This is a genomic window from Streptomyces sp. NPDC015144 (assembly GCF_043079735.1).
GTDB lineage: Bacteria > Actinomycetota > Actinomycetes > Streptomycetales > Streptomycetaceae > Streptomyces.
In genome coordinates, this window is the sequence record NZ_JBIBUU010000006.1 from 57212 (window position 1) to 170640 (window position 113429).

A 113429-nucleotide genomic window follows, 5' to 3' on the forward strand; every position below is an offset into this window, starting at 1 on the left:
CGACGGCAACCCGCCCTGGTACACCAACTCGTCGAGCTCGACCAGCATCGGCCCGACGGTCGGCTCCAGCTTCCCGACCAACGACTACGGCCTGGTCCGGTACGACAACTCCGCGGTCTCCCACGAGGGCACCGTCGGCAGCGTCGACATCACCGGCGCGGCCAACGCCACGGTCGGCATGTCGGTCACCCGCCGCGGTTCGACCACCGGCACCCACAGCGGCTCGGTCACGGGCCTCAACGCCACGGTCAACTACGGCAACGGCGACATCGTCTACGGCATGATCAAGACCAATGTCTGCGCGGAGCCCGGCGACTCCGGCGGCCCGCTCTACTCCGGCTCCAACGCGATCGGCCTCACCTCGGGCGGCAGCGGCAACTGCTCCTCGGGCGGAACCACGTACTTCCAGCCGGTCACCGAGGCGCTGAGCGCCTACGGGGTCAGCATCTACTGACACCCCGGCACCTCCGGTTCCACCCCGTCGAACAGGCGGCCGACCACACGCGGAGCCCTCGTCCGAATGCCGGGCGGGGGCTCCCGCTCGCACCGCGGCATTTGGCATGATGTGGGGCAGGTCGGTCACGCTGGAGCAACGGGGGCGGGCGGTCGCCGTACGGAGACGTCCTCCGGGCCCCCGGCAGAAACCTCAGGGGGTTCGGGTCCGTGAATCGCATCGGAGTGACCGGTCATCGCACCATCCCGGAAGAGGCCCGGGCCCATGTGCTCGCGGGGCTGAGAGCGGCGCTCTGCGGTCTGGAGGGATCCCTGGAGGCGCTCTCCAGCCTGGCGGTGGGGGCCGATCAGCTCTTCGCCGATCTGGCCCTGGCCCGTGGCGCGGACCTCACCGTGGTCATCCCGAGCGGCGACTACGAGGCCTGTTTCGCCGACGAGGCCGAACTCGCCCGCTACCGGGCCCTCAAGGGCCGGGCCGCCCGGGAGGTGCGCCTCGGCTACCCGCACTCCACCGACGAGGCGTACTACGCGGCGGGCACCTACATCGCCGACCACTGCGACCGCCTCCTGGCGGTCTGGGACGGCCGGCCCGCCCGCGGTCTCGGCGGCACGGGCGACATCGTGACGTACGCCCGGAGCCTGGGCCGCCCGGTCACGATCATCTGGCGCGAGGGCGTCGAGCGCGACTGACGGTCCGGCCGGCGGGCCGGACCCGGCCCGCCGTCACATCTGGTGGCGGGCCAGCCAGTCGGTGTGCTGCGGGGAGACGATCCGCTCGGTCTCGAAGACCGCCCCCGGCCACTGGCGCTCCGTCAGCGTCGTCTCCATCGCCACCTGCATGGCCTCCAGGTCCTCCTCCACCAGGGAGTGCGCCGAGATCAGCGGGTGGTGGCGGCGCATCTCGCTCCAGGCGAGGCAGGCGGCCGCCGCCGCCGAGAGCGCGCCCGTCAGGGCGAAGGACTGGGCGGCGGAGAACGTCCTCAGCACCGCGAACACCAGGGCCAGCGCGGTCAGGACGGCGATCGTCGTCGACCAGACCAACGTGGCCCGCCGGGACACCTCCTGCCGCCTGCGGTACCAGTTCCGCTGCTCGATCAACCGGTCCCGTACGTAGGTCTCCTTGCGTACGGTGAACGCCTTCTCCCGCAGTTCGCGCATCGAGTCGGTGATCAGCCCGCCCGAATCGGCCGTCAGGTCCCGGGGGTCGGCCCATCCCACCTTGCGGAGCTCCTGGAGCCCCTCCTCCAGCCGGTTGGCGAACACCGCCTCCGGGTGATGGGTGCCGGTGTCGAACGGGGAGCCGTGCACCGAGTAGCGCCAGCACATCGACTTGATGAACTCAGCGGCCGACCGGTTGAGCTGCCAGTGCGACTTCGCCTTGCGCCGGGCCGAGAGGTACGTCGATATCAAGACACCCAGGTACGCCAACACGCTGACGGAATCGGTGAGTTGAAGCGTGTCAGCTACGGTGAAGTGCCAGGGGAGGGCTGCCGGAACGGCCCCGGCGACCAGTAGGATCAGCTGGAAGCGGGTGGTGTTCACGGCCTCCCGCTGCCGGGCGACGGCGATCTCGTCCGTGTGGTGGAAGAGCGCCGGGAGGTCGGCGTTCCTGAAGACCATGCTCTGGAGCGGCCCGGGAAGCGCCGTCATGTTCACTCCCGTCTGCGGTTATGTCGTCTTTCCCGTGGCGGAATCGATAGTTCCGTTCGATTCCGGGCAGCCGTGTCCGACGCCCTGGTACACGTGCGGCTTACTTCAGTTGCCAACCGAGGGCATGAGAGTAAAGTCGTGCTACCGGACACTGCAATGGTGCAGAAGGCATCGCGGCATTCCTGTCCGGAACCCTTCCATCGGAACGAATCCCCTCAAGGACGGCCGTGAACACCTCTGAATCCTCCGTCTCCTTCGCCGCCGCGAAGAAGAACCGTGTGCCGCTCGCCCAGATCGACGTCCACGGCACCGCCGCGGACCGCAAGCTCGGCCGTGTGCACGTCGCGTCGGCGGCCCGCCGCACCCAGGCGGCCACCTTCAACTCGGCGCTCTGAAAAAACCGCACCATACTTCACGATTCGAGGTCCGAGCCACCCCTTCGGACTGGATAGACTGGTGGAATGACAGGACCCCTGGTCCCTTTTCGTGAAGTTGTTCTCAAGGTCCACAGCAGATGCGATCTTGCCTGTGACCATTGCTATGTCTATGAACATGCAGATCAGAGCTGGCGCACCCGGCCCAAGGCATCTTCCGACGATGTCATCCTCCGGACCGCTCAGCGCTTGGCCGAGCATGCCAAAGCACATGCACTGCCCTCCGTGTCGGTCATCCTTCACGGAGGGGAGCCTCTACTGGCGGGGCCCGCCCGACTGCGGCAGGTCTGCGAAGCTCTGACGTCCGCCCTCGACGGCGTCGCGGAACTCGACCTCCGCATCCATACCAACGGACTCCAGCTCAGTCCCCGGTATCTCGACCTCTTCGACGAATTCGGCGTCAGGGTCGGCATCTCCCTCGACGGCGACAAGGCCGCCAACGACCGGCACCGCCGCTTCGCCGACGGGCGCAGCAGCCACCCGCTGGTCCTCAGGGCCGTGGAGCTGCTCCGGCAGGACCGGTACCGCCATCTGTACCTCGGGCTCCTGTGCACCGTCGACATCGAGAACGACCCCCACGCGGTCCTCGACGCCCTGGTCGAGCTGGAACCACCGCTCATCGACTTCCTGCTCCCGCACGCCACCTGGGACGATCCGCCGCCGCGCCCGGAAGGCGCGACCACCGCCTACGCCGACTGGCTCCTCGCGGTCTTCGACCGCTGGCAGGAGCGGGGGCGTCCGGTGCCGGTGCGGATCTTCTCCTCGGTGCTGTCCACGCTGAGCGGCGGCCCCAGCCTCACCGAGTCCCTGGGGCTCGCCCCCACCGATCTCGTCGTCGTCGAGACCGACGGCCAGCTCGAACAGGTCGACTCGCTCAAGAGCGCCTACGAGGGCGCCGCGGCCACCGGTTTCGACGTCTTCACCCACACCCTCGACGAGGTCGCCTCCCACCCGGGCGTCCGGGCCCGGCAGCTCGGGCTCGCCGGGGTCGGCGAGGCCTGCCGGCGGTGCCCCGTCGTCCGCTCCTGCGGCGGCGGCCTCTACACCCACCGGTACCGCTCCACCGGCCCGTCGGGCCCCTTCGACAACCCGTCCGTGTACTGCGCCGACCTGATGGCCCTGGTGCGCGGCATCGAGGCGCGTACGGCCGCCTCCCTGATCGCCCCCGAGGTGACCGGGCGGGAGGAACTGCCCGGCTCCCAGCGGGACCTCACCCGCATGCTGCTGGCCCGGCTCAACGCCGACCTGGAAGGGCGCGGCGGCGAGCCGTGGGCGCGGGCCTGGGAGCTGGCCGCCGCGATCGAGGCGTCCGACGAGGGCGCCGGCGGTCTCGACGAGGTGCTGGCCCACCCCTACACCCGCACCTGGCTGCTCCATGCGCTGGAGCGGCTCCAGGAGGGGGACGTGTCCGTCGCGCGGCGGCTTCCGGAGTACCTCGCGGTCGCCGCGGTCCGGGCCGGTCTCGATCTCCCCGTGGACGTCGGCCACGCGGACGGCCGGCTGGTGCTGCCCGGGATGGGGGAGTTGCGGATCGAGGGCGCGGGGGAGCGCGGGACGGCGCAGGTGCGCGCCGTCGAGGACGGCTTCCTGGTCCGGTGGGGCGGGCAGGGTTCCGCTCCGGCGGAGCGGCGGGTCACCCGGCCCCGGACGGCCGCCCCCGGCTGGCGGCCGGTGCGTCGGTTCGCGATGCCGGGCGGTGCGCCCGGCCCGGTCTTCGAGCTGGCGCTCGACGACCTCGACCCGTACCGCGACTGCTTCCCCGCCCCGGTCGCCGCGCCCCTCGGGGACCGGGTCGCCGCGGATCTGGTGTTCCGGCTCGGTGAGGCCTGGGTGCTGATCGAGGCGAAGGCGCCCGCGCGGGCCGCGGAGATGGTCCGGAGTCTCACCACCCTCACCCCGCTCACCGGTCTCGCCCCCTCCGAGCCCGCTGTCGGGCGGCACGGATACGGCGCCCTCGGAATCGCGGTGGACGGCGGCGTCGAGGAGCTGGCGTTCGCGCTGCTCCGGGGTTTCCGGCGGGCCGAATTGCGGGCCCTCGCCGACGTCACGGATCTTTACGCGGCGGACGGCTCCTGGGAACATCGGATTCCCTGGCAGGAAGAAACAGTTCCGTTTTCCCGGTTGTTGGCCGAGACCTATGAGCGGATGGCGTTGGGTGTATTCGAGCCACGTTGTCTGGAGGGTGTCGCACAGGCTCTCGATACGCTGGAAGGTGGAGCCGAGCTCACCGTCAGCGGAAAGCGATTGCTGGATCTGATGCGAAAAGAAGTCTGAGGCTCGAATTCCGGTTCGAACGAGGGTGTGGGGGCGCGTGGGACAACTGGGAAGAACGGTCCCAGACCGAATTCGATCAAGGTGAGTCTCGACGCACCGCGGGAACCTATGACTGAAAACCGGCGTTGAATGACCGAACGCCATGGGGGTGGAGCAAGGTCCGCTCCGGAATGATGAATTCGCTCGCATTCGATTCACTTCACGGATGCGGGTGCTCACACAGGACGGGGGTCGTGTTCACGCGATGACGCAGCAGCGAGCGGCGGACCATCGACCGTACTTCTTCTTGAGTTACGCCCATACACCGGGGTACGGCAGTGGCACGGACCCGGACATGTGGGTCGAGCGCCTCTTCAAGGATCTCTGTGACCACGTGCTGGCCATGACGGATCTGCCCGCGGGCGCGCCCGCGGGGTTCATAGACCGCGAAATACGCTCCGGCGAGGGCTGGTCGGAACGGCTCGGCGAGGTGCTCGCCACCTGCCGGGTGTTCGTTCCGCTGTTCTCGCCGCGCTATTTCGCCAGTGAGATGTGCGGCAAGGAGTGGTACGCCTTCGCGCAGCGCGCCATCCACTACCGGGCCCGCTCCAACCAGCCGGCCGAGGCGATCGTCCCGGCGCTCTGGGTGCCCGTCCCGCCGAGCCAGCTCCCGGTGCCCGCCGAACGGCTCCAGTTCAACCACCGTGACTTCGGGGACCGTTACGCCAGCGACGGGCTCTACGGCCTGATCAAGCTGAAGCTGTTCGCCGAGGAGTACGAGCGCGCGGTCTACGAGCTCGCCAAGCGCATCGTCAATGTCGCCGGAACCATCAGGATCGGCACCGGGCGCCCCGTCGACTACCGGCTCGCCCCCAGCGCCTTCGGCCCGCGCAACAGCACGCCCGGCGGCCCCCGCCCCATGCAGGTCACCGTCGCCGCGCCCACCCGGCACGACCTGCCCCCGGGCCGCAGTGCCGACTACTACGGCGACAACCCGCAGGACTGGAACCCCTACCACCCCTCCTCGGCCCGCCCGTTGGCCTACGTCGCGGAGGACCTGGTGCGCTCCCTGAACTACCAGCCGACCATCTCGTCCTTCGACGAGGAGGCCGGGCACGGCGAGGGCAAGCAGCCGCCGAGCAGGCCGGAGATCCTGCTCGTCGACCGCTGGGCCCTCCAGGACGAGGACCGCCGCAGGCGCCTCGCCGCCTTCGACGCGGAGGACCGCCCCTGGGTGACGATGGTCGTGCCGTGGAGCCGCGAGGACCCCCAGAGCATGGCGGCGGAGGCCGAGCTGACCGCGAAACTCGAAGAGACCATGCCGATCAAGATGAGCCAGGGGCGGGCCTTCTGCCGCTCCGCGGCCAAGGGCGTGCCCAGCATGGAGGCGTTCGGCCAGATCCTGCCGCAGGTCGTCGAAGTGGCGGCCCAGCAGTATCTGCGGCACGCGACCGCCTATCCGCCCGCGAGCAGCGGTGGCGGACACACCGAACGGACCCGGCTGATGGGGCCGATGGCGCAGACGAACTACATCCCCGAGACACACGATCCTGCGACGGATGCGGAGGACACGGATGACGGCCGGTCGTGACGGGCGCATCGTCACTTTCTACTCGTACAAGGGCGGCACCGGGCGCACCATGGCCCTGGCCAACACTGCCTGGATACTCGCCGCCAACGGAAAACGGGTGCTGGCCGTCGACTGGGACCTGGAGGCGCCGGGGCTCCACCGCTTCTTCCACCCGTTCCTCGACCCGTCCACCCTCGGTGCCACCACCGGTGTCATCGACCTGATCACCGAGTACGCCTGGGCCGCGACCAGCCCGGTCCAGCGCGCCGACGACTGGCACCGCGACTACGCGCGGATCCAGCCGCACGCCGTCTCGCTCACCCCCGAGGCGCTCGGCTGGGAGTTCCCGCAGGGCGGCACGCTCGACTTCGTCTCCGCCGGACGGCAGAACCGCGAGTACTCCGCGACCGTCTCCACCTTCGACTGGGACAACTTCTACGACCGGCTCGGCGGCGGCCACTTCTTCGACGCGCTCCGCGACGACATGAAGGCCAACTACGACTACGTCCTCATCGACAGCCGCACCGGCCTCAGCGACATCGCCGACATCTGCACCGTCCACCTCCCCGACATCCTCGTCGACTGCTTCACGCTCAGCGACCAGTCCATCGACGGTGCCGCCTCCGTGGCCCGGCAGATCTCCGAGCGCTACACCGGCCGCCCCATCTCGATCTACCCCGTCCCGATGCGCATCGACGAGGGCGAGAAGGAGAAGGCGGACGCCGGACGGGCGCTGGCGCGGCTGAAGTTCGACCGCCTGCCGCGCAACCTGTCCGGGGACGAACTCACCGCCTACTGGGGCGCGGTGGAGATCCCGTACCGCCCCTACTACGCCTACGAGGAGACCCTCGCCACCTTCGGCGACGAGGCCGGCCTCACCAACTCCCTGCTCTCCGCCTTCGAGCGGCTCACCTCCGTCATCACCGACCAGCAGGTCACCGCGATGCCGCCGGTCGGCGAGGAGGCCCGGCTGCGGATCCGGGACGCCTTCACCCGGCGCCGGCCCGCGCTCCCCGCCGACCTCTTCCTCAGCTATGTGGCCGAGAACCGGATGTGGGCCGACTGGATCGAGTCCGTGCTCACCCGCGCCGGGTTCCGCGTCGTCCCGCGCGACGTGTCCGCCGAGCGGAGCGAGGAGACCGCCCCGGCCGGGGAGAACGCCGCACGCACGGTCGTCCTGCTCTCCTCCGCCTACCTCAAGTCCCAGCGCGCGGTGAGCGTCTGGGACCGGGCCGTCGCGGAGGACCCGGGGGGCGGCCGGCGCCATCTGCTGCCGATCAGGGTCGGTGACGTACGGCTGTCCGCCAACTACATCGACCGCAACCCCGTCGACCTCTTCCGGCTCGACGAGGTGCACGCCACCGCCGCGCTGCTGCGCGCCCTGGACCGGCCGGTCCAGCTGACCGACGCGGTGTCGCCCGGCCCGCGCTTCCCCGGCACCGTCCCCAGGATCTGGAACGCCCCGCCGCGCAACCCCGGCTTCACCGGCCGCTCCCTGGTCCTGGAGCGGATGCGCGACCAGCTCGGCGGCGGCATGGCCGTCGTGCTGCCGCAGCCGCAGACCCTGTACGGACTCGGGGGCGTCGGAAAGACCCAGGTGGCCCTGGAGTACGTGCACCGCTTCATGGCCGACTACGACCTGGTCTGGTGGATATCTTCCGAGCAGACCGACGACGTGGTGGCCTCACTGGCCGAGCTCGCGGTCCGGCTGGGCGCCCAGGGCGGCGACGACATGGCGGCGTCCTCCGCGGAGGCGGTGGACCTGCTGCGGCGCGGGGTGCCGTCCGACCGCTGGCTGCTGGTCTTCGACAACGCCGACGACCCGGAACGGCTGCGGCGCTACTTCCCGCAGGGCGGATCCGGACACATCCTGGTCACCTCGCGCAACCAGGCCTGGTCCCAGCACGGTGACGCGCTGCCGGTCGACGTCTTCCTGCGGGAGGAGTCCATCGAGCACCTCCAGCGCCGGGCGCCGGGGCTGAGCATGGAGGACGCGGCCCAGGTGGCCACGGCGGTGGGCGACCTTCCGCTCGCCGTCGAGCAGGCGGCGGCCTGGATCGCGGAGACCGCCACCCCGATCGACGCCTACCTGGAGCAGTTGGCGCAGCAGGCCCCCGAGGTCCTGGCGCTCAACCAGCCGACCGGCTACCCGCTGCCGGTCGCCGCGACCTGGAACATCTCCATCGAACGGCTCAAGGAGCGGTCGCCGGCCGCGGTGCGGCTGCTCCAGCTCTGCGCCTTCTTCGCCCCCGAGCCCATCTCCGGGAACCTGCTGTACAGCAAGGAGATGATCGAGGCGCTGAAGCCGTACGACGCCTCGCTCCAGGAGAAGCTGGTACTGGGCCGGGTCATCCGGGAGATCGGCCGGTTCGCCCTCGCCAAGGTCGACCAGGTCTCCAACTCCATCCAGGTGCACCGGCTCGTCCAGGCGGTCATCCGGGCCCAGCTCACCGAGCAGGAGCAGCGGGACGCCCGGCACGCCGTGCACCGCATCCTCGCGGGCGCCCGGCCCGACGACGACGAGCCGATCGACAACCCGTCCACCTGGCAGCAGTTCGCCACGATCTGGCCGCACCTCGGCCCGTCCGACGCGCGCAACTGCAAGGAGCCCGAGGCCCGCAGGCTGCTGATCGACCGGATCCGCTACCTCTGGAAGCGCGGCGACTTCCGGACCGCCACCACGCTCGGCGAGGAGCTGCGCGACATCTGGCGCGAGACGCTGGGCGAGCGGGACATCCAGTACCTCTACCTCTGCTTCCACCTCGCCAACGTCTACCGCGCGCGTGGCCGCTACGTGGAGGCCAAGGAGCTCGACGAGGTCACCCTGGCGATCCAGCAGGAGGTCCTGGGCCCGGAGCACCCGCACACGTACATGAGCGTCAGCAGCCTGGCGACCGACCTCGGTGTGCTCGGCGACTACACCAGGGCGATCGAGCTGGCGACCGAGGCCACCGAAGGGTTCAACCAGATCTTCTTCGACCGGCACCCCAGGACGCTGGCGGCCTCCAACAACCTGGCGTTCACCCTGCGGTCCATCGGCCAGTACGCACGGGCCAGGGAGATCGACCAGGACGTCTTCGACAAGCGGGTCGAGGTGCTCGGCGCGGAGCACCCCTACAGCCTCTCCTCGGCGATGAACCTCGCCCGTGACCTGCGGGACGTCGGCCGGTACGAGGATTCGGTCAACCTCCTCAGCCGTACGTACGACAGCTACAAGGCCACGCTCGGCCGGGCCTTCCCGGGCACCCTGAGCGCGGCCAAGAGCCTCGCGGTCTCGCTGCGCCGGGCGGGCAGATTCGAGGACGCCCGCAGGCTCACGGTGGCCACCCGCGCCCGGTACCGCGCCAAGTACACGGCCGCCAACCCGGAGTCGCTGGCCTGCGATCTCAACCTGGCGGCCGACCTGTACGCGGCCGGTGAGACGATCGAGGCGAGGGACGCGGCGCAGGAGGTCGTCGACCAGTACATGATCGTGCCGGGGGAGAAGCACCCGTACACCCTGGCGGCCCTGAACAACCTCGGCGTCTACCAGTCGGGGATCGGTGCCTCGGACGAGGCGGTACGGGTCCTGACCCGGGTGGTGGCCTCGATGCGGGAGGTGTACGGGCCGGAGCACCCCAACACGCTGCTCTGTGTGATGAACCTGGCGAACGCGACGGCGGAGCGGGGCGATCTCGAACTGGTCCTGGAGACCGAGGAGAAGGTGGCCGGGCAGCTCCGGAGGGTCCTGGGAGCGCACCATCCGGAGACCCTGGCCATGACGTCGAACATGGCGGTCACGCTCGACGCGATGGGGCGCAAGGACGAGGCCATCCGGGTGCGGTCCGAGACCGTCGAGGAGCTGGCCCGTCAGCTCGGCGACGACCATCCGATGACCAGGATCGCCCGGGACGACGACCGGTTCGAGCGTGAGCTGGAGCCGATGCAGGTGTGAGAGAAGGGGGCGCCCGGCCGCAGGCCGGACGCCCCCTTCCCCCGTCCTCTTCCCTTCCCGCCGCCGCTCAGCAGGCGGCGGGCTCCAGCAGCCAGTTCAGGATCCTGGGCAGGGCGTGCAGCGCGTCGAAGTGCGCGGCGGTGGGCTCCACCACCACGGTGGAGTTCGGGATGCGTTCGGCCAGCCAGCGGGAGTGGCCCACCGGAGAGAACACGTCCTTCTCGCCGTGCCACAGCAGCACCGGTCCCGGGATGTCCGCCGGATCGAACCCCCAGGGGTTGCTGAACGCGAGGGCGTCGTCGATCCAGCCCCACGCGGATGTGCGCAGCCCCTCACGGTAGTTGCGCAGCAGCATGGTGCGGACGCCCGCGTCGTTCACCACCATCCGGTCGGAATCGGTCAGTTCCTGGCGCAGGTCGTCGATGAGCCGGACGGGGTTCTTCCGGATCACCGCGGACCGTGAGATGAACGATTCCGCGAGTCCGTCCGGGTCGGCGGACGCGGTGGAGTAGGCCAGGACGTTGGAGGCCGCCATCCCCTCGAACCAGTCGAGCCCGTCGGCGCCGCGCGGTGCCAGCCCGACCAGCGCGGCGGCCCTCGTCACCCGCTCGGGCATCAGCGCCGCGCAGGCCAGGGCGTGCGGGGCGCCGCCGGACCGGCCCACCACGGCGAATCGTTCCAGCCCGAGGTGGTCCGCGATGGCCCGGACGTCCTGGACGGCGTCGGCGACACAGCGGCCCGGCAGCCGGTCGGAGTCGCCGTACCCCGGCCGGTCGTAGGTGATGAGCTGGGTCTTGCGCTGGTAGAGGACCATGCCGCGCGGAGCCGGCCCGAGGCGGCTGCCCGGCATTCCGTGCATCAGGAAGACCGGTCTGCCCCGCGGGTCCCCGAGCCGTTCCACCACCAGATGCCGCCCGTCCGCCGCGCGCACCCGACTACGCACTTGACGCCTCCTCCGCGTGGTGCAGGCACAGGCGTGCCCGACTTTCCTGCCCGATTCGATGATGGCTCATCAGAGCACTTACCTGACAGGGGTGTTGGGAAACCACGGGCGGGAGGGGAGCTGAGGCGGTAAGGGGGGAGCGCGGTGCCGGGCGACGCTCAGACCGCTCTCGACTCCAAGTGGTAGGTGGTGTCGACCCAGAAGCCGCTCGTGGCCCTGGCCTTGATCTCCAACACGTACTCGCCGGGCGTCAGCGGGGGGAAACCGCCCCACACACCCCATGCGTACCGTTGCGTCAGTCCCGTGCGGAACGGCGCGGAGAATTCGTGGAGCGGCAACGGGACGCCGTTGAGCGAGGCGGTGGCCTCCACCACCGACAGGGACAGCGGCACCCGGGAGTACGACCGGGGGTGCTGCATGTTGAGGACGGGGAAGAAGGCCGGCCGGTCCGAGGGGATCGGGCACCGCCGGACCACCCGGCCGCCGTACGTGCCGGCCAGGAACCAGAGGTCGTCCGGCTGGTTCCAGGCGGCGTGCTCGCCCGTCGTGTCCGCGACCGGGCTGCGGTCGTCGGGCGCCGACAGGGCCCACCGCCACCAGCGCCCCGCGAGTTCCCCGCCCTCCTCCGCGGTCGGTCTCCACCCGTCCCCGGCCCGGCCCGCACCGTTCATGACATCCTCCCCAGGCCACCCCCCTGACCAGGGGGATCGAATCGAACGAGCGGACAGTATCCGGGCCGGTCGGACCGGCCGCACCCGGGTCGGGTGCCACCGGTCCGGGCGTCACCGGGCCGGGGAGGCCGAACCGATGACGACCGTGCGCGCCCAGGCCGGCGGGGTGTTCGGGAAGCGGCCCCGCGGATCGTCCTCGTCCCAGCTCCGGGGGAACAGGCCCACCACCGTCCGGCACGAGGGCCGGGCGTCCGGCCACGGTGTCTGGCCGTCGGTCAGGACCACGACGACGTCGGGCCCCGGCCGCATCCGCAGGGCCCTGGCGAACCCCTTGCGCAGATCCGTGCCCCCGCCGCCGACCAGCGGGATCCCGACGGCCTGGCACAGCGGGTGCGCGACCCCGACGGCGGCGTCGCACGACAGGACCGTGACCAGGTCGCGACGGCCGCCGACTGCACGACAGATCGCGGTGATCTCCAGGAGGGCGCTGCCCAGTTCGCCGTCGCTGACCGAGCCGGACGTGTCGACGATCACCGTGATCCGGGGCGGTCGGCGCCGCAGGCTCGGCAGTACGGCACCGGGCACCCCGGCCGAACGCCGGGACGGCCTGCCGTACGTGTAGTCCTCGCCCGCGCCCGAGCCGGAGACGGCCGAGCGGACCGCCGCGCCCAGCAGCTCCCGCCACGGCTGCGGCGGGTGGAACGCCTCCTCGGCCCACCGCCGCCAGCTCTTCGGCGCGTTCCCGGGATGGCCGGTGATGCCCTGTGCCACCCGGAACCGGACCGCGTCCCGCTCCTGTTCGCTGAGCCCGTGCGCCCCGTCCGGCCCCAGGTCCCACTCCCGCCCCAGCCCGTCCGCACCGCTGCCGCAGTCCAGCCAGGCCAGGCCCGCGGTGTGCGGCCCGAGCCGGAACCGGCGGACGTACTCCTCCATGAGCAGGCCCTCGGGAAGTCCCAGGAAGCCCGGATCGACGGCGTCCTCCGGCGCGAGCAGCCCGTCGCCGTACACGTCGTCGTTGATCTCGCAGTCGGCGGCGATGTTCATCCGCAGCCGTCCCGCGGGGCCGGTCAGCCCGTGGAGCCGGGCGATCCGGTCGCCGCGTCCGGGGTGGTCGCGGAGCAGGTGCGCCACCTCGTGGACCCAGACCCCGGCCAGTTCCTCCACCGGGGTCCGGGCCACGAACCCGGGCGAGACGTAGACCCGCCAGTACCGGTCGACGGCCATCGTCGGCACCCGCCGATCCTCCACCACGTGCAGGGCGAACAGGGCCGTCGCGAGATAGGGCCGGGCCCGGACGGCCTGGAGCCGGGCGGCGAAGAGCTTGTCGAGGTCCAGCGGACGGGGCGGGACGGGGGTCACCGGCCGGCCTTCGCGCCGACGGCCTCCCGGTCGGCGGTGCGGGACGCGGCCCGGTCCGCCCGCCGGGACAGCGACACCACCCCGGCGAGCTGTTCGATCGCGGCCGGTACGTCCCAGTCCTCCTGGCGCAGCGAGGCGAGCGTGGTCGCGGGGACGACCACCACGTCCGGGGCGCCGGTCTCCAGCGCCCGGACCAGGAGCGCCCACGCCGCGTCCCAGCGGGACTGTTCCGGGCGGTTGCGGACCGCCGCCACCACGCCGTCGAGCACGGCCTGGCGCAGATCGCCGCGTTCGGGCAGGACGGCGTTGGCCGGGTCGGCGAGCACCGCCTCGGGGTCGGGCAGGTCCATCCGGTCCAGGCTCGCCAGGAGTTCCAGCCCGGGGCCGTCCCCCACGGTGCCCCGGACCAGGAGGGAGAGCACGTCCCGGGAGGAGCCGGCGGCGGTGGCGAACGCGACCAGGGTGAGCGTCATGTCCCAGCTGCGGGGCGACGGCCAGGGCCCGCCCCGCCGGGTCTCGCCGCTGGGCAGCCGGTGCACGAGCGTCGGGCGGGCGGCGAGCAGCCCGCACACCGCGCGCCGCGCGAAGTCCACCGCCTGCGGAAGCCGTTCGGGATCGAGCCGAGGGAAGACCGCCCGGGGCCAGACGCCGCCGAGACCGCGCACCACGACCTCGTGGTCGTGGGTCCACTGGAGGTGGACGAAGCGGTTGGCCAGCGGTGGGCTCAGCTCCCAGCCGTCGGCCGCCGAGGACCGCGGATTGGCGGCGGCGACGATCCGTACCCCCGGCGGCAGCCGCAGGGCACCGACCCTCCGCTCCAGTACCAGCCGGAGCAGGGCGGCCTGGACGGCGGGCGGGGCGGTGGACAGCTCGTCCAGGAAGAGCAGGCCCCGGCCCGCCCGTACCAGGCGCACCGCCCAGTCCGGCGGGGCCATCGGGACGCCCTGTTCGGCGGGGTCCTCCCCGATGACCGGCAGCCCCGAGAAGTCGGACGGTTCGTGGACGCTGGCGACGACCGTGGTCAGCGGAAGGTCCAGGGACTCGGCGAGCTGGGTGAGGGCGGCGGTCTTGCCGATGCCGGGCTCGCCCCACAGGAGGACGGGCAGGTCGGCGGCGACGGCCAGGGTCAGTGCCTCCAGTTGTTCGTCGGGGCGGGGCTCGGTGGTGGTGTCGCGGAGCAGGGCCGTGAGCTCGCGGGCGATGTCGAGCTGGGAGCCCCGGTCGGGGCCTATCGGGGCGCGGGGCGGGGCGACGGAAGGGTGTGCGGGCATGGCTGATCACCTTTGGGGTCTGTGACGCGTGTGTGGTCTTCGGTTCGGCGGGGAGCCGTGGTGCCGGAGGGGCCGGGGTCAGTTCGCTGCCGTGCGGCGCGGGCGACGGCGGCCGGGGCGGTGGTACGGGGCGCGAGGGGGGCCCTCGGCGAGGCCCGCCCGGTACAGCCCGTACGTGATCCGCCGCCGCGCGGCCGTCTCCAGCTCGTCCCGCAGCTCGCCGCCGCGCAGCACCGCGCCGGGGCCCAGCAGCCCCTCGACGACGGCCAGCGCACCGGTGATGTCGCCGTGGTCCAGGCGTTCGCGTACTCCGGGGAGGCAGTCGGGCCGGCGGTGGGCCTCGTCGATGGCGCGGAGGCAGGGGAGCGGGGTGCCGGTCAGCGCGACCAGCAGCTCCTCCCGGCGGAGCTCGACCGGGTCGTGGTCGAGCGGGGAGAGCACCCCGTCGACCAGGCCGATCCGGTGCAGGGCGCCCCGGCACTCCACGGTGCGCGGTGCCCCGGGCGGGTCCGGACGCCGGGCGGGCGGGGCCGCGGGGCGCCCCGGGAGCAGGGCGGCGAGGACCAGCGGATGCAGCCGGTCGGCCTCGATCGCACCGGTACGGAGCAGGTCGAGGTCGGGCAGCACCCAGGTCGCCGCGTCGGGCAGCACCGGCGGTGTACGGCCGGTGCCGCCCCCCGGGTCCGGGGCGGCGGAGGCGATCCGCGGCACGGGCGGACCGGTGCCGTCCCGTTCCGCGACCAGCTCCAGGAGCAGCCGCTGCCGGGCCCCGAGCCGCACGGCGACCGTCCCGGCGGAGCGGCCCTCGGCCCGGAGCAGGATCTCCGCCTCGGCCGCCCACCGGCCGGTGGCGCAGTGCAGCTCGTCCGGCACCACCGCCCGCACACGGTCCGGAACCGCTTCCGTCACGTCGGTGCCGGAACGGGTCCGCAGCTCACCGGCCCGGCGCGCGTCCCACAGATGGCGGTGCAGGTCGAGCCGGAACCGTGGGTTCGGGCGGGGGTGCGGGTGGCGGCGGGCGTCCGTACCGGGGGCGGCGGAGTCCCACAGTGCGAGGGAGATCCGCTGACCGGCGTCCGCCCAGGCGGGCGGGGTCCGGACCACCAGATGGACCGGGCGCACCGGCCCGGGGCCCCCGGTGGCGTACCGGGCCAGGGAAAGGGTGAGTCCCGGGCGCAGCAGTCCGCGGGGAGCGGCCCTCGGCAGGTGCCAGCGGAGCAGGTCGGGCGCGAGATGGCGGAGGTCGTCCCGGAGCCGGGCGGCGAACTCCCGGCCGTGGACGCGTGCCACGGCGCGCGGGGCGAGGTCGATGTCGATACCCGCGGCGGCGCAGGCCCCCGCCCAGTCGCCGACGCGGCGGCGGGCGGTCGCGGTCTCGATCACGGAGGGCGGAACGGCGAACTCGCGCACGCGCCGCCAGAAGGACAGTCGGGGATCCGTTTCCACGTCAGAAGTGCGCATCAGCACACACCTTGCGTGGTAGGAGCCCCCAATCCGCTGAGGAGGTGAGTAGTCATCGCGGGGCAGCGTAGCTTCCGGGCACCCTGTTCGCCAGCCCCTTTCTTCCCGGGACGGGGCCGAGGGCCGTTCCGGGCGGGGCCGGGCGGGTGTCAGTCGACCGTCGAGCCGAACGGCGGTCGTGCGCCGCTGAGTTCCTCCGGGGTGCGGCGGATGGCGGTCAGAAGGGTGACGGCCGTGCCCACCACCGCCCACGCGGACAGCACCAGCAGCGGGCCGGTGACCGCGTTGCCCCGGAAGTAGGCGATCGAGCGGGCGACCCAGGTGCCCGCCCCGGGTGGCAGGGCGGGGCCGATCGCCCGCCAGAAGTCCGGGACCATCGGCAGCGGGTAGGCGCCGCCCGCGCTCGGGTTGCCCGCGATCACCACGATCAGGACCGCCAGGCCGATGCCGACGATGCCGGTGAGGGCCTGGAGGGCGAGGGTGATCATGCCGACGGCGAAGACGGTCAGCGCGCCCAGCCCGGACAGCCCCCAGAAGCTCCCGGGCAGGGCGCCGAGGACGGGCCCGACGATGATCGCGCCCCCGATCCCGCCCAGCACGGCATAGAGCGCCATCACGCCCGTGCGGATCACCGCGCGCCGCCGGTTGGCGGGTTTGGCGCCCGCGCTGATCGCCAGGATCGAGGCGCAGAGGTAACCGCCGACGCACCACCCCACCACCAGGTAGAACGACGAGATCCCGCCCGCGTCCTGTACGGAGGCCGGGGCCACGTCCACGGACCGCACGGTGCGCTGCCGGCTCTGGTCGACCTCGGTGAGGATCCTGGTCAGGGCGGTCGACAGCGAGGCGCCGCCGCCGGAGGCGACCAGCACGGTGTCGGTGGTGGACCGGGGGTCGACGATCAGGGCGCCGTCGATCTCGCGGTCGAGGATCCGCGCCCGCGCCTCGGCGGCGTCGGCGACCTCGCGGGGATCGAGCGGGCCGCCGGGGAGGTCCTTCAGTTCGGTGACGAGCCGGGCGGACATCTGCCGGGGGGCGACCACACCGAACGGCACGTCCGTCGGGGTCGGGCGGTGCAGGGCGCCGACGTAGGACGCGATGAACAGCAGTTGCAGCGCGAGCACACCGATGACGAGCAGCGCGGCCCGCGGTGTGACGGCGTTCTTCACCTCGTCAGCGAACGTCATGTCCCCACGCTGGAGGGTGCCGTCCGATCGTGCAGGCGGGGCGGGGCCGAACGGCTGAGCGCCCCGTCGGTCCGGGTACGGGGCGGCCCCGGACGGATCCGTCCGGGGCCTGTGCGACAGTCGCCTCCGACAAGAAAAATTCAGATGAAGATTGATGAAATCAAGTTTTCATCGTTGCCACATAAGAAAACTCAAGGTAAGAATGAGTGGTCGGTGTGGCGCGGAGGAGTGAGGGAGTCGGGATGGACTGGCAGGAGCTGACGGACCTGACACAGGGTCGGCCCTTCGTGGTCGAGCGGGTCCGTCTCGCCGACAACGGCGTCGCGATCGAGGGGGACTTCGAGCCGCCCCAGCTGGCCCGGCTCGGAGTCGACGATCAGGTGTTCGTCGCCGCGTTCGTCCGGGCGCACGGCTCGATCAAGGAGATGGAGCGGATCTTCGGAGTCAGCTATCCGACGGTCAAGTCCCGGCTGAACCGGATCGCCGGGCAGCTCGACTTCGTCGACACCGACCCGGCACCCACCGGTGCCGCCGAGGTCGTCGACCGGCTGCAGCGCGGGGAGATCAGCGCCCGGGAGGCGCTGGACGAGCTGGAGCGGTCCCGGTGATCCCGCAGCTGGTGACGGTGGGTCTGCGCCGCTCCGACGGCCGCCGCCGACGACTGTACGTACCCGTCCTGCCGGTGGTGCTGCTGCTGGCGCCCCTGCTCCTGCTCGCCGCGGTGGCCGCGCTGGTCGGCTGCCTCGTCCTCCGGGTGAGCCCGGTGGGGGCGCTGCTCGGCGCCGGGCGGCTGCTGTGGGCGCTCCCCGGCACCCGGTTCGAGATCGAACAGGGCCGCGCGGCCCTGCTGGTGACCATCAGATGACACGGAAGAACGAAGGGGCAGTCATGGACGAGCAACGCCGCCAGGTCCTGCGGATGCTGGCCGACGGAAAGATCACCGCGGACGAGGCCGAGCGGCTGATCGACGCCCTCGAACGGGACCTGCCCCGGGAGCGCCAGGAGACCGCCTCCCGGCAGGGGAACCGGCGCAGGTACCTGCGCGTGATGGTGGTGGACGCGGCGGACACCGCCGGGGAGGGGCCGAGCCGGGTCGACATACGGGTGCCGCTCCAACTGCTGCGCGCCGGGGTCCGGCTCACGAGCCTGCTCCCGCCGAGGGCGGTCGCCCGGGCCAACGAGGAACTGCGCAGGTCCGGTGTGCCGATCGATCTCGCAGAGCTCAAGCCGAAGGATCTGGAGGAGCTCGTCGACCAGCTCGACGAGGTCAGTGTGGACGTCGAGGACCCCGAGGCGAAGGTGCGAATCTTCTGCGAGTGACGTGCGGCCGTACCGCCCCCGGAGCCGACGGAACGGCCCGTGCGGTCGGTCCCGGGGCGGTTGGTACGCCGTACGGACGGGCTCGGCGCGGCCCGCATTTTTTACCGACGCGTAACTTCCCACGCCACCCTACCCGCGCGTAATTTGGCTCGGAAGCACCACGGAACCAGCGTCAGATCTTGTGGTCCGGGCCGCAGGGCGTACAGACATCGCAACCTCCCCAAAGCCGCAAGGAGACCACACGATGCTGCCCCGGAAACGTGCGCCGCGCACCCCACGTACGCGAAGGACCCTCGCCGCACTGCTCCTCGCCGTCGCCGCTGTCGCCACCCCCACCGCCGCTGCCGCCGCGGCCACCCCCACCGCCACGGCCCCCTCGCGCGGCTGGAACGACTACTCCTGCAAGCCCTCCGCGGCCCACCCGCGCCCCGTCGTCCTCGTCCACGGCACCTTCGGGAACTCGGTCGACAACTGGCTGGTCCTCGCCCCCTATCTCGTGAACCGGGGCTACTGCGTCTTCTCGCTGGACTACGGACAACTGCCCGGTGTACCGGTCTTCAACGGCCTCGGCCCGGTCGACAAGTCGGCCGGACAGCTCGCCGTCTTCGTCGACAAGGTGCTCGCCTCCACCGGCGCGGCCAAGGCGGACCTGGTGGGCCACTCGCAGGGCGGCATGATGCCGAACTACTACCTGAAGTTCCTCGGCGGCGCCGCCAAGGTCAACGCCATGGTCGGGATCGCCCCCGACAACCACGGCACCACCCTGCTCGGCCTGACGAAGCTGCTCCCGTACTTCCCCGGGGCCGAGGACCTGCTGAACGCCAACACCCCCGGTCTCGCCGACCAGGTGGCGGGCTCCCCGTTCATCAAGAAGCTCAACTCCCTCCCGGACACCGTGCCCGGGGTGCGCTACACCGTCATCGCGACCCGGTACGACGAGGTCGTGACCCCGTACCGCAGCCAGTTCCTGGACGGACCCGACGTGCGCAACGTCCTGCTCCAGGACCTCTGCCCGGTCGACCTCTCCGAGCACGTGGCGATCGGCACCGTCGACCGGATCGCGTACCACGAAGTCGCCAACGCCCTCGATCCGGCGCACGCCACCCCCACCACCTGTGCCTCCGCCGTCGGATGACGGCAACGCCGGTGCGGGGGAACGGGCTTCCCCGCACCGGCGTGCGCCGCATCGGAGGGCGCGGCAGGCGGTGGTGACTGGCACGATCGACGCATGACGACCATCGACTGGGACTCCGCGGCAGACTCCTTCGACGAGGAACCCGACCACGGGCTGCTCGACCCGGTGGTCCGGGACGCCTGGGCGCGGCGGCTGGAGAGCTGGCTGCCCGGCGGCCGCTCCGACATCCTCGACCTGGGCTGCGGGACCGGCAGCCTGGCCCTGCTCGCCACGGACCAGGGCCACCGGGTCACCGCCGTCGACCGCTCCCCGCGCATGGCCGAGCTGGCGCGGGCCAAGCTCGCCGGCACGGACACCGAGGTGCACGTCGGCGACGCGGCCCGCCCGCCCGTGGGCGGCCAGCGGTTCGACGTGATCATGGTCAGACATGTGATGTGGCTGCTGCCCGACCCGGAGGCGGTGCTGCGGCACTGGTTCGCCCTGCTGCGGCCCGGCGGCCGGCTGATCCTGATCGAAGGCGTCTGGGGCGGGGTCGGCCTCTCCGCCGAGCGGCTGACCGGGCTCCTCGCGTCCTGCACCGAACGCGTCCACCACGAGCCGCTCTCCGACGACCCGCACCTGTGGGGCAAGCGGGTCGACGACGAGCGGTACGCCCTGGTGGCCCGCGCCCAGCCGCCGCACCGGCACACCGAGGTCGTCGACGTCCATCTGATCCTGCGCCGGGGCCCCGAGGTGCTGCTCGCCCGCCGCGCCGGCACGGGATACGCGGACGGGCTGCTGCACGCCCCGTCCGGGCACGTCGAGGACGGCGAGGACGTCCGCGAGGCGATGATCCGCGAGGCCGCCGAGGAGATCGGGGTGGAGCTGGGGCCCGAGGAGCTGCGGGTCGCCCTGGTCATGCAGCACCGGGGGCCGGGCGGCGCGCCCCGCACCGGCTGGTTCTTCGAGGCGGAGTACGACCCCGCCCGGCCGCCGGACAACCGTGAGCCGGACAAGTGCTCCGAGCTGGGCTGGTTCCCGCTGCACGCCCTCCCGGACGACATGGTCGCCTACTGCCGGGCGGGGCTCGACGGCTACCGGGCGGGCGAGCACTTCCTGATCCACTGGCACGAGGACGGCGACCCCGTGGCGTACCGGCCGGACGGCGTCCGCCGGGCCGTTCCGCTGCCGGTCGGCGGCGCGGGCAGCGGCGCGGTGCACCACATCGAGCTGTGGGTGCCCGACCTGGGGGCGGCCGTACGGAGCTGGGGCTGGCTCCTCGGCGAGCTGGGCCATGTCCCGTACCAGCACTGGGAGAACGGGCGGAGCTGGCGGCGCGGCGAGAGCTATGTGGTGGTCGAGCGGTCGCCAGACCTGGTGCCCGGCCCGCACGACCGCCACCGTCCCGGCCTCAACCACCTCGCCTTCCACGTCCGGGACCGGGCCGCCCTCGACGCCCTGGTGGCCGGGGCCCCGGAGCACGGCTGGCGGCCGCTCTTCGCCGACCGCTACCCGCACGCGGGCGGCGAGGAGCACACCGCCGCCTACCTGGAGGACGCCGCAGGGTACGAGGTCGAACTGGTCGCCGGGGCCCGCAGCCCCCGCCCGGCCCCCGAGGAACCGGCACCGTACGCCGACGCCTGGGCCCGGCGCAGGGACTGAACGGCGCAGGGACTGAACGGCGCCGGAACCGGACGGGGTTGGGACCGGACGGGGTCTCGGCGCCGAGGGGTGGGCGAGGCCGGTCAGCCGTCGCCCGCGGCGGGGGTGCGGCCGGTCGTGAAGTACGGCGACCGGTGGTGCCAGCGGGCCCACGCGGCCGCCACCAGCCCGGAGCCGATCATCAGGACCGGGACGAGCAGGGCGAACCAGCCGTTGTCGGCGGAGACCTCGAAGTGGTCGGTGGACCGGTAGAAGGTCCAGGCGAGGTAGCCGCCGGTGGCGAGCAGCGCGAGCGCGCCCAGCACCGGACCGACGACGGCGCGCAGGGCCTCCAGCGGTGCGGAGCGCAGCAGATGGCGGAAGCGCACCGCGGCGGCCGCGGCGGTGAGGGCGTAGTACAGGGCGACGACGATGCCGATCGCGTTGACCGAGGCGAAGATCAGGTCGTTGACGGTGGGGATGATCAGCGCCAGCGCGGCGAGGGCCAGGGCGATCGCGGTGATCAGCAGGGTGCCGGCGGCAGGTGTGCCGTGCCTGGGGTGCAGCCGGGTCCAGACGGGGCCGAGCACACCGTCGCGGCCCATCGCGTACATCCCCCGGGCGGTCGGGATGACCGACGCCTGGAGCGAGGCCACGGCGGAGAACATCAGGGCGATGAGCGGGAGGGCGGCCAGCGGCTGTTCGGCGAGCTTCGTACCGAAGTAGGCCAGCCCCTGCGCGCCGTTGTCGGCCAGTTCGTCCAGCGGCAGGACGCGCTGGAAGGCGGTGCCGGCGAGCAGGAAGAGGAGCAGCATGACGGTGAGCGCGATGAACCCGCCGCGCGAGGCGTCCCTCGGGTCGCCGACCTCCTCGCCGACGCTGAAGACCGACTCGAAGCCCCAGTAGCAGAAGACCGCGAGCACCATCCCCTGGGCGAGGGCCGCCGCCGAGGGGATGTCGAAGGGGTTGAACCACTGCAAGGAGAAGGGCTGGTCACCGGCGAACAGCCCGTAGCCGCAGAAGGCGAGCAGCACCCCGTACTCGAAGACCAGCAGGTACTTCTGGAGCCGCGCCGCGAGGTCCAGTCCGCGGACGGCCACCAGCGCGGCGGCGATCAGGACGGCCATGCCGAGCAGGGTGGACTGGAAGGTGGAGTTCGCGTCGAGGTCCAGTCCGGCGACGCGGTGGAGCCCGGCCTGGCCCAGCAGTTGGATGACCGCCGAGCCGGTGACCGTGGTCGTGTAGGCCATGAACACGATGGTGCCGACGACGTTGACCCAGCCGACCAGGAAGCCCAGCCAGGGGCTGAGGACGCGGCCGACCCACTGGTAGCTGCTGCCCGCGCTCGGCTCGACGCGGTTGAGCCGGCCGTAGCCGCCCGCGATGCCGAGCACGGGCAGGAAGGCGAGCAGCATGATGGCCGGGAGATGGAGGCCGACGATGGCCGCCATCAGACCGAGGCCGATTCCGATGCTGCTGGTGGCCGCGGTGCTCGACGCGGCGAGGACGATGCCGTCCACGACGCCGATGGACTGGCGCATGGCCGCCCGGGGGGCCTGGTCGCCAGGGTCTGGCGTGATTCTCGCGTTCTTCACTGATGCCGCCAATGAACGTCGCCTTGCTCGGGAGGAGGGCTCACGGAAGGCCGGGCCCGGTGACGGGCCCGGGGGATGGAGCCCGGGGGAGAGGTGGCCGGAGAGCCCGGCTGGCACGTCATGAAACTCCCGTCCCCGTTACACGTCAATGGTGTTGTCGTAAGAGGGGGGAGGAGTACGCGCGGGGGCCCGGGGGAGGCGAAGCGTTACGTCAACGCGGTTGACTTCGGGACGGAGGTGGAGTTCTGATGGCGGCGGCTACCGGGTACGGATCGCCTCCCGAGCCGGACGGCGGGCGGGGCGGCGCGGCCCCGGCTCAGGGGGCACAAGGAGCTCAAGAGGCTCAAGGATCCCAAGGGGATCGACCGGCCCGGGCCGGCTCCGGAAGGCGACCCGCGCCGCGTCCTCAGGCCAGCAGCGCCGCGAGCTTCCCGGCGCGGGCCAGGCGCTCCAGTTCGTCCAGCGCGGCCACCGCGGCGTCGGCCGCCGCCGGATCGCGCCCGGCCAACCCGCTCTCGGCGAACTCGTCCTCGTCCAGCCGCAGGACGGACGAGCCGTCGGCCGACACCCACAGGTCGAGGTCCAGGTCCTCCACCCGCAGCTCCCCGTCCCGCAGCACCGCGGGGCGGGTGATGTCGCAGTACCAGCCCTTGAGCACGCCCGCGCCCGTGCGGACCTCCTTCACCGCGAACCAGCGGTCCCGCCAGTAGTGCTCGGTGAACACGTCGCCCGGCTCGAAGCGGACGAAGCCGAAGTCCCGCACCCCCGGCGCCGCCCACGGCGCGCGCACCGTGATCCGGGTACCGTCGTCGCGGACCGGCTCCGCCGGGTACCTGATCTTGGTCCGCCCGGCCTTCACCAGGGCGACGACCAGCGCGGACTCAGCCGAGCCTGCGGACATGGCGCACCTCCGTGGCGCAGATCCGGTAGCCGAACCAGCGGTTGATCGCCAGCATCGGGCCGTTGCCCGCGTCGTTCCCGGTGTACGCGTCCGTGTAGCCGGCGGCGCGCGCCCGGTGCAGCGAGTCGTTCTTGACGAGCTTGGCCAGGCCGCGGCCGCGGTGGGCACGGCGGGTGCCGGTCATCCCCGACATGTACCGGGTTCGCCCGTCGGTCTCGGCGGCGCTGAAGGCCACCACCTCGCCGTCCACCACCGCCACCGAGGTCAGCTCGTGGTCGAGTCCCGGGCTGCGCCAGGTGTGGTTCAGCCAGTCCTCGTAGTCCGACAGCACGGCCGGGGTGTCGGACGGTTCGTCGGCCGTGGTCTCGGCGTCCGCCTCGAAGAGCGGACGGGGGTCGTCCGCGAAGTCCGCGGCGGTCCGCAGCTCGACCCCGGCCGGGACCTCCTGGCGGGGCGGCAGCGGACCGCCCGCCAGGTCGAGGTGGAGGAAGTGGGCCGGACGGCTCGGCGTGTAGCCGCGCTTCTCGGCGAAGGCCCGGTCCGAGGGGGTGTCGAGCACCCAGGCGTGGACCGAGACCGCGCCCTCCCGGGCCAGATGCTCCTCGGCGGTGCGCAGCAGCAGCCCGCCCGCGCCGCGCCCGGTGCGTTCCGGGTGCGTGTACGTGTTGCAGAATCCCTGGCCGGGTTCGGGGCTGTCGTGGGCGAGGCCGGTCTGCGCCGTCCCGATCACCTCCCCGTCCTCCTCCGCGACCAGCAGCCGGTAGCGCTTGTCCGGGTGGGCCGAGGCCAGGTCGAAGGCGACGCGCTCGGGCGTCGTCACGATGAAGGGGAGAGCGGCCCGCCGGACCCGTACCCAGTCCTCCGCGTCGGTGGGAAGAAAATCGCGAACGATGACAGTCATGCGCCGGACGGTACGGGGAGGAATCCATCGGCGCCCTCGAATTTTTCCGGTGGCGGGGCGGAGGTGAGGGACAATCAGGAGGTGACCCTGAAGATCGTTCTTGACCCCGACGCCGGTATCGCCCCGTACGAGCAACTGCGCACGCGGATCTCCGAACTGGCCCGCTCCGGCGAGCTGCCCGTCGGCTTCAGACTGCCGACGGTACGCGGCTTCGCCGAGGAGCTGGGCCTCGCCGCCAACACCGTCGCCAAGGCGTACCGTGCCCTGGAGGCCGACGGGGTGATCGAGACCCGGGGCCGCAACGGCACCTTCGTCGCCGCCGCCGGTGACGCGGCGGACCGCCACGCGGCCTCCGCCGCCCGGGCCTACGCGGAACAGGCGCGGCGGCTCGGCCTCTCCCACGAGGAGGCGCTGTCCCTGGCCCGGGACGCGCTGCGGGCGGCGTACGACCCGGAGTGAGCCTGGGCGTGCCGGACGCGCTCCGGGGGCGGGCTCAGAGGTACAGGCCCGCGTCGGCCCCGGAGTCCTGCCGGGGCACCGAGGCGGGGCCGCCGCCGCGCCGTAGCGCGTACAGCTCGGCCAGCGTCGCGCCCTCGCGGCCGATCTCGTCCTCCGCGCCCAGCCAGCCCACCGCCTCCTCGCGGGTCAGCCGGCCCACCTCGATCCTGGCGAGGCAGCGGCCGGGCCGGACCACGGCCGGGTGGAGCCGCTCCAGGTCCTCGTTGGTGGTGACGCCCACCAGGACGTTGCGGCCCTGCCCGAGCAGCCCGTCGGTGAGGTTCAGCAGCCGGGACAGGGCCTGGCCCGCGGCGTGCTTGGCCTCGCCGCGGATCAGCTCGTCGCAGTCCTCCAGGAGGAGCAGCCGCCAGCGGCCCTTGGCCGTGCCGTCGTCCTCGCCGATCGCGATGTCCATCAAGTAGCCGACGTCGTTGAAAAGCCGCTCCGGATCGAGTACGCAGTCGACCTGGCACCAGTCCTGCCAGGAGCGGGCCAGCGTGCGCAGGGCGGAGGTCTTGCCGGTGCCCGGCGGGCCGTGCAGCAGGAGCAGCCGGCCCGAGATGTCGTCCGGGGTGACCTTCATCAGCCGGTCCATGGCGGTGGCCACCGGCGCCGTGTAGTTGCCCCGGACCTCGTCCCAGGTGCCGGCGTTGATCTGCCGGGTGGTGCGGTGCGGGCCGCGGCGCGGGGAGACGTACCAGAAGCCCATCGTCACGCTCTCGGGCTGCGGTTCGGGCTCGTCCACGGCCTTGTCGGTGGCCTGGTCGAGGATCTTCCGGGCCAGCTCGGGGGTGGTGGCGGTGACCGTGACGTCGGCGCCCCGGTTCCACCGCGAGACGAGCAGGGTCCAGCCGTCGCCCTCGGCGAGCGTGGCACTGCGGTCGTCGTCGCGGGCGGTGCGGAGCACCGAGGCGTCCGGGGGCAGCAGGCTCGCGCCCTTCCTGACGCGCTCCAGGGTGGTGTTGTGCGAGTGCGGCTGCTCGCCGTTGGCGAAGCGGCCGAGGAACAGCGCGTCGACCACGTCCAACGGGGAATCGCTGTCGTCGACGGTGAGCCGGATCGGCAGCGCGGACTCGGGGTTGGCGGACATGGCCCCATGATCGGCCACCGGGGGGTCCGGCGCACCAGGGTTTCGTGTCGTTTCCTCCCGGCCGACGGCGCGCGAGGAGCACATACGGGTCCGAAGAGCCGCCCGGCGCATGTGAATTGATGGAGCGAACTTGGCATGCACACTTCCGGTGAGGGGGACGGGACTGCTACCACGTACTCGTGTAGACCGGGCGGATGTCTCCCGGTCGGTCCCTGGGAGGTCCCATGAAGCTGTCCAGACTCGCGGCGTTCTCGTCCTCGCTGCTGCTCGGCGCCGTGCTCGCGCTGACCGGCGCCGCCACCGCGAGTGCCGCGACGTCCGTCCAGGGCGTCGACTACGTCGCCCTCGGCGACTCGTACTCCTCCGGTGTCGGCTCGGGCAGCTACGACAGTGCCAGCGGCAGCTGCAAGCGCAGCAGCAAGGCGTACCCCGCCCTCTGGGCCGCGGCCAACGCTCCCGCCTCGTTCTCCTTCGTCGCCTGCTCCGGCGCCCGGACCGGCGATGTGAAGTCCGGTCAGCTCGGCCCGCTCAGCTCCGCGACCGATCTGGTGTCGATCTCCATCGGGGGCAACGACGCCGGCTTCGCCGACGTCATGACGACCTGTGTGCTCCAGTCCGAGGCCACCTGTCTCAGCCGGGTCAACACCGCCCGCAGCTTCGTCGACACCACCCTGCCCGGCAACCTCGACTCGGTGTACTCGGCGATCCGCGCCAAGGCGCCGTCCGCCCGGGTCGTCGTCCTCGGCTACCCGCGCTTCTACCAGATCGGCGGCAGCTGCGTCGTCGGCCTGAGCGACAAGGTGCGCACCGCGATCAACTCGGCGTCGGACTACCTCAACGCGGCCACCGCCAAGCGCGCCGCCAACTACGGCTTCACCTTCGTCGACGTCGCGGGGAAGTTCAGCGGCCACGAGATCTGCTCCGGGAGCGCCTGGCTGCACAGCGTCAACTGGCTGAACATCGGCGAGTCCTACCACCCCACCGCCACCGGCCAGGCCAGCGGCTATCTGCCCGCCTTCAAGTCGGCTGCCTGATCCGCCCGACGGACGAGGGCCCCGTGGGTCGCGGGCCCTTGTCCGTCGCTCCGAACAGGTGTGGACGGGCGGCCGGAATGGTGTCATCCGTTTCCGTTCCGTCCGGACCGCCCGGAAATCGGGTGGATCCCTGAACGGGGGTCAACCTCCGTATGCGTGTGCGTAATCCCGCCACCGGGATGCGCAGGTGTCGGCGCGGGACGATAGGGTTAACCTGCCCGGGTCGGGTGCCCTCGTACGGGTGGGGAGTGACATGGAACAGATAGCGATGCGGAGCAGGCCGCGTGTGCCTGCCATCACCTGCGGGAGCGGTGCGACGAGTTCGCGCCTCGACCGCCATCTCGCGGTGCTCGGCGGCCCCGCCGTGCCGCAGCGGGAGGCCGCGGAGGCGACGTTGCTGATGCGCGAGCTCACCTCGCGCGACGCCGCCCACCACCACCGGAGCAAGAGCGCGCGGGTCTCGCTCTTCGCGCCGCTGCGGCGGCTGCGGCGTTCGCTCTTCGGCAGCCGCCACTGACCCGACGTCCCGTCACGCCCGTCTGCTGGTGGTCCACCGACCCCGGCGCCGCGCTGCCGTCCGCCCTCCCGTCATCCCCGGGGCGCACGGCAGCGTTTCGCTGTGTTCGGGGGCGCGGTACAGCGCAACCGAAGCGCTCCTAGACTGTGTGTATGTCCGAAAAGCGAGGCGGGCGACTGAGCCCCGGTGAACGGCGGGCCCAGTTGGTCGCCATCGGCCGGGACATGCTCGCCGAGCTGACGCTGGACGAGCTCTCCACGGACGAGGTGGCGCGACGGGCGGGCATCTCGCGCGGGCTGCTCTTCCACTACTTCGACTCCAAGCGCGACTTCTACCGCGCCGTGGTGCAGCGGGAGTGCGACGCGTTCGTCGCCGCTACGGAACCGGATCCCTCGCTCGGACCGGTCGCCTGGCTCCGGGCGTTCATCGCCGGCTTCGTGCGGTACGTGCTGGAGCACCGCCGGGTCCACCTCGCCCTGGTGCGGGGCGCCGCGGGCGGCCACCCCGCGGTGGAGGACATCGTCGACGGGGCCAGGGCAGCCCTCGCCCGGAGGGTGGCGGAGGGGCGGCGTCGGCTCGGCCTGCCCGACTCGCCGCGGCTGGCCGTCGCCGCCCGCGCCTGGACGGCGTTCGCGGAGGAGGCCGTGATCAGCTGGCCGCGCGAGGACCCGGACGCGGCGGCGCGGCTCGCGGAGTTCCTGGAGTCGGGCTTCGTCAGGCTGCTCGGCGACCTGGACCGGCCCTGCGCGCTGCCCGGCTGAACCGGGCGACCCGGGGTCCCCGGGCCGGGCGGGCGGTCACTTCCCGCCGCGCGCACAACTCCGTACGGCCAGCGGGACGAACACCGCGAGCAGCACCGCCGACCAGGCCAGCGTCCCGGCCACCGGATGGGCGACCGGCCAGGCGGCACCGGCCTCGGGAGCGGCGCCGCCGAACAGGTCGCGGGCGGCCGACGCCATGGCGCTGATCGGGTTCCACTCCGCGACCGTCCGCAGCCAGCCCGGCAGGTTCCCGGTCGGGATGTACGCGCTCGACAGCAGCGGCAGCACGAAGGTGGCGCTGCCCAACTGCCCGGCGATCTCCTCGTTGCGGATCAGCAGGCCGAGCCAGCAGCCCAGCCACGCCATGGCGAACCGGAAGAGCAGCAGCAGCGCGAAGCCGCCCAGGACGGCGAGCGGTCCGCCCTCGATCCGCCAGCCGACCGCGAGCCCGACCAGGATCAGCGGCACCATGCCGACGGCCGTGGTCAGCAGGTCGGCGGCGGTCTGGCCGAACGGCACGGCGGCCCGGCTCATCGGCAGCGTGCGGAACCGGTCCATCACCCCGCGGTGGCAGTCCTGCGACGACTGGAACATGCCGACCATCAGGCCGTTGGCCGCCGTCGCCGCCAGCAGGCCCGGCACCAGGAACGCGCGGTACTCCCGGCCGGGCACGGCCAGCGCGCTGCCGAAGACGTAGCCGAAGAAGAGCAGCATCGTGATCGGCATGGTCTGGGTCAGGATCATCACGCCGGGGGCGGCCTTGATGCGCTGGAGGTGGCGGCCCAGCACGGCCAGGGCGTCGGCGACGGGGGTGCTCGTCGCGGGGGGCGGGGCGTGGACCGTCGCGGTGCCGTTCATGCCGCTGTCTCCTTCGGCGCGGGGGCGGTACGGCCGTCGTCGCGGCCGGTCAGGCGGAGGAACACCTCGTCGAGCGTCGGCGGGCGCAGGCCGACGTCGACCACCGGCACCCCCGCCGCGTCGAGTTCCCGGACGAGCCGGGGGAGGGTGAGCGTCGTGTCGGTCGTGACGGCGCCCACCGTGCGGTGTTCGTGGTCCAGCACCGGTGCGGAGCCGGTGAGCTGGTCGAGCACCCCGGCCGCCGGGACCACGGCGGAGCCGTCGGCGACGACCACCTCGGCGTAGCTGCCGATCCGGGCCTTCAGCTCGGCGGGGGTGCCCCGGTGGGCGGCCCGGCCCCGGTCGATCAGCACGATGTCGTCGGCCAGCCGGTCCGCCTCCTCCAGGTACTGCGTGGTGAGCAGGACGGTGGTGCCGCGGTCGGCCAGCTCCCGTACCGCCGCCCAGATCCGGTTGCGGCTGTGCGGGTCGAGGCCGGTGGTCGGCTCGTCCAGGAAGAGCACCCGGGGGGTGGTCAGCAGGCTGGCGGCCAGGTCGAGCCGGCGGCGCATCCCGCCCGAGTAGGTCCGGGCCGGGCGGTCGGCCGCCTCGATCAGCCCGAAGCGCTCCAGCAGCTCGTCGGCGCGGGTGCGGGCCGCCGTGCCGCGCAGTCGCTGCAGCTTCGCGAAGAGCCGCAGGTTCTGCCGGCCGGTCAGCTCCCCGTCGACCGAGGCGTCCTGCCCGGTGACCCCGATCGCCGCGCGCACGGCGGCCGCCTCGCGCCTCACGTCGTGGCCCGCGACCCGGGCGCTGCCGCCGTCCGGCGCCGTCAGCGTCGTGAGCACCCGGACGGCGGTGGTCTTCCCCGCGCCGTTCGGCCCCAGCACCCCGCAGACGGTGCCCTCGGCCACCGCGAGATCCAGGCCGCGCAGGGCGTGGACCTCGCCGTACCGCTTCTCCAGACCTTCACTGAGTACAGCGTACGTAGTTGTCATGGGGTCACCGTAGCGCACTACGTACGGTGTACGTAACTACGATGGGGGGCGAGGTGATGATCGATGGTGGGGCGACCCGCTGTACCCGAAGTGATCTGGGCGCGCCCCGAGCGCGCCGGCCGGGGTCCCAGACCCGCGTTCAGCAGGGCGGACATCGCGGCGGCGGCCGTCCGGATCGCCGACGCGGAGGGGCTCGACGCGGTCTCCATGCGCAAGGTCGCGGCCGAGCTGGGCTGCGGCACGATGTCGCTCTACAACTACGTGCCGCGCAAGGAGGACCTGTACGAGCTGATGCTCGACGCGGTCAGCGCCGGCTACGAGTTCTCCGAACCGACCGGTGACTGGCGCGCCGATCTCGTCGCGCTCGCCCACCAGACCCGCGCGATGATGCACCGCCACACCTGGGTGCCCCGGCTGATGTCGCCGGTGTACGGCTTCAGCCCCAACGCGCTGCGGTACCTGGAGTACGCGCTCAGCTGCCTGGACGGGGTCGACGCGCGGTTCGGCGAGAAGATGGAGCTGATCGCCATGGTCAACGGCGTGGTCACCACCTACGTGGCCAACGAGATCGCCACGGCGGAACGCAGCCGCTCGCTCCCCTGGTCCGAGGAGCAGGAGCAGGCCGTGCGCACCGGCTATCTGATCAGCCAGATAGCGACCGGGAAGTACCCGAGGATGGCGGCCGGCTTCGCCGAGGACCCCGGGCCGATCGATCTGGACGGGGTCTTCGAGCGGGCGCTGCGCAGGGTGCTGGATTCCTTCGGCGGCTGAGGCCCCGGGCCTCAGAGCAGGGCGAACTGCCCGTCCGGGCCCTCCTCCCGGTGGCCCAGGACCGACGCGGGCCGCCGGGCCGGGGCCGGCACGGGCAGGACCCGGGCCGCCCGCAGCTCGTCGGCGGTGATGAGGGGGCCGTCGGCGAGGGCCGCCTGCCGGGGCCGGAGCCCGTCCAGCAGGGCGAGCAGGGTGATCAGCTCCAGCAGCTCCGAGGTCCACGCCTGGGGCCAGCCCCCGGGCCGGAGCGCCGCCAGGCCCTCCGCGCCCTCGGCCCCGGCCGCCGAGCGGCGCCCGAACCAGAGCTCCAGCATCCGGACCCCGCCCACCCGGAACTCCCACGCCCCGGCCGGAACCGGCGCGATGCGCCCCGTGCCCAGGCCGAGCGTTTCGGTTCCGGCGTCGTACTCCATCGCGTCCGGCACCGGGGGCACCGCCGCCCGGACGTACGGCCGCCGCCCGCCGGGCAGCCGGGGACGCTCCCCGCCCCGGGCCCCGCGCAGCTGGAGCCGGAGCAGCTCCTCGCCCAGTTCCACCCCGGTCGTCCAGCGCGCGGTGTCGGCGGGTAGCGGCACCACGCAGCCGGCGGGCGAGGGACGGGCCGCCGCCAGCACCCACGCCAGCACCGAACGGGGGGTCACCGCCGCCCCGTGGCGGCCCCGCAACAGGGCGAGCAGCCCGGGGGCCAGATTGGGCTCCTCGCCCCCGGGGCGCCGGAACAGCGGCCGGATCCGGCCGGGTCGGCCCGCGGGGGAGTGGCCGTCCGGCAGCAGCGCCGTCACGGAGAGGGCGGGCCCGGTCTCCTGGGGCACGTACCCGTGCTCCACGGCGAAGAGCTGGTGCTCGTCGGCGACCCGCCACAGCTCGGGGCGGGCGGCGTCGATCAGCCGGTGGTCGGGGAGCAGCCACTGCTCGTCGAACGGCCCGTGCGCGATGCGCACCGGCTCGGGGCAGGGGCCCGTCTCGCGGGCGAACCGGCCGGTCCCGGTGGCCTGTCCGGGCAGCGCCGGCACCGCCGTACGCGTGGTGCGGGCCCGGGTCGCCCCGAAGAGCCGCTCCCGCTCCTCGGCCGGAGCCCCGGTCAGCCGCTCCCAGCGCGCCCGGAGCCAGTCGGCGTCCGGGGCGACCACCCAGGGGCGGCCGGTGCGCAGCGGCCGTACGGACCAGGGCATGAGGTCGTCGAGGAGCGGGGCACCCGCGTCCCGGCCGTCATCCGGGCCGCCCGTCGGCCGTGCTGCCACCGCGTCGTCCTCCCCGTCGCCCCGTCCGTGGGCATCGTAAGGGCTCTCCCGGGCCCCGCGGCCGCACACCGGCCGGGTACCGGCGGGGCCGTCAGTGCGCCTCGACGGTGACGGAGAAGGAGAACCGGTCGCCCCGGTAGCGGATCAGGGCCACGTCGACCACCTGCCCGCTCTCGTCGTACGTCACGCCCGTGTAGAAGAGGATCGGGCTCAGCAGCGGGACCTGGAGGAGCTCCGCGGTGACCGGGTCGGCCAGCCGCGCCTCGACCGTGTCGGTGATGCGTGCGATCCGTACGCCGACCCGGTCGCGCAGCACCTTCGTCATCGGCCAGCGCTCCAGGTCGGCGACGTCCAGCCGGTCCGCGATCTCGGGGCGCACCAGGTTCTCCGCCCAGTTGGTGGGCTCGTCGCTCTCCCCGTCGTGGCGCAGCCTGCGGTAGCCGACCACCTCCGGGCAGTCGGGGAAGTACGGGCCGAGCTCGCCCGGCACGGCGACCGGGCCGTGGCCGAGCACCGAGGTCCGCTCGCCGGACTGCTGGGCCACGATCGCGTCGATCGACCCCAGCAGCCGGACCGGGGAGACCCGCCGGGCGCGCGGCTCGATGAAGGTGCCCCGCCTGCGGTGCCGGCTGATCAGCCCCTCGGTCTCCAGCTCCTTGAGCGCCTGGCGCATGGTCAGGACGCTGACCCCGTAGTGCGCGGCCAGCTGCTCCTCGGTCGGCAGGCGTGCCGAGGCGTCCCGGGCGCGGCCCAGTATCGAGGCGCGCAGCGACTGCGAGACCTGGTACCACAGCGGGAGCTTGCGGTTCAGGACCAGCGAGTCGGGGGCGAAGGCGGGCCCCGGGGGGATCTTGGGCGTCTGGGGCACCTGGGGCCTTTCGTCCGGGGCGGCCCGCTCCCCGTCGGGAGCGGGCGTCGTCTTCTGGTGGACCGCGACCGTCGTCGGCTACGGGCGGAAGTTGCGGCTCAGACCCTGCCACACGTCGTCGTAGCCGTGCTGCAGATGGTCGGCGGTGGCCGCCTGCCCGGTCGCCGTCACCGGCCAGCGGGTCTCGAACATGAAGGCGAGGCCGTCGTCGATCTTCTGCGGCCTCAGCTCGGCCTCGCTCGCCCGGTCGAAGGTCGTCCGGTCCGGGCCGTGCGCCGACATCATGTTGTGGAGCGAGCCGCCGCCGGGGACGAAGCCGCCCTTTCCGGCCGTCTTGGCGTCGTACGCGCCCTCGATCAGCCCCATGTACTCGCTCATCACATTGCGGTGGAAGTACGGCGGCCGGAAGGTGTCCTCGCCGACCAGCCAGCGCGGCGCGAAGACCACGAAGTCGACCCCGGCCAGCCCCGGGGTGTCGGACGGCGAGGTCAGCACCGTGAAGATCGACGGGTCCGGGTGGTCGTAGCTGATCGAGCCGATGACGTTGAAGCGGTGCAGGTCGTAGACGTACGGGGTGTGGTTGCCGTGCCAGGCGACCACGTCGAGCGGCGAGTGGTCGTACGTCGCCGACCAGAGGTTCCCGCAGAACTTGTTGACCACCTCGACCGGGCGGTCCTCGTCCTCGTACGCCGCCACCGGGGCGAGGAAGTCGCGGGCGTTGGCCAGGCCGTTGGCGCCGATCGGGCCGAGGTCGGGGAGGGTGAAGGGCTGCCCGTAGTTCTCGCAGACATAGCCCCGGGCGGTGGCGTCGAGCAGCTCCACGCGGAACCGGACGCCGCGCGGGATCAGCGCGACATGGCCCGGCTCGGCGCGCAGCAGGCCCAGCTCGGTGCGGAGCAGCAGGCCGCCGCGTTCCGGGACGATCAGCAGCTCGCCGTCCGAGTCGCCGAAGACCCGGTCGGTCATGGAGGCGTTGGCGTGGTAGAGGTGCACGGCCATGCCGGTGCGCTGGGTGGCGTCGCCGTTGCCGCCGAGGGTCCACAGGCCCGCCAGGAAGTCGGTGCCGGGGGCGGGGTCGGGGAGCGGGTCCCAGCGCCGCCGGTTGGGGTCGGGCACCGACTCGGTGAACGGGGCGGTGCGCAGGGCGCCGTTGTCGATCCGGACGAACGGCGGATGGGCCGCCGACGGGCGGATCCGGTAGAGCCAGGAGCGGCGGTTGTGGGCCCGCGGCTCGGTGAAGGCCGAGCCGCTCAGCTGCTCCGCGTACAGGCCCAGCGGGGCGCGCTGGGGGGAGTTGCGGCCGTGCGGCAGCGCTCCCGCGACCGCCTCCGAGCCGTGCTCATTGCCGAAACCGGCGGAGTACTCCAGCGTCTCCGCCGTCTTCCTCGCCTGCTCGATGCCACTCAAGTGTGCTCCCGGTGCCGAAGAAATCCTATGGGTAACCGTAGGAATCGAGTCGTGGAGAGTCAACGGCATTCGTGCGCCGCCGGTTTCGGATGTGTGCTTTGTCCGCCGGGTTCCGGAGGTGCGCCGCGCCTGAGGCGCGGAAGGGCGGTGCACGGGGGGTCCAAAAAGATGAACATTGCTCTACTCTCGCGTCCATGTCGTGGACACGCAGACTTTTGGTGCTTCTGGCGGCGCTCGCGGCCGCCCTCCTCGCGGCACCGGGCGCCCAGGCGCACGAGGAGCGTCCGGTCGCCCTCCCCGACGGGAAGGGCAGCGTGCCGGTGTACCGCACCGGCGAGCCCGATCTCCTGGTCTGCAAGACCGACCGGGCGGACTTCGAGCGCCGGGTGTCGGGCTTCCCGGCCCCCCTGCGCGCCCGCAACCTGAAGCTCTTCGACCGGTGCCGCGCCTCCGGCTACCGCCACCTGCAGCAGGCCGTCGACGCCGTCGACCGGCCCGGCATGAACATCGCCGTCCTGCCCGGCCTGTACGAGGAGGAGCCCTCGCTGCCGAAGCCGACGGGGGAGTGCGCCCGGATGAAGGCCCCCAACTCCCAGCTCGGCTACCAGATCCTGACGTACGCGCAGCAGAAGCGCTGCCCGCACAACCAGAACCTGGTGGCGATCCTCGGCAAGAAGGACCTCCAGATCGAGGGCACCGGCGCCGAACGCACCGACGTGATCATCGACGCCAAGTACCAGAAGCTCAACGCGATCCGCTCGGACGCCTCCGACGGCATCTACTTCAAGAACTTCACCGCCCAGCGCACCACCTTCAACTCCCTCTACGTCCTCGCCCAGGACGGCTTCGTCATCGACGACGTCCTCACCCGGTGGAACGACGAGTACGGCTTCCTGACCTTCGCCAGCGACCACGGCCTGTACAAGAACTGCGAGTCGTACGGCAACGGCGACTCCGGCATCTACCCCGGCAGCGCCTCCAACATCAACGACCGCTACGGCTACGACGTACCGCGCTACTCCATCGAGATCACCGGCTGCCGCAGCCACCACAGCATGGTCGGCTACTCCGGCACGGCGGGCGACTCCGTCTACGTCCACGACAACGAGTTCGACCACAACATGGGCGGCGCCTCGATGGACAGCGCCTTCCCCGGCCACCCCGGACTGCCGCAGAACCACGCCCGCTTCGAACGCAACCTGATCCACGACAACAACGCCGACTACTACCCCAACGTCGCCGACGGCACCTGCGCCAAGCCACCCGTGGACCGGGGCTACGAACAGGGCGTCGTCTGCCCCCAGATCTCCATGCCCCCCGGCTCCGGCATCATCACCGCCGGCGGCAACTGGAACCTGTACGAGAACAACTGGATCTACGGCCAGAAGCGCGCCGCCTTCGTCCTGACCGCCGTCCCCGCCTTCATCCGCGGCGAGGGCGCGCTCGCCAAGCAGGCCGACACCTCGCACCACAACCGCTACGCGGGCAACCACCTCGGCGTCGACAAGGCCGGCAACCCCCGCCCCAACCGCACCGACGTCTGGTGGGACGGCCAGGGCGAGGCCAACTGCTGGCAGGGCGACACCAAGGCCTCCACCCCGCGCACCCTGCCCGTCTGCGGCGACGAACGCGGCGACGTCTCCGTCCGCACCGACCGGCTGATCGGCGAACCCGTCAAACTCGCCCAACTCCTGGTCTGCGCCGACTACAACGTCCAGGCGCGCCGCCTCCCGGCCGGCTGCGACTGGTACGGGGCCACGGGCATCGAACGGATCGAGATGCAGGCGGCCCTGGTCGTCGCGGTGGTGCTCGTGCTGGTCGGCGGAGTGCTGTGGTGGCGCCGACTGCGCGGCAGCCGGCTCGCCACCGCGGCCGCGCTCCTCGGCGTGACCGGGCTCGGGCTCGACGTGGCCGGGGCGACGACGGGGCTCACCCCGACCCATGTGCCCGCCCTGGCACTGCTGCTGACGGGGCTGTGGTGGATCGGCACCGGGCTCGCGCTCCGCGGGCAGCGGCCGTGGCTCGGCTGGACCACGGTGGTGCTGGGGGCGCTGACCCTGCTCGACGCCGTGGACAAGGCCGTGTACATGATCCCGTGGACACCGGTCGGCCCGGCCTGGATACGCGGACTGCTCGGCGTGGTCTGGGTGGTGTGGGCGGTGATCGCCGCCGCCCGCCACGGGGACCGCGAGGACCCGGCACCGGCCGCCGCCCCGTCCCCCGTCCCCGCCGCCCCGCAAGGAGGCACGGCATGACCCGCGCCCGCACCCGGCCCGCCCTCGCCCTGCTCACCGCGGTCGCCCTCGCCCTCGGCGCGGGCGCCTGCGGCGGGCGGGCCACCACCCACCACAAACCCGGCACCAGCCACGAACAGGCCGGCGGCAGCGTCGGCCGGCTGCTCACCGCCGACGACGGCTCCGGCAGCCGCCTGCGCCAGGTCGACGCCGACGGCGCCCCCTCGCTGACCCTCGCCGTGCGACCCGACTCGGAGGACGGCTGGAACGTCCACCTCGCCGTACGGAACTTCCGGTTCACCCCGGACAGCGTCGGCGGTGCCGCCCTCCTCGGGCGCGGTCACGCCCGGCTGTTCCTGGACGGCCGCCCGCTCGCCCGCCTCTACGGACCCTGGTACCACCTCCCCGCCTCCCTCGTCCGCGCCACCGGCGGCGGCGACGGGCTCACCGCCCGCCTCTACGCCGACGACCACACCGCCTGGGCGGTGGACGCGGCCCCCGTCCAGGCCACCGCCTCCCTCGCCGCCCCGGCCGGCAGCCCCGCACCCGACCGGAGCCCGAGCCCCCGGCCCGGCACCACGGTCACGATCGAGGTCGACGACGGCAGGGTCAGCCCCCGCCCCGGCCGCACCGAGGTCGACAAGGGCACCACCGTCGAACTCCGCGTCCGCAGCGACCGCGCCGACACCCTCCACGTCCACGGCTACGACAAGGAGGCCCGGCTCCCCGCCGGAAAGACCGTCACCCTCGCCTTCACCGCCGACCGGACCGGGCTCTTCGAGGTCGAGACCCACGAGTCCGACCTGCTCCTGACCCAGCTCGTCGTACGGTGACCGCCCTCGCCCACGGCATCGGTGCCCAGCACGACCTGCCGCTGTCCCCCTTCTACGCCTTCGCCGGGGCCTTCGCGGCGCTCTTCGTCTCCTTCCTGGCGCTCGGACTGCTCTGGTCCGCCTCCCGGTTCCGCGGCGACGCGGCCGGACGTCCGCTGCCGCACGCCCTCCTCCGCCTCGCCGACGCCCGCCCCACCCGGACCGCGCTGCGCGCCCTCGGGCTCGCCGCCGCCCTGTACGTCGCGCTCTTCCTCCTCCTCGGCCCCGACGACCCGGACCGCAACCCGGGGCCCGGAGCCGTCTACGTACTGCTGTGGGTGGGACTCGTCCCCGCCTCGCTGCTGCTCGGGCCCGTCTGGCGGGCCCTCAACCCGCTGCGCACCGTCCACCTCCTCGCCTGCCGGGCGCTGCGGCGCGACCCCGCCGAGGGCCGCCCGCTGCCCGCCCGGCTCGGCCTGTGGCCCGCGGCCGCCGGACTCCTCGCCTTCACCTGGCTCGAACTCGTCTCGCCCGACCCCGCGTCCACCGGCCACCTGCTGCTCTTCCTCGCCCTCTACGCCGCACTCCACCTCGCGGGCGCCGCCCGCCACGGCGCCGGATGGTTCGACCGGGCCGACGCCTTCGAGGTCTACTCCGCGCTGCTCGCCCGGCTCTCCCCGCTCGGCCGCCGCCCCGCCGACCGCCGCCTGGTGCTCCGCTCCCCGTTCAACGGGCTCGACGCCACCCCGCAGACCCCCGGACTCGTCGCCACCGTCTGCGTCATGCTCGGCTCCACCGCCTACGACGGCTTCTCCGACTCCCCGTCCTGGATCACCACCGTCCAGACCTCGCCCCTGGGCCGCACCACCGCGGCCACCCTCGGACTCCTCGGCGCCGTCGCGCTCGTCGCCGCCCTCTACGCCCTGTGCGCCGGGGCCGTCCGGCTGATCTCCGGGCGGATCGACCACCCGCTCACCGCCTTCGCCCACTCCCTCGTCCCGATCGCCCTCGGCTACCTCGTCGCCCACTACTTCACGCTCTTCGTCACCGAAGGCCCCCGCACTCTCATGGTGGCGGCCGGCGCCGACGGCCCCGCCCCGCCCGAACCGCTGCTCGGCCCCGGCGGCGTCGCCACCCTCCAGGTCGCCTCGATCGTCGTCGGACACGTCCTCGGCGTCGTCGCCGCCCACGACCGGTCCGTACGGCTCTTCCCGCCCGGCCGCGCCGTCGCCGGCCAGCTCCCGCTGCTGGTCCTGATGGTCACGTACACCATCGGCGGGCTGTCGCTGCTCATCGCCTGACCACCGCGCCACGACCACCGGCCGACCGCCGCGGAGGAGGCCCACGGCATCATGGAGCCCGTGCCCCATGCGAACACGAACCTCCGCCGCGCCCCGGTACAGCAACGCAGCGCCGAACGGCTCGCCCGGATACTCGACGCCTGCGCCGAACTCCTCGACGAGACCGGCTACGACCAGCTGTCCACCCGGGCCGTGGCGCTGCGCGCCGGGGTGCCCATCGGCTCCGTCTACCGCTTCTTCTCCAACAAGCGCGCCCTGGCCGACGCCCTGGCCCGGCGCAACCTGGACAGCTACGCCGAACGCATCACCGCCCGGCTCGCCGAGATCCCGGGGGACGACTGGCGCAGCGCCATCGACGCCGTCCTGGACGAGTACCTGGCGATGAAGGGCTCCGTGGCCGGCTTCGCCCTGGTGGACTTCGGTGCCCCGCCCCCCGACGACCAGGACGACGACCCCAACCTGCGGGTCGCCGGCCGGCTCACCGAACTGCTCTGCGGCCACCTCGGCCGCACCTCCGACGAGGCCCTGACCCGCACCGTCCTGGTCTGCGTCGAAGCCGCCGACGCCCTCCTGCGGCTCGCCTTCCGCACCGACCCGGCCGGCGACCGGGCCATCGTCGACGAGACCCGTGTCCTGCTCCGCGCCTACCTGGCCCGCGCCCTGGACGGAACCTGAACCGTCCCGGAGCCGTGCCACCGCGCCGACCGGCCGTTGACCTCAAGCCCACTGGAGGTCGTACGTTCCTCGCATGAGCATGGAAACCACGGCATGGACGCAGCTCCACAACGTCATGAACGCCCAGGCGGACAGACGCCCCTTCGACCGGAACACCCTGCGGCGCATCGCGGCCTTCGCCCGCCCGCACCGCCGCAGGGTCGCCCTCTTCCTGCTGGTCGGCGTGGTGACGGCGCTCCTCGCCGTCGCCACCCCCGTCCTCGCCGGACGGGTGGTGAACGCGATCGTGGCCGGCCGGGACCCGGGCACCGTCACCCGGCTCTCCCTCCTCATCGCCGTCATCGCCGTCGCGGAGGCCGCCCTCGGGCTGGTCGGCCGCTGGCTCTCGGCCAACCTCGGCGAGGGCCTCATCCTCGACCTGCGGACCGCCGTCTTCGACCATGTGCAGCGGATGCCGGTCGCCTTCTTCACCCGGACCCGCACCGGCGCGCTCGTCAGCCGCCTCAACAACGACGTGATCGGCGCCCAGCGCGCCTTCAGCAACACCCTGTCCGGCGTCGTCAGCAATGTGGTGACCCTGCTGCTGACCCTCGTGGTCATGCTCTCCATCTCCTGGCAGATCACCGTGCTCGCCCTGGTGCTGCTGCCGGTCTTCGTCCTGCCGGCCCGGCGCACGGGCGCCCGGATGGCACGGCTCCAGCGGGAGGCCGCGGCCCACAACGCCGCGATGGGCAACCGGATGACCGAACGCTTTTCCGCCCCCGGGGCCACCCTGATCAAGCTCTTCGGCCGCCCCGCCGACGAGTCCGCCGAATTCGCCGTCCGGGCCGGGCGGGTGCGCGACATCGGTGTCCGCACCGCCATGGCCCAGTCCACGTTCATCACCGCCCTCACCCTGGTCTCCGCGCTGGCCCTCGCCCTGGTCTACGGACTCGGCGGCTACTACGCGCTGCACGGGAGGCTGGACGCGGGCGCGGTCGTCGCCCTGGCCCTCCTGCTCACCCGGCTCTACGCCCCGCTCACCGCGCTCGCCGGGGCGCGCGTCGAGGTGATGAGCGCCCTGGTCAGCTTCGAGCGGGTCTTCGAGGTCCTCGACCTCGAACCGCTCATCGCCCAGAAGCCGGACGCGCGGACCGTCCCGGACGGCCCGGTCTCCGTCGAGTTCGACGGGGTCCGGTTCGGCTACCCGTCCGCCGACAAGGTCTCCCTCGCCTCCCTGGAGGACGTCGCGAGCCTGGACACCCGGGGCGGCGAAGAGGTGCTGCGCGGCATCTCCTTCCGCGCCGAACCCGGTCAGACGGTCGCCCTCGTCGGTTCCTCCGGCGCCGGGAAGTCGACCATCGCCCAGCTCCTGCCCCGGCTGTACGACGCCGACGAGGGCGCGGTACGCGTCGGCGGCGTCGACGTACGCGACCTGACCGCCGACACCCTGCGCGACACCCTCGGCATGGTCACCCAGGACGGCCACCTCTTCCACGAGTCGGTCCGCGCCAACCTGCTGCTCGCCCGCCCCGGGGCCGGCGAGGAGGAACTCTGGGACGCGCTGCGCCGCTCCCGGCTGGACGGCCTCGTCGCCTCGCTGCCCGACGGGCTCGACACCGTCGTCGGCGAACGCGGCTACCGGCTCTCCGGCGGCGAGCGCCAGCGGCTGACCATCGCCCGGCTGCTCCTGGCCCGGCAGCGCGTCGTCATCCTCGACGAGGCCACCGCCCACCTCGACAACACCTCCGAGGCGGCCGTCCAGGAAGCCCTCACCGAGGCCCTCGCCGGACGCACCGCGGTCGTCATCGCCCACCGGCTCTCCACGGTGCGCACCGCCGACCTCATCCTGGTGGTGGAGGACGGCCGGATCGTCCAGCGCGGCACCCACGACGAACTCCTCGCCGCCGGCGGCCGGTACGAGGAGCTGTACCGCACCCAGTTCGCGGACCCGGAGGGCGGGGAGCCCGACCCGCGGCCCCTGGAGCGACAGGTCTCCCTGGCGCCCGAAAACTAACAGCGCTAGTTTGGTCGCGGACGGCGGCGACCCCCCGTCCGCAACCGCGTTCGGGAGGCACAGCGATGAAGGCGCACGACGGCATGTACCTCGACGGGGCCTGGCGGCCCGCCGTCGGGAAGGACACGATCGCGGTCGTGAACCCGGCGGACGAGCAGGTCATCGCCGAGGTCCCGGCGGGCACCGCCGAGGACGTCGACGCCGCGGTACGGGCCGCCCGCGCCGCCCTCCCCGGCTGGGCCGCCACCGCCCCCGGCGAGAGGGCGGCCAGGATCGCCGCCCTGCGCGACGCGCTGGCGGCCCGCGAGGACGAGATCGCCGAGACCGTCACCGCCGAGCTGGGCGCGCCGCCGCGCTTCGCCCGGGCGGTGCACACGGGCCTGCCGATCGTGGTCGCGGGCTCGTACGCCGAGCTGGCCGCGAGCCACCCCTTCGAGGAGCGGGTCGGCAACTCCACGGTCTACGCCGAGCCGGTCGGCGTCGTCGGCGCGATCACCCCGTGGAACTACCCGCTGCACCAGATCGTCGCGAAGGTCGCCCCGGCCCTCGCGGCGGGCTGCACCGTCGTCCTCAAACCCGCCGAGGACACCCCGCTGACCGCCCAGCTCTTCGCGGAGGCGGTCCACGCGGCGGGCGTCCCCGCGGGCGTCTTCAACCTGGTGACCGGTCTCGGGCCGGTCGCCGGACAGGCCCTGGCCGAGCACGAGGGCGTCGACCTGGTCTCGTTCACCGGCTCCACCGCCGTCGGCAGCCGGATCGGCGCCGTGGCCGGGGCGGCCGTCAAGCGCGTCGCCCTCGAACTGGGCGGCAAGTCCGCCAACGTCATCCTGGAGAGCGCGGACCTGGCCCGGGCCGTCGCGGTCGGCGTGGCCAATGTGATGGGCAACTCCGGCCAGACGTGCAGCGCCTGGACCCGGATGCTGGTGCACACCTCCCGGTACGACGAGGCGGTCGCGCTCGCCGCCGAGGCCGCCGCCACGTACGCCGACCGCATCGGCCCGCTGGTCAGCGCCAGGCAGCGGGACCGGGTGCGCGGCTACATCGAGCGGGGGATCGCCGAGGGCGCCCGGCTCGTCGCGGGCGGTCCCGGGGCCCCGCGCGAACCCGGCTACTTCGTCAGCCCCACGGTCCTCGCCGACGTCACCCCGGAGATGACCGTCGCCCAGGAGGAGATCTTCGGCCCGGTCCTCTCGATCCTCCGCTACGAGGACGAGGAGGACGCCCTGCGCATCGCCAACGGCACCGTGTACGGCCTGGCCGGGGCGGTCTGGGCGGACGACGAGGCGGAGGCGGTGGCCTTCGCCCGGCGGATGGAGACCGGTCAGGTCGACATCAACGGCGGCCGGTTCAACCCGCTCGCCCCGTTCGGCGGCTACAAGCGGTCCGGCGTCGGCCGGGAACTCGGCGCGCACGGGCTCGCGGAGTACCTCCAGACCAAGTCCCTCCAGTTCTGAACCCGCTTCCCCCTCCGAAGCCCCACGCCCCGCCCCGCCCCCGCCGTCGTCCGTCAAGGAGTCCGCTCGTGGTCCGCGCCGCCGTACTGCCCGCCGTCGGAGCCCCGCTGGAGATCACCGGCATCGAGCTTCCCGAGCCCGGCCCCGGCCGGGTGCGGGTCGCCCTCGCCGCCGCCGGGGTCTGCCACTCCGACCTCTCGCTCAGCGACGGCACCATGCGGGTGCCCGTGCCGGCCGTCCTCGGCCACGAGGGCGCGGGCACCGTCCTCGCGGTCGGCGAGGGCGTCGGCCATGTCGCACCCGGCGACGGGGTCGTCCTCAACTGGGCGCCCTCCTGCGGCAGTTGCTACCACTGCGGGATCGGCGAGGTCTGGCTGTGCGCCCACGCGCTGACCGGCGCGGGATCCGTGCACGCCCGGCGCGCGGACGACGGCACCGAGCTCCACCCCGGGCTGAACGTGGCCGCCTTCGCCGAGGAGACCGTCGTCCCCGCCGACTGCGTCCTGCCCGCCCCGGACGGCATCCCGCTCACCGACGCCGCCCTGCTCGGCTGCGCCGTCCTCACCGGATACGGCGCGGTCCACCACAGCGCCCGGGTGCGCGCCGGGGAGTCCGTCGTCGTGTTCGGCGTCGGGGGCGTCGGCCTCGCGGTGCTCCAGTCGGCCCGGATCGCGGGCGCCGGAAAGGTCATCGCGGTGGACGTGCCGCCGGAGAAGGAGGAGCTGGCCCGGCGGGCCGGCGCCACGGACTACGTCGTCGCCTCCGACACCACCCCGCGCGCGATCCGCAGGCTCACCGGTGGCCAGGGCGCCGACGTGGCGATCGAATGCGTCGGCCGGCCGGTCACCATCCGGGGCGCCTGGGAGTCCACCCGCCGCGGCGGCCGCACCACGGTCGTCGGCATCGGCGGCAAGGACCAGACGGTCTCCTTCAACGCCCTGGAGATCTTCCACTGGGGCCGCTCGCTGACCGGCTGCGTCTACGGCAACAGCGACCCGGCCCGGGACCTCCCGGTCATCGCCGGACACATCCGCTCCGGCGCGTTCGACCTCTCCGCGATGGTCACCGGCCGGATCGGCCTGGAGGACATCCCGGCCGCCTTCGACGCCATGCTCGCGGGCCGGGGCGGCCGCGCGCTCGTCGTCTTCGACTGACCTCCGTACGGTTCTCAGCCCGTCGTCGGCCCCGGCTCCGCCCGCTCCGTGGTGAGCAGCCGGGCATCCATCTCGCCCCGCTCGAAGAGCCGGGAGGCCGGGCCGACGATCAGCGGGTCGGGCTCGCCCACCACGTCCACGTCCTTGTCCGGGTAGTCGAAGCGGTGCAGCACGTGCCGGATCGCCTCCAGCCGGGCCCGCTTCTTGTCGTTGCTCTTCACCACCGTCCAGGGCGCGTCCGCCGTGTCGGTGTGGAACAGCATCAGCTCCTTGGCCTCGGTGTACGCGTCCCACTTGTCCAGCGAGGCGAGGTCCACCGGGCTCAGCTTCCACTGCCGCACCGGGTCGATCTGCCGGATCATGAACCGGTTGCGCTGCTCGTTGCGCGAGACCGAGAACCAGAACTTCACCAGGTGGATGCCGTCCCGGGCCAGCATCCGCTCGAACCCCGGCGCCTGGTGCATGAATTCGAGGTACTCGCGGGTGGTGCAGAAGCCCATCACCCGCTCCACGCCCGCCCGGTTGTACCAGGACCGGTCGAACAGCACGATCTCCCCGGCGGACGGCAGATGGGCCGTGTACCGCTGGAAGTACCACTGGGTGCGCTCGCGTTCGGTCGGCTTCTCCAGGGCCACCACCCGGGCGCCACGGGGGTTGAGGTGCTCGGTGAACCGCTTGATCGTGCCGCCCTTGCCTGCGGCGTCGCGCCCCTCGAAGAGGATCACGATGCGCTCGCCGCGCTCCTTCACCCAGTACTGGAGCTTGAGCAGCTCGATCTGGAGGGAGCGCTTGGACTTCTCGTACGCCCGCCGGCCGAGCTTGACCGAGTACGGGTAGTCCTCGCGCCAGGCGTCCCGGGGCCGCCCCTCGGGCGTCACCAGGACCGGGTCGTCGTCGCCGCTGTCGGTCACACGGAACCCTTCGAGCCCGGACGCGTCGGCCCCGGTCGCCGCCCGCTTCGCGCTACCGCGACCGCTCGCCCGCCTGGCGCTCCGTGTCATCTCGGCGTCCTTCCACCGGCTGTGCCCGACCCCCGCGTGTCCGCCCAGTCTGCTCACCCGACCGGGAGACCGCCACCCCGGCCAGGCAGAGCAGCCCCCCGCCCACCGCGAGCGGCGCGGGCACCTCGTCCAGCAGCAGCCAGGACATCACCACGACCAGCGCGGGCACGGCGTACGTGGTGGCCCCCAGCCGCCCGGCGGTCGTCCGGGCGAGTGCGTAGGCCCAGGTGGTGAAGGCCAGCGCGGTCGGGAAGAGCCCCAGGTAGACCATGTTCAGGGTGGCGGACAGGGGTGCCTCGGCGGCCTCGGAGACCAGCGTTCCGGCGAACGGCAGACAGGCCGCCGCGCCGATCAGGCAGCCGAAGGCCGTGACCTGGAGCGCCGAGCCGTGCCGCAGCGCCGGCTTCTGCGAGACCACCCCCGCCGCGTACGCCGCCGCGGCCAGTACGCACAGCGCCACCCCGAGCACCGAGGCGCCTCCCTGCCCCGACAGCGAGAGCCCCACCACGACCGCGCCCGCGAACGACACCGTCATCCCCGCGACCAGCCGGCCGGGCAGCACCTCGCCCAGCATCCGGGCTCCGAGCAGCGCGATCAGCAGGGGGCCGATGTTCACCACCATCGCGGCCGTACCCGCGTCCACCTCCCGCTCGCCCCAGTTGAGGACCACCATGTAGAGCCCGAACCAGAGCAGCCCGGACCACAGGATGCCCGGCCACGCGGCCCGCGGCGGCAGCCCCTCCCGCCGCAGCACCAGCAGGGCGCCCAGCGCCAGGCCGCCCGCCAGCAGCCGGCCGAGGGCGAGCGCCCCGGGGGAGTAGGCGTCCCCGGCGCTGCGGATGGACACGAAGGCGGAGGCCCACAGCAGGACGCTGGTGCAGGCCGCGGCGGGTGTCCGCCAGTCACGGGCCGCCGCGGGGGCGGGTGTCGTCGTCATGCGTCGACCGTAGGGCCGGGACCGTTCGGCGCCCGCCGAACGGTCCCGGTCACCGCAGGGCCTCCGGCTCGATGCCGAGGTGCGCGCGCAGCTCCCGTTCGCCCTGCCCGGTCGCCTTCACCGCGCGCCCGGAGCCGATCCGCACGCACCACCCCGACTCCAGCACGTGCCGGCACAGCGCGGCGCCCGCCGTGCCCGCCAGATGCGGCCGGCGTTCCGTCCAGTCCAGGCAGCCCCGCGCCAGCGGACGCCGGGACGACGGCTCCAGGGCGATGCCCAGCCCGGCGAACCAGCTCAGCCCGTCCTCGGTCAGGGCGAATCCGGTGTCCTGCCGGAGCAGCCCCCGCGCGGTCATCGCGTCGGTGACGGCCAGGCCGAGCCGCCCGGCGAGGTGGTCGTAGCAGGTGCGGCCGCGGGCCGTCGCGCGGTCGGCGCCCGACGCGCCCAGGCTCCGGGGGCGCACCGGTACGGGGCCGGGGACGGCGTGCGCCGCCAGGTCCTCGACCAGTTGCGCGGCCCGTGCGTCGGCGAGCCGCAGATAGCGGTGGCGGCCCTGCCGCTCCTCGGCGAGCAGCCCGCCGGCGACGAGCCTGCCCAGATGCTCGCTGGCGGTCGACGGGGCCACGGAGGCGTACCGGGCCAGCTCCCCGGCGGTCCAGGCGCGGCCGTCGAGCAGGGCCAGGCAGAAGGCGGCGCGGGTCTCGTCGGCGAGGAGCGCCGCCAGGGCGGCCAGCCGGGGCGCGGCCGGATCGGGGTGTGCCATGCGTGCCATGCACCCAGGATGCGTCAGGGACGGTTCGGCCCCCGCCGAACCGTCCGGTCGGACGCCAGCAGCTCGTACTGGGCCGACAGGCCGTCCACCAGGGCGCGCAGCCCGGTCTCGAAGGCCCCGTCGTCGATCCGCCGCCCGCGCTCGGCCAGCAGATGGGCCTGGCCGAGGTGGGGGTAGTCGGCCGGGTCGTACGCGGTCTCGTCGTCCACGAAGCCGCGGGCGAAGGAGCCCAGCGCCGAACCGGTGATGAAGTACCGCATCAGGGCCCCGATGTACGTCGCCTGGGCGGGCGGCCAGCCGGCCCGGACCATCGCGCCGAACACCGCGTCGGCGACCCGGAGCCCGGCCGGTCTGCGGCCCGGTCCCCGGGCGAGCACCGGGACGATGTGCGGGTGCTCGGTGAGTGCCGCACGGTAGGAGACGGCCCAGTCGTGCAGGGCGGCCCGCCAGTCCCGGGTGTCCGACTCCTCGAACATCGACAGGTCGACCTGGGCGGAGACCGCGTCCGCGACCGCGTCCAGGATCTCGTCCTTGTTGCGGAAGTGGTTGTAGAGGGAGGGGCCGCTGACCCCGAGCTCGGCCGCGAGACGGCGGGTGGAGACGGCGCCGAGTCCCTCGGCGTCCACGAGCGCGCCCGCCGCCTCGACGATGCGGTCTCTGCTGAGGAGGGGCTTGCGCGGTCGGGCCATGCGGCACATAGTAGGGCCTGCGAACTGAAAACTAGCAGTGCTAATTAATGCGGGGAGCCGAAGGATGAACCTGGAACTCGGTGAGGAGCAGGAAGCCGTCCGGCGGCTCGCCAGGGACTTCGTCGCCCGGGAGATCGCCCCGCACGTGGTGGCCTGGGACCGCGCGGAGAGCGTCGACCGGTCGATCGTGAGGAAGCTCGGTTCCGTCGGGTTCCTCGGGCTGACCGTGGACGAGGAGTACGGCGGCTCGGGCGGCGACCACCTCGCGTACTGCCTGGTCACCGAGGAGCTGGGGCGCGGCGACTCCTCGGTGCGCGGCATCGTCTCCGTCTCCCTCGGCCTGGTCGCCAAGACGATCGCCGCCTGGGGCGACGAGCGGCAGAAGCGCCGCTGGCTGCCCGCGCTCACCTCCGGCGAGGCGGTCGGCTGCTTCGGCCTCACCGAGCCCGGCACCGGCTCGGACGCCGGGAACCTGACGACGAGGGCGGTCCGCGACGGCGACGCGTACGTCATCGACGGCAGCAAGATGTTCATCACCAACGGCACCTGGGCCGATGTGGTGCTCCTCTTCGCCCGCACCGGCGAGGCCCCGGGCCACCGGGGCATATCGGCCTTCCTGGTCCCCACCGACACCCCCGGCCTCACCCGCCGCGCCATCCACGGCAAGCTCGGCCTGCGCGGCCAGGCCACCGCCGAACTCGTCCTCCAGGGCGTCCGGGTGCCCGCGTCGGCCCTCGTGGGGCCGCCCGGCAAGGGCTTCTCCGTCGCCATGTCCGCCCTGGCCAAGGGGCGGATGTCGGTCGCGGCCGGCTGCGTCGGCATCGCGCAGGCCGCGCTGGACGCCGCCGTGGGCCACGCGACCGAGCGCGAGCAGTTCGGCAGGCCCATCGCCGGCCACCAGCTCGTCCAGGAGCTGATCAGCGACATCGCCGTGGACGTCGACGCCGCCCGGCTGCTGACCTGGCGGGTGGCGGACCTGATCGACCGGGGCCGGGACTTCGCCACCGCCGCCTCCCAGGCGAAGCTCTTCGCCTCCGAGGCCGCCGTCCGCGCCGCCAACAACGCCCTCCAGGTCTTCGGCGGCTACGGCTACATCGACGAGTACCCGGTCGGCAAGCTGCTGCGGGACGCCCGGGTGATGACGCTCTACGAGGGCACCAGCCAGATCCAGAAGCTGATCATCGGCCGCGCCCTGACGGGGGTCTCCGCCTTCTGAGCCCGGACGGCGTGGCGCCGCTCGAACGGGCGTATGAGTACCTGCTGAGTATGCGAACGGATGTGGTGTGCGCCACGTCCCCGCGATGCTGGGCGCCATGAGTGAGACACCATCGGTCAAGCAGCAGGGCACCGCGGCCTTCTACGGCCAGGCCGTCGCCTCCTTCGGGGTGGCGATCGGCGCGGTGACCCTCGGCATCTACTTCCTGGACGCCGACGCCTGGGTCCGCGGATTCCTCGCGATCGGCGTCCTCTACCTCGTCACCTCCTGCTTCACCCTGGCCAAGGTCGTCCGCGACCGGCAGGAGGCCGGGCAGCTCGTCAGCCGGGTCGACCAGGCCAGACTGGAGAAGATCCTCGCCGAGCACGACCCCTTCCAGAAGCTCTGACGGCCCCGGCCCGATCCGCCGGACGCACCCTAAGCGCTTGCTCAGGTTCGGGGTATGGTGTTCGTCCTGCCGAGGAGAGGGGCGAGCGACGATGAGCACGGCGGAGGAGAGCGACGACGGCGCGCCGTGGGCCGAAGTGACGCCCGAGGCCGCCCGGCGGCTGCTCGTCGCCGCCGTCGACGCCTTCGCCGAGCGGGGCTACCACGCCACCACCACCCGTGACATCGCCGGCCGGGCGGGCATGAGCCCCGCCGCCCTCTACATCCACTACAAGACGAAGGAAGAGCTGCTCCACCGGATCAGCCGGATCGGCCACGACCGCGCCCTGTCCGTCCTGGAGGCGGCCGCCGACGGCGACGGCACGGCGGGGGAGCGGCTGGCCGAGGCCGTCCGGTCCTTCGTCCGCTGGCACGCCGAGCGGCACACCACCGCCCGCGTGGTCCAGTACGAGCTGGACGCCCTCGGCGAGGAGCACCGCGCCGAGATCGTCGAACTGCGCCGCCGGAGCGACGCGGTGGTCCGGCGGATCATCGGCGAAGGGGTGCGGGCGGGGGAGTTCGACGTGCCCGACGTCCCGGGCACGACGCTCGCGGTGCTCTCGCTCTGCATCGACGTGGCGCGCTGGTTCAACACCCGGGGCAGCCGGACGCCGGACGAGGTCGGCGAACTCTACGCCGGTCTCGTCCTGCGCATGGTCGGGGCGGACCCGCGCGCGTGACGGCCCGCCGGAGGCGACGAGGGGCCGCCGGTGGCGGCGCGCGGTCAGAAGTAGTAGCGGGACACCGACTCCGCCACGCACACCGGCTTGTCGCCGCCCTCCCGCTCGACCGTGACGACGGCGGTGACCTGCACCCCGCCCCCGGCCTCCTCGACGCTCTTCAGTACGGCCGTCGCCCGCAGTCGTGAGCCCACCGGCACGGTGGCGGGGAAACGCACCTTGTTCGTCCCGTAGTTGATGCCCATCCGCATGCCCTCGACCCGCATGATCTGCGGCACGAACGTGGGCAGCAGCGAGAGCGTCAGATAGCCGTGCGCGATCGTCGTGCCGAAGGGTCCGGCGGCGGCCCGCTCCGGGTCCACATGGATCCACTGGTGGTCGCCGGTGGCCTCCGCGAACAGGTCGATCCGCTTCTGCTCGACCTCCAGCCAGTCGCTGTGCCCCAGCTGCTCGCCCACTCCGTCGCGCAGCTCCTGCGCGGACGTGAAGATCCTCGGCTCCGCCATGTCCCTGGTCCCTGCCTTCCGCTCCGGCCCGTCTCTCGGCGCATCCTGTCTAAGCGCTTGCTCAGGATGGTCGGCGGTGCGGTTCCTGTCAACGATGGATCGGCCGGGGTACGGGCCAGTAGGGTGGGAGAGGTGCCCCAGATCCCACAGACACTCCATGAGCTCACGGTCGGGCAGCTCTCCGCGCGCAGCGGCGCCGCGGTCTCGGCCCTGCACTTCTACGAGGCCAAGGGCCTGATCAGCAGCCGTCGCACCAGCGGCAACCAGCGCCGCTACACCAGGGACGCCCTGCGCCGGGTCGCCTTCATCCGCGCGGCGCAGCGGGTCGGCATCCCCCTCGCCACCATCCGGGAGGCCCTCGCGGAACTGCCCGAGGAGCGCACCCCGAACCGGGAGGACTGGGCGCGGCTCTCCGCCGCCTGGCGCTCCGAACTCGACGAGCGCATCGAGCAGTTGGGGCGGTTGCGGGACCACCTCACCGACTGCATCGGCTGCGGCTGCCTCTCCCTGGAGACCTGTGTGCTCTCCAACCCGGACGATGTCTCCGGCCGGCGGATCAGCGGTTCGCGCCTGATGCCGGAGCGGCCGCGGTCCGAGCGTACCTAGCCGGGGCGCCCCGGTCCGTGCGGGCGCGGTGAGGCCGGTGGCGCCGCTCAGCCCACCGGGGCGAGGTCCCGCCGCCGTGCTCCCCGCGCCCTGGCCAGTGCCTCCGGGGTGAGCACCGGGCGGGGCACCACGATCCCGCACTCCGCGCAGACCGGGCCCGTCCAGGGTTCGTGCGACAGGTCCCTTCGCCAGTGGACCTCGGTGCCCGCGCACACCGGGCAGGCCGTGCCGGGCGCCGACTCCAGTGCCGTGATCAGCCGGTGCAGCACCTCGGCGAGCGGGGCCGACGGATGTACCGCCGGATCCTCGCACCGGGCCACCCCGTTGCCGCCCCAGGTGAGCCGGTGCCAGTCGTCGAAGCTGCCGGGGCGGCGTCGGCCGCCGTGCTTCTCCCGCCTGCGGCGCTCGGCGAACCCGGCCTCGTAGCCGAGCCAGACCGCCCGTGCCGCCTCCAGCTCCTCCAGCGCGCGCACCAGGCGCGCCGGGTCGGGGGACCGGTCCTCGGGGTCCAGTCCGTGCCGGACGCACAGATGGTCCCAGGTCGCCCGATGGCCGTAGGGGGCGAACCTCTCCAAACACTTGCGCAGCGAATACCGCCGCAGCGCCAGATCGTTCCTCGGATCGCGCACCTGTCTCGCAAGACTCCGGAATCCTGCCACCGCTCCGTCACCTCCGTCGCTCGTACTTCGGCGTCATGAAAGGGACGTACGGCCGCCTCCAGAGGATCCCGTGGGGCGGGACGTTGTCCGGAATTAGACCGTCCGCCGGTCGGTACAGCCGTCGCGAACCTGCTCATGTGATGATTCGGAAAAAGTGACGGATGTTCATCTTACCGAGGAGTCCTACCGCCAGTAACCTCCGGCGCACCGGCCTCCCCGAGGAGCACCCATGCCCCCACGCACCGTCCTGTCCAGAGCCGCCACCGCCGCGGCGGTCCTCGCGCTCGGCGCCACCCTGCTGGCGGCCGCGCCGCAGGCGTCCACCGCCGCCGCGGCGGAACCCGCCCCCGTCACCGACTACTGCCGAGGGCAGTGCGACGACATCCTGCCGCCCGGCGAGAACGGCAACGCCACCCTCGTCGAGATCCTCGGCAACAAGACGGTCGGCACGCACCCCGCCCACAGCGACGACCAACTCGACCGCTACAACGGGCTGGTGGCCGGGTACTCCGGACTCACCGACCAGAAGCTGACCGACTTCTTCAACGACGCCTCCTTCGGGGTCCCCGCGGACCAGGTCGAGTCCGTGACCTCGCCGCGCGACGACGTCACCATCACCCGCGACAAGGCGTCCGGCGTCCCGCACATCAAGGGCACCACCCGCTACGGCACCGAGTTCGGCGCCGGATACGCGGCCGGGCAGGACCGGCTCTGGCTGATGGACCTCTTCCGGCACATCGGGCGCGGCGAGCTGACCTCGTTCGCCGGCGGCGCGTTGGCCAACCAGGGCCTGGAGCAACAGTTCTGGCCACAGGCCCCGTACACCGAGGCGGATCTCGAAGCCCAGGTCGAATACATCCGGACCCACGAGGGTGAGCGCGGAGAGCAGGCCATGGCGGACGCGCAGGCGTACGTCGACGGCATCAACGCCTACCGCGAGAAGTCCAAGAAGGGCCGCTACTTCCCCGGCGAGTACGTGCTCACCGGAAAGATCGACGCCATCACCAACATCGGTGAGATCCAGCCCTTCAAGCTGACCGACCTGATCTCCATCGCCTCGGTCGTCGGCGGCCAGTTCGGCGGCGGCGGTGGCGGCGAGGTGCAGGCGGCGCTCTCGCTGCTGGCCGCCCAGCAGAAGTACGGGGTCGTCGAGGGCACGAAGGTCTGGGAGTCCTTCCGCCAGCGCGAGGACCCCGAGGCCGTGCTGACCATCCACGACGGCACCGCCTTCCCCTACGCCGGCAAGCCCGGCCAGGCGCACGGCACCGCCCTGCCCGACCCCGGCTCCGTCACCGCCGAACCCCTCATTTACGACCGCACCGGCTCCGCGGGCACCGACCGCAAGGCCCCCGTCAAGGCCCCGGCCCGGCTCAAGAAGGCCCAGGGCATCTACGACGACGGCGTCATCCCCGAGGGCTCGCTGCCCGGCTCCGGCTCCGGCGCCCAGAAGCGCGGAATGTCCAACGCCCTGCTGGTCTCCGGCCAGCACACCGCGAGCGGCAACCCGATCGCCGTCTTCGGTCCGCAGACCGGCTACTTCGCCCCGCAGCTGATGATGCTCCAGGAGCTCCAGGGACCCGGCATCAGCGCCCGCGGCGTCTCCTTCGCCGGGGTCGGCATGTACATCCAGATGGGGCGGGGCCAGGACTACGCCTGGAGCGCCACCTCGGCCGCCCAGGACATCACCGACACCTACACCGTCGACCTGTGCGAACCCGACGGCTCCACGCCCACCAAGGACTCCACGCACTACCTCTACCGGGGCACCTGCACCGCCATGGAGACGCTGGAGCGCACCAACTCCTGGAAGCCGACCGTCGCCGACTCCACCGCGGCCGGCTCCTACCGGATGCAGGCGCGGCGCACGAACTACGGCATCGTCACCCACCGCGCCACGGTGGACGGCAGGCCCGTCGCGTACACCTCGCTGCGCTCCACCTACCGCCACGAGGCGGACTCGATCATCGGCTTCCAGATGCTCAACGACCCCTCGTACGTCACGGACGCCGCTTCCTTCCAGCGGGCGGCGAGCAATATCGACTACGCCTTCAACTGGTTCTACGCCGACTCCCGCACCGCCGCGTACTACAACAGCGGGCTGAACCCGGTCCGTCCGGCGGACGTCGACCCGGCCCTGCCGATCAGGGCCGAACGGGCCTACGAGTGGCAGGACTTCGACCCGGCGGCCAACACCGCCGCGTACACCGCCTTCGCCGCGCACCCGAACTCCAGCGGCCAGGACTACTACGTCTCCTGGAACAACCGGCAGGCCAAGGGATACGCGGCGGCCGGCTTCGGTCTCAGCGCCGTTCACCGGGGCGATCTGCTGGACCAGCGGGTGGCGAAGCTGGTCGAGGACGGCGGGGTGACGCGGGCCTCGCTGACCCGCGCCATGGCCGAGGCGGCCGTCACCGATCTGCGGGGTGAGCAGCTGCTGCCCGAACTGCTGAAGGTGATCCGCGCCAAGCCGGTCACCGACCCCGCGCTGAACGCCGCCGTCCAGCAGCTGGACTCGTGGCGGGCGGCCGGTTCGCAGCGCAAGGAGACCGGCCCCGGCTCGCACACCTACACCCACGCCGACGCGGTGCGGATCATGGACGCGTGGTGGCCGAAGCTGGTCGAGGCCGAGTTCCGGCCGGGGCTCGGCGACGACCTGTACGGGGCGCTGACCGCGAGCCTGGCCACCGACGAGTCCCCGGCCGCCAGCCACGGGCCGAGCGGGGCGCACAGCGGCTCCGCCTTCCAGTACGGCTGGTGGGGCTTTGTCGACAAGGACCTGCGCCAGGTCCTGGGCCAGTCGGTCAAGGGGCCGCTGGCCCGGACGTACTGCGGCGGTGGTGACGCGGACGGCTGCCGCGACGCCCTGCTCGGCGCCCTGAAGCAGGCCGTGGCCGAACCGGCCACCGCGGTCTACCCGGGCGACGGAAGCTGCAAGGCCGGCGACCAGTGGTGCACCGACTCGATCATCCACCGGGCGCTCGGCGGGATCACCCAGAAGGCGATCCACTGGCAGAACCGCCCGACCTACCAGCAGGTGGTGGAGTTCCCCGCCCACCGGTAGGCCGCGAACCGGGCGGGTCCGCACGCGTGGACCCGCCCGGCTCCGTCAGCCGTGAGCGGTGTCGCCGGTCAGTACTGGAGGTACCGCTTGCGGACCGTCCGGAACGCGGCGTGGTCGGCCGACCACGCCCCCACCACCTCGTCGGTGTCCGCACCCGCGTCGATCATGGTGCGGACCCGGGTGTTGCCGGTGAGCTTGTCGATCCAGTTGTCCGAGCGCCAGGCGAAGCCGTCCCAGCTCCGCTTCGCCGTCACCAGCAGCCCGATGCCGGTGCGCACCGGGTCGAAGACCTCGCGGTCCTGGACGTGCAGCTGCACCCCGCCGACCGTCTTCCCCTGGAACTTGGAGAACGTCGGCGCGAAGTACGCCTCCCGGAACGCGACCCCGGGCAGGCCGAGCGCGTTCGCGGCCTCCGCCCAGCGGTGGCCGATGCCCTCCGCGCCCAGCAGCTCGAAGGGGCGGGTGGTGCCGCGCCCCTCGGAGAGGTTGGTGCCCTCGAACAGGCAGGTGCCGGAGTAGACCAGCGCGGTGTCCGGGGTCGGCATGTTGGGGCTCGGCGGCACCCACGGCAGCCCGGTCGCGTCGAAGAAGTCCGTGCGCTTCCAGCCGGACATCTTCACGATGCGCAGATCGACCGGACGGTCGGCCAGGAAGCGCGCGTTGAAGAGCAGCGCCAGCTCGGTGACGGTCATGCCGTGCGCCTGGGCGATCTCCCGGCGGCCCACGAAGGTGCCGAAGGCCGGATCGAGGACCGGGCCCAGCGCCGCCCGCCCGGTCACCGGGTTCGGCCGGTCCAGGACGACGAACCGCTTGCCCGCCAGCGCCGCGGCCTCCATGCAGTCGTACAGCGTCCAGATGTACGTGTAGAAGCGGGCGCCCGCGTCCTGGATGTCGAAGACCACGGTGTCGACGCCGGAGGCGGTGAAGACGTCGGCGAGCGGTTGACCGCTCTTCAGGTACGTGTCGTAGACCGGGAGTCCGGTCGCCGGGTCGTCGTACCGGCCCTCCGAGCCGCCCGCCTGCGCGGTGCCGCGGAAGCCGTGCTCCGGGCCGAAGACGGCGATCAGGTCCACCCGTTCGTCCGGGTGCATCACATCGACGATGTGGCGTACGTCGGAGGTGACCCCGGTCGGGTTGGTGACGATGCCGACCTTCTCGCCCTTCAGCAGGGCGTAGCCGTCCGCCGCCAGCCGGTCGAAGCCGGTCCGGACCCTGCGCCCCTTGCCCGGAGGGGGTGAGGCGGCCGCCGTCCCGGCCCCGGTGGCCGTCGCGGCGAGGGCCCCCACCGCGCCGCCCGCGGCCAGCAAACCACGTCTGGACAGGCTCATCCGGCAACCTCCATGATCGCGAAGCATGTCATGGCCACGCACGGTAGCGCGGGTTCCGGCCGTACGGAACGAGCCGGACGGGACTGGTGCGACAGGAGTGTCCGCCACCTGGGTCCGGTCCCTTCCGCTCCGGCATACCGACTGGTTAGTCTGCCGGTGGAGTCGGCTGAGAGAGGCGGAACCGATGGGCGTGGTCAAGGGTGCGGGCGTGGTGGTCACCGGGGCCGGCGGCGGGATCGGGGCCGCGCTGGCCCGCCGGTTCGCCGCCGAGGGCGCCCGGGTCGTGGTCAACGACCTCGACGGGGCGCGGATCGAGGCGCTGGCCGGGGAGATCGGTGCCACCGCCGTCGCCGGCGACGCCTCCGGGATCGTGGCCGAGGCGCGCGACGCGCTGGACGGCACGGTCGACATCTACTGCGCCAACGCCGGACTGGCCTCGCCCGGCGACGCCCTCGCCGGCGAAGAGGTCTGGGCCGCGGCCTGGGACGTCAACGTGATGGCCCACGTCCGCGCGGCCAGGGAACTGCTGCCCGACTGGCTGGAGCGCGGCAGCGGCCGGTTCGTCTCGACCGCCTCCGCCGCCGGGCTGCTCACGATGATCGGCGCCGCCCCGTACAGCGTCACCAAGCACGGGGCCGTCGCCTTCGCCGAATGGCTCTCGCTCACCTACCGCCACCGCGGCATCAAGGTGCACGCCATCTGCCCGCAAGGGGTGCGGACGGACATGCTCACCGCCGCCGGATCGGCCGGGGAGCTGGTCCTCGCCCCCAGCGCCATCGAGCCGGAGGCGGTCGCCGACGCCCTCCTCGACGCCATGGCCCAGGACCGCTTCCTGGTCCTGCCGCACCCCGAGGTCGCCGGCTACTACCGGGCCCGCGCCAAGGACACCGACCACTGGCTCGACGGCATGAACCACCTCCAGCGCACCTGGGAGGGGACCGGCGCATGACCGGATCGATCTACGCCGCCCGGCCCTGGCTGGCCCTCCTCAGCGAGGCCCAGCGGGCCCCCGTCCACCCCGCCCCGACCCTGGTCCACGCCTTCCGGGAGTCCGCCGCCCGCACCCCCGACCGCCCCGCCCTCGCCTACTTCGACGGCCGCCTGGGCTACCGCGGGACCGACGCGCTCTCCGACGCGGTCGCCGGCCACCTCGCCGCGAAGGGGCTGGAGCCCGGCGACCGGGTCGCGCTCATGCTCCAGAACAGCCCGCAGTTCGTCCTCGCGCTGCTCGGCGCCTGGAAGGCCGGGGCCGTCGTCGTCCCGCTCAACCCGATGTACAAATCGGCCGAGGTCGGCCACGTCCTGAAGGACGCCGGGGTCACGGCGGTGATCTGCGCGGACCGGATCTGGGAGGCGTTCCTGCGGGAGACCGCCGCCGGGGCCCCGTCGGTACGGATCGCCCTCACCACCAGCGAGCTCGACCTCCAGACCCGGAACGACGAACGGGTCCTCGCCCCCGAACGGCTGCCGGTGCCCCGGGACACCGAGGACCTGGTCGCCGTCGCCCGCCGGGGCGGCGGGGCCCCCGAGGGGCGGCTGCCCGGCGCCGACGACGTGGCGCTGATCAGCTACACCTCCGGGACCAGCGGTACCCCCAAGGGCGCCATGAACACGCACCGCAACATCATGGTCAACGCCGAGCGCCAGCGCACCGGCCACCCGGTCCCCGAGGGCTCCGCCTACTTCGCGCTCGCCCCGCTCTTCCACATCACCGGCGTGGTGTGCCAGCTCGCCGCCTGCCTCGCCAACGCGGGCACCCTCGTCCTCGCCCACCGCTTCCACCCCGGCGTCGTCCTCGACGCCTTCGCCGAGCACCGCCCCGCCTACACCGTCGGCCCGTCCACCGCCTTCATGGCGCTGGCCGCCCACCCCGGCGCCACCCCCGGGCACTTCGCCTCCTTCCGGATCATCTCCTCGGGCGGCGCACCGGTACCGCCCGCCCTGATCGAGAAGTTCCGCACGGAGTTCGGCCCCTACCTCCACAACGGCTACGGGCTCACCGAGTGCACCGCCCCCTGCGCCGCCGTACCACCGGAGCGCGAGGCCCCCGTGGACCCGGCCTCCGGGACGCTGTCCGTCGGCGTCCCCGGCCCGGACACGGTGGTCCGGATCCTCGACGAGAACGGCGCGGAGGTCCCCTTCGGCGCGCACGGCGAGATCGCCGTGCGGGGCCCGCAGGTGGTCCCCGGCTACTGGGGGCTGCCCGAGGCCACCGCCGCCGCCTTCCCGGACGGCGAACTGCGCACCGGTGACATCGGGTTCATGGACGAGGCGGGCTGGCTCTACGTCGTCGACCGCAAGAAGGACATGATCAACGCCTCCGGCTTCAAGGTCTGGCCACGCGAGGTGGAGGACGTCCTCTACACCCACCCGGCGGTCCGCGAGGCGGCCGTCGTCGGCGTCCCCGACCCCTACCGGGGCGAGACCGTCCGCGCCTGCGTCAGCCTGCGTCCCGGAGCCACGGTGGCGCCCGAGGAGTTGACGGCGTACTGCGCCGAGCGGCTCGCGGCGTACAAATACCCCCGGGAGGTGGAGATCCTCGCGGAACTGCCGAAGACGGCGAGTGGGAAGATCCTCCGGAGGGAACTGCGTTCCCCCCGATGACGGATCCACGCGGAAGGCAGGTGGCGGCAATGGCCAAGGCGACGGACGGGGAGCAGGCCCCCGTCCCCCGGCGACTGCTGGCCGCCGCCACCCGGCTCTTCGCCGAGCGGGGCTACGACCGCACCTCGGTCCAGGACATCGTCGAGGCCGCAGGTGTCACCAAGGGCGCGCTCTACCACTACTTCGGCTCCAAGGAGGACCTCCTCCAGGAGGTCTACTCCCGGGTGCTCCGCCTCCAGCAGGAGCGCCTGGACGCCTTCGCCGGCGCGGACGCCCCCGTCGAGCAGCGGCTGCGCGACGCGGCCGCCGACGTGGTCGTCACCACCATCGAGAACCTGGACGACGCCTCGATCTTCTTCCGGTCGATGCACCACCTCAGCCCGGAGAAGAACAAGCGCGTCCGGGCGGAGCGCCGCCGCTACCACGAGCGCTTCCGGGCGCTGGTGGAGGAGGGGCAGCGCAGCGGGGTGTTCTCCACCGCCACCCCGGCCGACCTGATCGTCGACTACCACTTCGGCTCGGTCCACCACCTCTCCACCTGGTACCGGCCGGACGGCCCGCTCAGCCAGCAGGAGGTCGCCGACCACCTGGCCGATCTGCTGCTGCGGGCGCTCCGCCCGTAGTAGTCGTCAGCCGGTCGAGGAGCGCCGTGGCGGCCGGGTTGCGCGGCCGGGGCGCCCGGCCGGCGAGGACCACCGTCCGGCCGGGCTCCGGCTGACGGATGCTCACGCACGGCAGCCCCGCCTCCGTGCCGATCCGCCGGGGCACGATCGCCACCCCGATCCCGGCCCGTACGAGGTCCACGAGCAGCCGGATCTGGGTGACGTCGCAGGTGATCCGGCGCTCCAGACCGCAGTGCGCGGCCAGTCTGCGCACCGCGGTCTCCAGGCCCGTACCCGCCCGGAAGTCCACGAACGGCTCGTCGGCGAGGTCCTTGATCAGGGTGCGCCCGGCGTCCGCCAGCCGGTGGCCCGGCGCGGTGATCAGCACCAGGTCCTCGTGCCAGGTCGCGAAGGCGGCGATGCCGTCCGGGAGTTCGGCGGCGTCCGGCGCCAGGAAGGCCAGGTCCAGCTCGCCGGCGCGCAGCCCCGCCACCAGCTCCGGCGTCGTCGCCTCGCGCAGCGAGATCTGCACCCCCGGCCAGGCACGGTGGTAAGCGGCCAGCTCGGCCGCCAGGTCCACGCAGGTCAGGGTCTGGATCGTGCCGATCCTGACCCGGCCGGTCACCAGCCCCGAGACGGCCGCCACCGCGTCCCGAGCCGCCTCCGTACCGGCCAGCACTGACCGGGCCGACGGCAGCAGCGCCCGGCCCGCCTCGGTCAGCACCACCCGGCGGCCGGTCCGGTCGAACAGCTCGGCCCCCAGCTCCCGCTCCAGATTCCGTACGGAGGTGCTCAGCGCGGACTGCGCGATCGGCTCGGCACGGGCGGCGGCGGTGAAACTGCCGTGGGTGACCACCGCCATGAAATGGCGGAGTTGGCGAAGCTCCATCCATCCACGATAGCGATGGGAGGTAGCTGAATCATCTGTTGGACCGATCGCGCGGGCGGTCCGAAGCTGGTCCCATGACGCAGATCCAGCAGTCCGCGCCCCAGCGGTCCGCGCACGTCCCCGCGCTGTGGACGGCGGCCCACGGCCCGCACCACCCGGCGGCCGTCCGGCTGTTCGCCCGCTGCCTGCTGCGGGTCCGTGCCTTCGCCCGCGAACTGGCGCTGGCGGACCACGTGGGCTCCGGCGGCTACTGAGCGCCCGCACCGCTGCCGGGCCCGAATCCGTTGGTGGGGCCGGTGCCCGCCCGGTTAGCATCCGACGATGCGGACCCCGGCCGGCGACCAGTTCCCCACCACCACGGACACCGGGGAGCTCCCGCCCCGGGAACTGGGGCGGCTGATCCGCCACCACGACCCCGCCTCGCGCCACCTGGGCCTCGCCCTGCTCACCGAGCGCCTCGCCGCCCGCCCGCCGTCGGACGACACGGAGGCGGCCGGACTCGCCGCGCTGCTGCCCACGACGCTCACCGGACCGCCGGAGGCGGACCTCCTGCTGGCCGGACTCCACGAAAGGGCCGGGCACGACGAACGGTTCGCCCGCGCCCTGGAGGACCGCCCCCGCCCGCCCTGGCGCACGGCCGGAACGCTGCCCGCCTCGGTACGCACCGCCTGGCTGCGCGCCGATCTGCTGCACGACCCGGCGGCGGCGCTGCGCGAGGAACCCCCGGGCGAGCCGCTGTACCAGGCGGTCCGCGGCGCGGACATCACCGCCGCCCGCCACCCGGCCCGGCTGGTGGCGGAGCTGGCGGCCGGCACCGACCCGGTGCTCCGGGCCGAGGCAGTACGGCTGGCCCGGCAGGGGCTGTACGCCGGACTCCTGGCCCCCGCCCAGGCCCGGGCCGCCCTGACCGGACTGCTGGGCACCGGCGGCGCCGAGGCCGTCACCGCCGCACTGGACGGGCTGGCCGAGCCGTGGGCGGCGCTCGACCCGCTGCCGCCCGGCCTCCTCGCCCCGTTCCTCCGTACCGGTCCGGGGCCCGACCCCGCCGCCGGGGCCGATCCCGGCACGGAGCCCGCACCCGCACCCGTACCCGAGTCCGTGGCCGGTGCCGCGCTCACGGTCGCCGCCCGCCACGGCCACCGGGACCTGCTGCGCCGGGCCGCCGAGGACCCGGACCTGGCGCCCGCGCTGCGGCGGCGGGCGCTGGAACTCCTCGGGGATCTCGCCGGACGCGCGGACATCGGCGCCCTGACCGCCCTCGCCGCGCGCGATCCGCTGCTGCTCGGCGCCCCGGCCGTGGCCTGCCTGCGCGGCCTCCACCGGCGCGGCCACTTCCCGGACGGGCCGGACGTCCCCGTCGTCGTCGGCCTGGCCCTCGCGGACCACTCCATCGCACCCCACGACGTGGCGACGGTCCTCTTCACCGTCCGCCGGGACGCGCTCCGGGTCCTCACCGACGCCCCCGCCGACGACCCGGACTGGCCGCGCCGGCTCGCCCTGCTGACCGCCCTCGCAGCCCAGGGCGCCGGGGACCTCCCGGTCGGGGCCGCCGTCACCCGGCTGCTGCCCGCCGCCCCCGTACCCGGCCCGTTCCTCGACGCGATCCGGGAGCTGCGCCACACGGACGCCGAGGAGGCGGTGCTCGCCCTGCTGCCCTCGGCGCCGGACGCGGCCCTGGAGACCCTGGAGGCGATCGGCGGCGACCGGACGGTCCTGGCCCTGCGCGAAGGACTGGGCCTCGACACGGCGACCGGCGGCCAGGTGGCACCCCCTCTGCGCCCGGTACGCCACCGCGCCCTCGAGCTGCTCTGGCAGCTCGACCGCGACCCGGAGCGCCGCCGCGCCCTGCTCGCCCGGCTCGACCCCGTCGACCTGCCCCCGCGCATCGCGGCCGGCCTCGGCCGCCCGGACCCCGGGGAGCTGGCGCTGCTCCGTTCCCACCTCGACCCGGACCGGCCGGACGCCGCACTGTGCCGGCTGGCGGCCCACGGCGACGCGGACACCCTCCCGGCCCTCGCCGACCTGCTGCTGCGCGTCGTCTCCGCACTGGCCACCGCGCGGGAGCCGGGTGCCCCCGACCGGACCGGCGAACACGGGCGGCCCGCCGGGGAACCCGTGGTGCCCCAGGAGGTCCTGGACGCGCTCCACGACCTCGGCCGCCGGCTCCACGGGCGGGGCGCGATCAGACCGGTCTGCCTGCTCACCGCCACGGACGCCGACGGAGCCGGGCACGCCCTCGTCGCGAACCTCGCCCTGGAGCTGCTGGACCGCCCCGGACTCCTCGACCACGAGCGGGTGATCCTGCTCGAACTGCTGCTCAGGACCCCCTGGACGGGCACCCGGGCCCGGGTGCACCGGCTGACCCGCCACCGGGACCGGCACGTCCGCAAGCACGCCATCGCCCTCCTCGCCCGCGACGCCACGGGAGAGGACGCCCAGGCCCTCTCGGCGACCCTGATCGCGCTGACCCGGGCCCGGGACGTCCAGACCGTACGCCAGGCCCTCCTCGCCCTGGGCCACGCCCGGGCCCACTGGGCGGGCGCCGCGATCGCCGACCGCCTGGACCACCCGAACACGAACATCCGCAAGACGGCGGCCGCGGCCCTGGTCCGCACCGGCGGCCGGGCGGCGGTCCCCGGACTCCTCGACCGGCTCGGCCGCGAGGACAACCCCGCCCTGCGCGAGACCCTCGTCGAAGCCCTGCGCACGGTACTCGGCGAGGCCCATGCCGCCACCCTGCTGGCCGCCGCCGAGCACGCCCGCCCCGCCTCCGTCCGCGAGCGCCTCCTCCTCGGCCTCTCCGGCGCCCTCGGCACCCGCGCGGTCCGCGCCCTGGCCGAACAGGAGTCACCGGTGGCGCCCCCACTGCTCGCCCTGCTGGCGTCCGGGCGGGTCCGCCCGGCCACCGGCACCCTGGACGACCTCGCCGCAGCCCTGGCCCGCCACGGCATCACCGTCCCCTCCGCCGGGCCGCCCCCGCCCGCGCCCCGGGCGGCCGACCGGGACGCCGGGACCCTGCTGGCCGACGGCTGGGACGCGGCCGTCGCGCTGCGCCTGGCCGGACGGGACGAGATGCCCGCCCCGGGCCGGACCGAGGCGCTGCGGCCGCTGCTGGCCGACTGGCTCCGGCTCGCCGCGTCCCCACCGGTGCGCCGGGATCCGGCGCTGCGGAACCGGGTGGTGCGGTACGCGCTGCGGATCTGCCCCGGGCCCCGGAGCACGGCGGAACTCGGCGCGTACGCGCGCTTCGCCCCGGTTCTGCTGGCCGCGCTGGCCGACGCCCGCGACCGGGACCGGCACGACCTCGTCGCCGTACTCGAAGCCGCCGCGCCGCTGCTGACGGCCTCCGCCCGGACCGCCGCGACCGTCGCCGTCCGGGCCCTGCGCCCCGCCCCGGCCGCCCCCGCCCGCTCCACGGTGCCGCTGCTGCGCCTGCTCGGCGCGGTCCCGGTCCGCGCCGACCTCGACCGGGACCTCGCCGCCGCCCGGCTCGGCGCCGACCCCTGGCGGGGAGCGACCACCGTGCTCCGGGCCGCCTTCGCCGTACCGGAGGACGACGCGCCGCTCCCGGCCGGGGCCCGGGCCTGGCGGGAGGCGCTGGAGGAGGCGGCCCGCACCCCGGAGGAGCTGGCCCGGTTCCGGGCCCGGGACGACGGAACGGTCCCCTCCAGGGACCGGCTGGCCGCGCTCGCCGAGGCCCACCAGACCGCCGGTCCCGGGGTCCGGACCGCGCTCGTCGACTGGATGACGCTCCTCCAGCCCCTCGACGCACCGCCCTGGACCCTCGCCGAGACCGCCCGTGTCCCGGCCCCGCCCCCACGCCTGATACGCGGGGACGACCTCGACCAGCCCCGCTCGGCGGCCCAGCGGGAGCGGCTGCTGACCCTGCTGGACGCGCCCGGTGAGGACCGCCGCCGCACCGCCGCCCTGACCCTGGCCCGCTGGCCCGAGCCGGAGGCCCGGCTGCCGGTGCTCCGCGCGTATCTGCGCGGCCGGGTCGACCTGCCCGTCGACACCGGCCTGGCCCGCGCGCTGTCCCTGCTCGACCCGGCCGAACTGCGCGCCGGGGACGTCCTGCGCGACCGGGTCGCGTACACCGCCGCCCGGCTCGGGCCCCAGGAGCTGGAGCGGCTGGTGCCGTTGCTGCTGGAGTGGTGGCGAACGGCTCCGCCCGCCGGGGCCGGGGCGATCCGCGACGCCCTGCGCGCCTGCCCGGCCGACGCCCTCGCCACGCTCCTCGCCGACCGGCCGGGCGGCGGCGACCGCGGCTCCCTGGAACTGCTCGCCGGCCGCCCGCTGCTGCGCACCCGGGCCCTGGAGCGGGCCCGGCGACGGCTGCGCGAGGAGGGCCACGGCGACCTGGCGGACCGGCTGCTGCTCGTCGACGGCCCCCTGCGCGGCCCGGACGCGGCCCGGCACGACGCGGCCGCCCTGGCAGCGCTCCGCGAGCGCCGGGAACCCGCACCCGCCGCGAGCGGTGCCGGCCCGTCCCGCCAGGAGCTGCTGGAACTGGCCGCCACCGGCACACCGGAACAGATCTGCCGGGCGCTCACCGCACTGGCGGAGGCGCACCCCGGCCCCGCACCCGACGACGACCCGCGCCTGTCCGGCCTGCTGGCCGGGCTGCTCACCCACCCCCGCGCCCGGGTCCGGCTGCGCGCCCACCGCACCTCACGGGCGATGCTCGACCGGCCGGCCCACCTCGACCACACCCGGACCCTGCTGGACGACCCCAGCCCCGACGTGGTGCGCATGGCGGTCCGCACCCTCTGCCGCGCGGCCTGGAGACCCGCCCTGCCCGCCGTGACCGGGCTGCTCGGCCACCCGCACCCGGCGGTCCGCGACGCGGCGGCCGAGGGGCTGGCCGCCCTGGGCACGACGGCCGTCCCCGCCCTGCGCGCCGCCGCCGCCCGCGCCCGCCCCGACCGGCGCGCCCGCTACACCGACGTTCTGGACCGGATCGGGGCGGGCGGGAGCCGACCCGGTGCGCCGCGAGACGCCCGGTGATCCCCGGGTACGCGGACGTGTCCGGGCGTCCCTCCGCCTCGCGGCGCACCGCGTCCGACGCCGGACGCCGGTCCGCCAGGTACTACCGGGCAGCCCTCACACGTACCGCTTGATCTCGCGCCGGGCCAGCGACCGCTGGTGCACCTCGTCCGGGCCGTCCGCCAGCCGCAGCGTCCGGGCCGCCGCCCACAGCTCGGCCAGCGGGAAGTCCTGGCCGACGCCGCCCGCGCCGTGGAGCTGCACGGCCTGGTCGAGGATGGCGACCACGGCACGCGGAGTGGCGATCTTGATGGCCTGGATCTCGGTGTGCGCGCCCCGGTTGCCCACCGTGTCCATCAGCCACGCGGTCTTCAGCACCAGCAGCCGCAGCTGCTCCACCGTGACCCGGGCGTCCGCGATCCAGTTCTGCACGACGCCCTGCTGGGCGAGCGGCTTGCCGAACGCGGTACGGGACACCGCCCGCCGGCACATCAGCTCGATCGCCCGCTCCGCCATCCCGATCAGCCGCATGCAGTGGTGGATGCGGCCCGGGCCCAGCCGCGCCTGGGCGATGGCGAAGCCGCCGCCCTCCTCGCCGACCAGGTTCGTGACGGGTACCCGGACATCGGTGAAGTCCACCTCGGCGTGGCCGCCGTGGTAGTGGTCCTCGTACCCGTAGACCCGCATGGCGCGGCGGACCTCGACGCCCGGGGTGTCGCGCGGGACCAGGACCATCGACTGCTGACGCCTCATGTCGGCGCTCTCGGGGTCGGTCTTGCCCATCACGATGAAGACCGCGCAGTCCGGGTTCATCGCCCCGGAGATGTACCACTTGCGCCCGTTGATGACGTACTCGTCGCCCTCGCGCGCGATCCGGGTCTCGATGTTCGTCGCGTCCGAGGAGGCCACCTCGGGCTCCGTCATCGCGAAGGCCGAGCGGATCTCCCCGGCGAGCAGCGGCTCCAGCCACCGCTTCTTCTGCTCCTCGGTGCCGAACTGGTGGAGCACCTCCATGTTCCCGGTGTCCGGGGCGGCGCAGTTGAGCGCCGTGGGCGCCAGCTGCGGGGAGCGGCCGGTGATCTCGGCCAGCGGGGCGTACTGGAGATTGGTCAGCCCGGCCCCGTACGCGGGATCGGGGAGGAAGAGGTTCCACAGCCCCTGCCGCCGGGCCTCGGCCTTCAGCTCCTCCACGACGCGCGGGGTGTCCCAGGGCGAGGCCAGCAGCGCGCGCTGCTCCTCGGCCGTCGCCTCGGCGGGGTACACGTGCTCGTCCATGAAGGCGAGCAGCCGGGCGCGCAGCTCCTCGGTGCGGGCGTCGAACGCGAAGTCCATGGGTCAGCCTTCCTGGAGGGTGGTGAGGCCGTGCTCGATGAAGACGGGGACGAGGCCGCCGATCCGGTCGAAGCCGGCGCCGACGGTCTGGCCCAGGGTGTAGCGGTAGTGGATGCCCTCCAGGATCACGGCCAGCTTGAACCAGGCGAACGCCGTGTACCAGGAGAGGGCGGAGGTGTCCCGGCCGGAGCGGGCGGCGTAGCGCTCGATCAGCTCGGCGGGGGAGGGGTGGCCGGGCGCGCCGCTGGTGGTGGAGACCGGTGACTCGGCCAGGCCGAGGTCCGAGCTGTACATGACCAGCAGCCCGAGGTCGGTGAGGGGGTCGCCGAGTGTGGACATCTCCCAGTCCAGTACGGCCTTGATCCGGTCGTCGTCGCCGATCAGCACGTTGTCCAGCCGGTAGTCGCCGTGGACGACGGTGGGCGCGGGCGAGGCGGGCAGCGCGCGGCCGAGCGCGGTGTGCAGCGCGTCGATGCCGGGCAGTTCGCGGTTGCGCGAGGCGTCCAGCTGCTTGCCCCAGCGGCGCAGCTGCCGCTCCAGGAAGCCCTCGGGACGCCCGAAGTCGCCGAGCCCGACGGCTTGCGGGTCCACCGCGTGCAGGTCGACCAGGGTGTCGACGAGCCCGAGGACCGCCTCCCGGGTGCGCCCGGGGCCCAGCGGGGCGAGCTGCTCGACCGTGCGGTACGGGGTGCCCGCCACGTACTCCATGACGTAGAACGGCGCACCGTTCACCGACTCGTCCTCGCAGAGCAGCACCGGCTCGGGCACCGGCACACCCGTCGGGTGCAGGGCGCTGATCACCCGGTGCTCCCGCCGCATGTCGTGCGCGGTGGCCAGCACATGACCCAGCGGGGGCCTGCGGACCACCCACCGGCCGGTGCCGTCCGTGACGACGTACGTGAGGTTCGAGCGGCCGCCCTCGATCAGCCGGGCCCGCAGCGGTCCGCCCACCAGCCCCGGCCGTTCCCGGTCGAGATGCCCGCGCAGCCGGTCGAGGTCGAGACCCGGCGGGGAGACGTCGGGGCCGGTGCCCGGCGGGGGGACTGAGCTCATCGTGCGCACCTCCGGAGGGGAAGAAAGACGGGAACCATCATGCCGACCAGTCGGTATGTCGTCCAGTGTCCGGCGGCGGGTCGTCCGTGATCCCTGGGGCGGGGCGGTGTTCTCGCCCCCTCCGGAGTCTGGTGCTCAGTCGTATCCCTGAATAGAGTTCACGTATGAATACAGAGTTGCTGATCGACGATGTCCGGCTGACCCCGATCCTGATAGCCGACCCGCCCCTGCTCAACACCCAGGGCGTCCACCAGCCGTACACCCCGCGGCTCGTCGTGGAGGTCGTCACCCGGGGTGGGGTCACCGGTGTCGGCGAGACGTACGGGGACGGGAAGTACCTGGAGCTCGCCCGGCCGCTCGCCGAGGCGCTCCGGGGCCGCCCGGTCAGCGATCTGAACGGCCTCTTCGCGCTGGCCGACGCGGTGTGCGGCGATTCGGGCGCGGCCGACGACCGGGTCGAGGCCGGCGGCCTGCGCGGTGTCCAGACCGCCGACAAGCTCCGGCTCTCCGTCGTCTCCGGCTTCGAGGTCGCCTGCCTGGACGCGCTGGGCAAGTCCCTCGGCCTGCCCGTGCACGCCCTGCTCGGCGGAAAGGTCCGCGACCGGGTCGAGTACAGCGCCTACCTCTTCTACCGCTGGGCCGCCCACCCCGAGGGCGGCGAACGGGACGACTGGGGCGCCGCCCTCGACCCGGCCGGCATCGTCGCCCAGGCCCGCCGCTTCGCCCGCGCGTACGGTTTCTCGTCCTTCAAGCTGAAGGGCGGCGTCTTCGAGCCCGACCGGGAGATCGCCGCGATCCGCGCCCTGGCCGAGGAGTTTCCCGGCCGGCCGCTGCGCCTGGATCCCAACGGCGCCTGGTCCGTGGAGACCTCGCTGTACGTCGCCGACCAGCTCAAGGACGTACTCGAATACCTGGAGGACCCGGCGACCGGTACGGGGCCGATGGCCGAGGTCGCCGCGGGCACCGACGTACCGCTGGCCACCAACATGTGCGTGACCACCCTCGCCGAGGTGCCGGAGGCCTTCGCCCGGGGTGCCGTGCAGGTCGTCCTCTCCAACCACCACTACTGGGGCGGGCTGCACCGGACCCGGGAGCTGGCCGCGATCTGCCGCACCTTCGGCGTCGGCCTCTCCATGCACTCCAACACCCACCTCGGCATCAGCCTCGCCGCGATGACCCACGTCGCCGCCACCGTCGCCAACCTCGACTACGCCTGCGACAGCCACTACCCCTGGCAGACCGAGGACGTCATCACCACCCGCCATGTCTTCGAGGACGGACACCTCACCGTCTCCGACGCCCCCGGCCTCGGCGTCGAACTCGACCGCGAGCGGCTCGCCGCGCTGCACCGGCGCTGGCTCGACGACGACGGCACGATGCGCGAGCGCGACGACGCGGCCGCGATGCGCAAGGCCGAACCGGAGTGGCGGACCCCGGCGATCCCCCGCTGGTGACCGGCGCGCGAGGAGTGCGGCGGCCCGTCCGGGCCCCGCGCCCCGGACGCGCGGCGGCTCAGAACAGCATGGCCGTGGCGCACCCCGCGAGCACCACCGCACACCCGGCCACCGCCAGCGCCCCGCGCACCGTCATCGGCCGGGGCCGGGCGCTCCGCATCCGCAGCACCCGCCGGTGCGCCACCACCAGCATCCCCAGCCAGGCCAGCGCGCCCACCGCCACCGCCACCACCGCGGCCGGGCCCGCCCCGGCGTGCAGCGCCTGCTTCACCGCCAGCGCCAGCACCACCGTGCAGGACAGCGTCGTCCGCCGCCAGGCCAGCCGGGTCCGCTCGGGCTGGAGCCCGGGATCGCGCGGCACGCCGCTCACCGGCCCTCCCAGCCGAAGAGGACCACCACCACCATCGCCACCGCCACCACGGCGACCGCCAGACCGAGCAGCGTCGGGAACCGCGAGACCGGCAGGTCCTCCCCGCGCCGCATCGCCCGCTCGCACCGCACCCAGTGGTTGACGGCCCGCAGCGCGCACAGCACCCCGGCCGCCAGCAGGGCCAGCGCCAGCCCCGCGCGCACGCCCCAGGCCAGCTCCGGCAGGAACTGGTCGACCGCGAAACCGCCGCCGATCAGCGCCAGGGCCGTCCGGATCCAGGCGAGGAAGGTGCGTTCGTTGGCGAGCGAGAACCGGTAGTCGGGCGTCGCGCCCTCCTCGCGGACGCGTTCCGGCGCGAACCACAGCCGCAGGCCCCGCACGAATTCGATCACGTCCGGACCCTATCCGCCGCTTCCCCCGGGGAGGGCGCCGACCGGGCTCAGGCGCCCGCCCCACCCGCCCGGTGGGCGCGCAGTCGCCGGTAGGCCGCCAGCCCGTCCGGCACCCACGGCCAGTCGTCGATCCGCGCGTCCAGCTCGTCGTCGGTGAGGAAGGTGTGCCAGGCCACCTCCTCCACCTGCGGGCTGACCGGCAGCTCGCACCGCACCCGGTAGACGTACGACCACCAGGAGTGCGCGGCGCTCTCGTAGAGGAACTTGAAGAGCGGCTCGGGCCGGGGGAGTCCGGACACCCCCAGCTCCTCCTCGGCCTCCCGCAGCGCGGCCTCGTCGTACGACTCCCCGGCACCGACCACCCCGCCGACGAACATGTCGTAGTGGGACGGGAAGACCAGCTTCCCCGCGGTCCTGCGGTGGACGAAGAGCCGCCCCTCCGCGTCCCGGGCCTCGATGAAGACGCAGCGATGGCGAAGGCCCCGCGCGGTCGCCTCACCGCGCGGGGCCTGCCCCACGACCTGGTCGTTCTCGTCGACGATGTCCAGGATCTCGTCAGAAGGAGTCATGCTCCCCATCCAACATCAGGACACCGCCGCGGGATCACTGGCCCATGACGTACTTGACGGTCGGACCGGTGGTCCAGCCGCCGTCCACGGCCAGCTCGGCACCGGTGATGTACGAGGCGGCGTCCGAGAGCAGGAAGGTGACCGCGGCGGCGATCTCCGGGGCCTCGCCGACCCGGCCCATCGGGGTGTTCGGGTAGTTGCCCTCGCCCTGCTGGATGCCGACGGAGGCGGTCATCGGGGTGTACGTCATGCCGGGGTGCACCGAGTTGACCCGGATCCGGGACGTGCCGAGTTCCACCGCGCCGACCTTCGTCAGCCCGCGCACGGCCCACTTCGAGGCACCGTAGCTGGAGGTCAGGGCGAGGCCCATCAGGCCGGCCGCCGAGGAGATGTTGACGATCGAGCCGCCGCCGTTCTCCTTCATCAGCGGGATCACCGTCTTCATGCCGATGAAGACGGCGGTCAGGTTGATGTCGATGACCTTGCGGAAGTGCTCGACGCTCTCGGTCTCCAGCGGCATCCCGGTCGACACCCCGGCGTTGTTGACCAGACCGTCGATCCGGCCGAACTCGGCGACGGCGAACTCGGCGACCCGCTGCCAGTCCTCCTCGGAGGTCACGTCGTGGTGGACGAAGCGGGCCTTCCCGCCCAGCTCGGCGGCGGTGGCCGCACCCTCCTCGTCGAGCAGGTCGGTGATCACCACGTTGGCGCCGCCCGCCACCGCGAGGCGCGCGGCCTCGGCGCCCAGGCCCCGGGCGCCGCCGGTGATGATGACGGTCTTGTCGCTGAGGTTGCTCGTGTCAGTCATGGTGTTTCCTCTGTGCGGTACGGAAGGGTGCGTGATGCGGTGACCCCGGCGGTACGGGCCCCTCAGGGGGTGCCCGGCACCGGGGCGCGCAGGAACGCAGTGGTGGTTTCGACGAGATCGGCGAGGAAGAACGCCTCGCCGGTCAGCGGCTCGATCCCGTCGAGCCGCTGGCGCGCGCGGTCGGCGAACGCCGCGCCGATCAGGGTGAGCGCCAGGTCCAGGCGCTCCAGGCGGACCGGGGCGGGCAACGCGCCCAGACGGTCCTTGAGCAGGGCGATCAGCCGCCCGTAGTGGGTGTCGTCCAGGACGGGATGCGGGGTGCCGGTCCGCAGCCCGGTCTCATGGGTGAGCCGGACCGAGATCCGCAGACAGCGGCAGCCCCGGTCGTCGGCGAGCAGACTCGCCTCGGCCGTCACCAGCGCGGCGACCAGCTCCCGTACGCCGCAGTCCGCGTCCAGCGCGTCCAGCAGCCGGGCCATCACCCGCTCGGTGCGGTCCTGGCGGCCCGCCATCACCGCGTCCAGCAACCCGGCCCGGGAGCCGAAGTGGTACTGGACTGCGGAGGGGTTGCTCTGGCCGGCGAGCCGGACGATGTCGCGCAGCTGAGCGCCGTCCGGACCCTGGGCGGCGAAGATCTCCTCGGCCGCGCGGATCAGCTTCTCCCGGGTCTCGGGGCCGGACGTTCGCGCCATACCCGCACTGTAATACTGGACATTATTAAAAACCAGTGGAGGGGCCTCCGGAGCAGCTCAGTTGGGCTGGAGGCTCTTCTCCCGGCGCCCGCCGACCGGCCCCTCCGGCATCGCCGGATGGAGCCCGAGCAGCACGATCCCGACGACGATCGCGGCGAGCCCGACGGCCTGCCAGGCCAGCGCCCCGGCGTCGGTGCGCAGCCGGTCGCCGAGGAAGCCGATCCCGCAGGCGATCCCGGCCAGCGGCTGGGCGGCGGTCAGCGGGGGCAGCGAGACCCTGAGCGGCCCGGTCTCGAACGCGCTCTGCACCAGCAGCAGCCCCGTCACCCCCAGCAGGACGACGGCGTACGGCTGCCACGCCGTGAGCAGCGCCGTCCACCCGCCCCCCGTGATGAGCTGGCCGCTGACCCGGGTGAGCGCGTCCTGGAGCCCGTAGAGCAGCCCGGCCGCCACCGCGAGCAGCGCGGGGGAGGCGGCGGTGACGGCGCGTTTGGCGACGGTGGTCAGCAGCAGCGCGGACCCCACCACCACCCCGACCACCAGCCAGTGCCGCAGTACGCCGGTCACCGCCTCGCCGCCCTCGGGCCGCCCCGCCAGCAGGAAGGCCGCGACCCCGCCGGCCAGCAGCCAGAGCCCGGCCCAGCCCTGACGGCCGAGCCGCTGGCCGGTGCGGTGGCGGGACAGGGTCATCGCGAAGAGCAGATTGGTGGCCAGGAGCGGTTCGACGACGGAGACCTCGCCGTTGGCCAGGGCCAGGGCGCCCAGCACCATCCCGCAGACCATCAGCCCGACCCCGGCCAGCCAGCTCCGCACCCGCATCAGGTCGAGCAGCAGCCGGGGCGAGAGGTAGTCGCTCCTCGGGGCGTGCGAGGCGGCGGCCTGCTGGAGGACGAAGCCGAATCCCAGGCAGCAGGCGGCACTCATGGCGAGCGCGACGACCAGCACCGACATGCCGCTACCTCGTACAGGGCCGGAAATGGGGTGATGTGTACCGACGATAGCGCCGGTGTGCCCCGGGTGCGGCCGGAACGGGGCCGACCGGGCGGTTGACGCCGTGGCGGCCGGTGCAGAAGATCTGACGCACGAGTAACTTCCGGCCCCGGCAGGACCGCACGCCCCGGTACCGGACCGCCCCGACAAGGATGGAACCCATGGCGTACGACGCTGATGTGATCGTGATCGGGGCGGGGCTGGCCGGACTGGTGGCCACCGCCGAACTGGCCGAGGCGGGGCGCTCGGTGATCCTGCTCGACCAGGAGCCCGAGCAGTCGATCGGCGGCCAGGCGCACTGGTCCTTCGGCGGCCTCTTCCTGGTCGACTCGCCCGAGCAGCGCCGGATGCGGGTCAGGGACAGCCACGAGCTGGCGCTCCAGGACTGGTTCGGCACGGCGGGCTTCGACCGCGAGGAGGACCACTGGCCGCGCAAGTGGGCCGAGGCGTACGTCGACTTCGCGGCCGGTGAGAAGCGCTCCTGGCTGCGCGCCCAGGGGCTGCGGCTCTTCCCCGTGGTCGGCTGGGCCGAACGCGGCGGCTACGACGCCACGGGCCACGGCAACTCCGTACCCCGCTTCCACATCACCTGGGGCACCGGCCCCGGCGTCGTCGCCCCCTTCGAGCGCCGGGTCCGCGCGGGCGTCGCCAAGGGGCTCGTGCGCTTCGCGTTCCGGCACCGGGTCACCGGCCTCGGCCGCACCGGGGGCACCGTCGACACCGTGACCGGCGAGGTGCTGGAGCCGAGCGCCGCGGCCCGGGGCACCGCGAGCAGCCGGGTGGTGGCCGGCTCCTTCGAACTGCGGGCCCAGGCGGTGATCGTCACCTCCGGCGGCATCGGCGGCAACCACGACCTGGTCCGCAAGCAGTGGCCCGCCCGGCTCGGCACCCCGCCCGCGAAGCTGCTCTCCGGCGTCCCCGCCCACGTCGACGGACTGATGCTCGGCATCGCCGAGGAGGCGGGCGCCCACCACATCAACCGCGACCGGATGTGGCACTACACCGAGGGCATCGAGAACTGGAACCCGATCTGGGCCAAGCACGCCATCCGCATCCTGCCCGGACCGTCCTCGCTCTGGCTGGACGCCCGCGGCAAGCGGCTCCCGGTCCCGCTCTTCCCGGGCTTCGACACCCTCGGCACCCTCGAACACATCATGCGGTCCGGCCACGAGTACACCTGGTTCGTCCTCGACCGGAGGATCATCGGGAAGGAGTTCGCCCTCTCCGGCTCGGAGCAGAACCCGGACCTCACCGGCAAGTCGATCCGGGACGTGATCGGCCGGGCCCGCGCCGACGTACCGGCGCCGGTGAAGGCGTTCATGGACAACGGGGTCGACTTCGTCGTGGAGAAGGACCTCTCCGCGCTCGTCCGGGGCATGAACAAGCTGACCGGCCAGGAGCTGATCGACGAGGCCGAGCTGCGCCGCGAGATCGTCGCCCGGGACCGCGAGATCGCCAACCCCTTCACCAAGGACCTCCAGATCACCGCGATCCACGGCGCCCGCGCCTACCTCGGCGACAAGCTGATCCGCACCGCCGCACCGCACCGCCTCCTCGACCCCAAGGCCGGTCCGCTGATCGCCGTACGGCTGAACATCCTCACCCGCAAGTCGCTCGGCGGACTGGAGACGGACCTGTCCTCCCGGGTGCTGACCGAGGACGGCACCCCGCTGGCCGGGGTGTACGCGGCGGGCGAGGCGGCCGGCTTCGGCGGTGGCGGGGTGCACGGCTACCGCTCGCTGGAGGGGACCTTCCTCGGCGGCTGCATCTTCTCCGGCCGGGCGGCGGGCCGGGCGGCCGCGAAGGCGGTCGGCTGAGGCGCCCGGCTACCGCTCCCGCGCCTACGCGGCCGGGGCGAGCCGTTCGACGACGCGGAACCGCTCGGCGACGACCATCGTGTCGTCGTCGACGGTGAAGCCCGGGTCGCCGAGCGCCTCCCGCATCTCGTCGCCGTGCCAGAACCGCTCGTGCGCCGCACGCCACTCGGCGACCGAGGAGTGGCCCTCGCCCTCGTCGATCGCGTGCTGGAGACCGACGTCGCCCAGGCGCAGCACCCGTACCTCCGTCACCTCCAGTACGGCGACCTCCCGGCCGTCCGAGTCGATCAGCGCGGACCGCTCGCCCACCGGCGGCAGCTCCTCGTCCTCCGCCTCGTACTCGGCGAGCAGCCCGGTCGTCGAGACCTTCGCACCGGTGAGGACCGCCTCGACCAGCTGATCGCGCAGCGGCCCCGGGAAGGCCAGCAGAAAGGGTTTGAGGGGGGTCCCGGCGGGGCCTTCGGGCAGCGCCCCGAGGGTTTCGTCAAGAGGCTCGTGATTTCCCATGGAGCCAAGTCTGGCACGCGCCGTCCGGTCCGGCGGCGAAACGGTCGAAAAGCCGCTGAGTGGTCAACAGGTGCCGAACGTAAGGTAGTTGGACACCGGTTCCGGCCGGTACGACGACGGCGCCCGCCGGCCCGGGGCGTGAGCCGGGCGGCGGGCGCCGTGGGGCGGGTCCCCGGGCGGGACCTAGATGATCAGTGACAGCAGCAGGACGAAGACCAGCGAGACCACGGAGATGATCGTCTCCATCACCGACCAGGTCTTCACCGTCTGGCCGACGCTCATCCCGAAGTACTCCTTCACCAGCCAGAACCCGGCGTCGTTGACATGGCTGAAGAAGAGCGAGCCCGCGCCGACCGCCAGCACCAGCAGCGCGGCGTGGGAGGTCGACATGTCGGCCGCCAGCGGGGCGACCAGACCGGCCGCCGAGATGGTGGCCACCGTCGCCGAGCCGGTCGCCAGCCGGATCGCCACCGCGATCAGCCAGCCCAGCAGCAGCGCCGGGATCGACCAGTTCCTGGAGAAGTCCAGGACCATCTGGCCCACGCCCGCGTCGATGAGGGTCTGCTTGAAGCCGCCGCCCGCGCCCACGATCAGCAGCACACCGGCGATCGGCGCGAGCGACTTCTCGACCGTGGTGGAGAGCCGGCCCTTGGAGAATCCGGCCGCCCGGCCCAGCGTGAACATGCCGACCACGACCGCCGCCAGCAGCGCGATCAGCGGCGAGCCGATCACGTCGGTGATCTTCTGGAGACCCTGTTCCGGATCGTCCACGACGATGTCGACCAGGGCCTTGACCAGCATCAGCACCACCGGCAGCAGGATCGTCGCCAGCGTGGCGCCGAAGCCGGGACGGCGGTCGAGATCCTCCGAGGGCCGCTGCGGGACCATCCGCTCCGGCACCGGGACGTCCACCCAGCGCGCCGCGACCCGCGAGAAGAGCGGCCCCGCGATGACCACGGTGGGGATCGCCACCAGGACGCCCAGCGCCAGGGTGACCCCGAGGTTGGCGCCGAGGGCGTCGATCGCCACCAGCGGTCCGGGGTGCGGCGGGATCAGCCCGTGCATCACGGAGAGACCGGCCAGCGCCGGGATGCCGATCCGCATCAGCGACTGGTTGCCGCGCTTGGCGACCAGCAGCACCACCGGGATCAGCAGCACGATGCCGACCTCGAAGAAGAGCGGCAGGCCGATCACCGAGGCGATCAGCACCATCGCCCACGGCATGGAGCGCCCCCTCGCCCGGGCGAGGATGGTGTCGACGATCTGGTCCGCGCCGCCGGAGTCGGCCAGCAGCTTCCCGAGGATCGCGCCGAGCGCGATCAGCACGCCGACGCCCGCGACGGTCGAGCCGAGACCGGCGGTGAAGCTGGCGATCGTCTTCGCCGGGGCCGCCCCGGCGAAGGAGCCGAGCGCCAGCGACCCGATGGTCAGCGCGAGGAACGCGTGCATCTTGAACTTGGTGATGAGCAGGACGATGACGGCGATGCCCGCCAGGACGGCGATGCCCAACTGGGCGTTGCCGGCCGAGGTGATCGGTTCGACGGCGTCCGCTGCCAACATCTCGACGCTGAGACTGGTCACGGTGGAGGTCCTTAGTCCTCGAGCCGGCGCAGGGCCGCGACGGCTCGCTGGGTGATTTCTTCGGGGGTGCCGGACACGTCGACGGAGACGCCGGCCTCGTCCTCCTGCAGGGGCTGCAGGGTGGCGAACTGCGAGTCGAGCAGGGCGGTGGGCATGAAATGGCCCGTACGCCCCGCCATCCGGGCCTCGATCAGCGCCCGGTCGCCGGTCAGATGGAGGAAGAGGACCCCGGGCGCCTCGGCGCGCAGCCGGTCGCGGTACGACCGCTTCAGCGCCGAGCTGCTCACCACCCCGCCGAGCCCCGCCCGGCCGTGCGCCCAGCGGCCGATCGCGTCGAGCCAGGGCCACCGGTCCGCGTCGTCCAGCGGGACGCCGGCCGACATCTTGGCGATGTTGGCCGCGGGGTGGAAGTCGTCGCCCTCCGCGTACGGAACGCCGAGTCCGGCGGCGAGCAGGGGGCCGATCGTGGTCTTGCCGGTCCCTGCAACGCCCATCACCACGACGACGTGGGGAGTGCTCATGGGGGTGCCTCGCAGTCTTCCGCGATGTCTTCCTCGACATCGGTCCGTCGCGCTACTGAAACCCATACGTACGACTTATTCAAGATTTTGTGACGTAAACGTCGTACTTTTCGTCGTCGAAGGACGCCCCGTAGGCTTTGACCATGACCACACAGGGCCCCGGGCTCCATACCCATGTGCTGGACACCCTGGGACTGGAGATCGCCGCCGGCACGCATCCGCCGGGGGCGGTCCTGCGGACCGACGAGCTCGCCCGGCGCTTCGACGTCTCGCGCACCGTCGTGCGCGAGGTGGTCCGGGTCCTGGAGTCCATGCACCTGGTCGAGTCCCGGCGCCGGGTCGGCGTGACCGTACGGCCGACCGGGGCGTGGAACGTGTACGACCCGCAGGTCATCCGGTGGCGGCTGGCCGGGGCGGACCGCCCGCGCCAGTTGCGCTCGCTGACCGTGCTGCGTTCGGCGATCGAGCCCGTGGCGGCCGGCCTCGCCGCCCGCAACGCCACCCCGGAGCAGTGCGCCGCCCTCACCGAGCGCGCCCTCGGCATGGTCGCCACCTCGCGCGGCCAGCAGCTGGAGGGCTACCTGGAGCACGACATCGCGTTCCACCGGATCGTGCTCGACGCCTCCGGCAACGAGATGTTCGCGCGCCTCGGTGACGTGGTCGCCGAGGTGCTGGCGGGCCGTACGCACCACCAGGTCATGTTCGAGGACCCCGACCCGGCCGCCGTCACCCTGCACGTCCGGCTCGCCGAAGCGGTCCGCGAGGGCGACGCGGCGGCGGCGGAGCGGCTCACCAGGGAGATCGCCGTGGGCGCCCTGCACGAACTGGACGTCCTCGCCCCCTGAGCCCCGCCCGCACGCGCGACGGCCCCCGCGGAAGTCTCTCCGCGGGGGCCGCCGTGCGTGCGGGCGTGTGTCCGGGTCAGCCGCCGTGTCCCTGGTGGCCCCCGCCGTGCCCGGCGCCGTGGTCGAATTTCATCGCCTCGGACGGCATCACGACGAACGGCCGCATCATGCCCATGTCCTCGTGCTCCAGCAGATGGCAGTGGTACATGAACCGCCCGTACGCCCCGTCGAACGTCCCGAGCACCTTCACCAGCTGCCCGGCGGGCACCCGGAAGACGTCCTTCCAGCCGTGCTCGTTGGGGGCGGCCGGGATCTTGGTGCCGTGGTCGAACTCCACCGGGGAGCGGGTCCCGCCGAGCGCCGGGTCGAAGCCGTCGAGCACGTACGCCTCCCGGCCCATCACCTGGAAGTCGGTCAGATGGATGTGCATCGGATGCGTCGGGCCGCCCAGGTTGAGGAACGACCACTGCTCGAACGTGCCCTCGCCGATCGTGAAGCCGAGACCGTCGTTGAAGGTCCGCGAGATCCTGCGGTACGTCCGCACCGTGCCGTCCTCGCCCCGGACCTGGAGGACCCCGTCCGAGGGCACCGTCACCGTCGACGGGTCCTCGACCTCCGCCATCTCCCAGATCTCCGGATGGCCGCCGCCGCCGACCGTCCCCGGCACCGTCAGCACCACGAGCCGGTGCCCGTGCTCCACCAGGCCGTGCTCGTACCGCCGGAAGGAACCCGACAGCACCTCGGGCAGCTCGAAGGTGTCCCGCCGCCCGGTCTCCCGCACCCGGAACTCCATCACCTGCGGGAACGGCACGTTCGACGCCGGGTCCGCGACCCCGGGGGCGAGCTTGCCGCGGTTGACCAGCCGGACCCGGCGGCCCGCCAGCGCCGAGAAGTCGACCAGCAGGTCCATCCGCTCGGCCGGGGCGATCGTCAGCTGCGGCAGCGAGGCGTCGAAGTCGACCGGCACCGGGCGCGGCAGCAGGCCGCCGTCGCTGCCGATCTGCCGGATCACCCCCGGCACCGGGTTGTTCTCGTCGTCCACCAGCACCAGGTCGTAGATCCGCGCGTTGGACGCGTTGACCAGCCGGAACCGGTACCAGGCGTCGTCCACGTCCAGATGCGGCCAGATCCGCCCGTTGACCGTCGTGTACGGGCCGAGGAACGGCAGCGACACCGGCTTCCCGGTCTCCGGGTGGGCCTTGGTGAGCACCGTCGTCTTGTGCAGCAGCCGCCCGTTGAGCCGGCCGTCCTCGTCGGTGTCGAGATTGCGGTCGGCGAGGATCAGCGGCAGCTCCCGGTCGCCGGACGGCAGGCCGAGCGCGTCCTCCTCGTCGTCCCGGACCAGATACGTGCCGACCAGCCCGGCGTACACGTTCCACCGGGTGATGTTCATCGCGTGGTCGTGGTACCACCACTGCGCCGCCTGGTGGTCGTTCGGGTACTCCGACAGCTGCGCGTCGCCGAAGCCGACCGCGTTGTCCGCCCAGCCGTCGTTGCCGCCACCGGTCTGGGCGCCGTGCAGATGCGTCACCGTCCAGGCGGGCAGCGCGGCGACGTCCGGGTTCGGCTCCACCCCGTCCCGGCCGGGGCTGTTGTGCGGGGCGGGCTCGCCCGGCGCGACCGGGCCGACCTCCACCGCCGTGACCGGGTACTCGCTCCCCTTCGGGACCCGGTTGGTCCACGCGATCCGGACCCGCTTCCCGCGCCGCACCTCGATGGTGGGCCCGGGCACCATGCCGTCGTACCCCCACATCAGGGTCGGCGGCAGTTGCGCGTGCAGCCGCACCCAGGTGGGTGACACGGCGATCTCGGTCTCCCGCAGCACGTCGCCGCTCCGCGGGCGGAGCACCGGCGGAACGGGCAGCGCGTCGACGTACGGCACGAGCCCGCCGACCGGTGCCGCCAGCACGGCAGGCTCGTCCCCCGATTGACTGATCTTCTCCGTGGCCTCGATGATCTCGGTCAAGGTACTTCCCCCATGATCAGTGATTCCCCTGTCGCGGGGGAGAACGACCCCTGCCCCCGCAGGTACCGGCCGATCTCCCCCTACGTATCAAAGGACCGCGGAGAATCCGACAAGGTTCTGCATCGCGCACCATCTGACTGGAACCGGTACATCCCGCCGGGGGAGCGGCAGTCGTTTCCCGCCAACGCGGCGCGCCGCCGTGACACCCTCACGGGGCGTACGGTTGTTCGCGTTCGATCTTCGCGAAACGACGGAAAGAGGAGACCACGGTATGGCGCAGCAGGTGCAAGGGGTCATCGCACAGGGGAAGAACGAGCCGGTACGGGTCGAGACGATCGTGATCCCGGATCCCGGGCCCGGCGAGGCCGTGGTCAAGATCCAGGCATGCGGTGTCTGCCACACGGACCTCCACTACAAGCAGGGCGGCATCAACGACGAGTTCCCCTTCCTCCTCGGCCACGAGGCCGCCGGGGTCGTGGAGTCCGTCGGCGAGGGCGTCACCGACGTCGCCCCGGGCGACTTCGTCGTCCTCAACTGGCGTGCCGTGTGCGGGCAGTGCCGCGCCTGTCTGCGCGGCCGCCCCTGGTACTGCTTCGACACCCACAACGCGAAGCAGCGGATGACCCTCCTCGACGGCACGGAGCTGTCCCCGGCCCTCGGCATCGGCGCGTTCGCCGAGAAGACCCTGGTCGCCGCCGGCCAGTGCACCAAGGTCGACCCCGAGGTCTCCCCGGCCGTCGCCGGACTCCTCGGCTGCGGCGTCATGGCGGGCATCGGCGCCGCCATCAACACCGGCCAGGTCGGCCGGGGCGACTCGGTCGCCGTGATCGGCTGCGGCGGCGTCGGCGACGCGGCGATCGCCGGGGCCCGGCTGGCCGGCGCGTCGAAGATCATCGCGGTCGACATCGACGACCGGAAGCTGGAGACCGCGAAGACGATGGGCGCCACGCACACCGTCAACTCCCGCTCCACCGACCCGGTCGAGGCGATCCGCGCCCTGACCGGCGGCAACGGCGCCGATGTCGTCATCGAGGCGGTCGGCCGCCCGGAGACGTACCAGCAGGCGTTCTACGCCCGGGACCTCGCGGGCACCGTCGTCCTGGTCGGCGTCCCCACCCCGGAGATGAAGCTGGAGCTCCCGCTCCTCGACGTCTTCGGCCGCGGCGGCTCGCTCAAGTCCTCCTGGTACGGCGACTGCCTGCCCTCGCGCGACTTCCCCATGCTGATCGACCTGCACCAGCAGGGGCGACTCGACCTCGGTGCCTTCGTCACCGAGACCATCGGACTCGGCGACGTCGAGCAGGCGTTCGCCCGGATGCACGACGGCGACGTGCTGCGCTCGGTGGTGATCCTCTGATGGCCGCCCGCATCGACCACCTGGTCACCTCCGGCACCTTCGCCCTCGACGGCGGCGAGTGGGAGGTCGACAACAACGTCTGGATCGTCGGCGACGACACCGAGGCGATCGTCATCGACGCCGCCCACGACGCCGCCGCCATCGAGGCCGCCCTCGGCGGCCGTACGCTGCGCGCCATCGTCTGCACCCACGCGCACAACGACCACATCGACGCCGCCCCGGCCCTCGCCGACGCGACCGGCGCCCCCGTCCTGCTGCACCCGGACGACCTGCCGCTGTGGCGGCAGACCCACCCGGACCGCACCCCGGACGGCGAACTGGCCGACGGCGGGACGCTGGAGGTCGCCGGTACGACCCTCCGGGTCCTGCACACCCCGGGCCACGCCCCGGGCGCCGTCTGCCTCTACGCCCCCGAGCTGTCCACCGTCTTCACCGGGGACACCCTCTTCCAGGGCGGCCCCGGCGCCACCGGACGGTCCTTCTCGCACTTCCCGACCATCGTCGACTCGATCCGGGACCGGCTCCTGACGCTCCCCGCGGAGACCGCCGTCCGCACCGGGCACGGCGACTCCACCACCATCGGCGCGGAGGCCCCGCACCTGGACGAGTGGATCGCCCGGGGCCACTGAGCACGCCCCCGGGGTTTCACCGGTCCGGCCACGCGGAAAGCCGCAGGCCGCTCTCGAAGCGGCGCGGCCCGCCCGTGACCGGATCGGTGAACTCCAGTACCCGGGCGAGCAGTTGGAGCGGGCGCGAGAAGTCGTCCGGCGCCCCCTCCGCCTCGACCACCGGATAGACCGGGTCGTTCACGAGCGGCAGTCCCAGGGCGTTCATATGGACCCGCAGCTGGTGGGTCCGCCCGGTCGCGGGCAGCAGCCGGTAGCGGCCGAGCCCCGCCCGGTGCTCCAGCAGCTCGATCCGGCTCTCGCTGTTCGGCTCGCCGGGCTCCTCGCGGGCGGCGACGACCCCGCGCTCCTTGACGATCCTGCTGCGCACCGTGCGCGGCAGTACCAGCCCCGGATCGTACGGGGCCACCGCCTCGTACTCCTTGCGCACCCGGCGGTCCCGGAACATCGTCTGGTACGCGCCCCGCTCCCCGGGCCGCACCACGAACAGGACGAGCCCCGCCGTCAGCCGGTCCAGCCGGTGCGCGGGCTGGAGCTCCGGCAGGTCCAGCTCCCGGCGGAGCCGGGCCACCGCCGTCTCGGTGATGTGCCGGCCGCGCGGGGTCGTCGCCAGGAAGTGCGGCTTGTCGGCGACGACGAGGTGCTCGTCGCGGTGGACCACCCCGACCGGGAACGGCACCGGCTCCTCCGGCGCGAAGTCCCGGTGGAACCAGACGTACCGGCCCGGCTCGTATCGGTCACCGGCCGCGACCGGGCCCCGCAGCGACACGAACCGGCCCTCGGCGACCATGGCGTCCACCCGGGCCGCCCCGATCGCCCCCGCGAACCGCGCCACCAGATGGTCCCGCACCGTCGCCCACGCCCCGTCCGGGTCCTCGGGCAGCCGCAGCCGGACCGGATCGATCCCGGCCCGCTGGGGCAACGGCGCCGCCGGGGGCCTCCCGCGCCCCCTCACCGGCCCGCACCGCCCGCCGCGCCGCCCATGCCTCTCCGTTCCTCGCTCCGCCGTACCGAACCCGCAGCGTAACGCCGGACCGGAAGCGACGACCGTGGCCCCGGCCCGCGAACCGTCGCCCGCCGGATGGTCCGGCGCGCTCGCCGCGCGGTCGGAGCCGCCCCGCGACCGCGCACACACCGGACCACCGGCACTCCGAGGGCGGCCCCTACTCCTCCGGCCCGGCCACCCGCTCCGGGCCGCAGCCGATCCGCTCGGCCTCGGCGGCCACGTAGCCGGGCAGCAGCCGGCCGGCGAGGTCCGCGGAGGCGTGCTCGATCCGGTCCAGCTGGTCCACCACGAAGACCACCGGCCCGGTCTGGCAACGCGCCCGGTAGACCGCCCGGGAGCCGTCCACGCTCCCGGACCCCTTGGTGCCCTTGACGGTCCGCCCGGCCTTCAGCATCCGCGGGGCGAAGACCTCGGACAGCACCGGGTCCGTCACCGTCGTCAGCCGCACCGCCGGATCGAAGGACCCGCCCGCCTCGCAGACCCGGGCGGGCCCACCGTCACCGCCGACCCGCGCCCGGGGCAGCTCCTTCCGGTACGCCGCGGGCAGTGTGAACCCCTCGATGCCGCAGAAGGCGTCGGCCCGGGTGTCCTGCCGCGCCACCGGGCCCGGCACCGGGTCCGGCATCCGGTACGCGCCGGAGCACCCGAAGTCGCGGACGACCCCGTTGGCGGCCTCCACCACGGTCCGGGTCAGCGCAGCGAGGTCCTCCCGGTCGTAGTCGGTCGCACCGTCGTACCCGGCCGGGCCCATCGCGACGTCCACCACCGTGGGACCGGTGAACTCGTGGCGCCCGACACAGCTCTGCGGGAGCGCCAGCCAGGCGCGCGAGGGCGAGACCAGGCCGGGCAGCCCCTCGCCCGGCGGCACCATGCCCGCCGTGAGGAACTCCCGGGGCCAGTCCCCCTCGTCGGTGCCCCGCAACCCGTCCAGCTGGTGCACCCGCACCGTGACCTGCCGACGGGCCCTGTCGTCCCGGTAGCTCGTGATCCGGCACTGCCCGTACGTGCCGCCCCTGCCCAGCGGATCTCCCTGGAGCACCTGCTCCTCGACCTCGGTCCGGCGGTCGCCGAAGAGCCCCGACAGCGTGGTGCCGCTCAGCGAGTCCCAGCACGGCGCGGGGCCGACCAGCGGAAGCGTGTCCGTGCGCCAGGCCACCGCGCCCGCGCCGAGGAGCGCCCCGACCAGCCCGGCGGCGGTGACGGCCAGCGCCGTACGGTGCCGCAGCAGCCGCCGGAACCCCGGCACCCGCTCCGGACGGCCCTCGGCGGACGCCTCCCGCCCCGCGGTCGCCGTGTCCTGGTCCTCCACCGCCGCCACCCGGTCCTCTCCGATGTCGCTCTCCCCGCTCACGCGTCCTCACCCGGCCCGCAGCCGATGCGGTCGCCCACCGACGCGGCGAACCGGCCGAACACCGTCCGGTCGTCGGGCACGCCCGCCCCCTCCAGCGAGGTGCCGGGGTGCGCGTAGAACACCGTCCGCCGCCCCGCGCAGTCGGTGCGGGTCAGCCCCTCGCCGGCCCCTTCCGGAAGACCGTCGAAGAGCGCGGCCAGCCGGGGCTCGGACGTCATCACGTACTGCGCGGCCGGTTCGTCCGGCACCCCTCGCGCCCGCCACACCACCGAACACGTCTGGAGCCGGCCGTCGACCACCCCCACCTGCTGCCGGTAACCGGAGCCCTTGCCGAGCTTCACCCGCACCCCGGGGATCCGGCACAGCGGGTCCTGGGCGCTCTCGTCGTCCTCCGGGACCGTCACGACGGGCGACGACGTGCGCAGCGGCTCGGCCGGGGCGCAACCGGCCTTCCGCATCCCGGTGTTGGCCAGGTCCACCAGCATCCGGACCACCTCGGACCGGGTACCGATCGAGAACGGCATGGCCACCTTGCCCAGGTGCCCGTCGCCGGTGCTCGCGCTGTGGATCGTCACGGCGGACGGCCTGCCGCCGACGTCGCACCCCTCGGGCAGGACCAGCATCGCCCGGTCGGGGGCGACCAGCCCGTCGAGCCCGTCCGGCAGCCGGGCGCCCGAACCGCCGAAGTACCGGGCGATCCAGTCGTGGCGCTCCCTGGCCCCGTACGGAACCGGGCCGTACTCGGCGGTGACCTGCTCCTTGAAGGTGAGCGGCCCGTCGGAGTCGTCGTCCGGGACGGTGGAGCCCACCGTCACCGTGCAACGGACGAGAGGGCCGTCGGCCGAGGGCGCGGCGGACTCGGTGGCGCTCCGTACCGATCCGGACTTGGCGAGCCCCTCGTCGCCCAGGAAGTCCGGGCCGCTGTCCTGCTGCCACGCCCCCCAGCAGTAGCTGTCCCGGAACGGCGGACTGTCCGTCGCCCACAGCCCGACCCCGGAGGCGACCACCGCCCCGAGGACCACCCCGCCCGATATCACCCAGCGCCGCCTGCGCCTGCCGTCCACCGCATGCCCCCGTCGCATACCAAGATCGCGTAAAGCGCCGATGGTACGGGGTGGCCCCTCGAGCCCCGGGAGCGGACCGGACGGACAGCCCGAGGTGTCCCCGGGTCCGGAAAACAGAAAAACCCCAGATCAACTGGGGTTTCTGCTGGTGTCCGAGGGGGGACTTGAACCCCCACGCCCGATAAAGGGCACTAGCACCTCAAGCTAGCGCGTCTGCCATTCCGCCACCCGGACAAGGTGTCTGTCTCGCGGGCTCCTGCCCGTTCCGACGTGGAAAACAATAGCAAACATCCGGGGGTGCTCGATCACGCCCCGGACTGCGTGAAGGGCGGATGACGAGGGGTGGGTGCCCTTGGGTGTCCGGGAGCGGCGCGGGAGGATGAGGGGGAGCACCACAGCGACGGTGGAAGGAAGCAGCGTGAGCGAGACCAACACGGCTCGGGCCGGCTCCGGCGAGGACGAGGTCGTGGACCTCTGTCGTGAGCTGATCCGGATCGACACCAGCAACTACGGGGACCACTCGGGACCGGGGGAGCGGCGCGCGGCCGAGTACGTCGCGGAGAAGCTCGCCGAGGTCGGACTGGAACCGCAGATCTTCGAGTCCCACAAGGGTCGTGCCTCGACCGTGGCGCGGATCGAGGGCGAGGACCCGTCCCGGCCCGCGCTGCTGATCCACGGCCACACCGACGTGGTCCCGGCCAATGCCCACGACTGGACGCACCACCCGTTCTCGGGCGAGGTCGCGGACGGCTGCGTGTGGGGCCGGGGCGCGGTCGACATGAAGGACATGGACGCGATGACCCTCGCGGTCGTCCGCGACCGGATGCGCAGCGGCCGCAAGCCCCCGCGCGACATCGTGCTGGCCTTCCTCGCCGACGAGGAGGCGGGCGGCACGTACGGCGCCCGCTACCTCGTCGACAAGCACCCCGGCCTCTTCGAGGGCGTCACGGAGGCGATCGGCGAGGTCGGCGGTTTCTCCTTCACGGTCAACGAGAAGCTGCGGCTCTACCTCGTCGAGACGGCCCAGAAGGGCATGCACTGGATGCGGCTGACCGTGGACGGCACCGCCGGGCACGGTTCGATGACCAACGACGACAACGCGATCACCGAGCTCTGCGAGGCGGTCGGCCGGCTCGGCCGGCACCAGTGGCCGGTCCGGGTGACCAAGACCGTGCGGTCCTTCCTGGACGAGCTGTCCGACGCGCTCGGCACCCCGCTCGACCCGGAGGACATGGAGACGACCCTCGCCAAGCTGGGCGGCATCGCCAAGATGGTCGGCGCCACGCTCCGCAACTCCGCCGCGCCCACCATGCTCGGCGCCGGCTACAAGGTGAACGTCATCCCCGGCCAGGCCACCGCCCATGTCGACGGCCGGTTCCTGCCCGGCTTCGAGGACGAGTTCCTGGCCGACCTGGACCGTATCCTCGGTCCGCGGGTGAAGCGCGAGGACGTGCACGGCGACAAGGCCCTGGAGACGAGCTTCGACGGCGCGCTCGTCGACGCGATGCAGGTCGCGCTGCAGGCCGAGGACCCGATCGCCCGTGCGGTGCCGTACATGCTCTCCGGCGGCACCGACGCCAAGTCCTTCGACGACCTCGGCATCCGCTGCTTCGGGTTCGCCCCGCTGAAGCTGCCGCCGGAGCTGGACTTCGCGGGCATGTTCCACGGCGTGGACGAGCGCGTACCGGTGGACGGTCTGCAGTTCGGTGTGCGGGTGCTCGACCGCTTCATCGACAACAGCTGACGTCCTGCCTGATCACGCCGACTTTGCCCACTCGCAATCGTCAGCGTGTACGGATCTGACCGGAACGGGTGAAAGGGGCTGCGTGCTCGTAGCCCCATTACTTCCTCCTCGTTACAGGTGGTGCGGTCCGCGGCTGGGACCGCACTGCCAAACTAGGAGGAATCATGATCAAGAAGGTCGTCGCTGCTGCGGCTGTCACTGGTGGCCTCGTGCTCGCGGGCGCGGGCATGGCCGTCGCGGACTCCGGCGCCGAGGGTGGCGCTTTCGGCAGCCCCGGCGTCGTCTCCGGCAACGTCATCCAGGTGCCCGTGCACGTCCCGCTGAACGTGTGTGGCAACACGATCAACGTGATCGGGCTGCTGAACCCCGCCTTCGGCAACACCTGCGTCAACGCCTGACGTTGTGCGTCAACCCGTAAGGGTTTGAGCCAGTTCGGCCCCGGAGTGCATTCCCTGCGCTCCGGGGTCGCTGGTGCTCCGCCCCCGCACGATCGAGTCCGGGGGTATTCCGGAAGGCTAGAAGGCAGGAAACACCTATGCGACAGGTCACGCGTAAAGGCCTGATCACCGTGGCGGCCGCAGGCGGCGTACTCGCGCTGAGCGGCGGCTACGCGCACGCCGACGCGGGAGCGTCCGGCGAAGCGACGAATTCCCCGGGGGTGCTGTCAGGGAATTCGGTACAGATCCCGGTCCATGTACCGGTCAACGTCTGCGGCAACTCCGTGGACGTCGTGGCGCTGCTCAACCCGGCGTTCGGCAACACCTGCGGAAACGGTTCGCAGGACTCCCACGGCAAGCACGCCTCCGGCAGCCAGGTCGACGGCGACCTGAGCCAGGCGAGCCGGCCGGGGAGCGGCAAGCACCGCGCTCCGCTCGGCGGCGGCGGTTCGACGGCCCAGGCCGTCGCGGGGGGATCGCCGGGCGTGCTGTCCGGCAATACCATCTCCGCGCCCATCGACGTCCCCGTGAACGTCTGCGGGAACAGCGTCGACGTCGTCGGTCTGCTCAACCCCACCTTCGGCAACGACTGCCGGAACGTCTCGGAGGCCGTCCCGCCGCCGGTCGCACCGCCGGTCCACCCGCCGGTCACCCCGGTCACCGAGCACAAGCCGCCGGTACCGGAGAAGCCGCCGGTGCCCGAGGTGCCCGGGAAGCCGACCGCGCCGCAGCTCGCCCACACCGGGGCGGGCGGGCTCGACCTGCTGGTCCCGGCGAGCGCGGGACTGCTGCTCGCGGGTGCCGGCGCGGTGCTCTACCGCCGCGCGAGGCTCTCCGCCTAGGCCGGGAGCCCGGCGGCGACGCCGGTACGAAGGAAAGGGGCGGGTCCGCGGCCGCGGACCCGCCCCGACTCACCAGGTGGCCCGGATCTGGCGGATGATCCTGCGACGGAGCCGCGCTCTGCGGCTGCCGTCGCGACGCAGCGTCAGCCGGTCCAACTCCCAGTGACCGTACTCGGCATGGTCGGTCAACAGGCGGGCCGTCTCCTTCCGGGAGACCCCGCGTGGCACGTACACATCGACAAATTCGTATTCCGGCATCGCATCTATTGTGCGGGCAGAGCCCGTGTACGGATAGCGTCTGCACTATGTCTGATGCTGCGCAGCCCACGGCTGCCGAGGTACGCGCCGCCGCCGAGGCGGTCAAAGCCGCGCTCGACCACCACCTCGCGGCCGTCGAACGCCGGACCGGCGACGACGACGCGGCCGTCTACGACGCGTTCAACGCACTGGCCGCTGCCGCCGAGTTCTACGACGAACTGCTCTACGACCGCTACGACGAAGTCACCCCCTTCGAGATCCCGGGTGCGGACGATTCGCTGCCGCCGTACACCGGCCCCGAGGAGCCGAACGCTCTCAGCGTGATGATCCGGCGCGACTACGCGGTGGTGGAGCCGCCGAGGCTGCTCGCACAGGCGCAGCGGATCGCCGATGCCGACCGGGACGGCGGGGGGACCGCCGCGGTGGTCGGCTCCAGCGTCCACGCGGCGCTCGGGGTGCTCTTCGGGGAGTACGAACCGGACGAGATCGCCTCCCGGCACACGGAGTTCGGCCTGGAGGAAGGCGATTCCACGCTCTGGGTCACGGCCGCCGAGGAACTGCCCGAGGCGGGGGAGTGGCTCGGCGCGCCCTTCGACGACGCCGACCCGCAACTGGTCGTCTGCCGCTTCGACGTCAGCGCCGTCTTCGACGAGGACGACGACGAACCGGACGGGGAACAGGCCCGCCCGACCCGGGTCTGACCCGTCCGTCCGGTCCGTACGGCTCCGTCGGTACGGGGTCGTCGGTACGGCCGGGCCGGGTCACCGAGTCCGGCCGTACCGACGGCGCCCCGGACCGCTCAGCGGGCCGGGGCTTCCAGCAGGGTGCGCAGCCTGGTCGTGCGGTCCTGGGCCGTCGGCTCGGCGACCGCGCGCGGAAGGGCCTGGTCCACTCCGTGGACCACCGACAGATGCCGCTCGCCCCGGCCGAAGGCGGTGTACACCCAGGAGCGGCTCAGCCCCTGCGCCGCGTCGCCGGGGAGGACGACGACCACCGCGGGCCAGCGCGTACCGGCCGCCTGGTGGGCGGTGAGGGCCCAGCCGTGGCGGACCCGGGACGCCACTTGCTCCTGCGGGACGACGACCGGGGTGCCCGCGCAGTCCAGCCGCAGCCCCTCGGCGTCGGCGGAGACGACCACCGCGCCCACGATCCGGCCGGGCGCCGGGACGTGGACGACGCGGTCGCCCGGGTCGAAGCCGCCGAACCGGCCCGGTCCCGGGTTGAGCCGCTGCTTCAGGGCGGCGTTCAGCGCCCGGGTGCCCGCCGATCCGCCGTGGCCGACCGTGATCACCTGCGTCTCGGCCGCGGGAACGCCGATGGCGCGCGGCACCGAGTCGGCCACCAGCTGCACGGTGCGGTGGACCGCCTCGCCCGCGTCGCGCACCGGGACGATCACCACCTCCTTGCCGGGCGCCTCGACCTGGTTCAGCTCGCCGATGCCGATGCCCGAGACCAGCTCGCCGATCGGCCCGGGGTCGGGCGTACGGGAGACGACCTGGGGGCAGGCGCGGGCCGCGAGGACATCGGCGAACACCCGCCCCGCCCCGGCCGAACCCAGCACCCCGGGATCACCGCTGAGCACCAGGCGGGTGCCGTCGGCCAGCGACTCGACGAGGACCGCCGCGCTCTCGACGTCCAACTGCGGGGCGTCCAGCACGACGAGCAGGTCGATGGCGAGCGCGCCCTCCGCGTCCCGCTCCGGGCCCTCCGTCCCGGCGAGCAGACCGGCGAGGGTGACGGCGCTCTCCGGGACGTCGGTGGCCCTGGCCAGCCGACGTCTGCCGTCGGTTCCGTGGGTGGCGCCCAGAGCGCGCAGGCCGAGGCCGCGGGCGGCGGTGATCAGGGCGGCGGGCTCCGCCCGGGCGGCCTCGCCCCCGGTGTGCGCCACGAGACCGTGGGCCGCGGCGGCGCGGATCAGCTCGGCCGCCGAGCCGGAGGCCCCGGCCGGGACCGCCTCCGACCAGTCGGCGTCCCTCTCGCAGGTGCTGACGAGCCGGGCGAGCCCCTCGGCGAGGCTCTCCTCGGCGAGGGCGTAGCGGTCGAGGCCGAGCAGCGTCCGCACCGGTCCGCCGGTCTCCTCGGCGGAGGGCTCGGCCTCCCCGGGCCCGGAGGGCTCCTGGGTCTGCCCGTCCTGCTCGTCCCCGTCCTGCTCGTCCCGGCCGTCCTGGAACGCCAGGACGACGCCCTCGGCGACGGCGTGCTGGACGGCGGCCCCGGGGCCGGACACCGAACGCCCGGCGAGCGCCGCCCGCACCTCCGACGCGTCCAGCACCGTGTGGCCGCGCAGGGCTGCCCGCTCCAGCAGCCAGCCCACCAGGGCGGCCGTGCGCCGTTCGTCGTCCGGACCGCAGCCGGCGCCGAGCAGGGCCCGCGCGAAGCCGTCCGCCTGCTCGGGGCCGACCCCCGGCACGGCCAGCAGCTGCCAGGGGTCCGCGCGCAGGGCGTCGGGCGCCTGGGCCCCGAGCGTCTCGGCCACGGCTTCGGCCAGCGCCGCCGGAGCACCGCCCTCGGTCAGCACGGCGGCGGTGGCGGCGACCGCTTCCGGCGGGGCGCCGCGCGGGGCCGCCGGCGGTGCCGGGACGCGGGGAGGTGCCGGAGCGGGCTCGGGCGCGGTGCGGCGTGGCGCGGCGGCGGGGGCGTCGAAGAACGCACCGGCGGACCGCTCGCCGCTCTCCACCGCGCGCACGGCCGCCATCAGGTCGGCCGCCGTGCCGCTCAGCTTCGCCCCGGCGGCGATCGGACCCGCCTTCTCCGCCTTGCGCTGCTCGATCCGCTCCCGCAGCTCGCGCTGGGCGGCCAGCTCGGCCTCCGCCTCGGAGGGCGCCGCGGCCCCGTCCTCCGTACCCGCGTCCGTCTCCGTGGCGTCGTCGGACGTCGGTGACCCGTCGTCCACGGCCGCTTCGCCGGCGGACGGGGCGGGCACGTCGGCGGAAGGGGTGGCCTCGGCGCCGTCGTCGGCGGCCGGGGAGCCGGGGGTCTCTCCCCCGGGAAGCGCAGTCACAGCGTGCTCCAGTCCTGGTCGGGATAGCGGTGCACGGGCGCCGACACGTCGTCGAGCGCCTGGCAGATCTCGTCAGGAAGACTAAGTGCCTCCACTGACAGCGCCTCCGCGAGCTGCCGCGCCGTGCGCGCGCCGACGACCGGGGCCACCACTCCGGGACGGTCCCGCACCCAGGCGAGCGCCACCTGGAGCGGGGTGGTGGCCAGACCGTCCGCCGCCGTCGCCACCGCGTCCACGACCCGCCTCGCCGGCTCGTCGAGATACGGCTCGACGAACGGCGCCAGCAGCTCCGAGGCGCCCCGGGAGTCCGCCGGGGTGCCCGTGCGGTACTTCCCGGTGAGCACGCCGCGCCCCAGCGGCGAGGACGGTAGCAGCCCGATGCCGAGGTCGAGGGCGGCGGGCAGCACCTCGCGCTCCACCCCCCGCTGCAGCAGCGAGTACTCCATCTGGGTGCTCGCGATCCGGGTACGCATCCCGGGCGAGGCGAGCTGCCAGGTCGCCGCCTTGGCCAGCTGCCAGCCGCAGAAGTTCGACACCCCGGCGTACCGGGCGCGCCCGCTGGACACCGCCAGGTCCACCGCCTGGAGCGTCTCCTCCAGCGGGGTCGCCGGATCGTAGGCGTGTATCTGCCACAGGTCCACGTGGTCCGTGCCCAGCCGCTCCAGCGAGGCGTCCAGCGCGGCCAGCAGATGGCCGCGCGAGCCGTCGAACCTGCGGTATGGATCGGCCACGCTGCCGGCCTTCGTCGCGACGACCAGATCGCTCCTCGGCACCAGGCCGCCGATGAGCTGACCCAGCAGGTACTCGGCCTCCCCGCCGCCGTACACGTCGGCGGTGTCGACCAGCGTGCCGCCCGCCTCCCAGAAGACCTTCAGCTGTTCGGCGGCGTCGTGGTCATCGGTGTCCCGGCCCCAGGTGAGGGTGCCGAGCCCGATCCGGGACACGCGAAGGCCGGTGCGGCCGAGATGCCTCTGCTCCATGGGGGCTGAGATTACTGGCCGGGACCCCACCGGGCCCGGGCCTGTGGACAACCAGGCGGCAAGCCGCCTCTGCCGGATCGCGCCACCGCGCGCTAGAGTCCGGAACTCAGGGACGTTACTGATCGGTAAGGGGAGCGGCCATGCGGCTCGGTATCAATCTCGGCTACTGGGGTGCGGGAATGGACGGCGACAACCTCGCCGTCGCCCAGGAGGCCGACCGGCTCGGCTACGACGTCTGCTGGGCGGCCGAGGCGTACGGCTCCGACGCGCCGACGGTCCTCTCCTGGGTCGCCGCCCGGACCGATTCCATCGACGTCGGCTCCGCGATCATGCAGATCCCGGCCCGTCAGCCCGCCATGACCGCGATGACCGCGGCCACCCTCGACTCGCTCTCCGGCGGCCGGTTCCGGCTCGGTCTCGGCGTCTCGGGGCCGCAGGTCTCCGAGGGCTGGTACGGCGTCAAGTTCGACAAGCCGCTCGCCCGCACCCGGGAGTACGTCGAGATCGTCCGCCGGGCCATGTCCCGCGAGCGCCTCTCCTACGAGGGGGAGCACTGGACGCTGCCGCTCCCGGGCGGTCCGGGCAAGCCCATCAAGCTGACCGTCCACCCGCAGCGCGAGCACATTCCGCTCTACATCGCCGCGATCGGCCCGAAGAACCTGGAGCAGACCGGCGAGATCGCCGACGGGGCGCTGCTGATCTTCCCCTCCGCCGAGCACCTGGAGGAGACCGCGATGAAGCCGCTGCGGGCGGGCCGCGAGAAGGCGGGCCTGACCATGGACGGCTTCGACGTCTGCCCGACGCTGCCGCTCGCCGTCGGCGACGACCCGGACGCCCTCGCGGACATCTTCCGCCCGTACACCGCCCTGTACGTGGGCGGCATGGGCAGCCGCAAGCAGAACTTCTACAACCAGCTCGCGCAGCGCATGGGCTACGAGAAGGAAGCCGCCGAGATCCAGGACAAGTACCTGTCCGGCGACAAGAACGGCGCCGCCGCCGCGGTGCCGAGGCAGCTGGTCGACCAGACCTCGCTGCTCGGCCCCGTCGAGCGGATCGCCGACCGGATGCAGGCCTACGCCGACGCCGGCGTCACCACGCTGACCCTCGCCCCGGCCGGGTTCACCCTGGAGGAGCGGCTCACCGCCCTGCGGGCCGGGACGGACGCCCTGGAGCGGGCCGGACTCGCCTGATCCCGGTGCCGGCCGGTCGGGCCCGCCCCGGACCCGACCGGCCGGACGGAACCGGGGCCCCTCCCGTACCCGTGCGCCGGACGCCCCGGCCCGGGGCCGTTCCTGTTGCCCGTGCCGGGATGCCGCACTTGACTGTCGTCCGGAGGAAGCGGCACGGAGGTGGCAGTGATGCTCTCGGCGAAGAACCTGTTCCAGGAGATCCTCGACGACGACGAGTCGTTCCGGCTGTTCTGTTCCATTGCGGCCGGCGGGGAGTCTCAGGGCGGCTGGGAGAACGGCCGGATCGCCGCCCTGGCACCGGAGAGCCAGCGCGCCCTGGCCCCCAGGATCGCCCGGCACGGCGCCGACGAGGACAAGCACGGCAGGATCTTCCACGCGCTGCTGCGCAAGCGCGGGCTGCGGCCCGTGGCGGTCCCGCACGAGACCGACTACACGATGCTGCTGGAGAAGCACGGCATCGGCCTCGCCCACGAACGGCTGCGCGAGGAGGAACGGCTCACCGAGCACGACATCATCACCTACCTGGCCCACAGCCGGGTCACCGAGCAGCGCGCCTCCGAGCAGATGGCCCTGCTCCGCAAGCACTTCGCCGACCACCCCGACATCGGCCGCGCCGTACGGATGATCTCGGACGACGAGGACAACCACCTGGCCTACTGCCACGAGGAACTGCTCCGCTTCGCCCGGGCCGGACACGGCCGCACCATCCAGCGCACCCTGCGTGCCTGCGCACTCGCCGAGATCCGCGTCTACCGCGATGTCAGCCTCGCCGTGATGGACCACATGGGCCGCATCCTGGGCTGGTCCCGGACCAGGGCCGCGGTGCTGGCCGCCGGGATCCACGCGCTCTACGCCTACGAGCGGTTCGCCGGGTGGCGGCGGATGGTGAGCCTGGCGCAGCCCGAGCGGCGCGACGCGCTGGGCGGGCCCGCGACGCCCGGCCCCGAGCCCGCCTGACCCCGGCCAGCGCCCTCAGAGCCAGCCGCGCCGCTTGAACTGCCGGTACAGCCCGAACACCACCACGGCCATCAGCGCGATCACCGCCGGATAGGCCCACACCCACTTCAGCTCCGGCATGTGGTCGAAGTTCATGCCGTAGATCCCCGCCACCATCGTCGGCACGGCGGCCATCGCCGCCCAGGCCGAGATCTTGCGCATGTCGTCGTTCTGCCGCACCCCCACCTGGGCCAGATGGGCCGAGAGGATGTCGGAGAGCAGCCGGTCCAGCCCCTCCACGTACTCGGTGGCGCGGGTCAGGTGGTCGCCGACGTCACGGAAGAACGGCTGCGAATGCGCGGGGACGAACGGCACCTGCGCGTTCGCCAGCCGGGACATCGGCTCGCTCAGCGGCCCGGCCGCCCGGCGGAACTCCAGGAGCTGCCGCTTGAAGGTGTAGATCCGGGATGCGGTGCCCTTGGTGTCCCGGGAGCCGGTCGGCGCGAACACCTCGGTCTCCAGCTCCTCCAGGTCGGTCTGGAGCTCACCGGCCACCTCGATGTAGTGGTCGACGACGGCGTCGCTGATCGCGTACAGCACCGAGGTCGGCCCGTGCTTGAGCACCTCCGGCTCCGACTCCAGCCGCCGCCGTACCGCGGCCAGCGGCGCCCCCTCCCCGTGCCGGACGGTCACGACGAACGAATCGCCCACGAAGGCCATCAGCTCGTCGGCGGAGACCGTGTCGTCCGACTGCTGGTACACCACCGGCTTGATGACGGCGAACAGGGAGTCGTCGTACACCTCCAGTTTGGGGCGCTGGTGCGCGCCCAGGGCGTCCTCGACCGCCAGCGGGTGCAGCTTGAACGCCCTGCTCACCAGGGAGAACTCCTTCTCCGTCGGCTCGTGCAGCCCGATCCAGAGGAAGGCGTCCCCGGTGGCCCGCGCCTCCGCGAGGGCCTCGGAGAGATCGGCGGGGCCGTCGGTGCGGCGCCCGTCCCGGTAGATGGCACTGTCCACGATCACGGCGGGCATTCTTCCCTGCCCCGCTCCCCGGCGCACCTCTTCGCCGGTGCGCCGGTACCCCCTACGCTGGCCCGTATGCCCACCCTGATCCTCGTACGCCACGGACGCTCCACCGCCAACACGGCCGGGGTGCTCGCGGGCCGCACCCCGGGCGTCGCGCTCGACGAACGCGGCGCCGCGCAGGCCGCGGCCCTCCCCGGCCGCCTCGCCGGGGTGCCGCTGGCCGCCGCCGTCAGCAGCCCGCTCCAGCGCTGCCGGGAGACCCTGCGCCCGCTGCTCGACGCCCGCCCGGAGCTGGAACCGCACACCGAGGAGCGGATCAGTGAGTGCGACTACGGCGACTGGTCGGGGCGCAAGCTCACGGAGCTCAACGACGAGCCCCTGATGGACGTCGTGCAGCGCCACCCCTCGGCCGCCGCGTTCCCCGGCGGCGAGTCGATGCGCGCCATGCAGGCCCGCGCCGTCGACGCCGTGCGGGACTGGAACGCCCGCGTCGAGGCCGCGCACGGCGAGGGGGCCACCTACGTGATGTGCTCGCACGGCGACATCATCAAGGCCCTGGTCGCCGACGCCCTCGGCCTCCACCTCGACCTCTTCCAACGCATCCACGCCGACCCCTGCTCGGTCACCGTGATCCGCTACACCCGGCTGCAGCCCTTCCTGCTCAGACTCGGCGACACCGGGGACCTCGGATCGCTCGTACCGCGCGAGGACCCCGGCGCGGACGCGCGGGCGGCCGTCGGCGGCGGCGCTGGGGCGCCGTGATCGCTTCGCGCAGTAGGGTGGGCGCTCCGTAGGTGCCGGGGCGCCAGGCCCCTGCCCCGGGAGACCTTCCGCGGCCTTTCCGGCCGCTTTCCCCACCGTCGTCGATCTCAAGGGAGACAGGACGTGTCCCGTCAGGTGTTCCTCTACGACCCGCCGGACCGCTTCGTGGCCGGTACGGTCGGGCTGCCTGGGCGCCGTACGTTCTTCCTGCAGGCGTCCTCGGGCGGACGTGTCACCAGCGTGGCCCTGGAGAAGACCCAGGTCGCCGCACTCGCCGAGCGGATCGACGAACTGCTCGACGAAGTGGTGCGGCGGACCGGCGGGAACTCCCCGGTGCCCGCCGTGGCGCCGATGGACGTCACCGACACCGCCCCGCTGGACGTCCCCGTCGAGGAGGAGTTCCGCGTCGGCACCATGGCGCTCGCCTGGGACGGCGAGGAGCAGCGCATGATCGTCGAGGCGCAGGCGCTGGTCGAGCTGGACGTGGAGGCCGACGAGGACCCCGCCGAGGCGGAGGAGCGGCTGCTCCAGGACGAGGAGAACGGCCCGCCGATGCTCCGCGTCCGGCTCAGCGGCGCACAGGCGCGGGCCTTCGCCAAGCGCGCCCTCGACGTCGTGAACGCCGGCCGCCCGCCGTGCCCGCTGTGCAGCCTGCCGCTCGACCCGGAAGGACATGTATGCCCGCGCCAGAACGGATACCGTCGCGGAGCCTGACCGGCACCGACCACCTGACCCTGCTCGCCGAGGGCGAGCTGACCGTTCTCGGACAGATCCGCGGCGCCTCCAACGCGGCGCTCCACTGCACCGTCGCCCTGGACGGCGAGGAAGCCGCCTGCGTCTACAAGCCGGTGGCCGGCGAGCAGCCCCTGTGGGACTTCCCGGACGGCACGCTCGCCGGGCGCGAGGTGGCCGCGTACCGGATCTCCGAGGCGACCGGCTGGGGCCTGGTCCCGCCCACGGTGCTCCGCGACGGCCCGTACGGCGAGGGCATGTGCCAGCTGTGGATCGACGCGCTGCCCGAGGAGGGGGAGGACGCCGCGGAGCCGCTGCTCGCGCTCGTCGAGGAGGACGAGCCCGGCGAGGGCTGGAAGGCCGTGGTCCGCGCCGGGATCGGCGGGGGCCGCACCGCCCTGCTGGTGCACGCGGACGACGAGCGGCTGCGGCGGATGGCCGTCCTCGACGCCGTGATCAACAACGGTGACCGCAAGGGCGGCCATCTGCTGTCCGCGCCCGACGGCCGGATCCTCGGCATCGACCACGGAGTGACGTTCCACACCGACGACAAGCTGCGCACGCTGCTGTGGGGCTGGGCGGGGGAGCCGCTCACCGAGGAGGCGGCCGGGGTCGTCGAGCGGCTCGCGGACCGGCTCGCGCCCGGAACCCCGTTGGTCACCCGGCTGGCCGAACTGATCACCGAGGCCGAGATCGAGGCCCTGCGGGGGCGGGTGGCGCGGCTGCGGGAGACCGGACGCCACCCGGAGCCGAGCGGTGAATGGCCCTCGATCCCCTGGCCGCCGGTCTGATCCCGGCGAGGACGGCTCCGGGGGCGCAGCACACGGGAGGCCGTGGCGCAAGAACGCCTCTTCGGCCGGTATCCGGGATCCGGTTCGTATCCGGAACGTGCATCCGGTTACGCTCGTGGCATGCATGCCTGGCCCGCTTCTGAGGTCCCCGCCCTGCCCGGCAAGGGCCGCGACCTTCGGATCCACGACACCGCGACCGGCGGACGGATCACTCTTGACCCCGGTCCCGTCGCCCGCATCTACGTCTGCGGCATCACGCCGTACGACGCGACCCACATGGGTCATGCGGCGACCTACAACGCGTTCGACCTCGTGCAGCGCGTGTGGCTCGACACCAAGCGGCAGGTCCACTACGTCCAGAACGTGACGGACGTGGACGACCCGCTGCTGGAGCGGGCCGTGCGCGACGGACAGGACTGGACCGAGCTCGCCGAGCGCGAGACGGCCCTGTTCCGCGAGGACATGACCGCTCTGCGCATGCTTCCGCCGAAGCACTACATCGGTGCCGTGGAAGCGATACCCGGCATCGTTCCGCTGGTGGAACGGCTCCGCGACGCGGGCGCCGCGTACGAGCTCGACGGCGACGTGTACTTCTCCGTCGAGGCCGACCCGCGCTTCGGCGAGGTCTCCCACCTCGACGCCGAGGCGATGCGCCTGCTCTCCGCCGAGCGCGGCGGCGACCCGGAGCGCCCCGGCAAGAAGAACCCGCTCGACCCGATGCTCTGGATGGCCGCCCGCGAGGGCGAGCCGAGCTGGGACGGCGGCTCGCTCGGCGCCGGCCGCCCCGGCTGGCACATCGAGTGCGTCGCCATCGCCCTGGACCACCTGGGCATGGGCTTCGACGTCCAGGGCGGCGGGTCCGACCTCGTCTTCCCGCACCACGAGATGGGCGCCTCGCACGCCCAGGTGCTGACCGGCGAGCACCCCTTCGCCCAGGCGTACGTCCACGCCGGCATGGTCGCCCTGGACGGCGAGAAGATGTCCAAGTCCCGGGGCAACCTGGTCTTCGTCTCCCGGCTGCGCCGCGACGGCGTGGACCCGGCGGCGATCCGGCTCGCCCTGCTCTCGCACCACTACCGGTCCGACTGGGAGTGGACGGACCAGGTGCTCGCCGACGCGGTGGCGCGGCTCGGCCGCTGGCGGTCCGCCGTCTCCCGGCCGGACGGGCTGCCCGCCGAGGCCCTGGTGGAGGAGGTCCGCGCGGCCCTCGCCGACGACCTGGACGCGCCGGCCGCGCTGGCCGCCGTGGACCGCTGGGCCGAGCGGCAGAACGCCGAGGGCGGTACGGACGAGGGCGCTCCCGGCCTGGTGTCGCGCACCGTCGACGCGCTGCTGGGCGTCGCCCTGTAGTACCGCACATGCGGACAACTCGCTGAATCATCAAGGCTGTTCATCGGGAACCGGCCCCGGACTTCTTTCATGGAGTTCGGGGCCGGTTCCGTTTTGTCCATGGTCAAGTGCTCGATCCTGCGCTAAAAGCGCTCTATGCAATCATCAACGCGCATCAGAGCGGCGGCAGTTGCAGCCTTGCTGGGACTGGTGGCCGTCTTCACGGGACCCGGTGCCGGACCGGCCGCGGCCGCCGCACCCAAGGCCGCCGAGGCCGGTCCGGACACCACGGTCGGCGACGTCACCGGCTTCTCGGCCGACGGAGCCGTCTACCACCTGGAGGCGGGGGCCGCCGAGGTCCGGGTCGGCTTCGTCTCCACCGACACCTTCCGCATCGAACTGGCCCCGGACGGCACCTTCACGGACCCGGCGGGCGACGAGATCGTCCTGCCGCAGGGCACCCCGCCCCGCACCCGGTGGAAGGAGCTCGGCGACCGCTACGAGCTCTCCACCGCCGACATCACCCTGCGCGCCTACAAGTCGCCCCTGCGGTTCGCCCTCCACCGGGCGGACGGCAGCCGGATCTGGTCCGAGACCCGGGGGCTGAGCTGGAACGGCGAGCGGACCACCCAGACCCTGGCCCGGGGCGCCGACGAGCAGTTCTACGGCGCGGGCATGCAGAACGGCCGGGGCAACACCTCGCACCGGGGCAAGACCGTCGAGGTCGGCGTCGACTACGACTGGAACGACGGCGGCCACCCCAACTCCGTTCCGTTCTACCTCTCCTCGGCCGGATACGGCGTCTTCCGCAACACCTTCGCGCCGAACACGTACACCTTCGGCGACCCGGTGACCACCAGCGCGCAGGAGAAGCGGTTCGACGCCTACTACTTCGCCGGCGACAGCGCCAAGGACGTCATCGGCCAGTACACGAAGCTCACCGGGAAGCCCTTCCTGCCGCCCGTGTACGGGCTGGAGATCGGTGACGCCGACTGCTACCTCCACAACGCCAACCGGGGCGAGCGGCACACCCTGGACGCGCTGAAGGTCGCCGACGGCTACGTCGAGAACGACATGCCCAACGGCTGGATGCTCGTCAACGACGGCTACGGCTGCGGCCACGAGAACCTGGCCGAGACCGCCAAGGGCCTCCAGGACCGCGGCATGCAGCTCGGCCTGTGGACCGAGGACGGCATCGACAAGATCGCCGACCAGGTCAGGGCCGGCCAGCGGGTCGCCAAGCTGGACGTCGCCTGGGTCGGCGACGGCTACCAGTTCGCCCTGGACGGCTGCAAGGACGCGTACAAGGGCATCGAGGACAACAGCGACGCCCGCGGCTTCACCTACGCACCCGAGAGCTGGGCGGGCGCGCAGCGCTGCGGGGTGCAGTGGTCCGGCGACCAGTACGGCACCTGGGACTACATCCGCTGGCAGATCCCGACGTACGCGGGCGCCACGATGTCCGGCCTCGCCTACACCACCGGCGACGTCGACGGCATCTTCGGCGGCAGCGCCAAGACCTACACCCGCGACCTCCAGTGGAAGATGTTCCTGGGGACCACGATGACGATGGACGGCTGGGCGGCCAGCGACAAGCAGCCCTTCCGCCACGGCGAGCCGTACACCTCCGTCAACCGCGACTACCTCAAGCTCAAGGAGTCGCTGCTGCCGTACCAGTACTCCTACGCGTACGAGGCGACGAAGACCGGCGTCGGCATGGTCCGCCCGCTCGCGCTGGAGTACCCGGACGACCCCAGGGCGGCGACGGACGCCGCGAAGTACGAGTTCCTCTCCGGCGAGGACTTCCTCGTCGCCCCGGTCTACCGGGACACCGCCGTCCGCGACGGCATCTACCTCCCGAAGGGCACCTGGACCGACTACTGGAGCGGACGCACCTACGAGGGGCCGGTCACCCTCGACGGCTACAGCGCCCCGCTCGACACCCTGCCGCTGTTCGTCCGGGGCGGCGCCGCCGTCCCGATGTGGCCGGGCATCCGCTCCTACCGCGACCGCACCGCCGACTCCCCGCTGGCCTGGGACGTCTACCCGCGGGGCCGGTCCTCCTTCACGCTGTACGAGGACGACGGCGTCACCAAGCAGCACCGCGACGGCAAGTACGCCACCCAGCGCGCCGAGGTGACCGCCCCGGTCCGGGGCGCCGGCGACGTGACCGTGCGGATCGGCGCCAGCCGGGGCGACTTCACCGGCAAGCAGCGCAGGCGCCCGTACGAGTTCACCGTGCACACCGGCTCCGAGCCGGCCTCGGTCGCCCTGCGCGGGAAGCTGCCCCGCCTGGGTTCGGCCGCCGCGTTCGAGGCGGCGGAGCAGGGCTGGTGGTACGACCGGGACGACCGGGGCGGCGTCGTACGGGTCAAGACCGCGCCGCTGAGCACCGGGGCGCCGTTCACCCTGCGGCTGACGGACGCGAGCGCGGTCGGCGGCCGGCACCCGGCGGCCGGCGCGGTGGTCACCGTCCCGGCCGGGCAGGAGCTCGGCGCCGGGACCGGGTCCACCGTCGCCGTCGACGTCACCGCGGGCACCGCCGAGGTGACCGGGGCCGAGATCGGCCTGGACGTCCCCGAGGGCTGGAAGGTCACGCGCCCCGCGACGGTGGACCGGATACCGGCGGGCACCACCCGGCGGGTCGAGGTCGCCGTCACCCCCGACAAGGACGCCGCGCCGGGCGAGGCCCGGCTCACCGCGCTCGCCCGCTACCGCGCGGCGGGCGAACCGCGCACCACCACGCAGCGGTTCGCGGCCGCGGTGATGCCACCGCCGCCCACCGGGCAGGCCTGGGCGAGCGACCTGGTCTGGCTGACGTCCGTCAACGGCTACGGACCGGCCGAACGCGACCGCAGCAACGGAGAGTCGGGCGCGGCCGACGGCCACCCGCTGACCCTCGACGGGAAGACGTACGAGAAGGGCATCGGCACCCACGCCGACTCCGACATCGAGGTGTACCTCGGCGGCCGCTGCACCGCGTTCACCGCCGACGTGGGCATCGACGACGAGATCGACGGCTACGGCGAGGTCGCCTTCTCCGTCGAGGCGGACGGGAAGGTGCTGTGGACCTCGCCGAAGACGACCGGGGCCTCGGCGACCGTGCCGGTCGACGTGAAGCTCGACGGGGCCCGCCATGTGCGCCTGAAGGTCACGGACACCAACGGGTCCAAGACCGGTGACCACGGGGACTGGGCGGCGGCCCGGTTCAACTGTTCCTGAGCCCCACCGAGGACGGGGGAGCGCCGGGCGGTCGCGTACCGGCCCGGCGCTCCTTCCCCATCGCTCGTGCCGTCACTCCTCCGGCGAATCCTGCGGGCCGTCGCCCTCCTCGGGGCCGTCGCCGTCGCCGTCCTCCTGGTCGGCGGGGCGCCGGCGGGGGCCGGAGGCCGGGCCGCCGCCCGTGTCGGGGCGGAGCGGCTTCGGCGGGCGGGTGCGGCCGCCGGAGGTGTCGCGCAGATAGGAGGTGTCACCGCTCTCCGTCGCATGCCCGCCCGGGGACTGGCCCGGACCGCCGACGTCCCGCCGGCGCAGATAGCGCTCGAACTCGCGGGCGATGGCCTCGCCGCTCGCCTCGGGAAGCTCGGCGGTGTCCCGGGCCTCCTCCAGCGTCTGCACGTACTCGGCCACCTCGCTGTCCTCGGCGGCCAGCTGGTCGACGCCGAGCTGCCAGGCGCGCGCGTCCTCGGGCAGCTCGCCCAGCGGGATGCGGACCCCGATGAGGTCCTCCAGCCGGTTCAGCAGTGCGAGCGTGGCCTTCGGGTTGGGCGGCTGCGACACGTAGTGCGGCACCGCCGCCCACAGGCTCACCGCGGGCACGCCCGCGTGCGCGCAGGCCTCCTGGAGGATGCCGACGATTCCGGTCGGCCCCTCGTACCTGGTCTCCTCCAGGTCCATGGCCCGCGCCAGATCGGGGTCGGAGGTGACCCCGCTGACCGGCACCGGGCGGGTGTGCGGGGTGTCGCCGAGCAGGGCGCCCAGCACCACGACCATCTCCACCCCCAGCTCATGGGCGAAGCCGAGGATCTCGTTGCAGAACGACCGCCAGCGCATGGACGGTTCGATACCGCGGACCAGGACGAGGTCGCGGGGCTTCTCCCCGCCGACACGGACCACGGAGAGCCGGGTGGTGGGCCAGGTGATCTTGCGCACTCCGCCGTCCAGCCAGAGCGTCGGCCGGTTGACCTGGAAGTCGTAGTAGTCCTCGGCGTCCAGCGCCGCGAACACCTCGCCCTTCCACTCCCGGTCCAGATGCGCCACCGCCGTGGAGGCGGCGTCCCCTGCGTCGTTCCATCCCTCGAACGCGGCCACCATGACCGGGTCGATCAGCTCGGGTACCCCGGCGAGCTCGATCACCCAGGCCTCCTTCCGAAGTTCCCTTGTGTACCCATCAACCTTACGGCTTCCGGCCCCTCCTGCCGCTGCCCCCGCGCACAGCCGTCCGGACCCGTTCCCCCGCGGTGCATCAGTGATCGAATCAGGGCATCGAGCATCGAATACATCCGAGCTGTGAGGGGTGGAATTCCAGAAAACCCTGGACGGCGTTGCCTCCAGGACGCTATACATCGGATGACCAGAACAGAGGTCCGATGTTATTCCCCTGGGGGGCCGCACATGAGCCAGACCGTCACGGATTTCGAGGTCCATGACATCCGTTTCCCGACCTCGGAACAACTGGACGGCTCGGACGCCATGAACCCCGATCCCGACTACTCGGCCGCCTACGTCGTCCTGCGCACCGACGCCCCCGGCGCCGCGGACCCGTCGGACGGTGCCGGCTCCGGCATCGAGGGCCATGGCTTCTGCTTCACCATCGGGCGCGGCAACGAGGTGATGGCCGCCGCCATCGAGACCCTGCGCCCCTATCTGGTGGGGCGCCCGGCGCCCCGCACCGCGGCCGATCTCGCCGCGCTCCACCGCGATCTCACCCATGACTCGCAACTGCGCTGGCTCGGCCCGGAGAAGGGCGTGATGCACATGGCGGCCGGCGCGGTCGTCAACGCCGCCTGGGACCTGGCCGCCAAGCTGGCCGGCCGGCCCGTCTGGGAGTTCCTCGCCGGGATGACCCCGGAGGAGCTCGTCTCGCTGGTCGACTTCCGCTACCTCACCGACGCCCTCACCCCCGAGGAGGCCCTGGAGATCCTGCGGGCCGCCGAACCGGGCCGCGCCGAGCGCGCCGAACGGCTCCGCGCCGAGGGCTACCCGGCGTACACCACCTCGCCCGGCTGGCTGGGCTACAGCGACGACAAGCTGGTCAGGCTCGCCAAGGAGGCCGTCGCCGAGGGCTTCACCCAGATCAAGCTGAAGGTCGGCGGCAGCCTCCCGGACGACGTCCGCAGGCTCGCCCTGGCCCGCGAGGCGGTCGGCCCCGGCATCCGGATCGCCGTCGACGCCAACCAGCGCTGGGACGTCGCCGACGCCGTCGCGTGGATGACCGCGCTCGCACCGTACGACCCGCACTGGATCGAGGAGCCGACCAGCCCGGACGACGTCCTCGGCCACGCGGCCGTCCGCTCCGGTCAGCCGGTCAAGGTCGCCACCGGCGAACACGTCGCCAACCGGGTCGTGTTCAAGCAGCTCCTCCAGGCCGGGGCCGTCGACTTCGTCCAGATCGACGCGGCCCGGGTCGCGGGCGTCAACGAGAACCTGGCGATCCTGCTGCTCGCCGCGAAGTACGGCGTCCCGGTCTGCCCGCACGCCGGCGGCGTCGGCCTCTGCGAACTGGTGCAGCACCTCTCGATGTTCGACTACGTGGCCGTCTCCGGCAGCCGGGAGGACCGCGTGATCGAGTACGTCGACCACCTCCACGAACACTTCGCCGACCCCACCGTGATCGAGTCGGGCCACTACCGGGCACCGAGCGCCCCGGGCTTCTCCGCCCGGATGCTCCCCGCGTCGATCGCCGCACACCGCTATCCGGAGGGCGCCGTCTGGCGCTCCCGCCGCACCGAGGAGGCCAACCGATGACCGGCACACGCGACTTCGAGGGGATGGGGGCCCTGGTCACGGGCGGCGCCTCCGGGATCGGGGCGGCCGTCGCGACCCAGCTCCTGGCACGCGGCGCGAGGGTCGCCGTCCTGGACCGGGACACCGCGGGCGCCCCCGAGGGCACCCTGGCCGTCGAGGCGGACGTCACCGACGACGCCGCCGTGCGCCGGGCGGTCGACCGGGCCGCCGCCGAACTGGGCGCCCTGCACACCCTGGTGTCCAACGCCGGCATCGGCTCCATCGGCACGGTGGAGGACAACGCCGACGAGGAGTGGACCCGGGTCCTGGACATCAACGTCCTCGGCATGGTCCGCACCGCCCGGCACGCCCTGCCCCATCTGCGGCGCGCCGCCGCCGAGCGGCCCGGCGCCGTGTCGATCACCCAGACCTGCTCCATCGCCGCGACCGCCGGACTCCCGCAGCGCGCCCTCTACAGCGCGAGCAAGGGCGCGGTCCTCTCGCTGACCCTGGCGATGGCCGCCGACCACGTCCGCGAGGGCGTCCGGGTCAACTGCGTCAACCCCGGCACCGCGGACACCCCGTGGATCGGCCGCCTCCTCGGCCAGGCCGACGACCCGGAGGCCGAGCGTGCCGCGCTCAACGCCCGCCAGCCGCTGGGACGGCTGGTCGCGGCCGACGAGGTGGCCGCCGCGATCGTCTACCTGGCGAGCCCGGCCGCCGCCTCGGTCACCGGCACGGCGCTGGCGGTCGACGGCGGGATGCAGGGACTGCGCCTGCGCCCCGCCGGCGCCTGACCGCGCGGGGTACGGCCCCGAGGGTGCCCGCCCGGCCCTGACACCGGCCGGGCACCCCGGGCCGCCCGGCCCCGGGGCCGTACCCCGCGCTCCGCTCCGTACCCGGCGCTCCACCGGATCCACCGGGGCGCCCCGCCCGCCGCGCTACAGCGTCGAGCGCAGCCACTGCTCCACGCTCGCCACATGGACGGTGGCCCAGGCCCGCGCCGCCTCCGCGTCCCGGTCGCGCAGCGCCGACACGATCGCCCGGTGCTCGTGGAGCGTACGGCTGACCGCGTCCTCCTGGGTCAGGCCGCGCCAGACCCGGGCCCGGGTGGTGGGCCCGGACAGCCCGTCGAGCAGCGAGCAGAGCACCGAGTTCCCCGACGACTGCACGATGCCCCGGTGGAACTCCAGGTCGCCCGCGACCAGTTCCTCCACCGAGGGCCGCGGGCCCAGCGCGTCGAGCTGCGCGGTGAGCTCGTCGAGCCGGTCCTCGGTGATCCGGGTGGCCGCCATCGCCGTCGCGGCGGGCTCCAGGATCCTGCGGACCGCGAGGAACTCCAGCACCGTGTCGTCGCGGTGGAAGTCCACCACGAAGCTCAGCGCCTCCAGCAGCAGTTGCGGGTCGAGGCTGGTCACGTACGTGCCGTCGCCCTGGCGGACGTCGAGGATGCGGATCAGCGACAGGGCCCGCACCGCCTCCCGCAGCGAGTTGCGGGAGAGCCCCAGCTCCGCCGCCAGCTCGCTCTCCTTGGGAAGCCGGTCGCCGGGGCGCAGCGCACCCGAGACGATCATCGCCTTGATCTTCTCGATCGCCTCGTCGGTGACAGCCATGACGGTCCTCCTGGGGCCGGAGCGGGGGAATCAGCCAGCGGAATCAGACATCCGATGTATCCGTTCATTATGCGGGTCGGCCCGAACCGCAGAAGGGGCGGCCCCGACGGGACCGCCCCTTTCTCCGTACGCGTCCGGCCCGGTCAGCGCCGGTCGTCGAGCATCGCTTCGACACCGGCCCGGATGCCGTCCGTCGCCAGGCCCCGGATCGTCAGCGTCGTACGGCGGCGCAGCACGTCGTCGGCGGTCTCGGCCCACTCGTGGTCCCGGGCGTAGGCGACCTGCGCCCAGATCTCCGGCGCGTCCGGGTGGACGCGCTCGGCCAGCGCCGGGTTCTCGTTCGCCATCCGGGCGATGTCGAAGGCGAGCGAGCCGTAGTGGGTGGCCAGGTGCCGGGCGGTGTCGGCGGCCATCCGGGGGCCGGGCGCGGCGCCGTCGACGACCAGCCGGTGCGCCACCGCGTTCGGGTTGGCGATGCCGGGCAGCGGGAGCTTCTTCGGCAGGCGCGCGATGGGCTCCATGTCCTCGGCGAGCGGGTGCCCGGGCAGCGCGGCCAGCTTGTTCATCACGGTGCGGCCGATGTGGCGGAACGTCGTCCACTTGCCGCCCGCCACCGACAGCATCCCGCCCCGGCCCTCGGTGACCACCGTCTCGCGCTTGGCCCGGGAGGTGTCGCCGGGTCCGCCGGGCAGCACCCGCAGCCCGGCGAAGGAGTACGTGATCAGATCGCGCGAGAGCTGCTGGTCGCGGACCGAGAACGCCGCCTCGTCCAGGATCTGCGCGGTGTCCTTCTCGGTGACCGCGACGTCCGCCGGGTCGCCCTCGTACACCTCGTCCGTGGTGCCGAGCAGCAGCATGTCCTCCCACGGCAGGGCGAAGGTGATGCGGTACTTGTCGATCGGGGTGGCCAGCGCGGCCTTCCACGGGCGGGTCCGCCGCAGCACCAGGTGGGCGCCCTTGGACAGGCGTATGGAGGGCGCCGCGTTCGGGTCCTCCATCTTCCGCAGGTGGTCGACCCAGGGACCGGTGGCGTTCAGCACGAGACGGGCGTCGACGCCGAACTCGGTGCCGTCGAGCCGGTCCGTCAGCTCGGCGCCGGTGACCCGGCCCCGGGTGAACCGCAGCCCGGTGACCGCCGCGTGGTTGAGGACGACGGCGCCCGCGTCGACGGCCGCGCGGACGGTCATCAGCGCCATCCGGGCGTCGTTCATCTGGTCGTCGCCGTAGACCGCGACGGCCTTCAGGTTCTCCGTGCGCAGCTCGGGCACGTCGCGCCGGGCGCGCGCCGGGCTGATCACGTGCCCGACGCCGTCGCCGAAGGCGGAGAGCGCCGAGTACGCGAACACGCCCGCGCCGAGCTTGGCCGCGCCGTGCGGCCCGCCCTTGTAGACGGGGAGGTAGAAGGTGAGCGGGTTGGCGAGGTGCGGGGCGACCTGACGGGACACCGCGCGCCGCTCGAAGTGGTTCTCCGCGACCAGCTTGACCGCGCCAGTCTGCAGGTAGCGCAGACCACCGTGGAGCAGCTTGGAGGAGGCGGAGGAGGTGGCGCCGGCGAAGTCGCCGGCGTCCACCAGGGCCACCCGCAGCCCGGACTGCGCGGCATGCCAGGCGGTGGAGATGCCCAGGATGCCGCCACCGATCACCAGGAGGTCGTACGCCGCCTTGGACAGCTGTTCCCTGGTCTCGGCCCGGCTCGGAAGGGAACCGGCGGCCGGGTGGGTCCCGAGGGCCGGGACGCTCTGCAGGGTGGTCATGTCGATTACTCCTCGGCAGTGTTCTCGTCGAGCCAGCCCATGGAACGCTCCACGGCCTTCAGCCAGCTCTTGTACTCGCGGTCGCGGGTGTCCGCGGCCATGCGGGGGGTCCATTCGGCGGCCCGGCGCCAGTTGGCGCGCAGCGCGTCGGTGTCCGGCCAGAAGCCGACGGCCAGACCGGCGGCGTAGGCGGCGCCGAGGCAGGTCGTCTCGGCGACCATGGGCCGCACCACGGGCGCGTCCAGGAAGTCGGCGAGCGTCTGCATCAGCAGGTTGTTGGAGGTCATGCCGCCGTCGACCTTGAGGGCGGTCAGCTCCACCCCCGAGTCCTTGGTCATCGCGTCGGTGATCTCGCGGGTCTGCCAGGCGGTGGCCTCCAGCACGGCACGGGCGATGTGCGCCTTGGTGACGTACCGGGTCAGGCCGGCGATGACGCCGCGGGCGTCGGAGCGCCAGTACGGGGCGAACAGGCCGGAGAACGCGGGCACGAAGTAGGCGCCGCCGTTGTCCTCGACCGACAGGGCCAGCGTCTCGATCTCGGCCGCCGACTTGATCAGCCCCATCTGGTCGCGCATCCACTGCACCAGCGAGCCGGTGACGGCGATGGAGCCCTCCAGGGCGTAGACCGGCTTCTGGTCGCCGATCCGGTAGCCGACGGTCGTCAGCAGCCCGTTGTACGAGTTGACCGGAGTCTCGCCGGTGTTCATCAGCATGAAGGTGCCGGTGCCGTACGTGGACTTGGCCTCGCCCTTGGAGAAGCAGGTCTGGCCGAAGAGGGCCGCCTGCTGGTCGCCGAGGGCGGACGCCACCGGGACGCCGTCGAGCGCGCCGCCCCTGGCGGTGCCGTACACCTCGGCGGAGGAGCGGATCTCGGGGAGGACCGCGGCCGGGATGTCCATGGAGTGCAGGATGCGCTCGTCCCACCGCATCTCGTGGAGGTTCATCAGGAGGGTGCGCGAGGCGTTGGTGACGTCGGTGACGTGGACGCCGCCGTCGGTGCCGCCGGTGAGGTTCCAGATGACCCAGGAGTCCATGGTGCCGAAGAGGATGTCGCCGCGCTCGGCGCGCTCGCGCAGCCCCTCGACGTTGTCGAGCAGCCAGCGGACCTTGGGCCCGGCGAAGTACGAGGCGAGCGGCAGGCCGGTCTCGCGGCGGAAGCGGTCCTGGCCGACGTTGCGGCCGAGTTCCTTGCAGAGCGCGTCGGTCCGGGTGTCCTGCCAGACCAGGGCGTTGTGCACCGGCTCGCCGGTGTGCCGGTCCCAGAGCAGCGTGGTCTCGCGCTGGTTGGTGATGCCGATGGCCTTCACGTCGGCGGCGGTGATGTCGGCCTTGGCGACGGCGCCGGCCACCACTTCCTGGACGTTCGCCCAGATCTCGCGCGCGTCGTGCTCGACCCAGCCCGGCTTCGGGAAGATCTGTTCGTGCTCCTTCTGGTCGACGGAGACGATCCGGCCGTCCCGGTCGAAGACGATGCAGCGGCTGGAGGTGGTGCCCTGGTCGATGGCGGCGATGAACGGGCCGGCGGTGTGTGCGTCGGTCACGGTGTGCTCCCGGAGGTCTGTGTGGTCGTGAGGGGTACGGCTACGGGGGCCGCGGCTCAGGCGAAGGCGACGTTGTAGAGGCCGCCGGCTATCGCGCCGCCGACGAGCGGGCCGACGATCGGGACCCAGGCGTAGCCCCAGTCGGAACCGCCCTTGTTCGGCAGCGGCAGCAGCGCGTGCACGATACGCGGGCCGAGGTCGCGGACCGGGTTGATCGCGTACCCCGTCGGGCCGCCGAGCGAGAGGCCGATGCCGACGACGACCAGCGCGGTGATCAGGGCGCCGAGGGTGCCCAGGCCGTTGCCGTCGTCGTTGAGGCCCTGGGTGAGGATGGCCAGGACCAGCACGACGGTGGCGACGACCTCGGTGGCCAGGTTCTGTACGGCGTTCCGGATCTCCGGACCGGTGGAGAAGATACCGAGGACCGGTCCCGCAGCCGGGGCGGCGGCCTGGTCGACCATGCCGTCCTCACCCGTCCGGGTGCCCACGATCTCCGGATCGGTCAGATGGGCCCGGAACTGCCCGTAGTACGTCACCCAGACCAGCACCGCGCCGATCATCGCGCCGAGCAGCTGGGAGCCGAGGTAGACCGGTACGTCGCTCCACTTCGTGCCGCCCTCGATCGCGAGGCCGATGGTGACCGCCGGGTTGAGGTGCGCGCCCGACACGCCGCCGGCGAGGTACGCGCCGGTCAGCACCGCGAAGCCCCACCCGAAGGTGATGGCCAGCCAGCCGGCGTTCCGGGCCTTGGAGTGCTTGAGCGTGACGGCGGCACAGACACCACCGCCGAGCAGGATGAGCACGGCGGTACCGATGGTCTCGCCGATGAAGATGTCGGAGCTGGACACCCGCGACTCCTTTGTCCTTCGTCCAGGGAAGCCGAACCACGGGTCACTCCGGTGGTCCGCGCCCTCGGGGGGGAGGGCGTTTCCGGCCCTGCGCACCGTCACACCCTAACGCCACTTTCCGTCAGGTGTTCGACAATGCCGACCGGTGAACGGCAATGCTTCCCCTCGGTGCATCGGGCGTCAAGAGTTGTGCGGCCCCGAACCGGATCGTTACCGGTGGGCTCGCGTCCGGAGGGCGGCACGCCGGGCGGGCCGGTCCCGGGCCGCCGTGCGCGGCCCCGGACCGGCACCGGAGCCCGTCAGAACCGGCCGGCGCCCAGGTCCCGGGAGACCGCGCGGGCGCAGTCGCGCACCGCCGCGATCAGCTCGGGGCGCAGCTCCCCGGCCGCGCAGACCCGCTCCACGGCGCCGGTCACGGCCACCGCGCCGACCGGCATCCGGCGCCGGTCGTGGATCGGGGCGGCCACCGCGGCCACCCCCTCCCAGGTCTCCTCGACGTCGGCCGCCCAGCCACGTGCCCGGATCAGGTCGAGCATCGCCTCGAACTCCTCCGCGCCGGTCACCGTGCGCGGGGTGAAGGACTGCCGCTCGGCCTCCATGGCCTCGGTGTGCGCCACCGGGTCGTACGCCGCCAGCACCTTGCCCAGGGCCGTGGAGTGGAGCGGCTGCATGGCGCCGACCTCCAGCACCTGGCGGCTGTCGTCGGGCCGGAAGACGTGGTGGACGACGAGGATGCCCTGCTGGTGCAGCACGCCCAGATGGGCGCTCTCGCCGCTGGAGCGGGCCAGGTCGTCCGTCCAGACCAGGGCGCGGGCCCGCAGCTCGTGCACGTCCAGATAGCTGTTGCCCAGGCGCAGCAGCTCGGCCCCCAGCTGGTAGCGGCCGGACGCCGCGTCCTGCTCGACGAAGCCCTCGTGCTGGAGGGTGCGCAGGATGCCGTGCGCGGTGCCCTTGGCCAGCCCCAGCGAAGAGGCGATGTCGGACAGTCCCAGCCGCCGCTCGCCGCCTGCCAGCAGGCGCAGCATCGCCGCCGCCCGCTCCAGCGACTGGATGTTCTTGGCCATCGCGCCGTACTCCTCCACCTCGGTTCGACAATGCTGAACACTATCGGTCGATGCCGACCAGTGCTCGGTCATGCGACGAAACCGCGCCACCTCATGGATCCGGACATCTCCCCGCACAGCATGCAGTCCGCTCCGTGGGACGGAGTGACGGCCCCGGCCGTCACCGGGCTACGCTGGCCCGGTGCGTCTTCCACCGAAGTGCGCAAAGCCGACAGCCGTCGCATCCCAGGGAGCACATCCATGGCCTCGTTGCCGACCCCTTCCGCCGACAGCCGGAACCGAGCCGAAGCCCTCCGCGAGGCACTCGCCACCCGTGTCGTGGTGGCCGACGGCGCCATGGGCACCATGCTCCAGGCGCAGGACCCGACCCTCGACGACTTCCAGGACCTCGAGGGCTGCAACGAGATCCTGAACGTCACCCGCCCCGACATCGTGCGATCGGTGCACCAGGAGTACTTCGCCGCAGGGGTGGACTGCGTCGAGACCAACACCTTCGGCGCCAACCTGTCGGCCCTGGGCGAGTACGACATCCCCCAGCGGATCTTCGAGCTCTCCGAGTCCGGCGCGAGCATCGCCCGCCAGGTCGCCGACGAGTTCACCGCCGACACCGGGCAGCAGCGCTGGGTGCTCGGCTCGATCGGCCCCGGTACGAAGCTGCCGACCCTGGGCCACGCCCCGTACACCAAGCTCCGCGACGCCTACCAGCAGAACGCCGAGGGGCTGATCGCGGGCGGCGCCGACGCCCTGCTGATCGAGACCACCCAGGACCTCCTCCAGACCAAGGCGTCCGTCATCGGCGCCCGCCGCGCCCTCGCGGCCGCCGGCGCCTCGCTGCCGGTGATCTGCTCCGTCACCGTCGAGACGACCGGCACCATGCTGCTCGGCTCCGAGATCGGCGCGGCGCTCACCGCCCTGGAGCCGCTCGGCATCGACCTCATCGGTCTGAACTGCGCCACCGGCCCCGCCGAGATGAGCGAGCACCTGCGCTACCTCGCCCGGCACTCCCGCATCCCGCTCTCCTGCATGCCCAACGCCGGTCTCCCCGTGCTCGGCAAGGACGGCGCGCACT

General features: G+C 73.2%; 101 protein-coding genes and 1 tRNA gene (2 of these 102 running past the window's edge). 52 read left to right on the plus strand and 50 right to left on the minus strand.

Going from position 1 to position 113429, the window contains the following annotated elements; all coding sequences use genetic code 11:
- Together ACF08W_RS12690 and ACF08W_RS12695 are read left to right on the plus strand one after the other, a co-directional pair.
- Positions 1 to 454, plus strand: the 3' portion of a protein-coding gene (locus ACF08W_RS12690; protein WP_352279304.1) for a S1 family peptidase. The gene continues 446 nt to the left of window position 1, outside the view; the window shows 454 of its 900 coding nt (coding positions 447-900); the start codon falls outside the window, past its left edge; it ends in the stop codon at positions 452 to 454.
- A 209-nt stretch (positions 455 to 663) separates the two neighbouring features.
- Complete coding sequence (locus ACF08W_RS12695) at positions 664 to 1143, plus strand: hypothetical protein (RefSeq protein ID WP_352279303.1); 480 nt, start codon at positions 664 to 666, stop codon at positions 1141 to 1143.
- A 33-nt stretch (positions 1144 to 1176) separates the two neighbouring features.
- Here the strand turns inward: ACF08W_RS12695 and ACF08W_RS12700 are convergent, their stop codons facing one another.
- Positions 1177 to 2073: a DUF4231 domain-containing protein gene (locus ACF08W_RS12700; protein ID WP_352279329.1), complete on the minus strand. Its 897-nt coding sequence runs from the start codon at positions 2071 to 2073 to the stop codon at positions 1177 to 1179.
- Between the two features lie 257 nt (positions 2074 to 2330).
- Between ACF08W_RS12700 and fxsA the strand changes: the two genes are divergently transcribed.
- The 4 genes from fxsA (at position 2331) to fxsT (ending at position 10294) form a co-directional block, all read left to right on the plus strand.
- Complete coding sequence (gene fxsA / locus ACF08W_RS12705) at positions 2331 to 2498, plus strand: FxSxx-COOH cyclophane-containing RiPP peptide (protein ID WP_392279256.1); 168 nt, start codon at positions 2331 to 2333, stop codon at positions 2496 to 2498.
- Positions 2499 to 2564: 66 nt separating this feature from the next.
- Positions 2565 to 4811: a radical SAM/SPASM protein FxsBH, inactivated beta-hydroxylase extension form gene (gene fxsBH, locus ACF08W_RS12710; protein WP_392279257.1), complete on the plus strand. Its 2247-nt coding sequence runs from the start codon at positions 2565 to 2567 to the stop codon at positions 4809 to 4811.
- A 244-nt stretch (positions 4812 to 5055) separates the two neighbouring features.
- The gene (fsxC, locus tag ACF08W_RS12715) at positions 5056 to 6381 is read left to right on the plus strand and encodes an FxsC protein (RefSeq protein ID WP_385218205.1); all 1326 of its coding nucleotides are present in this window, start codon (positions 5056 to 5058) and stop codon (positions 6379 to 6381) included.
- Complete coding sequence (gene fxsT / locus ACF08W_RS12720; protein WP_392279258.1) at positions 6365 to 10294, plus strand: FxSxx-COOH system tetratricopeptide repeat protein; 3930 nt, start codon at positions 6365 to 6367, stop codon at positions 10292 to 10294. Before fsxC ends, fxsT begins: the two co-directional genes overlap by 17 nt.
- A gap of 67 nt (positions 10295 to 10361) precedes the next feature.
- Here the strand turns inward: fxsT and ACF08W_RS12725 are convergent, their stop codons facing one another.
- The 6 genes from ACF08W_RS12725 to ACF08W_RS12750 form a co-directional block, all read right to left on the minus strand.
- Positions 10362 to 11237 (minus strand): alpha/beta fold hydrolase, encoded by an 876-nt coding sequence (locus ACF08W_RS12725; RefSeq protein WP_385210416.1) that lies wholly within the window; start codon positions 11235 to 11237, stop codon positions 10362 to 10364.
- A 158-nt stretch (positions 11238 to 11395) separates the two neighbouring features.
- The gene (locus ACF08W_RS12730) at positions 11396 to 11908 is read right to left on the minus strand and encodes a hypothetical protein (protein WP_385210419.1); all 513 of its coding nucleotides are present in this window, start codon (positions 11906 to 11908) and stop codon (positions 11396 to 11398) included.
- A gap of 111 nt (positions 11909 to 12019) precedes the next feature.
- On the minus strand, positions 12020 to 13267 hold the full coding sequence (locus ACF08W_RS12735; RefSeq protein WP_392279259.1) for a VWA-like domain-containing protein: 1248 nt from the start codon (positions 13265 to 13267) through the stop codon (positions 12020 to 12022).
- Positions 13264 to 14538, minus strand: coding sequence for an AAA family ATPase (locus ACF08W_RS12740; RefSeq protein ID WP_392279260.1), 1275 nt, complete (start codon positions 14536 to 14538; stop codon positions 13264 to 13266). The genes ACF08W_RS12735 and ACF08W_RS12740 overlap by 4 nt, the downstream gene beginning before the upstream one ends.
- A gap of 78 nt (positions 14539 to 14616) precedes the next feature.
- The gene (locus ACF08W_RS12745) at positions 14617 to 15999 is read right to left on the minus strand and encodes a hypothetical protein (protein ID WP_392279261.1); all 1383 of its coding nucleotides are present in this window, start codon (positions 15997 to 15999) and stop codon (positions 14617 to 14619) included.
- Between the two features lie 149 nt (positions 16000 to 16148).
- On the minus strand, positions 16149 to 17186 hold the full coding sequence (locus tag ACF08W_RS12750) for a DUF3533 domain-containing protein (RefSeq protein ID WP_352279288.1): 1038 nt from the start codon (positions 17184 to 17186) through the stop codon (positions 16149 to 16151).
- A gap of 242 nt (positions 17187 to 17428) precedes the next feature.
- On the opposite strand from ACF08W_RS12750, the gene ACF08W_RS12755 reads away from it, so the two are divergent.
- The 5 genes from ACF08W_RS12755 (at position 17429) to ACF08W_RS12775 (ending at position 21282) form a co-directional block, all read left to right on the plus strand.
- The gene (locus ACF08W_RS12755; RefSeq protein WP_352279286.1) at positions 17429 to 17794 is read left to right on the plus strand and encodes a DUF2089 domain-containing protein; all 366 of its coding nucleotides are present in this window, start codon (positions 17429 to 17431) and stop codon (positions 17792 to 17794) included.
- Complete coding sequence (locus ACF08W_RS12760) at positions 17791 to 18051, plus strand: hypothetical protein (protein WP_385210430.1); 261 nt, start codon at positions 17791 to 17793, stop codon at positions 18049 to 18051. The genes ACF08W_RS12755 and ACF08W_RS12760 overlap by 4 nt, the downstream gene beginning before the upstream one ends.
- 23 nt (positions 18052 to 18074) lie before the next feature.
- On the plus strand, positions 18075 to 18506 hold the full coding sequence (locus tag ACF08W_RS12765) for a hypothetical protein (protein WP_392279262.1): 432 nt from the start codon (positions 18075 to 18077) through the stop codon (positions 18504 to 18506).
- Between the two features lie 244 nt (positions 18507 to 18750).
- Positions 18751 to 19641 (plus strand): alpha/beta fold hydrolase, encoded by an 891-nt coding sequence (locus tag ACF08W_RS12770; protein ID WP_352279282.1) that lies wholly within the window; start codon positions 18751 to 18753, stop codon positions 19639 to 19641.
- Positions 19642 to 19734: 93 nt separating this feature from the next.
- On the plus strand, positions 19735 to 21282 hold the full coding sequence (locus tag ACF08W_RS12775; protein WP_392279263.1) for a trifunctional class I SAM-dependent methyltransferase/NUDIX hydrolase/VOC family protein: 1548 nt from the start codon (positions 19735 to 19737) through the stop codon (positions 21280 to 21282).
- An 83-nt stretch (positions 21283 to 21365) separates the two neighbouring features.
- On the opposite strand, the gene ACF08W_RS12780 is transcribed toward ACF08W_RS12775, so the two are convergent.
- The 3 genes from ACF08W_RS12780 to ACF08W_RS12790 form a co-directional block, all read right to left on the minus strand.
- Complete coding sequence (locus ACF08W_RS12780) at positions 21366 to 22802, minus strand: APC family permease (protein ID WP_392279264.1); 1437 nt, start codon at positions 22800 to 22802, stop codon at positions 21366 to 21368.
- A 460-nt stretch (positions 22803 to 23262) separates the two neighbouring features.
- Positions 23263 to 23757 carry a DUF402 domain-containing protein gene (locus tag ACF08W_RS12785; RefSeq protein WP_392279265.1) on the minus strand — a complete coding sequence of 165 codons (495 nt, stop codon included), beginning with the start codon at positions 23755 to 23757 and terminating at the stop codon, positions 23263 to 23265.
- Positions 23738 to 24658 (minus strand): GNAT family N-acetyltransferase, encoded by a 921-nt coding sequence (locus ACF08W_RS12790; RefSeq protein ID WP_385210443.1) that lies wholly within the window; start codon positions 24656 to 24658, stop codon positions 23738 to 23740. The genes ACF08W_RS12785 and ACF08W_RS12790 overlap by 20 nt, the downstream gene beginning before the upstream one ends.
- A gap of 81 nt (positions 24659 to 24739) precedes the next feature.
- On the opposite strand from ACF08W_RS12790, the gene ACF08W_RS12795 reads away from it, so the two are divergent.
- Positions 24740 to 25117, plus strand: coding sequence for a GntR family transcriptional regulator (locus ACF08W_RS12795; RefSeq protein WP_385210446.1), 378 nt, complete (start codon positions 24740 to 24742; stop codon positions 25115 to 25117).
- A 34-nt stretch (positions 25118 to 25151) separates the two neighbouring features.
- Here ACF08W_RS12795 and ACF08W_RS12800 read toward each other — a convergent pair whose 3' ends face one another.
- Positions 25152 to 26246 carry a DUF5925 domain-containing protein gene (locus tag ACF08W_RS12800; protein ID WP_352279272.1) on the minus strand — a complete coding sequence of 365 codons (1095 nt, stop codon included), beginning with the start codon at positions 26244 to 26246 and terminating at the stop codon, positions 25152 to 25154.
- 224 nt (positions 26247 to 26470) lie between these two features.
- Here ACF08W_RS12800 and ACF08W_RS12805 point away from each other — a divergent pair, with 224 nt between their 5' ends.
- From ACF08W_RS12805 to ACF08W_RS12815, 3 genes are all read left to right on the plus strand, one after another.
- The gene (locus ACF08W_RS12805) at positions 26471 to 27280 is read left to right on the plus strand and encodes an SGNH/GDSL hydrolase family protein (RefSeq protein ID WP_352279270.1); all 810 of its coding nucleotides are present in this window, start codon (positions 26471 to 26473) and stop codon (positions 27278 to 27280) included.
- Between the two features lie 253 nt (positions 27281 to 27533).
- On the plus strand, positions 27534 to 27797 hold the full coding sequence (locus ACF08W_RS12810) for a hypothetical protein (protein WP_352279269.1): 264 nt from the start codon (positions 27534 to 27536) through the stop codon (positions 27795 to 27797).
- A 152-nt stretch (positions 27798 to 27949) separates the two neighbouring features.
- Positions 27950 to 28558, plus strand: coding sequence for a TetR/AcrR family transcriptional regulator (locus ACF08W_RS12815; RefSeq protein ID WP_352279268.1), 609 nt, complete (start codon positions 27950 to 27952; stop codon positions 28556 to 28558).
- A 36-nt stretch (positions 28559 to 28594) separates the two neighbouring features.
- On the opposite strand, the gene ACF08W_RS12820 is transcribed toward ACF08W_RS12815, so the two are convergent.
- Both ACF08W_RS12820 and ACF08W_RS12825 read right to left on the minus strand, forming a co-directional pair.
- Positions 28595 to 29416, minus strand: a complete 822-nt coding sequence (locus ACF08W_RS12820; RefSeq protein ID WP_392279266.1) for an ABC transporter permease — start codon at positions 29414 to 29416, stop codon at positions 28595 to 28597.
- On the minus strand, positions 29413 to 30390 hold the full coding sequence (locus tag ACF08W_RS12825) for an ATP-binding cassette domain-containing protein (protein ID WP_385210456.1): 978 nt from the start codon (positions 30388 to 30390) through the stop codon (positions 29413 to 29415). Before ACF08W_RS12825 ends, ACF08W_RS12820 begins: the two co-directional genes overlap by 4 nt.
- A gap of 63 nt (positions 30391 to 30453) precedes the next feature.
- Between ACF08W_RS12825 and ACF08W_RS12830 the strand changes: the two genes are divergently transcribed.
- Positions 30454 to 31161, plus strand: a complete 708-nt coding sequence (locus ACF08W_RS12830) for a TetR/AcrR family transcriptional regulator (protein ID WP_352279264.1) — start codon at positions 30454 to 30456, stop codon at positions 31159 to 31161.
- Positions 31162 to 31172: 11 nt separating this feature from the next.
- Here the strand turns inward: ACF08W_RS12830 and ACF08W_RS12835 are convergent, their stop codons facing one another.
- The 3 genes from ACF08W_RS12835 to hmgA all read right to left on the minus strand — a co-directional run bounded on the left by ACF08W_RS12835 (position 31173) and on the right by hmgA (position 34677).
- Positions 31173 to 32402 carry a type ISP restriction/modification enzyme gene (locus tag ACF08W_RS12835; protein WP_392279267.1) on the minus strand — a complete coding sequence of 410 codons (1230 nt, stop codon included), beginning with the start codon at positions 32400 to 32402 and terminating at the stop codon, positions 31173 to 31175.
- A gap of 91 nt (positions 32403 to 32493) precedes the next feature.
- Positions 32494 to 33270, minus strand: a complete 777-nt coding sequence (locus ACF08W_RS12840; RefSeq protein ID WP_352279262.1) for a GntR family transcriptional regulator — start codon at positions 33268 to 33270, stop codon at positions 32494 to 32496.
- A 78-nt stretch (positions 33271 to 33348) separates the two neighbouring features.
- On the minus strand, positions 33349 to 34677 hold the full coding sequence (gene hmgA / locus ACF08W_RS12845) for a homogentisate 1,2-dioxygenase (RefSeq protein ID WP_385210466.1): 1329 nt from the start codon (positions 34675 to 34677) through the stop codon (positions 33349 to 33351).
- A 194-nt stretch (positions 34678 to 34871) separates the two neighbouring features.
- On the opposite strand from hmgA, the gene ACF08W_RS12850 reads away from it, so the two are divergent.
- The 7 genes from ACF08W_RS12850 (at position 34872) to ACF08W_RS12880 (ending at position 44303) form a co-directional block, all read left to right on the plus strand.
- Entirely contained in the window at positions 34872 to 36932 is a 2061-nt protein-coding gene (locus ACF08W_RS12850; RefSeq protein ID WP_352279260.1) for a right-handed parallel beta-helix repeat-containing protein, read from the plus strand.
- The gene (locus tag ACF08W_RS12855) at positions 36929 to 37744 is read left to right on the plus strand and encodes a hypothetical protein (RefSeq protein WP_392279268.1); all 816 of its coding nucleotides are present in this window, start codon (positions 36929 to 36931) and stop codon (positions 37742 to 37744) included. The genes ACF08W_RS12850 and ACF08W_RS12855 overlap by 4 nt, the downstream gene beginning before the upstream one ends.
- Positions 37741 to 39024 carry a hypothetical protein gene (locus tag ACF08W_RS12860; RefSeq protein ID WP_385210471.1) on the plus strand — a complete coding sequence of 428 codons (1284 nt, stop codon included), beginning with the start codon at positions 37741 to 37743 and terminating at the stop codon, positions 39022 to 39024. The genes ACF08W_RS12855 and ACF08W_RS12860 overlap by 4 nt, the downstream gene beginning before the upstream one ends.
- A gap of 51 nt (positions 39025 to 39075) precedes the next feature.
- Positions 39076 to 39699: a TetR/AcrR family transcriptional regulator gene (locus ACF08W_RS12865; RefSeq protein WP_352279254.1), complete on the plus strand. Its 624-nt coding sequence runs from the start codon at positions 39076 to 39078 to the stop codon at positions 39697 to 39699.
- A 73-nt stretch (positions 39700 to 39772) separates the two neighbouring features.
- Positions 39773 to 41695: an ABC transporter ATP-binding protein gene (locus tag ACF08W_RS12870; RefSeq protein WP_392279269.1), complete on the plus strand. Its 1923-nt coding sequence runs from the start codon at positions 39773 to 39775 to the stop codon at positions 41693 to 41695.
- Between the two features lie 65 nt (positions 41696 to 41760).
- A complete protein-coding gene (locus tag ACF08W_RS12875; RefSeq protein ID WP_392279270.1) occupies positions 41761 to 43149 on the plus strand; it encodes an aldehyde dehydrogenase family protein in 1389 nt (462 codons plus the stop codon).
- Between the two features lie 68 nt (positions 43150 to 43217).
- Positions 43218 to 44303 carry a zinc-binding dehydrogenase gene (locus tag ACF08W_RS12880; protein WP_392279271.1) on the plus strand — a complete coding sequence of 362 codons (1086 nt, stop codon included), beginning with the start codon at positions 43218 to 43220 and terminating at the stop codon, positions 44301 to 44303.
- Positions 44304 to 44317: 14 nt separating this feature from the next.
- Here ACF08W_RS12880 and ppk2 read toward each other — a convergent pair whose 3' ends face one another.
- Genes ppk2 through ACF08W_RS12900 form a run of 4 tightly spaced genes read right to left on the minus strand, consistent with a single transcriptional unit; the run spans position 44318 to position 47702 of the window.
- Positions 44318 to 45304, minus strand: a complete 987-nt coding sequence (ppk2, locus tag ACF08W_RS12885; RefSeq protein ID WP_385210483.1) for a polyphosphate kinase 2 — start codon at positions 45302 to 45304, stop codon at positions 44318 to 44320.
- A complete protein-coding gene (locus ACF08W_RS12890) occupies positions 45267 to 46241 on the minus strand; it encodes a DMT family transporter (RefSeq protein ID WP_385210486.1) in 975 nt (324 codons plus the stop codon). Before ACF08W_RS12890 ends, ppk2 begins: the two co-directional genes overlap by 38 nt.
- A 49-nt stretch (positions 46242 to 46290) precedes the next feature.
- A complete protein-coding gene (locus ACF08W_RS12895) occupies positions 46291 to 47013 on the minus strand; it encodes an ArsR/SmtB family transcription factor (protein WP_385210489.1) in 723 nt (240 codons plus the stop codon).
- Between the two features lie 14 nt (positions 47014 to 47027).
- A complete protein-coding gene (locus ACF08W_RS12900) occupies positions 47028 to 47702 on the minus strand; it encodes a TetR/AcrR family transcriptional regulator C-terminal domain-containing protein (protein WP_352279246.1) in 675 nt (224 codons plus the stop codon).
- A 64-nt stretch (positions 47703 to 47766) separates the two neighbouring features.
- On the opposite strand from ACF08W_RS12900, the gene ACF08W_RS12905 reads away from it, so the two are divergent.
- The 3 genes from ACF08W_RS12905 to ACF08W_RS12915 all read left to right on the plus strand — a co-directional run bounded on the left by ACF08W_RS12905 (position 47767) and on the right by ACF08W_RS12915 (position 50024).
- Positions 47767 to 48918, plus strand: a complete 1152-nt coding sequence (locus tag ACF08W_RS12905) for an acyl-CoA dehydrogenase family protein (RefSeq protein WP_385210493.1) — start codon at positions 47767 to 47769, stop codon at positions 48916 to 48918.
- A 97-nt stretch (positions 48919 to 49015) separates the two neighbouring features.
- Positions 49016 to 49306 (plus strand): YiaA/YiaB family inner membrane protein, encoded by a 291-nt coding sequence (locus ACF08W_RS12910; RefSeq protein ID WP_385210496.1) that lies wholly within the window; start codon positions 49016 to 49018, stop codon positions 49304 to 49306.
- A gap of 91 nt (positions 49307 to 49397) precedes the next feature.
- On the plus strand, positions 49398 to 50024 hold the full coding sequence (locus ACF08W_RS12915; RefSeq protein ID WP_385210499.1) for a TetR/AcrR family transcriptional regulator: 627 nt from the start codon (positions 49398 to 49400) through the stop codon (positions 50022 to 50024).
- A 44-nt stretch (positions 50025 to 50068) separates the two neighbouring features.
- On the opposite strand, the gene ACF08W_RS12920 is transcribed toward ACF08W_RS12915, so the two are convergent.
- Positions 50069 to 50530 carry a MaoC family dehydratase gene (locus tag ACF08W_RS12920; protein WP_352279238.1) on the minus strand — a complete coding sequence of 154 codons (462 nt, stop codon included), beginning with the start codon at positions 50528 to 50530 and terminating at the stop codon, positions 50069 to 50071.
- 132 nt (positions 50531 to 50662) lie between these two features.
- Here ACF08W_RS12920 and soxR point away from each other — a divergent pair, with 132 nt between their 5' ends.
- Positions 50663 to 51136 (plus strand): redox-sensitive transcriptional activator SoxR, encoded by a 474-nt coding sequence (soxR, locus tag ACF08W_RS12925; protein ID WP_385210503.1) that lies wholly within the window; start codon positions 50663 to 50665, stop codon positions 51134 to 51136.
- A gap of 47 nt (positions 51137 to 51183) precedes the next feature.
- Here soxR and ACF08W_RS12930 read toward each other — a convergent pair whose 3' ends face one another.
- Positions 51184 to 51795, minus strand: coding sequence for a hypothetical protein (locus ACF08W_RS12930; RefSeq protein ID WP_352279234.1), 612 nt, complete (start codon positions 51793 to 51795; stop codon positions 51184 to 51186).
- A 229-nt stretch (positions 51796 to 52024) separates the two neighbouring features.
- On the opposite strand from ACF08W_RS12930, the gene ACF08W_RS12935 reads away from it, so the two are divergent.
- A complete protein-coding gene (locus tag ACF08W_RS12935) occupies positions 52025 to 54856 on the plus strand; it encodes a penicillin acylase family protein (protein ID WP_392279272.1) in 2832 nt (943 codons plus the stop codon).
- Positions 54857 to 54924: 68 nt separating this feature from the next.
- Here ACF08W_RS12935 and ACF08W_RS12940 read toward each other — a convergent pair whose 3' ends face one another.
- Complete coding sequence (locus ACF08W_RS12940) at positions 54925 to 56184, minus strand: exo-beta-N-acetylmuramidase NamZ domain-containing protein (protein ID WP_392279273.1); 1260 nt, start codon at positions 56182 to 56184, stop codon at positions 54925 to 54927.
- Positions 56185 to 56368: 184 nt separating this feature from the next.
- Between ACF08W_RS12940 and ACF08W_RS12945 the strand changes: the two genes are divergently transcribed.
- The 3 genes from ACF08W_RS12945 to ACF08W_RS12955 are packed head-to-tail and all read left to right on the plus strand — an operon-like array spanning position 56369 to position 59411.
- Entirely contained in the window at positions 56369 to 57133 is a 765-nt protein-coding gene (locus ACF08W_RS12945; protein WP_352279229.1) for an SDR family oxidoreductase, read from the plus strand.
- On the plus strand, positions 57130 to 58788 hold the full coding sequence (locus tag ACF08W_RS12950; RefSeq protein ID WP_385210518.1) for a class I adenylate-forming enzyme family protein: 1659 nt from the start codon (positions 57130 to 57132) through the stop codon (positions 58786 to 58788). The genes ACF08W_RS12945 and ACF08W_RS12950 overlap by 4 nt, the downstream gene beginning before the upstream one ends.
- Before the next feature lie 29 nt (positions 58789 to 58817).
- Positions 58818 to 59411 (plus strand): TetR/AcrR family transcriptional regulator, encoded by a 594-nt coding sequence (locus ACF08W_RS12955; protein ID WP_352279226.1) that lies wholly within the window; start codon positions 58818 to 58820, stop codon positions 59409 to 59411.
- Here ACF08W_RS12955 and ACF08W_RS12960 read toward each other — a convergent pair.
- A complete protein-coding gene (locus ACF08W_RS12960) occupies positions 59350 to 60279 on the minus strand; it encodes a LysR family transcriptional regulator (RefSeq protein WP_385210522.1) in 930 nt (309 codons plus the stop codon). The two genes, ACF08W_RS12955 and ACF08W_RS12960, sit on opposite strands and share 62 nt — an antisense overlap.
- A gap of 74 nt (positions 60280 to 60353) precedes the next feature.
- Between ACF08W_RS12960 and ACF08W_RS12965 the strand changes: the two genes are divergently transcribed.
- Positions 60354 to 60533, plus strand: a complete 180-nt coding sequence (locus tag ACF08W_RS12965; protein ID WP_392279274.1) for a hypothetical protein — start codon at positions 60354 to 60356, stop codon at positions 60531 to 60533.
- A 67-nt stretch (positions 60534 to 60600) separates the two neighbouring features.
- A complete protein-coding gene (locus tag ACF08W_RS12970; protein WP_392279275.1) occupies positions 60601 to 65286 on the plus strand; it encodes a HEAT repeat domain-containing protein in 4686 nt (1561 codons plus the stop codon).
- 96 nt (positions 65287 to 65382) lie between these two features.
- Here ACF08W_RS12970 and ACF08W_RS12975 read toward each other — a convergent pair whose 3' ends face one another.
- Positions 65383 to 66597, minus strand: coding sequence for an acyl-CoA dehydrogenase family protein (locus ACF08W_RS12975; RefSeq protein WP_385210531.1), 1215 nt, complete (start codon positions 66595 to 66597; stop codon positions 65383 to 65385).
- A gap of 3 nt (positions 66598 to 66600) precedes the next feature.
- Positions 66601 to 67650, minus strand: a complete 1050-nt coding sequence (locus tag ACF08W_RS12980; protein ID WP_385210533.1) for a phosphotransferase family protein — start codon at positions 67648 to 67650, stop codon at positions 66601 to 66603.
- A gap of 164 nt (positions 67651 to 67814) precedes the next feature.
- On the opposite strand from ACF08W_RS12980, the gene ACF08W_RS12985 reads away from it, so the two are divergent.
- Positions 67815 to 69104 (plus strand): glucarate dehydratase family protein, encoded by a 1290-nt coding sequence (locus ACF08W_RS12985; protein WP_392279276.1) that lies wholly within the window; start codon positions 67815 to 67817, stop codon positions 69102 to 69104.
- A gap of 58 nt (positions 69105 to 69162) precedes the next feature.
- On the opposite strand, the gene ACF08W_RS12990 is transcribed toward ACF08W_RS12985, so the two are convergent.
- The 6 genes from ACF08W_RS12990 to ACF08W_RS13015 all read right to left on the minus strand — a co-directional run bounded on the left by ACF08W_RS12990 (position 69163) and on the right by ACF08W_RS13015 (position 72886).
- Entirely contained in the window at positions 69163 to 69474 is a 312-nt protein-coding gene (locus ACF08W_RS12990) for a DUF202 domain-containing protein (protein ID WP_392279277.1), read from the minus strand.
- A complete protein-coding gene (locus ACF08W_RS12995; RefSeq protein WP_352279212.1) occupies positions 69471 to 69866 on the minus strand; it encodes a DUF202 domain-containing protein in 396 nt (131 codons plus the stop codon). The genes ACF08W_RS12990 and ACF08W_RS12995 overlap by 4 nt, the downstream gene beginning before the upstream one ends.
- 47 nt (positions 69867 to 69913) lie before the next feature.
- Positions 69914 to 70435 (minus strand): NUDIX domain-containing protein, encoded by a 522-nt coding sequence (locus ACF08W_RS13000; RefSeq protein ID WP_392279278.1) that lies wholly within the window; start codon positions 70433 to 70435, stop codon positions 69914 to 69916.
- 34 nt (positions 70436 to 70469) lie between these two features.
- Positions 70470 to 71243, minus strand: coding sequence for a glucose 1-dehydrogenase (locus tag ACF08W_RS13005; RefSeq protein WP_352279209.1), 774 nt, complete (start codon positions 71241 to 71243; stop codon positions 70470 to 70472).
- 62 nt (positions 71244 to 71305) lie between these two features.
- Entirely contained in the window at positions 71306 to 71935 is a 630-nt protein-coding gene (locus ACF08W_RS13010; RefSeq protein ID WP_352279208.1) for a TetR family transcriptional regulator, read from the minus strand.
- Positions 71936 to 71992: 57 nt separating this feature from the next.
- Positions 71993 to 72886 carry a DMT family transporter gene (locus ACF08W_RS13015; RefSeq protein ID WP_352279206.1) on the minus strand — a complete coding sequence of 298 codons (894 nt, stop codon included), beginning with the start codon at positions 72884 to 72886 and terminating at the stop codon, positions 71993 to 71995.
- 200 nt (positions 72887 to 73086) lie between these two features.
- On the opposite strand from ACF08W_RS13015, the gene ACF08W_RS13020 reads away from it, so the two are divergent.
- Positions 73087 to 74742, plus strand: a complete 1656-nt coding sequence (locus tag ACF08W_RS13020) for an FAD-binding dehydrogenase (RefSeq protein ID WP_392279279.1) — start codon at positions 73087 to 73089, stop codon at positions 74740 to 74742.
- Positions 74743 to 74766: 24 nt separating this feature from the next.
- Here the strand turns inward: ACF08W_RS13020 and ACF08W_RS13025 are convergent, their stop codons facing one another.
- The 3 genes from ACF08W_RS13025 to ACF08W_RS13035 all read right to left on the minus strand — a co-directional run bounded on the left by ACF08W_RS13025 (position 74767) and on the right by ACF08W_RS13035 (position 77351).
- Positions 74767 to 75249, minus strand: coding sequence for an ASCH domain-containing protein (locus tag ACF08W_RS13025; RefSeq protein ID WP_392279280.1), 483 nt, complete (start codon positions 75247 to 75249; stop codon positions 74767 to 74769).
- Positions 75250 to 75432: 183 nt separating this feature from the next.
- On the minus strand, positions 75433 to 76830 hold the full coding sequence (locus ACF08W_RS13030; RefSeq protein ID WP_352279200.1) for a gluconate:H+ symporter: 1398 nt from the start codon (positions 76828 to 76830) through the stop codon (positions 75433 to 75435).
- Positions 76831 to 76841: 11 nt separating this feature from the next.
- Positions 76842 to 77351: a gluconokinase gene (locus ACF08W_RS13035; RefSeq protein WP_352279198.1), complete on the minus strand. Its 510-nt coding sequence runs from the start codon at positions 77349 to 77351 to the stop codon at positions 76842 to 76844.
- A gap of 143 nt (positions 77352 to 77494) precedes the next feature.
- Between ACF08W_RS13035 and ACF08W_RS13040 the strand changes: the two genes are divergently transcribed.
- Positions 77495 to 78196 carry an FCD domain-containing protein gene (locus tag ACF08W_RS13040; protein WP_352279196.1) on the plus strand — a complete coding sequence of 234 codons (702 nt, stop codon included), beginning with the start codon at positions 77495 to 77497 and terminating at the stop codon, positions 78194 to 78196.
- A gap of 76 nt (positions 78197 to 78272) precedes the next feature.
- On the opposite strand, the gene phsA is transcribed toward ACF08W_RS13040, so the two are convergent.
- Positions 78273 to 80162, minus strand: coding sequence for an O-aminophenol oxidase PhsA (gene phsA, locus ACF08W_RS13045; protein WP_385210560.1), 1890 nt, complete (start codon positions 80160 to 80162; stop codon positions 78273 to 78275).
- Between the two features lie 271 nt (positions 80163 to 80433).
- Between phsA and ACF08W_RS13050 the strand changes: the two genes are divergently transcribed.
- Together ACF08W_RS13050 and ACF08W_RS13055 are read left to right on the plus strand one after the other, a co-directional pair.
- Positions 80434 to 81519 (plus strand): S-(hydroxymethyl)mycothiol dehydrogenase, encoded by a 1086-nt coding sequence (locus ACF08W_RS13050; RefSeq protein ID WP_392279281.1) that lies wholly within the window; start codon positions 80434 to 80436, stop codon positions 81517 to 81519.
- On the plus strand, positions 81519 to 82148 hold the full coding sequence (locus ACF08W_RS13055) for an MBL fold metallo-hydrolase (RefSeq protein WP_385210566.1): 630 nt from the start codon (positions 81519 to 81521) through the stop codon (positions 82146 to 82148). The genes ACF08W_RS13050 and ACF08W_RS13055 overlap by 1 nt, the downstream gene beginning before the upstream one ends.
- Positions 82149 to 82164: 16 nt before the next feature.
- Here the strand turns inward: ACF08W_RS13055 and ACF08W_RS13060 are convergent, their stop codons facing one another.
- From ACF08W_RS13060 to ACF08W_RS13075, 4 genes are all read right to left on the minus strand, one after another.
- Positions 82165 to 83100: an RluA family pseudouridine synthase gene (locus tag ACF08W_RS13060; RefSeq protein WP_385210569.1), complete on the minus strand. Its 936-nt coding sequence runs from the start codon at positions 83098 to 83100 to the stop codon at positions 82165 to 82167.
- A gap of 208 nt (positions 83101 to 83308) precedes the next feature.
- Complete coding sequence (locus ACF08W_RS13065; RefSeq protein ID WP_392279282.1) at positions 83309 to 84502, minus strand: hypothetical protein; 1194 nt, start codon at positions 84500 to 84502, stop codon at positions 83309 to 83311.
- The gene (locus tag ACF08W_RS13070; RefSeq protein WP_392279283.1) at positions 84499 to 85584 is read right to left on the minus strand and encodes a hypothetical protein; all 1086 of its coding nucleotides are present in this window, start codon (positions 85582 to 85584) and stop codon (positions 84499 to 84501) included. The genes ACF08W_RS13065 and ACF08W_RS13070 overlap by 4 nt, the downstream gene beginning before the upstream one ends.
- Before the next feature lie 128 nt (positions 85585 to 85712).
- Positions 85713 to 85800, minus strand: a tRNA-Leu gene (locus tag ACF08W_RS13075).
- 184 nt (positions 85801 to 85984) lie between these two features.
- On the opposite strand from ACF08W_RS13075, the gene ACF08W_RS13080 reads away from it, so the two are divergent.
- From ACF08W_RS13080 to ACF08W_RS13090, 3 genes are all read left to right on the plus strand, one after another.
- Positions 85985 to 87310, plus strand: a complete 1326-nt coding sequence (locus tag ACF08W_RS13080; protein WP_352279187.1) for a M20/M25/M40 family metallo-hydrolase — start codon at positions 85985 to 85987, stop codon at positions 87308 to 87310.
- A gap of 164 nt (positions 87311 to 87474) precedes the next feature.
- The gene (locus ACF08W_RS13085) at positions 87475 to 87708 is read left to right on the plus strand and encodes a chaplin (protein WP_352279185.1); all 234 of its coding nucleotides are present in this window, start codon (positions 87475 to 87477) and stop codon (positions 87706 to 87708) included.
- A 137-nt stretch (positions 87709 to 87845) separates the two neighbouring features.
- Complete coding sequence (locus ACF08W_RS13090; RefSeq protein WP_392279284.1) at positions 87846 to 88589, plus strand: chaplin; 744 nt, start codon at positions 87846 to 87848, stop codon at positions 88587 to 88589.
- Between the two features lie 69 nt (positions 88590 to 88658).
- Here ACF08W_RS13090 and ACF08W_RS13095 read toward each other — a convergent pair whose 3' ends face one another.
- Positions 88659 to 88847: a DUF5703 family protein gene (locus ACF08W_RS13095; protein WP_352280641.1), complete on the minus strand. Its 189-nt coding sequence runs from the start codon at positions 88845 to 88847 to the stop codon at positions 88659 to 88661.
- A gap of 47 nt (positions 88848 to 88894) precedes the next feature.
- On the opposite strand from ACF08W_RS13095, the gene ACF08W_RS13100 reads away from it, so the two are divergent.
- Positions 88895 to 89548, plus strand: coding sequence for a hypothetical protein (locus tag ACF08W_RS13100; RefSeq protein ID WP_352280639.1), 654 nt, complete (start codon positions 88895 to 88897; stop codon positions 89546 to 89548).
- 98 nt (positions 89549 to 89646) lie between these two features.
- Here the strand turns inward: ACF08W_RS13100 and ACF08W_RS13105 are convergent, their stop codons facing one another.
- Together ACF08W_RS13105 and ACF08W_RS13110 are read right to left on the minus strand one after the other, a co-directional pair.
- Positions 89647 to 91848, minus strand: coding sequence for a helix-hairpin-helix domain-containing protein (locus ACF08W_RS13105; protein WP_392279285.1), 2202 nt, complete (start codon positions 91846 to 91848; stop codon positions 89647 to 89649).
- Positions 91845 to 92828, minus strand: coding sequence for an aldo/keto reductase (locus ACF08W_RS13110; RefSeq protein WP_385210589.1), 984 nt, complete (start codon positions 92826 to 92828; stop codon positions 91845 to 91847). The genes ACF08W_RS13105 and ACF08W_RS13110 overlap by 4 nt, the downstream gene beginning before the upstream one ends.
- Positions 92829 to 92968: 140 nt before the next feature.
- Here ACF08W_RS13110 and ACF08W_RS13115 point away from each other — a divergent pair, with 140 nt between their 5' ends.
- Positions 92969 to 94018: an LLM class F420-dependent oxidoreductase gene (locus ACF08W_RS13115; protein WP_385210591.1), complete on the plus strand. Its 1050-nt coding sequence runs from the start codon at positions 92969 to 92971 to the stop codon at positions 94016 to 94018.
- Positions 94019 to 94186: 168 nt separating this feature from the next.
- On the plus strand, positions 94187 to 94975 hold the full coding sequence (locus ACF08W_RS13120; RefSeq protein WP_352280645.1) for a ferritin-like domain-containing protein: 789 nt from the start codon (positions 94187 to 94189) through the stop codon (positions 94973 to 94975).
- Positions 94976 to 94990: 15 nt separating this feature from the next.
- On the opposite strand, the gene corA is transcribed toward ACF08W_RS13120, so the two are convergent.
- Positions 94991 to 95986: a magnesium/cobalt transporter CorA gene (gene corA, locus ACF08W_RS13125; RefSeq protein WP_352280631.1), complete on the minus strand. Its 996-nt coding sequence runs from the start codon at positions 95984 to 95986 to the stop codon at positions 94991 to 94993.
- 66 nt (positions 95987 to 96052) lie between these two features.
- Here corA and ACF08W_RS13130 point away from each other — a divergent pair, with 66 nt between their 5' ends.
- From ACF08W_RS13130 to ACF08W_RS13150, 5 genes are all read left to right on the plus strand, one after another.
- Positions 96053 to 96742 (plus strand): histidine phosphatase family protein, encoded by a 690-nt coding sequence (locus tag ACF08W_RS13130; RefSeq protein ID WP_392279286.1) that lies wholly within the window; start codon positions 96053 to 96055, stop codon positions 96740 to 96742.
- A 123-nt stretch (positions 96743 to 96865) separates the two neighbouring features.
- Positions 96866 to 97456, plus strand: coding sequence for a DUF3090 domain-containing protein (locus ACF08W_RS13135; RefSeq protein WP_352280628.1), 591 nt, complete (start codon positions 96866 to 96868; stop codon positions 97454 to 97456).
- Complete coding sequence (locus ACF08W_RS13140) at positions 97420 to 98265, plus strand: SCO1664 family protein (RefSeq protein WP_385210596.1); 846 nt, start codon at positions 97420 to 97422, stop codon at positions 98263 to 98265. Before ACF08W_RS13135 ends, ACF08W_RS13140 begins: the two co-directional genes overlap by 37 nt.
- 120 nt (positions 98266 to 98385) lie before the next feature.
- Positions 98386 to 99615: a cysteine--1-D-myo-inosityl 2-amino-2-deoxy-alpha-D-glucopyranoside ligase gene (gene mshC / locus ACF08W_RS13145; RefSeq protein ID WP_352280624.1), complete on the plus strand. Its 1230-nt coding sequence runs from the start codon at positions 98386 to 98388 to the stop codon at positions 99613 to 99615.
- A gap of 135 nt (positions 99616 to 99750) precedes the next feature.
- The gene (locus ACF08W_RS13150) at positions 99751 to 102816 is read left to right on the plus strand and encodes an NPCBM/NEW2 domain-containing protein (protein ID WP_392279287.1); all 3066 of its coding nucleotides are present in this window, start codon (positions 99751 to 99753) and stop codon (positions 102814 to 102816) included.
- A 72-nt stretch (positions 102817 to 102888) separates the two neighbouring features.
- Here ACF08W_RS13150 and ACF08W_RS13155 read toward each other — a convergent pair whose 3' ends face one another.
- Positions 102889 to 103950 (minus strand): PAC2 family protein, encoded by a 1062-nt coding sequence (locus tag ACF08W_RS13155; protein WP_385210602.1) that lies wholly within the window; start codon positions 103948 to 103950, stop codon positions 102889 to 102891.
- Positions 103951 to 104208: 258 nt separating this feature from the next.
- Between ACF08W_RS13155 and ACF08W_RS13160 the strand changes: the two genes are divergently transcribed.
- On the plus strand, positions 104209 to 105561 hold the full coding sequence (locus ACF08W_RS13160) for an enolase C-terminal domain-like protein (protein WP_392279288.1): 1353 nt from the start codon (positions 104209 to 104211) through the stop codon (positions 105559 to 105561).
- Positions 105558 to 106337, plus strand: coding sequence for an SDR family NAD(P)-dependent oxidoreductase (locus ACF08W_RS13165; protein ID WP_385210608.1), 780 nt, complete (start codon positions 105558 to 105560; stop codon positions 106335 to 106337). Before ACF08W_RS13160 ends, ACF08W_RS13165 begins: the two co-directional genes overlap by 4 nt.
- A 144-nt stretch (positions 106338 to 106481) precedes the next feature.
- Here the strand turns inward: ACF08W_RS13165 and ACF08W_RS13170 are convergent, their stop codons facing one another.
- The 5 genes from ACF08W_RS13170 to ACF08W_RS13190 form a co-directional block, all read right to left on the minus strand.
- Positions 106482 to 107153, minus strand: coding sequence for a FadR/GntR family transcriptional regulator (locus tag ACF08W_RS13170; RefSeq protein WP_352280614.1), 672 nt, complete (start codon positions 107151 to 107153; stop codon positions 106482 to 106484).
- 143 nt (positions 107154 to 107296) lie between these two features.
- On the minus strand, positions 107297 to 108907 hold the full coding sequence (locus tag ACF08W_RS13175) for an FAD-dependent oxidoreductase (protein WP_385210611.1): 1611 nt from the start codon (positions 108905 to 108907) through the stop codon (positions 107297 to 107299).
- A gap of 5 nt (positions 108908 to 108912) precedes the next feature.
- Entirely contained in the window at positions 108913 to 110448 is a 1536-nt protein-coding gene (gene glpK, locus ACF08W_RS13180) for a glycerol kinase GlpK (RefSeq protein ID WP_392279289.1), read from the minus strand.
- A 56-nt stretch (positions 110449 to 110504) separates the two neighbouring features.
- Positions 110505 to 111296, minus strand: coding sequence for an MIP/aquaporin family protein (locus tag ACF08W_RS13185; protein WP_385210615.1), 792 nt, complete (start codon positions 111294 to 111296; stop codon positions 110505 to 110507).
- A gap of 299 nt (positions 111297 to 111595) precedes the next feature.
- Positions 111596 to 112360, minus strand: a complete 765-nt coding sequence (locus tag ACF08W_RS13190; RefSeq protein ID WP_392279290.1) for an IclR family transcriptional regulator — start codon at positions 112358 to 112360, stop codon at positions 111596 to 111598.
- A 240-nt stretch (positions 112361 to 112600) separates the two neighbouring features.
- Here ACF08W_RS13190 and metH point away from each other — a divergent pair, with 240 nt between their 5' ends.
- A protein-coding gene (metH, locus tag ACF08W_RS13195) for a methionine synthase (RefSeq protein ID WP_392279291.1) crosses the window boundary here: on the plus strand, positions 112601 to 113429 show its 5' end (the start). 2684 nt of this gene lie beyond the right edge of the window; 829 of the gene's 3513 nt are visible here — the first part of the coding sequence; its start codon is at positions 112601 to 112603; its stop codon lies off the right edge, out of view.

Bases quoted from the DNA above. Each gene is read 5' to 3' on its own strand.
- ACF08W_RS12785 (WP_392279265.1), bottom strand. From the start codon at position 23,757: ATGTCCGCAGGCTCGGCTGAGTCCGCGCTGGTCGTCGCCCTGGTGAAG.
- ACF08W_RS13115 (WP_385210591.1), top strand. From the start codon at position 92,969: ATGCGGCTCGGTATCAATCTCGGCTACTGGGGTGCGGGAATGGACGGC.
- ACF08W_RS12700 (WP_352279329.1), bottom strand. From the start codon at position 2,073: ATGGTCTTCAGGAACGCCGACCTCCCGGCGCTCTTCCACCACACGGAC.
- ACF08W_RS13020 (WP_392279279.1), top strand. From the start codon at position 73,087: ATGGCGTACGACGCTGATGTGATCGTGATCGGGGCGGGGCTGGCCGGA.
- ACF08W_RS12730 (WP_385210419.1), bottom strand. From the start codon at position 11,908: ATGAACGGTGCGGGCCGGGCCGGGGACGGGTGGAGACCGACCGCGGAG.
- ACF08W_RS13120 (WP_352280645.1), top strand. From the start codon at position 94,187: ATGCTCTCGGCGAAGAACCTGTTCCAGGAGATCCTCGACGACGACGAG.
- ACF08W_RS12745 (WP_392279261.1), bottom strand. From the start codon at position 15,999: ATGCGCACTTCTGACGTGGAAACGGATCCCCGACTGTCCTTCTGGCGG.
- ACF08W_RS12825 (WP_385210456.1), bottom strand. From the start codon at position 30,390: ATGACAACTACGTACGCTGTACTCAGTGAAGGTCTGGAGAAGCGGTAC.
- ACF08W_RS12905 (WP_385210493.1), top strand. From the start codon at position 47,767: ATGAACCTGGAACTCGGTGAGGAGCAGGAAGCCGTCCGGCGGCTCGCC.
- ACF08W_RS13095 (WP_352280641.1), bottom strand. From the start codon at position 88,847: ATGCCGGAATACGAATTTGTCGATGTGTACGTGCCACGCGGGGTCTCC.
- ACF08W_RS12900 (WP_352279246.1), bottom strand. From the start codon at position 47,702: ATGGCCCGACCGCGCAAGCCCCTCCTCAGCAGAGACCGCATCGTCGAG.
- ACF08W_RS12955 (WP_352279226.1), top strand. From the start codon at position 58,818: ATGGCCAAGGCGACGGACGGGGAGCAGGCCCCCGTCCCCCGGCGACTG.
- ACF08W_RS13190 (WP_392279290.1), bottom strand. From the start codon at position 112,360: ATGGCCAAGAACATCCAGTCGCTGGAGCGGGCGGCGGCGATGCTGCGC.
- ACF08W_RS12855 (WP_392279268.1), top strand. From the start codon at position 36,929: ATGACCCGCGCCCGCACCCGGCCCGCCCTCGCCCTGCTCACCGCGGTC.
- ACF08W_RS12815 (WP_352279268.1), top strand. From the start codon at position 27,950: ATGTCCGAAAAGCGAGGCGGGCGACTGAGCCCCGGTGAACGGCGGGCC.
- ACF08W_RS12920 (WP_352279238.1), bottom strand. From the start codon at position 50,530: ATGGCGGAGCCGAGGATCTTCACGTCCGCGCAGGAGCTGCGCGACGGA.
- ACF08W_RS12865 (WP_352279254.1), top strand. From the start codon at position 39,076: ATGGAGCCCGTGCCCCATGCGAACACGAACCTCCGCCGCGCCCCGGTA.
- ACF08W_RS12780 (WP_392279264.1), bottom strand. From the start codon at position 22,802: ATGCGCCAGTCCATCGGCGTCGTGGACGGCATCGTCCTCGCCGCGTCG.
- ACF08W_RS12915 (WP_385210499.1), top strand. From the start codon at position 49,398: ATGAGCACGGCGGAGGAGAGCGACGACGGCGCGCCGTGGGCCGAAGTG.
- ACF08W_RS13150 (WP_392279287.1), top strand. From the start codon at position 99,751: ATGCAATCATCAACGCGCATCAGAGCGGCGGCAGTTGCAGCCTTGCTG.
- ACF08W_RS12770 (WP_352279282.1), top strand. From the start codon at position 18,751: ATGCTGCCCCGGAAACGTGCGCCGCGCACCCCACGTACGCGAAGGACC.
- ACF08W_RS12870 (WP_392279269.1), top strand. From the start codon at position 39,773: ATGAGCATGGAAACCACGGCATGGACGCAGCTCCACAACGTCATGAAC.
- ACF08W_RS12775 (WP_392279263.1), top strand. From the start codon at position 19,735: ATGACGACCATCGACTGGGACTCCGCGGCAGACTCCTTCGACGAGGAA.
- ACF08W_RS12910 (WP_385210496.1), top strand. From the start codon at position 49,016: ATGAGTGAGACACCATCGGTCAAGCAGCAGGGCACCGCGGCCTTCTAC.
- ACF08W_RS13170 (WP_352280614.1), bottom strand. From the start codon at position 107,153: ATGGCTGTCACCGACGAGGCGATCGAGAAGATCAAGGCGATGATCGTC.
- ACF08W_RS12935 (WP_392279272.1), top strand. From the start codon at position 52,025: ATGCCCCCACGCACCGTCCTGTCCAGAGCCGCCACCGCCGCGGCGGTC.
- ACF08W_RS13040 (WP_352279196.1), top strand. From the start codon at position 77,495: ATGACCACACAGGGCCCCGGGCTCCATACCCATGTGCTGGACACCCTG.
- ACF08W_RS12980 (WP_385210533.1), bottom strand. From the start codon at position 67,650: ATGAGCTCAGTCCCCCCGCCGGGCACCGGCCCCGACGTCTCCCCGCCG.
- ACF08W_RS12975 (WP_385210531.1), bottom strand. From the start codon at position 66,597: ATGGACTTCGCGTTCGACGCCCGCACCGAGGAGCTGCGCGCCCGGCTG.
- ACF08W_RS12810 (WP_352279269.1), top strand. From the start codon at position 27,534: ATGGAACAGATAGCGATGCGGAGCAGGCCGCGTGTGCCTGCCATCACC.
- ACF08W_RS12790 (WP_385210443.1), bottom strand. From the start codon at position 24,658: ATGACTGTCATCGTTCGCGATTTTCTTCCCACCGACGCGGAGGACTGG.
- ACF08W_RS12940 (WP_392279273.1), bottom strand. From the start codon at position 56,184: ATGAGCCTGTCCAGACGTGGTTTGCTGGCCGCGGGCGGCGCGGTGGGG.
- ACF08W_RS13025 (WP_392279280.1), bottom strand. From the start codon at position 75,249: ATGGGAAATCACGAGCCTCTTGACGAAACCCTCGGGGCGCTGCCCGAA.
- ACF08W_RS12830 (WP_352279264.1), top strand. From the start codon at position 30,454: ATGGTGGGGCGACCCGCTGTACCCGAAGTGATCTGGGCGCGCCCCGAG.
- ACF08W_RS13140 (WP_385210596.1), top strand. From the start codon at position 97,420: ATGCCCGCGCCAGAACGGATACCGTCGCGGAGCCTGACCGGCACCGAC.
- ACF08W_RS13005 (WP_352279209.1), bottom strand. From the start codon at position 71,243: ATGACTGACACGAGCAACCTCAGCGACAAGACCGTCATCATCACCGGC.
- ppk2 (WP_385210483.1), bottom strand. From the start codon at position 45,304: ATGACACGGAGCGCCAGGCGGGCGAGCGGTCGCGGTAGCGCGAAGCGG.
- ACF08W_RS13050 (WP_392279281.1), top strand. From the start codon at position 80,434: ATGGCGCAGCAGGTGCAAGGGGTCATCGCACAGGGGAAGAACGAGCCG.
- ACF08W_RS13015 (WP_352279206.1), bottom strand. From the start codon at position 72,886: ATGTCGGTGCTGGTCGTCGCGCTCGCCATGAGTGCCGCCTGCTGCCTG.
- ACF08W_RS12750 (WP_352279288.1), bottom strand. From the start codon at position 17,186: ATGACGTTCGCTGACGAGGTGAAGAACGCCGTCACACCGCGGGCCGCG.
- ACF08W_RS13000 (WP_392279278.1), bottom strand. From the start codon at position 70,435: ATGACTCCTTCTGACGAGATCCTGGACATCGTCGACGAGAACGACCAG.
- ACF08W_RS12960 (WP_385210522.1), bottom strand. From the start codon at position 60,279: ATGGAGCTTCGCCAACTCCGCCATTTCATGGCGGTGGTCACCCACGGC.
- ACF08W_RS13010 (WP_352279208.1), bottom strand. From the start codon at position 71,935: ATGGCGCGAACGTCCGGCCCCGAGACCCGGGAGAAGCTGATCCGCGCG.
- ACF08W_RS12820 (WP_392279266.1), bottom strand. From the start codon at position 29,416: ATGAACGGCACCGCGACGGTCCACGCCCCGCCCCCCGCGACGAGCACC.
- ACF08W_RS13100 (WP_352280639.1), top strand. From the start codon at position 88,895: ATGTCTGATGCTGCGCAGCCCACGGCTGCCGAGGTACGCGCCGCCGCC.
- fsxC (WP_385218205.1), top strand. From the start codon at position 5,056: ATGACGCAGCAGCGAGCGGCGGACCATCGACCGTACTTCTTCTTGAGT.
- fxsBH (WP_392279257.1), top strand. From the start codon at position 2,565: ATGACAGGACCCCTGGTCCCTTTTCGTGAAGTTGTTCTCAAGGTCCAC.
- ACF08W_RS13035 (WP_352279198.1), bottom strand. From the start codon at position 77,351: ATGAGCACTCCCCACGTCGTCGTGGTGATGGGCGTTGCAGGGACCGGC.
- ACF08W_RS13090 (WP_392279284.1), top strand. From the start codon at position 87,846: ATGCGACAGGTCACGCGTAAAGGCCTGATCACCGTGGCGGCCGCAGGC.
- ACF08W_RS13085 (WP_352279185.1), top strand. From the start codon at position 87,475: ATGATCAAGAAGGTCGTCGCTGCTGCGGCTGTCACTGGTGGCCTCGTG.
- ACF08W_RS12875 (WP_392279270.1), top strand. From the start codon at position 41,761: ATGAAGGCGCACGACGGCATGTACCTCGACGGGGCCTGGCGGCCCGCC.
- ACF08W_RS12945 (WP_352279229.1), top strand. From the start codon at position 56,369: ATGGGCGTGGTCAAGGGTGCGGGCGTGGTGGTCACCGGGGCCGGCGGC.
- ACF08W_RS12970 (WP_392279275.1), top strand. From the start codon at position 60,601: ATGCGGACCCCGGCCGGCGACCAGTTCCCCACCACCACGGACACCGGG.
- ACF08W_RS13165 (WP_385210608.1), top strand. From the start codon at position 105,558: ATGACCGGCACACGCGACTTCGAGGGGATGGGGGCCCTGGTCACGGGC.
- ACF08W_RS13055 (WP_385210566.1), top strand. From the start codon at position 81,519: ATGGCCGCCCGCATCGACCACCTGGTCACCTCCGGCACCTTCGCCCTC.
- ACF08W_RS13070 (WP_392279283.1), bottom strand. From the start codon at position 85,584: ATGCGACGGGGGCATGCGGTGGACGGCAGGCGCAGGCGGCGCTGGGTG.
- ACF08W_RS12740 (WP_392279260.1), bottom strand. From the start codon at position 14,538: ATGCCCGCACACCCTTCCGTCGCCCCGCCCCGCGCCCCGATAGGCCCC.
- ACF08W_RS12890 (WP_385210486.1), bottom strand. From the start codon at position 46,241: ATGACGACGACACCCGCCCCCGCGGCGGCCCGTGACTGGCGGACACCC.
- ACF08W_RS12950 (WP_385210518.1), top strand. From the start codon at position 57,130: ATGACCGGATCGATCTACGCCGCCCGGCCCTGGCTGGCCCTCCTCAGC.
- ACF08W_RS12895 (WP_385210489.1), bottom strand. From the start codon at position 47,013: ATGGCACGCATGGCACACCCCGATCCGGCCGCGCCCCGGCTGGCCGCC.
- ACF08W_RS12985 (WP_392279276.1), top strand. From the start codon at position 67,815: ATGAATACAGAGTTGCTGATCGACGATGTCCGGCTGACCCCGATCCTG.
- ACF08W_RS12800 (WP_352279272.1), bottom strand. From the start codon at position 26,246: ATGTCCGCCAACCCCGAGTCCGCGCTGCCGATCCGGCTCACCGTCGAC.
- ACF08W_RS12850 (WP_352279260.1), top strand. From the start codon at position 34,872: ATGTCGTGGACACGCAGACTTTTGGTGCTTCTGGCGGCGCTCGCGGCC.
- ACF08W_RS13175 (WP_385210611.1), bottom strand. From the start codon at position 108,907: ATGACCACCCTGCAGAGCGTCCCGGCCCTCGGGACCCACCCGGCCGCC.
- corA (WP_352280631.1), bottom strand. From the start codon at position 95,986: ATGCCCGCCGTGATCGTGGACAGTGCCATCTACCGGGACGGGCGCCGC.
- mshC (WP_352280624.1), top strand. From the start codon at position 98,386: ATGCATGCCTGGCCCGCTTCTGAGGTCCCCGCCCTGCCCGGCAAGGGC.
- ACF08W_RS12965 (WP_392279274.1), top strand. From the start codon at position 60,354: ATGACGCAGATCCAGCAGTCCGCGCCCCAGCGGTCCGCGCACGTCCCC.
- ACF08W_RS12765 (WP_392279262.1), top strand. From the start codon at position 18,075: ATGGACGAGCAACGCCGCCAGGTCCTGCGGATGCTGGCCGACGGAAAG.
- ACF08W_RS12755 (WP_352279286.1), top strand. From the start codon at position 17,429: ATGGACTGGCAGGAGCTGACGGACCTGACACAGGGTCGGCCCTTCGTG.
- ACF08W_RS13110 (WP_385210589.1), bottom strand. From the start codon at position 92,828: ATGGAGCAGAGGCATCTCGGCCGCACCGGCCTTCGCGTGTCCCGGATC.
- ACF08W_RS13160 (WP_392279288.1), top strand. From the start codon at position 104,209: ATGAGCCAGACCGTCACGGATTTCGAGGTCCATGACATCCGTTTCCCG.
- ACF08W_RS12805 (WP_352279270.1), top strand. From the start codon at position 26,471: ATGAAGCTGTCCAGACTCGCGGCGTTCTCGTCCTCGCTGCTGCTCGGC.
- ACF08W_RS13130 (WP_392279286.1), top strand. From the start codon at position 96,053: ATGCCCACCCTGATCCTCGTACGCCACGGACGCTCCACCGCCAACACG.
- fxsT (WP_392279258.1), top strand. From the start codon at position 6,365: ATGACGGCCGGTCGTGACGGGCGCATCGTCACTTTCTACTCGTACAAG.